Source organism: Roseovarius aestuariivivens (assembly GCF_004761875.1).
Taxonomy (GTDB): Bacteria; Pseudomonadota; Alphaproteobacteria; order Rhodobacterales; family Rhodobacteraceae; genus Roseovarius; species Roseovarius aestuariivivens.
Genome location: NZ_SJEY01000001.1, coordinates 448,066 through 560,148 on the forward strand (window position 1 = coordinate 448,066; position 112,083 = coordinate 560,148).

At 62.1% G+C, this 112,083-nt stretch carries 112 protein-coding genes, 1 tRNA gene and 2 riboswitches (1 of these 115 only partly in view); of the genes, 81 read left to right on the forward strand and 32 right to left on the reverse strand.

All coding sequences use genetic code 11. From position 1 onward, the window contains the following. Positions 1-201 precede the first annotated feature (201 nt). Together pyc and EZV60_RS02165 are read right to left on the reverse strand one after the other, a co-directional pair. Complete coding sequence (pyc, locus tag EZV60_RS02160) at positions 202-3,642, reverse strand: pyruvate carboxylase (RefSeq protein WP_135501671.1); 3,441 nt, start codon at positions 3,640-3,642, stop codon at positions 202-204. Between the two features lie 164 nt (positions 3,643-3,806). Then, entirely contained in the window at positions 3,807-4,946 is a 1,140-nt protein-coding gene (locus EZV60_RS02165; protein ID WP_210115046.1) for an alpha-hydroxy acid oxidase, read from the reverse strand. Positions 4,947-5,200: 254 nt separating this feature from the next. Here EZV60_RS02165 and EZV60_RS19000 point away from each other — a divergent pair, with 254 nt between their 5' ends. Continuing rightward, on the forward strand, positions 5,201-5,371 hold the full coding sequence (locus EZV60_RS19000; protein ID WP_167853442.1) for a hypothetical protein: 171 nt from the start codon (positions 5,201-5,203) through the stop codon (positions 5,369-5,371). Between the two features lie 335 nt (positions 5,372-5,706). Further along, the gene (locus tag EZV60_RS02170; protein ID WP_135501673.1) at positions 5,707-8,058 is read left to right on the forward strand and encodes an ATP-dependent helicase; all 2,352 of its coding nucleotides are present in this window, start codon (positions 5,707-5,709) and stop codon (positions 8,056-8,058) included. A 6-nt stretch (positions 8,059-8,064) separates the two neighbouring features. On the opposite strand, the gene EZV60_RS02175 is transcribed toward EZV60_RS02170, so the two are convergent. Continuing rightward, positions 8,065-8,514 (reverse strand): MarR family winged helix-turn-helix transcriptional regulator, encoded by a 450-nt coding sequence (locus EZV60_RS02175; RefSeq protein WP_342588757.1) that lies wholly within the window; start codon positions 8,512-8,514, stop codon positions 8,065-8,067. An 87-nt stretch (positions 8,515-8,601) separates the two neighbouring features. Here EZV60_RS02175 and EZV60_RS02180 point away from each other — a divergent pair, with 87 nt between their 5' ends. After that, positions 8,602-9,030, forward strand: coding sequence for an organic hydroperoxide resistance protein (locus EZV60_RS02180; protein ID WP_135501674.1), 429 nt, complete (start codon positions 8,602-8,604; stop codon positions 9,028-9,030). A 144-nt stretch (positions 9,031-9,174) separates the two neighbouring features. Here the strand turns inward: EZV60_RS02180 and lipB are convergent, their stop codons facing one another. Beyond that, positions 9,175-9,825: a lipoyl(octanoyl) transferase LipB gene (lipB, locus tag EZV60_RS02185; protein ID WP_135501676.1), complete on the reverse strand. Its 651-nt coding sequence runs from the start codon at positions 9,823-9,825 to the stop codon at positions 9,175-9,177. Positions 9,826-9,955: 130 nt separating this feature from the next. On the opposite strand from lipB, the gene EZV60_RS02190 reads away from it, so the two are divergent. Continuing rightward, positions 9,956-10,042, forward strand: a tRNA-Leu gene (locus EZV60_RS02190). A 215-nt stretch (positions 10,043-10,257) separates the two neighbouring features. Here the strand turns inward: EZV60_RS02190 and EZV60_RS02195 are convergent. From EZV60_RS02195 to EZV60_RS02205, 3 genes are read right to left on the reverse strand one after another with little or no spacing between them, the layout of a single operon-like run. Continuing rightward, positions 10,258-11,202 carry a glycosyltransferase gene (locus tag EZV60_RS02195; protein ID WP_135501678.1) on the reverse strand — a complete coding sequence of 315 codons (945 nt, stop codon included), beginning with the start codon at positions 11,200-11,202 and terminating at the stop codon, positions 10,258-10,260. Position 11,203: 1 nt separating this feature from the next. Then, positions 11,204-11,851 (reverse strand): HAD family hydrolase, encoded by a 648-nt coding sequence (locus tag EZV60_RS02200; RefSeq protein ID WP_135501680.1) that lies wholly within the window; start codon positions 11,849-11,851, stop codon positions 11,204-11,206. Next, on the reverse strand, positions 11,830-12,816 hold the full coding sequence (locus EZV60_RS02205) for an ATP-grasp domain-containing protein (protein ID WP_135501682.1): 987 nt from the start codon (positions 12,814-12,816) through the stop codon (positions 11,830-11,832). The genes EZV60_RS02200 and EZV60_RS02205 overlap by 22 nt, the downstream gene beginning before the upstream one ends. A 56-nt stretch (positions 12,817-12,872) precedes the next feature. On the opposite strand from EZV60_RS02205, the gene EZV60_RS02210 reads away from it, so the two are divergent. The 10 genes from EZV60_RS02210 to EZV60_RS02255 all read left to right on the forward strand — a co-directional run bounded on the left by EZV60_RS02210 (position 12,873) and on the right by EZV60_RS02255 (position 22,083). Further along, complete coding sequence (locus EZV60_RS02210) at positions 12,873-13,595, forward strand: class I SAM-dependent methyltransferase (protein ID WP_135501684.1); 723 nt, start codon at positions 12,873-12,875, stop codon at positions 13,593-13,595. A 41-nt stretch (positions 13,596-13,636) separates the two neighbouring features. Continuing rightward, a complete protein-coding gene (locus EZV60_RS02215) occupies positions 13,637-14,053 on the forward strand; it encodes a sugar 3,4-ketoisomerase (RefSeq protein ID WP_135501686.1) in 417 nt (138 codons plus the stop codon). Continuing rightward, positions 14,050-15,147, forward strand: a complete 1,098-nt coding sequence (locus EZV60_RS02220; protein ID WP_135501688.1) for a DegT/DnrJ/EryC1/StrS family aminotransferase — start codon at positions 14,050-14,052, stop codon at positions 15,145-15,147. Before EZV60_RS02215 ends, EZV60_RS02220 begins: the two co-directional genes overlap by 4 nt. A 118-nt stretch (positions 15,148-15,265) precedes the next feature. Then, on the forward strand, positions 15,266-16,675 hold the full coding sequence (mgtE, locus tag EZV60_RS02225) for a magnesium transporter (RefSeq protein ID WP_135501690.1): 1,410 nt from the start codon (positions 15,266-15,268) through the stop codon (positions 16,673-16,675). After that, on the forward strand, positions 16,672-17,229 hold the full coding sequence (locus tag EZV60_RS02230) for a 5-formyltetrahydrofolate cyclo-ligase (protein ID WP_135501692.1): 558 nt from the start codon (positions 16,672-16,674) through the stop codon (positions 17,227-17,229). Before mgtE ends, EZV60_RS02230 begins: the two co-directional genes overlap by 4 nt. Positions 17,230-17,363: 134 nt before the next feature. Beyond that, the gene (locus EZV60_RS02235) at positions 17,364-17,741 is read left to right on the forward strand and encodes a hypothetical protein (protein ID WP_135501694.1); all 378 of its coding nucleotides are present in this window, start codon (positions 17,364-17,366) and stop codon (positions 17,739-17,741) included. A 216-nt stretch (positions 17,742-17,957) separates the two neighbouring features. Then, positions 17,958-18,779, forward strand: coding sequence for a TIGR00282 family metallophosphoesterase (locus tag EZV60_RS02240; protein ID WP_135501696.1), 822 nt, complete (start codon positions 17,958-17,960; stop codon positions 18,777-18,779). Continuing rightward, a complete protein-coding gene (locus tag EZV60_RS02245; protein WP_245306172.1) occupies positions 18,739-19,719 on the forward strand; it encodes a DMT family transporter in 981 nt (326 codons plus the stop codon). Before EZV60_RS02240 ends, EZV60_RS02245 begins: the two co-directional genes overlap by 41 nt. Then, the gene (locus EZV60_RS02250) at positions 19,719-21,497 is read left to right on the forward strand and encodes an SLC13 family permease (RefSeq protein WP_135501698.1); all 1,779 of its coding nucleotides are present in this window, start codon (positions 19,719-19,721) and stop codon (positions 21,495-21,497) included. Before EZV60_RS02245 ends, EZV60_RS02250 begins: the two co-directional genes overlap by 1 nt. A gap of 100 nt (positions 21,498-21,597) precedes the next feature. Further along, positions 21,598-22,083 carry a lytic transglycosylase domain-containing protein gene (locus EZV60_RS02255; RefSeq protein WP_135501699.1) on the forward strand — a complete coding sequence of 162 codons (486 nt, stop codon included), beginning with the start codon at positions 21,598-21,600 and terminating at the stop codon, positions 22,081-22,083. Positions 22,084-22,126: 43 nt separating this feature from the next. Here the strand turns inward: EZV60_RS02255 and EZV60_RS02260 are convergent, their stop codons facing one another. Both EZV60_RS02260 and EZV60_RS02265 read right to left on the reverse strand, forming a co-directional pair. Next, positions 22,127-22,501 (reverse strand): cupin domain-containing protein, encoded by a 375-nt coding sequence (locus EZV60_RS02260; protein ID WP_135501701.1) that lies wholly within the window; start codon positions 22,499-22,501, stop codon positions 22,127-22,129. A 60-nt stretch (positions 22,502-22,561) separates the two neighbouring features. Then, positions 22,562-24,343, reverse strand: coding sequence for an SLC13 family permease (locus EZV60_RS02265; RefSeq protein ID WP_135501703.1), 1,782 nt, complete (start codon positions 24,341-24,343; stop codon positions 22,562-22,564). Between the two features lie 122 nt (positions 24,344-24,465). On the opposite strand from EZV60_RS02265, the gene EZV60_RS02270 reads away from it, so the two are divergent. Next, positions 24,466-25,215, forward strand: a complete 750-nt coding sequence (locus EZV60_RS02270) for a YebC/PmpR family DNA-binding transcriptional regulator (RefSeq protein ID WP_135501705.1) — start codon at positions 24,466-24,468, stop codon at positions 25,213-25,215. A gap of 97 nt (positions 25,216-25,312) precedes the next feature. On the opposite strand, the gene EZV60_RS02275 is transcribed toward EZV60_RS02270, so the two are convergent. Continuing rightward, entirely contained in the window at positions 25,313-26,953 is a 1,641-nt protein-coding gene (locus tag EZV60_RS02275; RefSeq protein ID WP_135501707.1) for a site-specific DNA-methyltransferase, read from the reverse strand. A gap of 123 nt (positions 26,954-27,076) precedes the next feature. Between EZV60_RS02275 and EZV60_RS02280 the strand changes: the two genes are divergently transcribed. Together EZV60_RS02280 and EZV60_RS02285 are read left to right on the forward strand one after the other, a co-directional pair. Next, on the forward strand, positions 27,077-27,670 hold the full coding sequence (locus EZV60_RS02280; RefSeq protein WP_135501709.1) for a LysE/ArgO family amino acid transporter: 594 nt from the start codon (positions 27,077-27,079) through the stop codon (positions 27,668-27,670). Between the two features lie 16 nt (positions 27,671-27,686). Then, entirely contained in the window at positions 27,687-27,968 is a 282-nt protein-coding gene (locus EZV60_RS02285; protein WP_135501711.1) for a GNAT family N-acetyltransferase, read from the forward strand. A gap of 3 nt (positions 27,969-27,971) precedes the next feature. On the opposite strand, the gene EZV60_RS02290 is transcribed toward EZV60_RS02285, so the two are convergent. Genes EZV60_RS02290 through EZV60_RS02300 form a run of 3 tightly spaced genes read right to left on the reverse strand, consistent with a single transcriptional unit; the run spans position 27,972 to position 29,832 of the window. Next, positions 27,972-29,027 carry a YeeE/YedE family protein gene (locus EZV60_RS02290; protein ID WP_135501713.1) on the reverse strand — a complete coding sequence of 352 codons (1,056 nt, stop codon included), beginning with the start codon at positions 29,025-29,027 and terminating at the stop codon, positions 27,972-27,974. 31 nt (positions 29,028-29,058) lie between these two features. Further along, a complete protein-coding gene (locus tag EZV60_RS02295; protein ID WP_135501715.1) occupies positions 29,059-29,412 on the reverse strand; it encodes an ArsR/SmtB family transcription factor in 354 nt (117 codons plus the stop codon). A 36-nt stretch (positions 29,413-29,448) separates the two neighbouring features. Then, complete coding sequence (locus tag EZV60_RS02300; protein ID WP_135501717.1) at positions 29,449-29,832, reverse strand: thioredoxin domain-containing protein; 384 nt, start codon at positions 29,830-29,832, stop codon at positions 29,449-29,451. 77 nt (positions 29,833-29,909) lie between these two features. Between EZV60_RS02300 and EZV60_RS02305 the strand changes: the two genes are divergently transcribed. The 19 genes from EZV60_RS02305 to EZV60_RS02395 all read left to right on the forward strand — a co-directional run bounded on the left by EZV60_RS02305 (position 29,910) and on the right by EZV60_RS02395 (position 47,280). Then, positions 29,910-30,647 (forward strand): cytochrome c biogenesis CcdA family protein, encoded by a 738-nt coding sequence (locus tag EZV60_RS02305; RefSeq protein ID WP_135501719.1) that lies wholly within the window; start codon positions 29,910-29,912, stop codon positions 30,645-30,647. Positions 30,648-30,663: 16 nt separating this feature from the next. Next, positions 30,664-31,239 carry a thioredoxin family protein gene (locus tag EZV60_RS02310; protein ID WP_135501721.1) on the forward strand — a complete coding sequence of 192 codons (576 nt, stop codon included), beginning with the start codon at positions 30,664-30,666 and terminating at the stop codon, positions 31,237-31,239. Between the two features lie 121 nt (positions 31,240-31,360). Next, positions 31,361-31,837 carry a sulfur oxidation c-type cytochrome SoxX gene (gene soxX, locus EZV60_RS02315; RefSeq protein WP_135501723.1) on the forward strand — a complete coding sequence of 159 codons (477 nt, stop codon included), beginning with the start codon at positions 31,361-31,363 and terminating at the stop codon, positions 31,835-31,837. Positions 31,838-31,885: 48 nt separating this feature from the next. Next, positions 31,886-32,305 carry a thiosulfate oxidation carrier protein SoxY gene (soxY, locus tag EZV60_RS02320; protein ID WP_135501725.1) on the forward strand — a complete coding sequence of 140 codons (420 nt, stop codon included), beginning with the start codon at positions 31,886-31,888 and terminating at the stop codon, positions 32,303-32,305. A gap of 19 nt (positions 32,306-32,324) precedes the next feature. Further along, positions 32,325-32,654, forward strand: coding sequence for a thiosulfate oxidation carrier complex protein SoxZ (gene soxZ / locus EZV60_RS02325; protein ID WP_135501727.1), 330 nt, complete (start codon positions 32,325-32,327; stop codon positions 32,652-32,654). Positions 32,655-32,723: 69 nt separating this feature from the next. Then, positions 32,724-33,575, forward strand: a complete 852-nt coding sequence (gene soxA, locus EZV60_RS02330) for a sulfur oxidation c-type cytochrome SoxA (protein ID WP_135501729.1) — start codon at positions 32,724-32,726, stop codon at positions 33,573-33,575. 100 nt (positions 33,576-33,675) lie between these two features. Further along, a complete protein-coding gene (soxB, locus tag EZV60_RS02335; RefSeq protein ID WP_135501731.1) occupies positions 33,676-35,373 on the forward strand; it encodes a thiosulfohydrolase SoxB in 1,698 nt (565 codons plus the stop codon). Positions 35,374-35,411: 38 nt separating this feature from the next. Continuing rightward, a complete protein-coding gene (gene soxC / locus EZV60_RS02340; protein ID WP_135501733.1) occupies positions 35,412-36,698 on the forward strand; it encodes a sulfite dehydrogenase in 1,287 nt (428 codons plus the stop codon). Beyond that, positions 36,682-37,869 (forward strand): c-type cytochrome, encoded by a 1,188-nt coding sequence (locus tag EZV60_RS02345; RefSeq protein WP_135501735.1) that lies wholly within the window; start codon positions 36,682-36,684, stop codon positions 37,867-37,869. Before soxC ends, EZV60_RS02345 begins: the two co-directional genes overlap by 17 nt. A gap of 88 nt (positions 37,870-37,957) precedes the next feature. After that, positions 37,958-38,551, forward strand: a complete 594-nt coding sequence (locus EZV60_RS02350; RefSeq protein WP_135501737.1) for a thioredoxin family protein — start codon at positions 37,958-37,960, stop codon at positions 38,549-38,551. Beyond that, positions 38,541-39,242 carry a c-type cytochrome gene (locus EZV60_RS02355; RefSeq protein WP_135501739.1) on the forward strand — a complete coding sequence of 234 codons (702 nt, stop codon included), beginning with the start codon at positions 38,541-38,543 and terminating at the stop codon, positions 39,240-39,242. The genes EZV60_RS02350 and EZV60_RS02355 overlap by 11 nt, the downstream gene beginning before the upstream one ends. Before the next feature lie 52 nt (positions 39,243-39,294). Next, entirely contained in the window at positions 39,295-40,563 is a 1,269-nt protein-coding gene (locus EZV60_RS02360; protein ID WP_135501741.1) for an NAD(P)/FAD-dependent oxidoreductase, read from the forward strand. Positions 40,564-40,872: 309 nt separating this feature from the next. After that, a complete protein-coding gene (locus EZV60_RS02365; RefSeq protein ID WP_210115047.1) occupies positions 40,873-41,565 on the forward strand; it encodes an SDR family NAD(P)-dependent oxidoreductase in 693 nt (230 codons plus the stop codon). Between the two features lie 134 nt (positions 41,566-41,699). After that, on the forward strand, positions 41,700-42,824 hold the full coding sequence (locus EZV60_RS02370; protein WP_135501745.1) for a C4-dicarboxylate TRAP transporter substrate-binding protein: 1,125 nt from the start codon (positions 41,700-41,702) through the stop codon (positions 42,822-42,824). Between the two features lie 65 nt (positions 42,825-42,889). Next, on the forward strand, positions 42,890-43,522 hold the full coding sequence (locus EZV60_RS02375) for a TetR/AcrR family transcriptional regulator (protein WP_135501747.1): 633 nt from the start codon (positions 42,890-42,892) through the stop codon (positions 43,520-43,522). After that, a complete protein-coding gene (locus tag EZV60_RS02380; protein WP_135501748.1) occupies positions 43,519-44,049 on the forward strand; it encodes a TRAP transporter small permease subunit in 531 nt (176 codons plus the stop codon). Before EZV60_RS02375 ends, EZV60_RS02380 begins: the two co-directional genes overlap by 4 nt. 1 nt (position 44,050) lies before the next feature. Beyond that, entirely contained in the window at positions 44,051-45,361 is a 1,311-nt protein-coding gene (locus tag EZV60_RS02385) for a TRAP transporter large permease (protein ID WP_135501750.1), read from the forward strand. A 19-nt stretch (positions 45,362-45,380) separates the two neighbouring features. Beyond that, positions 45,381-46,025 carry an isochorismatase family protein gene (locus tag EZV60_RS02390; RefSeq protein ID WP_135501752.1) on the forward strand — a complete coding sequence of 215 codons (645 nt, stop codon included), beginning with the start codon at positions 45,381-45,383 and terminating at the stop codon, positions 46,023-46,025. Between the two features lie 28 nt (positions 46,026-46,053). Continuing rightward, on the forward strand, positions 46,054-47,280 hold the full coding sequence (locus tag EZV60_RS02395) for a metal-dependent hydrolase family protein (protein ID WP_245306173.1): 1,227 nt from the start codon (positions 46,054-46,056) through the stop codon (positions 47,278-47,280). Positions 47,281-47,355: 75 nt separating this feature from the next. Here the strand turns inward: EZV60_RS02395 and EZV60_RS02400 are convergent, their stop codons facing one another. Beyond that, a complete protein-coding gene (locus tag EZV60_RS02400) occupies positions 47,356-47,772 on the reverse strand; it encodes a cupin domain-containing protein (protein WP_135501756.1) in 417 nt (138 codons plus the stop codon). Between the two features lie 84 nt (positions 47,773-47,856). On the opposite strand from EZV60_RS02400, the gene EZV60_RS02405 reads away from it, so the two are divergent. The 5 genes from EZV60_RS02405 (at position 47,857) to EZV60_RS02425 (ending at position 53,945) form a co-directional block, all read left to right on the forward strand. Next, entirely contained in the window at positions 47,857-48,804 is a 948-nt protein-coding gene (locus tag EZV60_RS02405) for a LysR substrate-binding domain-containing protein (RefSeq protein ID WP_167853443.1), read from the forward strand. 34 nt (positions 48,805-48,838) lie between these two features. Continuing rightward, positions 48,839-49,031, forward strand: a riboswitch (cobalamin riboswitch). A gap of 111 nt (positions 49,032-49,142) precedes the next feature. Further along, positions 49,143-49,406, forward strand: coding sequence for a hypothetical protein (locus EZV60_RS02410; protein WP_135501760.1), 264 nt, complete (start codon positions 49,143-49,145; stop codon positions 49,404-49,406). A gap of 428 nt (positions 49,407-49,834) precedes the next feature. Then, the gene (locus EZV60_RS02415; RefSeq protein ID WP_135501762.1) at positions 49,835-50,899 is read left to right on the forward strand and encodes an Mrp/NBP35 family ATP-binding protein; all 1,065 of its coding nucleotides are present in this window, start codon (positions 49,835-49,837) and stop codon (positions 50,897-50,899) included. Positions 50,900-50,961: 62 nt separating this feature from the next. Then, the gene (locus tag EZV60_RS02420; protein ID WP_135501764.1) at positions 50,962-51,501 is read left to right on the forward strand and encodes a peroxiredoxin; all 540 of its coding nucleotides are present in this window, start codon (positions 50,962-50,964) and stop codon (positions 51,499-51,501) included. A 149-nt stretch (positions 51,502-51,650) separates the two neighbouring features. After that, positions 51,651-53,945, forward strand: a complete 2,295-nt coding sequence (locus tag EZV60_RS02425) for a glycosyl hydrolase family 28-related protein (RefSeq protein WP_135501766.1) — start codon at positions 51,651-51,653, stop codon at positions 53,943-53,945. Between the two features lie 4 nt (positions 53,946-53,949). On the opposite strand, the gene EZV60_RS02430 is transcribed toward EZV60_RS02425, so the two are convergent. Next, positions 53,950-54,600, reverse strand: coding sequence for a hypothetical protein (locus EZV60_RS02430; RefSeq protein ID WP_135501768.1), 651 nt, complete (start codon positions 54,598-54,600; stop codon positions 53,950-53,952). 209 nt (positions 54,601-54,809) lie between these two features. On the opposite strand from EZV60_RS02430, the gene EZV60_RS02435 reads away from it, so the two are divergent. After that, entirely contained in the window at positions 54,810-55,088 is a 279-nt protein-coding gene (locus EZV60_RS02435; protein WP_135501770.1) for a hypothetical protein, read from the forward strand. 17 nt (positions 55,089-55,105) lie between these two features. Here EZV60_RS02435 and EZV60_RS02440 read toward each other — a convergent pair whose 3' ends face one another. After that, entirely contained in the window at positions 55,106-55,645 is a 540-nt protein-coding gene (locus EZV60_RS02440) for a peptidoglycan-binding domain-containing protein (RefSeq protein ID WP_135501772.1), read from the reverse strand. Positions 55,646-55,692: 47 nt separating this feature from the next. Then, positions 55,693-56,076 carry an OB-fold nucleic acid binding domain-containing protein gene (locus tag EZV60_RS02445; RefSeq protein WP_245306174.1) on the reverse strand — a complete coding sequence of 128 codons (384 nt, stop codon included), beginning with the start codon at positions 56,074-56,076 and terminating at the stop codon, positions 55,693-55,695. 146 nt (positions 56,077-56,222) lie between these two features. On the opposite strand from EZV60_RS02445, the gene EZV60_RS02450 reads away from it, so the two are divergent. Together EZV60_RS02450 and EZV60_RS02455 are read left to right on the forward strand one after the other, a co-directional pair. After that, positions 56,223-56,546 (forward strand): 2Fe-2S iron-sulfur cluster-binding protein, encoded by a 324-nt coding sequence (locus EZV60_RS02450; RefSeq protein ID WP_135501775.1) that lies wholly within the window; start codon positions 56,223-56,225, stop codon positions 56,544-56,546. 2 nt (positions 56,547-56,548) lie between these two features. Next, entirely contained in the window at positions 56,549-57,295 is a 747-nt protein-coding gene (locus EZV60_RS02455) for an FG-GAP repeat domain-containing protein (RefSeq protein ID WP_135501777.1), read from the forward strand. An 85-nt stretch (positions 57,296-57,380) separates the two neighbouring features. Here the strand turns inward: EZV60_RS02455 and purD are convergent, their stop codons facing one another. Beyond that, a complete protein-coding gene (gene purD, locus EZV60_RS02460) occupies positions 57,381-58,646 on the reverse strand; it encodes a phosphoribosylamine--glycine ligase (RefSeq protein ID WP_135501779.1) in 1,266 nt (421 codons plus the stop codon). 126 nt (positions 58,647-58,772) lie between these two features. Here purD and EZV60_RS02465 point away from each other — a divergent pair, with 126 nt between their 5' ends. Both EZV60_RS02465 and xseA read left to right on the forward strand, forming a co-directional pair. Then, positions 58,773-59,009 carry a hypothetical protein gene (locus tag EZV60_RS02465; protein WP_135501781.1) on the forward strand — a complete coding sequence of 79 codons (237 nt, stop codon included), beginning with the start codon at positions 58,773-58,775 and terminating at the stop codon, positions 59,007-59,009. A gap of 63 nt (positions 59,010-59,072) precedes the next feature. After that, entirely contained in the window at positions 59,073-60,587 is a 1,515-nt protein-coding gene (gene xseA, locus EZV60_RS02470) for an exodeoxyribonuclease VII large subunit (protein WP_135501783.1), read from the forward strand. 7 nt (positions 60,588-60,594) lie between these two features. Here the strand turns inward: xseA and EZV60_RS02475 are convergent, their stop codons facing one another. From EZV60_RS02475 to EZV60_RS02490, 4 genes are all read right to left on the reverse strand, one after another. Continuing rightward, positions 60,595-61,380: a sulfotransferase family protein gene (locus EZV60_RS02475; RefSeq protein ID WP_167853444.1), complete on the reverse strand. Its 786-nt coding sequence runs from the start codon at positions 61,378-61,380 to the stop codon at positions 60,595-60,597. Positions 61,381-61,589: 209 nt separating this feature from the next. Then, complete coding sequence (locus EZV60_RS02480) at positions 61,590-61,952, reverse strand: hypothetical protein (RefSeq protein ID WP_135501787.1); 363 nt, start codon at positions 61,950-61,952, stop codon at positions 61,590-61,592. Positions 61,953-61,998: 46 nt separating this feature from the next. Then, positions 61,999-62,400 carry a hypothetical protein gene (locus EZV60_RS02485; RefSeq protein ID WP_135501789.1) on the reverse strand — a complete coding sequence of 134 codons (402 nt, stop codon included), beginning with the start codon at positions 62,398-62,400 and terminating at the stop codon, positions 61,999-62,001. A gap of 41 nt (positions 62,401-62,441) precedes the next feature. Continuing rightward, positions 62,442-63,509, reverse strand: coding sequence for an alkane 1-monooxygenase (locus EZV60_RS02490; protein ID WP_135501791.1), 1,068 nt, complete (start codon positions 63,507-63,509; stop codon positions 62,442-62,444). A gap of 633 nt (positions 63,510-64,142) precedes the next feature. Here EZV60_RS02490 and ftsY point away from each other — a divergent pair. From ftsY to EZV60_RS02515, 5 genes are all read left to right on the forward strand, one after another. After that, positions 64,143-65,525, forward strand: a complete 1,383-nt coding sequence (gene ftsY, locus EZV60_RS02495) for a signal recognition particle-docking protein FtsY (protein ID WP_135501793.1) — start codon at positions 64,143-64,145, stop codon at positions 65,523-65,525. After that, entirely contained in the window at positions 65,525-66,094 is a 570-nt protein-coding gene (locus EZV60_RS02500; protein ID WP_135501795.1) for a hypothetical protein, read from the forward strand. Before ftsY ends, EZV60_RS02500 begins: the two co-directional genes overlap by 1 nt. Positions 66,095-66,119: 25 nt before the next feature. Further along, positions 66,120-67,022, forward strand: coding sequence for a DMT family transporter (locus EZV60_RS02505; protein WP_135501797.1), 903 nt, complete (start codon positions 66,120-66,122; stop codon positions 67,020-67,022). A gap of 11 nt (positions 67,023-67,033) precedes the next feature. Beyond that, on the forward strand, positions 67,034-67,639 hold the full coding sequence (locus EZV60_RS02510; RefSeq protein ID WP_135501799.1) for an inner membrane-spanning protein YciB: 606 nt from the start codon (positions 67,034-67,036) through the stop codon (positions 67,637-67,639). Positions 67,640-67,744: 105 nt separating this feature from the next. Next, a complete protein-coding gene (locus EZV60_RS02515) occupies positions 67,745-68,341 on the forward strand; it encodes a hypothetical protein (RefSeq protein WP_135501801.1) in 597 nt (198 codons plus the stop codon). Here the strand turns inward: EZV60_RS02515 and EZV60_RS02520 are convergent. Then, complete coding sequence (locus EZV60_RS02520) at positions 68,290-69,261, reverse strand: alpha/beta hydrolase (RefSeq protein ID WP_135501803.1); 972 nt, start codon at positions 69,259-69,261, stop codon at positions 68,290-68,292. The genes EZV60_RS02515 and EZV60_RS02520 overlap by 52 nt on opposite strands. 141 nt (positions 69,262-69,402) lie before the next feature. Continuing rightward, positions 69,403-69,481, forward strand: a riboswitch (SAM riboswitch). A 58-nt stretch (positions 69,482-69,539) separates the two neighbouring features. On the opposite strand from EZV60_RS02520, the gene metZ reads away from it, so the two are divergent. The 6 genes from metZ (at position 69,540) to EZV60_RS02550 (ending at position 76,581) form a co-directional block, all read left to right on the forward strand. Beyond that, positions 69,540-70,721: an O-succinylhomoserine sulfhydrylase gene (metZ, locus tag EZV60_RS02525; protein ID WP_135501805.1), complete on the forward strand. Its 1,182-nt coding sequence runs from the start codon at positions 69,540-69,542 to the stop codon at positions 70,719-70,721. A gap of 258 nt (positions 70,722-70,979) precedes the next feature. Continuing rightward, on the forward strand, positions 70,980-72,080 hold the full coding sequence (folE2, locus tag EZV60_RS02530) for a GTP cyclohydrolase FolE2 (RefSeq protein ID WP_135501807.1): 1,101 nt from the start codon (positions 70,980-70,982) through the stop codon (positions 72,078-72,080). Between the two features lie 184 nt (positions 72,081-72,264). Continuing rightward, positions 72,265-73,002: a hypothetical protein gene (locus tag EZV60_RS02535; RefSeq protein WP_135501809.1), complete on the forward strand. Its 738-nt coding sequence runs from the start codon at positions 72,265-72,267 to the stop codon at positions 73,000-73,002. Between the two features lie 144 nt (positions 73,003-73,146). Beyond that, entirely contained in the window at positions 73,147-73,374 is a 228-nt protein-coding gene (locus EZV60_RS02540) for a hypothetical protein (protein WP_135501811.1), read from the forward strand. A gap of 160 nt (positions 73,375-73,534) precedes the next feature. Continuing rightward, the gene (locus EZV60_RS02545) at positions 73,535-74,980 is read left to right on the forward strand and encodes a TrkH family potassium uptake protein (RefSeq protein ID WP_135501813.1); all 1,446 of its coding nucleotides are present in this window, start codon (positions 73,535-73,537) and stop codon (positions 74,978-74,980) included. Further along, a complete protein-coding gene (locus tag EZV60_RS02550; protein WP_135501815.1) occupies positions 74,980-76,581 on the forward strand; it encodes a thiamine pyrophosphate-binding protein in 1,602 nt (533 codons plus the stop codon). Before EZV60_RS02545 ends, EZV60_RS02550 begins: the two co-directional genes overlap by 1 nt. A gap of 78 nt (positions 76,582-76,659) precedes the next feature. On the opposite strand, the gene EZV60_RS02555 is transcribed toward EZV60_RS02550, so the two are convergent. Then, entirely contained in the window at positions 76,660-76,929 is a 270-nt protein-coding gene (locus tag EZV60_RS02555; protein ID WP_135501817.1) for a hypothetical protein, read from the reverse strand. 162 nt (positions 76,930-77,091) lie between these two features. Continuing rightward, positions 77,092-78,867 (reverse strand): serine protease, encoded by a 1,776-nt coding sequence (locus tag EZV60_RS02560; protein WP_135501819.1) that lies wholly within the window; start codon positions 78,865-78,867, stop codon positions 77,092-77,094. Positions 78,868-79,030: 163 nt separating this feature from the next. On the opposite strand from EZV60_RS02560, the gene EZV60_RS02565 reads away from it, so the two are divergent. The 6 genes from EZV60_RS02565 to rpmG all read left to right on the forward strand — a co-directional run bounded on the left by EZV60_RS02565 (position 79,031) and on the right by rpmG (position 86,423). After that, a complete protein-coding gene (locus EZV60_RS02565; RefSeq protein ID WP_135501821.1) occupies positions 79,031-79,960 on the forward strand; it encodes a glycine--tRNA ligase subunit alpha in 930 nt (309 codons plus the stop codon). Beyond that, positions 79,960-80,490, forward strand: a complete 531-nt coding sequence (locus EZV60_RS02570; RefSeq protein WP_135501823.1) for a DUF6446 family protein — start codon at positions 79,960-79,962, stop codon at positions 80,488-80,490. Before EZV60_RS02565 ends, EZV60_RS02570 begins: the two co-directional genes overlap by 1 nt. Further along, positions 80,490-82,745, forward strand: a complete 2,256-nt coding sequence (glyS, locus tag EZV60_RS02575; RefSeq protein ID WP_135501825.1) for a glycine--tRNA ligase subunit beta — start codon at positions 80,490-80,492, stop codon at positions 82,743-82,745. Before EZV60_RS02570 ends, glyS begins: the two co-directional genes overlap by 1 nt. A gap of 103 nt (positions 82,746-82,848) precedes the next feature. Then, positions 82,849-85,377 (forward strand): putative PEP-binding protein, encoded by a 2,529-nt coding sequence (locus EZV60_RS02580; protein WP_135501827.1) that lies wholly within the window; start codon positions 82,849-82,851, stop codon positions 85,375-85,377. Positions 85,378-85,544: 167 nt separating this feature from the next. Further along, a complete protein-coding gene (locus EZV60_RS02585; protein WP_135501829.1) occupies positions 85,545-86,153 on the forward strand; it encodes a cell wall hydrolase in 609 nt (202 codons plus the stop codon). A 102-nt stretch (positions 86,154-86,255) separates the two neighbouring features. Then, complete coding sequence (rpmG, locus tag EZV60_RS02590) at positions 86,256-86,423, forward strand: 50S ribosomal protein L33 (RefSeq protein ID WP_050927593.1); 168 nt, start codon at positions 86,256-86,258, stop codon at positions 86,421-86,423. 266 nt (positions 86,424-86,689) lie between these two features. On the opposite strand, the gene EZV60_RS02595 is transcribed toward rpmG, so the two are convergent. Both EZV60_RS02595 and EZV60_RS02600 read right to left on the reverse strand, forming a co-directional pair. Then, on the reverse strand, positions 86,690-87,409 hold the full coding sequence (locus EZV60_RS02595; protein WP_135501830.1) for a Bax inhibitor-1/YccA family protein: 720 nt from the start codon (positions 87,407-87,409) through the stop codon (positions 86,690-86,692). A 112-nt stretch (positions 87,410-87,521) separates the two neighbouring features. After that, the gene (locus EZV60_RS02600; protein WP_135501832.1) at positions 87,522-87,731 is read right to left on the reverse strand and encodes a DUF1127 domain-containing protein; all 210 of its coding nucleotides are present in this window, start codon (positions 87,729-87,731) and stop codon (positions 87,522-87,524) included. 124 nt (positions 87,732-87,855) lie between these two features. Here EZV60_RS02600 and EZV60_RS02605 point away from each other — a divergent pair, with 124 nt between their 5' ends. Beyond that, the gene (locus EZV60_RS02605) at positions 87,856-88,731 is read left to right on the forward strand and encodes a LysR family transcriptional regulator (RefSeq protein ID WP_135501834.1); all 876 of its coding nucleotides are present in this window, start codon (positions 87,856-87,858) and stop codon (positions 88,729-88,731) included. Here the strand turns inward: EZV60_RS02605 and EZV60_RS02610 are convergent. Further along, entirely contained in the window at positions 88,726-89,691 is a 966-nt protein-coding gene (locus tag EZV60_RS02610; RefSeq protein ID WP_135501836.1) for an NADPH:quinone oxidoreductase family protein, read from the reverse strand. The two genes, EZV60_RS02605 and EZV60_RS02610, sit on opposite strands and share 6 nt — an antisense overlap. Positions 89,692-89,992: 301 nt before the next feature. On the opposite strand from EZV60_RS02610, the gene EZV60_RS02615 reads away from it, so the two are divergent. The 5 genes from EZV60_RS02615 to EZV60_RS02635 all read left to right on the forward strand — a co-directional run bounded on the left by EZV60_RS02615 (position 89,993) and on the right by EZV60_RS02635 (position 95,412). Further along, complete coding sequence (locus EZV60_RS02615; protein WP_135501838.1) at positions 89,993-90,364, forward strand: helix-turn-helix domain-containing protein; 372 nt, start codon at positions 89,993-89,995, stop codon at positions 90,362-90,364. Between the two features lie 58 nt (positions 90,365-90,422). Continuing rightward, the gene (locus tag EZV60_RS02620; RefSeq protein ID WP_135501840.1) at positions 90,423-91,211 is read left to right on the forward strand and encodes an inositol monophosphatase family protein; all 789 of its coding nucleotides are present in this window, start codon (positions 90,423-90,425) and stop codon (positions 91,209-91,211) included. A 9-nt stretch (positions 91,212-91,220) separates the two neighbouring features. After that, positions 91,221-92,558: an 8-oxoguanine deaminase gene (locus EZV60_RS02625; protein WP_135501842.1), complete on the forward strand. Its 1,338-nt coding sequence runs from the start codon at positions 91,221-91,223 to the stop codon at positions 92,556-92,558. Between the two features lie 525 nt (positions 92,559-93,083). Continuing rightward, positions 93,084-94,313, forward strand: a complete 1,230-nt coding sequence (locus EZV60_RS02630) for an acyl-CoA dehydrogenase family protein (RefSeq protein WP_135501844.1) — start codon at positions 93,084-93,086, stop codon at positions 94,311-94,313. A gap of 193 nt (positions 94,314-94,506) precedes the next feature. Continuing rightward, positions 94,507-95,412 (forward strand): DMT family transporter, encoded by a 906-nt coding sequence (locus tag EZV60_RS02635; protein ID WP_245306175.1) that lies wholly within the window; start codon positions 94,507-94,509, stop codon positions 95,410-95,412. A gap of 226 nt (positions 95,413-95,638) precedes the next feature. On the opposite strand, the gene EZV60_RS02640 is transcribed toward EZV60_RS02635, so the two are convergent. Beyond that, on the reverse strand, positions 95,639-97,195 hold the full coding sequence (locus EZV60_RS02640; protein WP_135501845.1) for an ABC transporter substrate-binding protein: 1,557 nt from the start codon (positions 97,193-97,195) through the stop codon (positions 95,639-95,641). Between the two features lie 284 nt (positions 97,196-97,479). Here EZV60_RS02640 and betI point away from each other — a divergent pair, with 284 nt between their 5' ends. From betI to EZV60_RS02665, 5 genes are all read left to right on the forward strand, one after another. After that, positions 97,480-98,082 (forward strand): choline-binding transcriptional repressor BetI, encoded by a 603-nt coding sequence (gene betI, locus EZV60_RS02645; protein WP_135501847.1) that lies wholly within the window; start codon positions 97,480-97,482, stop codon positions 98,080-98,082. After that, complete coding sequence (betC, locus tag EZV60_RS02650) at positions 98,079-99,587, forward strand: choline-sulfatase (RefSeq protein ID WP_135501849.1); 1,509 nt, start codon at positions 98,079-98,081, stop codon at positions 99,585-99,587. The genes betI and betC overlap by 4 nt, the downstream gene beginning before the upstream one ends. Beyond that, on the forward strand, positions 99,584-100,234 hold the full coding sequence (locus EZV60_RS02655; protein WP_245306176.1) for a glutathione S-transferase family protein: 651 nt from the start codon (positions 99,584-99,586) through the stop codon (positions 100,232-100,234). The genes betC and EZV60_RS02655 overlap by 4 nt, the downstream gene beginning before the upstream one ends. After that, the gene (betA, locus tag EZV60_RS02660) at positions 100,234-101,889 is read left to right on the forward strand and encodes a choline dehydrogenase (protein WP_135502196.1); all 1,656 of its coding nucleotides are present in this window, start codon (positions 100,234-100,236) and stop codon (positions 101,887-101,889) included. Before EZV60_RS02655 ends, betA begins: the two co-directional genes overlap by 1 nt. 84 nt (positions 101,890-101,973) lie before the next feature. Then, positions 101,974-102,210 (forward strand): HP1242/YdcH family protein, encoded by a 237-nt coding sequence (locus EZV60_RS02665; RefSeq protein WP_135501851.1) that lies wholly within the window; start codon positions 101,974-101,976, stop codon positions 102,208-102,210. Positions 102,211-102,255: 45 nt separating this feature from the next. On the opposite strand, the gene EZV60_RS02670 is transcribed toward EZV60_RS02665, so the two are convergent. Both EZV60_RS02670 and EZV60_RS02675 read right to left on the reverse strand, forming a co-directional pair. Then, entirely contained in the window at positions 102,256-103,656 is a 1,401-nt protein-coding gene (locus tag EZV60_RS02670; RefSeq protein WP_135501853.1) for a helix-turn-helix domain-containing protein, read from the reverse strand. Between the two features lie 75 nt (positions 103,657-103,731). Beyond that, positions 103,732-104,949, reverse strand: a complete 1,218-nt coding sequence (locus EZV60_RS02675) for a multidrug effflux MFS transporter (protein WP_135501855.1) — start codon at positions 104,947-104,949, stop codon at positions 103,732-103,734. Between the two features lie 237 nt (positions 104,950-105,186). Between EZV60_RS02675 and EZV60_RS02680 the strand changes: the two genes are divergently transcribed. The 7 genes from EZV60_RS02680 (at position 105,187) to EZV60_RS02710 (ending at position 111,905) form a co-directional block, all read left to right on the forward strand. Then, complete coding sequence (locus EZV60_RS02680; RefSeq protein WP_135501857.1) at positions 105,187-106,719, forward strand: acyl-CoA carboxylase subunit beta; 1,533 nt, start codon at positions 105,187-105,189, stop codon at positions 106,717-106,719. A 677-nt stretch (positions 106,720-107,396) separates the two neighbouring features. Further along, positions 107,397-107,798 carry a DUF6497 family protein gene (locus EZV60_RS02690; RefSeq protein WP_245306177.1) on the forward strand — a complete coding sequence of 134 codons (402 nt, stop codon included), beginning with the start codon at positions 107,397-107,399 and terminating at the stop codon, positions 107,796-107,798. A gap of 214 nt (positions 107,799-108,012) precedes the next feature. Beyond that, a complete protein-coding gene (locus EZV60_RS19005; RefSeq protein ID WP_167853445.1) occupies positions 108,013-108,156 on the forward strand; it encodes a hypothetical protein in 144 nt (47 codons plus the stop codon). Between the two features lie 84 nt (positions 108,157-108,240). Continuing rightward, positions 108,241-108,597: a hypothetical protein gene (locus tag EZV60_RS02695; RefSeq protein ID WP_135501861.1), complete on the forward strand. Its 357-nt coding sequence runs from the start codon at positions 108,241-108,243 to the stop codon at positions 108,595-108,597. A gap of 391 nt (positions 108,598-108,988) precedes the next feature. Beyond that, positions 108,989-109,192 (forward strand): hypothetical protein, encoded by a 204-nt coding sequence (locus tag EZV60_RS02700; RefSeq protein ID WP_135501863.1) that lies wholly within the window; start codon positions 108,989-108,991, stop codon positions 109,190-109,192. Between the two features lie 149 nt (positions 109,193-109,341). Further along, a complete protein-coding gene (locus EZV60_RS02705; protein ID WP_135501865.1) occupies positions 109,342-111,387 on the forward strand; it encodes an acetyl-CoA carboxylase biotin carboxylase subunit in 2,046 nt (681 codons plus the stop codon). Positions 111,388-111,392: 5 nt separating this feature from the next. Beyond that, on the forward strand, positions 111,393-111,905 hold the full coding sequence (locus EZV60_RS02710; RefSeq protein ID WP_135501867.1) for a hypothetical protein: 513 nt from the start codon (positions 111,393-111,395) through the stop codon (positions 111,903-111,905). A 10-nt stretch (positions 111,906-111,915) separates the two neighbouring features. Here the strand turns inward: EZV60_RS02710 and EZV60_RS02715 are convergent, their stop codons facing one another. Beyond that, on the reverse strand, positions 111,916-112,083 hold the 3' end of the coding sequence (locus tag EZV60_RS02715; RefSeq protein WP_342588761.1) for a DUF4174 domain-containing protein. 411 nt of this gene lie beyond the right edge of the window; 168 of the gene's 579 nt are visible here — the last part of the coding sequence; its start codon lies beyond the right edge, outside the window; the stop codon is at positions 111,916-111,918.

Here is a 112,083-nt window from a genome sequence, read left to right on the forward strand (position 1 = left end):
TGGCGCGCGGAAACAAGCCCGATGGCGGCGAAAGCGGAAAATGGGCGGGCAATCCCCGACACTTTGCCTTTTCTTTTTGCGAACAACCCCGGATTGGGGGCGCGCCGCACTTGCTGCCCCGGTCCGATCTATCTGTAAAACCCAGCTCTGTGAGCTGTCGGGTCGGTCGGACGGCCCGAGCGAGGCTTGCTCCATCGGGGATCACTCAAATTCGATTAGCAGATCCTTGGCATCGATCTGCGCACCGGGCTGGACATGAACGGCCTTGATCACCGCATCGCGTTCGGCGTGCAGGCCGGTTTCCATTTTCATCGCTTCGATGGTCAAAAGCTGGTCGCCCTGCTTGACGCTCTGGCCAGGTTTGACCGCAACCGAGGCCACCGCGCCGGGCATCGGCGCCCCGAGGTGATTGGGGTTTCCTGGTTCGGCCTTGGGGCTTGCGGCGACGGTGCTCTTGATCTTGCGGTCGGCGACACGCACCGTGCGCGGCTGGCCGTTGAGTTCGAAGAACACCCGCGCCTCGCCGTCATCATGCGTTTCGCCCACGGCCACGAGCCGGATCTCAAGCGTCTTGCCAGGGTCGATCTCGGCTGAAATCTCGTCTCCAGGCTCCATGCCGTAAAAGAAACTGTAGGTGGGCAAGCAGCGTACCGGTCCGTAAATCGCGTGACGTTCCATGTAGTCGTCGAAGACCTTTGGGTACATGAGGCTGCCCATGAGATCCTCGTTGTCGATATCTTCGCCCCATTTCTCGACCAGTTCTGCGCGCTTGGCCTCCAGATCTTCGGACTCGAGCAGGGTGCCGGGGCGCACCGTGATGGGCTTTTCGTCCTTCAGTACCTTTTTCTGGATGTCCTCGGGGAAGCCGCCGGGTGCCTGGCCTACATAGCCTTTCATAAGCGTGATGACGCTGTCGGGGAAACTCACTTCGGTCTTGGGGTCCAGCACATCCTCGCAGGTCAGGCCCTGGCTGACCATCATGAGGGCAAGATCCCCTACAGTCTTGGCGATGGGGGTCACCTTGATCACGTCGCCGAACATCTGGTTCACGTCGGCATAGGTCTTGGCGATTTCTGGCCATTTCTCTTCCAGCCCCATCGAGCGGGCCTGCGCGCGCAGATTGGTGAACTGCCCGCCGGGCATCTCGTGCAGATAGACCTCTGACGCGGGCGATTGCATCGCAGACTCGAACGCGGCGTATTGCGCGCGCACCTGCTCCCAGTAGATCGAGATCTGCCGGATTGCGGCAATGTCGAGCCCGGTATCACGTTCGGTATGGCGCAGGGCCTCGACGACCGTGCCGAGCGTGGCCTGGCTGGTGTTGCCAGACAGCGCGTCCATTGCGCAGTCTACCGCATCGACGCCGGCCTCTGAGGCGGCGAGGATCGTGGCGCTGGCGATCCCGGCGGTGTCGTGTGTATGGAAGTGGATCGGCAGACCGGTCTCTTCCTTCAAAGCCTTGAAAAGCACGCTGGCTGAGGCCGGCTTCAGAAGGCCGCCCATGTCCTTGATGCAAAGGATATGCGTGCCGGCCTCTTTCAGTTCATGCGCCAGTTTGAGGTAATATTTCAGATCGTATTTGGACCGGGCCGGGTCCAGCATGTCGCCGGTGTAACAGATCGCGGCCTCGAGAATCTTGCCGCTCTCCAGAACCGCATCCATCGATACGCGCATGTTTTCCGCCCAGTTGAGCGGGTCGAACACGCGGAAAAGGTCCACGCCGCTGTCCGCCGCCTGATGCACGAATGCCGAGACCACGTTGTCGGGATAGTTCGTATAGCCCACCCCGTTCGAGCCGCGCAGCAGCATTTGCGTCAGCACGTTGGGCATGGCGGCGCGCAGGTCGCGCAGGCGCTGCCAGGGGCATTCATCGAGGAAGCGATAGGCCACGTCGAAGGTCGCGCCGCCCCAGCACTCGACCGAGAAAAGCCCGGGCAGATTTGCGGCATAGGCCGGTGCGGCGTTGATCATGTCGATCGAGCGCATCCGCGTGGCCAGCAGCGACTGGTGACTGTCGCGCATGGTCGTATCTGTGATGAGCAATTTCTTCTGCTCAGCCATCCAGTCCGCCACGGCCTGCGGGCCTTGGGCATCCAAAAGAGTCTTGGTGCCCGGCGGCGGCATGTCCGCCTTGAGTTCCGGTGGCCGAGGTTTCTTCAGGTCGGGCCGTGGTCGGGGGCGGTCCTTGGTCTCGGGATGTCCGTTCACCGTCACATCCGCGAGGTAGGTCAGAACCTTGGTGCCCCGGTCGCGGCGCGCGGCGAAATCGAAGAGCTCGGGCGTCGTGTCGATGAACTTGGTGGTGTACTCGTAATTCAGGAAAGTCGGGTGCTTGAGCAGGTTTTCCACGAAGGCGATGTTCGTGCTGACGCCCCGGATCCGGAACTCTCGCAGGGCGCGGTCCATCCGGGCAATGGCACCTTCGGGCGTTTGCGCGTGGGCGGTGATCTTGACCAGAAGCGAGTCGTAATAGCGCGTGATCACGCCCCCCGAATAGGCCGTGCCGCCGTCCAGGCGGATGCCCATGCCGGTCGCCTCCCGAAAGGCGGTGATGCGGCCATAGTCGGGAATAAACTTGTTTTGCGGGTCTTCGGTGGTGATCCGGGTTTGCAGGGCGTGACCGTTAAGCGTGATCTCGTCCTGGCTCTTTTTGCGTGTGGCCTCCTGCAGGGTCTTGCCCTCGGCGATCTTGATCTGGGCCTGCACGATGTCGATGCCGGTCACTTCCTCGGTGACGGTGTGTTCGACCTGCACGCGCGGGTTTACCTCGATGAAGTAAAACTCCTCGGTGTCCATATCCATCAGGAACTCGACCGTACCGGCGCATTCGTAATTCACGTGCTTGCAGATCTTGTATCCGAGCTCACAGACCTCTTCGCGCTGCGCGTCGGTCAGGTAGGGCGCAGGGGCGCGCTCGACCACTTTCTGGTTGCGGCGCTGCACGGAACAGTCCCTTTCGTACAAATGGTACATGTTCCCGTGGGTATCTCCGAGAATTTGTACTTCGACGTGGCGCGCCCGCTCGATCATCTTTTCGAGATAACCTTCGCCATTGCCGAAGGCGGCCTCGGCCTCGCGCTTGCCCTCTTTGACCTTGTCGGCCAGTTCCGCCTCGGATTCGATGGGCCGCATGCCCCGCCCGCCGCCACCCCAGGACGCCTTGAGCATCATCGGATAGCCGATCTCGGCGGCCTGTTTGCGGGTCTCGTCCATGTCATCGCCCAGCACCTCGGAGGCGGGGATGACCGGCACGCCGGCCTCGACGGCGACGCGCCGGGCGCTGGCCTTGTCGCCGAGCGCGCGCATGGTTTCGGCCTTGGGGCCGATGAAGGTGATCCCGTTGGCCTCACATGCATCGACGAGTGCGGGGTTTTCCGACAAAAGCCCGTAGCCCGGATGGATTGCGTCGGCGCCGGATTTGCGGGCCACGCGGATAATCTCCTCGATCGAGAGATATGCCTGTACCGGGCCGAGACCTTCGCCGATGCGATAGGCCTCGTCGGCCTTGAAACGGTGAAGGCCAAGCTTGTCCTCTTCGGCGTAGACGGCGACGGTGCGTTTGCCCAGTTCGTTGGCGGCGCGCATAATGCGGATGGCGATCTCGCCACGGTTGGCGATCAGGATTTTCTTGAACTCGGCCATGGCCTGTCCCCTTCGTCGATTTTGTGTGGCGGGGCGTCCACGGGTGGATCGCCGCAGTGCAGCACCGTCTCCAAAGTTGTAGAAAGTCAAACGCGGCGATGCAATCCGCCATTCGCCGCATTGCGGGAATGGCGGAAAGTTTGTGCAAAGACCCTTGGCCCTGCCTACCCTTCGAGGATCAGCCTTTGACGCGCGTGCTGGGGGCGGGTCAGTCCCAGCTGGCCCATGTTCGCCTCGAGATCCGCACGCAGGATCGCGGCCAGGTGATCGGGGCCCTCCGGCCCGAGCGCGGCCAGCGCATAGTGCCAGCCCCGACCCATCATCACGAAATCCGCGCCCAGAGCCATCGCACGAAGAATATCGAGCCCGCCTTCGACGCCGCCATCCAGGATCACCGGCAAATCGGTCGCGGCCCTGATCGCCGGAAGCGCCTCGATGGTGGCCGGGGCGGCGTCGAACTGACGCCCGGCATGGTTTGAAATCCAGATCGCATCGACGCCTTCTTCGGTCAGGCGCGTTGCGTCTTCGGCGCTGAGCACGCCCTTGACGACAAGCGGTCCGTCCCAGTGCGCGCGTAGCCATCGCAGATAATCCCAGTCGGGCGAGGTGCGCAGCAGGTAGCCTGCATGCTTGGTCGAGGGCAGGCCATGGGTGTCTGGCGAATAGTCGTCGATCAGGCGCATCCGGGGAAGGCCGCGCCGCGCCATGCCCAAGGCCCAGGCGGGCCGGATCGCGATCTGGGCAAGAAGGCGCGGGGTCAGTTTCGGCGGTTGTGTCAGGCCCGAGCGCACTTGCCGTTCCCGGCGGCTGCCGACGGGCACATCGACGGTCAGCACCAGCGTGGAAAACCCCGCGTCTCGCGCTCTTTTCAACATATCCTTTCGGATCTCGGCGTCGCGGGGCGGGTAAAGCTGGAACATGCCGTGAGGACCAAGATCATCCGCGATCTGTTCGGGCGTCACGCTGGCCACGGTCGACAGCGCATAGGGCAGTCCGCACCGCGCCGCGGCACGGGCCAGGTGGCGTTCGGCGTCGGGCCAGATCAGCCCGGACATGCCAACAGGTGCAATGCCCACAGGAAGACCGTGGTCATGGCCGAGAAGCGAGGTCGTCAGGTCGGGCGCGACTTCGCCGTGCAGGATCGAGGGCATGAGGCGCACGCGATCGAGCGCGGAGCGGTTGGCCAGTGTCGTCGCCTCGGTTCCGGTGCCGCTGTCGAGATACTCCCACACGAAATGCGGCACACGCATCCGCGCCCTGCGGCGCAGGTCGGAAAGGGCGGGATATTTGGCGTCAAGAGACATGGCCGATATGTGCAAAGCTTTTCAGCGGCTTGTCCAGTGTGGTTCACCAACTTTATGCCGACGATTTGCGTTAACCTTTTGTTCACACTATGTTCGATGTCGTGAGTGGAGGTGAGTAAAACGCCATGGGTGAAGTGCACTTGGCGGCCCTTTTGTGCAGCTTTCTCGCCGGAAGCGAGAACGAGGCGCGGCGGTAATTCGACGTTAACGCTCTGCCCCGCTATGTCCGGGTCGATTGCGAAACCGCAACGCATGTGATCGAGATCGGCCTCGACGGCAAATCCAGCGCCCGCGACAGCCTCCATCAGGCGCTGTTTGCCGAACACCTGACAGGCAAGACACCGGTGGTGATCCTGATCGACCGAGATGGACCCAAGGCCGGTTCGAATACGAAATGCGGCACGTCGCCAATGCGGCTGGCGTGACGTACTTGCAGTGTTCGGAGGCCGCGATCCAACGCTGGGCCGTGACGGCGGGGTTGCGCCGGACGGACGCCGCGAAGGATGATTTACCAAGACGCGGCACAGTCGGATCAAGCTGTGACCTTGGCGCTTTGCGCGACCCCGGGCACGCCGGCTCTTGAGCCAAATGACGGACGCGCTTCTGAGACGGCGGTACTTTCCCGCCGTTGATGCAATCCGCCCCTTCAAGTCTTCGATGTCTTGCGCGATCCTTGGGACTGAAAGGGTCGCGAAATACTTTCGGAACACAGGGTGAACATTGGCTTTCCCTTGTCTTTGCGGCGCGCTAGGATCGGCTCATGAGCAGTTTTGACGAATCCGATGCCTTCGAGAGCGCGTCTTTGTCGGCGCGCGCCATGGCGGCCCGTCCGCAACCCTATCTTGATGGGCTCAACCCCGAACAACGTGCCGCGGTCGAGGCGCTGGAGGGGCCGGTCCTCATGCTGGCAGGCGCCGGCACCGGCAAGACGCGGGCCCTGACGGCCCGCATGGTGCACCTGCTGAGCACCGGCACGGCGCGGCCCAATGAGATTCTTGCTGTCACCTTCACCAACAAGGCCGCGCGCGAGATGAAAGAGCGGGTCGGTCGGATGCTGGGCGAGGCGGTCGAAGGGATGCCGTGGTTGGGTACGTTCCATTCGATATGTGTGAAGCTTTTGCGTCGTCATGCCGAGCTTGTCGACCTCAAGCAGAACTTCACCATTCTCGATACGGACGATCAGTTGCGTCTTTTGAAGCAACTGGTGCAGGCGGCTGGGATCGACGACAAGCGCTGGCCGGCGCGGCAACTGGCCGGGATCATCGACCACTGGAAAAACCGGGCCTGGACGCCCGATCAGGTGCCCGCCTCCGAGGCCTCGGCTTATGACGGCAAGGCGGTGGCGCTGTACAAGCAATACCAGGCGCGCCTGCGCGACCTGAATGCGGTCGATTTCGGTGATCTGCTGTTGCATGTGGTCATGATCTTTCAGACCGATGAAGACGTGCTGGCGCAATACCGGCGCTGGTTCCGCTACATCCTTGTCGACGAGTATCAGGACACCAATGTGGCGCAGTACCTATGGCTGCGCCTGCTGGCGGGCGGGCACAAGAACATCTGCTGCGTGGGCGACGACGACCAGTCGATCTATGGCTGGCGCGGTGCCGAGGTGGGCAACATCCTGCGGTTCGAAAAGGACTTCCCCGGCGCCAAGGTGATCCGTTTGGAGCAGAATTACCGGTCGACGCCGCATATCCTTGCCGCCGCCTCTGGTGTGATTGCAGGCAACAAGGGGCGATTGGGCAAGGAGCTTTGGACCGAGGCCGAAGAGGGCGAGAAAGTCCGCCTGATCGGTCATTGGGACGGCGACGAGGAGTCCCGCTGGGTCGGCGAGGAGATCGAGGCGATGCAGCGCGGTACGCGCGGCATGCGGCCCTTTACGCTCGACGATATGGCCATTCTCGTGCGCGCCTCCCACCAGATGCGCGCCTTCGAGGACCGGTTCCTGACCATCGGTCTGCCCTATCGCGTGATAGGCGGCCCGCGTTTTTACGAACGGATGGAGATCCGCGATGCCATGGCGTATTTCCGGCTGGTCGTTTCGCCCACCGACGATCTGGCCTTCGAGCGGATCGTGAATACGCCCAAGCGGGGCTTGGGAGACAAGGCGCAGCAGAAGATCCAGGTGACCGCCCGCCAGAACGGTGTTTCGTTGGTCGAGGGCGCGGCGATCCTGCTGCAGGACAAGGGTCTGACCGGGAAAGGGGCAGGGGAGCTTGGCAAGCTGCTTGAAGGTCTGCGTCGCTGGGGGCGGCTGGTGGGCGACAAGGATGTCAGCCACATGGAACTGGCCGAGATGATCCTGGACGAGTCCGGCTATACCGAGATGTGGCAGAACGACAAAACGCCCGAGGCGCCGGGGCGTCTTGAGAACCTCAAGGAACTGGTCAAGGCGCTTGAGGGCTTCGAGAACCTGCAGGGCTTTCTCGAACATGTCAGCCTGATCATGGACAACGAGTCCGAGGAGGCGGGCGAGAAGGTCAGCATCATGACCTTGCACGCCGCCAAGGGGCTGGAGTTTCCGGTGGTCTTCCTGCCTGGCTGGGAAGATGGTCTCTTTCCGTCTCAACGCAGTATGGACGAATCCGGCCTAAAGGGTGTCGAGGAAGAACGCCGGCTGGCCTATGTCGGCATCACCCGCGCTGAAGAGGTGTGCACGATCTCGTTCGCGGGCAATCGCCGGGTTTACGGCCAATGGCAAAGTCAGATGCCGTCCCGTTTCATCGATGAACTGCCCGAAGCTCATGTCGATGTGCTGACGCCTCCGGGCCTGTACGGCGGCGGCTACGGTGCGGCAGGCGGCATGGGGTTGTCCTCGGGGCTGGAAAGCCGGGCATCGGAAGCCAATGTCTACAATTCGCCGGGTTGGCGCAGGCTTCAGTCGCGGAGCCAGACCCGGCCCATATCCCAGCCTCGCGAAAGCCGGAATACCGTGATCGATGCACAGGCAGTCAGTGCGCATGTTGTCGGAGAACGAGTGTTCCATCAAAAGTTCGGCTATGGCGCGATTCTCGAGATCGAGGGTGACAAGCTTGAGATCGAGTTCGAGAAGGCGGGCACCAAAAAGGTCGTTGCCCGGTTCGTGACCGGTGCGGACGATATTCCTTTTTAACTCCGATCAGCCTTTCGCAAGTTCTGCGCGTAGCGCGGTGATCTCATCGCGCAGCCGGGTCACATCCTCCAGCGTCAGTCCGGTCTTTTCCACGATGCAGCCCGGAATATGCGCCGCCTGTTGCTGCAAGGCGCGGCCCGCTTGCGTCAGGCGGATGCGCACCTGCCGCTCGTCCCGACTGTCCCGCGTTCGGTGCAGCAATCCTTTCGCCTCGAGCCGTTTCAGAAGCGGTGTCAGCGTGTTGGATTCCAGCAAAACCTGCCTGCCGAGCGCGCCCACCGTCTGATCGTCTTCGGTCCAAAGCGCACTCATCAAAAGATATTGAGGGTAGGTCAGGCCGAGGGGCGCGAGCAACGACTTGTAGCTTTGCTGCATCGCATGTGCCGTCGAATAGAGCGCGAAACACAGCATATCTGGAGGCGGCAAAGTGGGCATGTCGTCTTGTAAATCGCGCACGATTAAATCGCAAGCCATTGACAGGTTTTGGCGGGAGCTATAAGTATCGCAAGAGATTAAATCGTACGCGATATAACGGAGTAGAACATGGCGACAGATATCAAATATTGGACTGAAGCAAGCGCGACAGGCGGGGGCCGTGAGGGCACGGCGCGCCTCGCAAACGGTATGCTGACGTTCACGATGGACACACCCGAAGCGCTCGGCGGTGCCGGAAAGGGTCACAATCCCGAAGAGCTTTTCGCGACCGGTTACGCGGCCTGTTACCTGGGCGCCATGCGATTTGCCGCGCAGAGCGAGAAACTGGGTGAGGTGCCGAAAGATGCGAAAGTCTCTGCCGCGGTCGGCATCGGCCCGCGCGATGAAGGTGGCTTTGGTCTCAAGGTCAAGCTGACCGTCTCCATGCCGGGCGTTTCGGAAGACGTCGCCAAGAAAATCATGGAGCGTGGGCATTTCATATGCCCTTATTCCAATGCGACGCAAGGCAATATCGAGGTCGACACCGTTCTAGCGTGACTTTGTTCACGAGTATGTCGGCGAGGTCCGGGAGTTTCCACTCCCGGGCTTTTTTCGTGGGCACGGTTGCACGCTTGATCCGAGAGATGCGATCCGGCTGATAGCCCGCTGTTAAGTACCACCAGTAGGCCAGGATATGGCCACTCAGTCCGGAAAAATCTCGCCGAAGGTGCGTTTCAGCGCGACATCCAGATCCGCCATGGTGACCGGAAGACCCAGATCGACAAGGCTTGTGACGCCATGCTCCGTGATCCCGCACGGCACGATCCCGTCGAAATGGCTGAGGTCCGGCTCAACGTTGATCGATATTCCGTGAAAGCTGACCCACTTGCGCAAGCGGATGCCGATGGCGGCGATTTTGTCTTCAGCGCATGCGCGCTCGGGCGTCAGCGGCTTGTCATCGCGTTGCACCCAGACGCCCACGCGCCCTTCGCGGATTTCGCCCTTGATATTGAACTGATCCAGCGTGGCGATGACCCATGCCTCCAGCTGTTTGACGAAGGCGCGGACATCGCGCCCTCGCCGTCCGACATCCAGCATCACGTATACGACGCGCTGGCCCGGCCCGTGATAGGTGTATTGGCCGCCGCGTTTGGTTTGAAAGACCTCGAACCGATCTGGATCGGTGAGATCTGCGGGCTTGGCCGACGTCCCCGCGGTGTAAAGCGGCGGATGTTCGAGCAGCCAGATCGCTTCGGATGCCACGCCATTCGCGATCGTCTCGGCGCGCGCTTCCATTTCGGCACAGGCCAAGGGATAAGGGACAAGCCCAGGGGACGTGATCCATTCGACCATCAGCGGGGATCCGGATTGCGGCAGCGTGCCACCATGTGGCAGGTGCGGACGAAATTGTCAAAACGCACGCATTTTCTCCTTCACAACCGGATCGGCATTTCGTATACGCCCGCCACCTACCTGATCACGTGCGGTCGTGGCGGAATTGGTAGACGCGCAGCGTTGAGGTCGCTGTGGGGTAACTCCCGTGGAAGTTCGAGTCTTCTCGACCGCACCATTTATCACACAACACTTTGAAATTAAAACGATGAGTCATTTGTGCTTACTGCCTAAAGCCTGATTGGCTGATTTCCGCCCGAGCCTAAGACGCCGACTGGTTCGGAGGCGCGTGGCGACCCGATCAAAATGATGTCAGAAGACTTTCTTGTCTGCCATCGCCGTCGAAGCAATCGTAATCCATTGGCTATGGGTCCCGCGCCTCGCGCGAATTGATCATGCATTTCTGCATGCTTGCCTGCGCCACTTGCGCGCTTCCGAAAGACAAATGACAGAGGTCTCGATAGGATGGCGTCGGATTGCGCCGCGGAGGGCGGTGCGGTCCCCCTCGATGAATGCCGTGCGCGTTTCGCGTTGACGCAATGCGATGGTCAGGCGACGGCAGAGCCGGTCTTTTGGAGCGAGCCCGAAGGTTTGTGCGTCTTTCAGCCTTTGGCGCAGCACCGCGGCTTCGCGTCCGATCTCCGTCGCCCGGCGCGTCTTCACCGCGTCCAGCTTTTCGGCCTGTCGTGCTGTGTTCGTGACGCCTGCACCGACGCGATAGGTCACAAGCGCCTCGTCAATATACCCGACGCGCCCTTCGAGCGCCGCGCGGAAGCCGTAGACGAGATCTTCAAAGACAACATCCTCGGTTACGGGGCCAAATCTGCGGACCAAATCCTTGTGCCAGGCGCAGGTCGCACCGAGATAGAGCTGCATCGAGGTCGCCGCCGAACCGGCGTCCCGACGGTGATAGAACGTCGCGCTGCGGTACCGCGGGGGGGCGGGCGCTCCGTCAAGCGTTTCGACCTTTGCTTCGGAAAACACCAGCAGCGGCGCCTCGCGTTCGCAAAGCTCCATGATACGCCTCGCTCGGTCGGGATGCGAAAGATCGTCACCGGCGCAGTTGATCATCATGTCCGCATCGCAAAGCTGGAACACGCGGTGGACATGCTCGATGACGCCGAGATTGACCTTGTTGCGGTTGAGCCGGATGCGATGCGGCCCGTCGTAACGCTCTGCCTCCTCACGCAGGATGTCGAATGTCCCATCGGTGGAGCAGTCATCGGTGAACAGGATGTCGGTTGGCCGGCAGGTCTGTGCCAGAACCGAACGCGCCGCCTCGCGCACGTAATCCTGTTGATTGTAGGCGTAGAGTACGATGGCGTAGGACGTGGACATGTCAGGGGCCTTCCGCCTTTCGGCGCAGAGCGAAGATGGGCTCTACGAGATCCTTGAGCGATGCGCCAATCTCATGTGGCGCAGCCGAGTGCGACAGGAATTCAGCCGAGCGTTGGCCGCAAGTCACGGCCAGAAACGGCACGCCAGCTGTCTCGGCGGCGCGCCCATCGACCTCGGTATCGCCGCAATGCGCGAAGGTGTCGAACTGCTTGATCGCCTCGGCTTTTGCCGTGCTGGCTCCGGGTCCGGCGGGCACAACGGTGATTTGGGCGAAATGTCGTTGTAGGTTGAGCCGTTTCAGGGTGGCACAGACGCCCTCCGGCCTCTGGCGCGATGTGATCAGGTGCAAGTTCAACGCCTCGCCCAAGGCAGCAAGGGCCGCGTCCGCATCGGGCAGCAGGGCGTCGACCTTGAGAAACGTTTCGCTTTCGATCAGGTCCATCCAGCGGTCGGTAAAATCTTTGGGCGGGGTAATATTGAGTGATTTCAAAGCCTCGCGTGTGGAATGGCCCGAACGCTTGAGTTGCCAAAGCCGGTTGGCTACGGGCGCCGCCTCGGGCACGATGGAAAGCAGCACTGCCTCTTGCCGTGGGCGGCAATCGAGGATGGTGCCGTCAAGGTCCAGTCCTAGGAAGGGTCTTTGGGCCATGCGACATGTTCGACAAAAGAGCGGGTGACATAGACGTCGTCCTGGGGAAGCGGGCGGAAATAAGGGGCTGGATCCCTCCCGAGATGGTGGGCGACATGCGCCGAGGGAAAATCGAGGCCGACCGCCACGCACATCGGCGTTCCGCCGCCGACCCTTGGATTGACGTCGATTACCTTCCAGGCGCCGGAGTCGAACTCACCGCGCACCTGGAAACAGAATGCGCCGGTCAGCCCGGTTGTGGCCGAAACCCTCGCCCCAAGATCGCCCAAGACCGGGTCAAGGAACAGCCGCGCCTTGTTTGAGACACCCGCCTTCACGTCGATCCGTTCGCGGCAGCAATACGCAAACACGTCACCCGGTGCGGGGCAGAACATGTCGATCGTGATCTCCTGACCCGCGATGAAGGGTTGCACGATCATGGTCGCGGCGTCGGTCTGGGCCTGCCGGCGGCGCAACGCGTCCGCGTCGCTCAGCACGCCGACACCGTGACTGCCAACCCCGCTGCGCGGCTTGTAATGAAGCCGCGCCCCGGCCCATTCGGCCCGGTCGAGCCGCGTCGTTTCAGGGCAGGGGACCCGCGCGGCATCAAACGCTTCAAACAGGCCGAGCTTGTCGCGGACCATCGCAACGGCCTCGGCAGGCGGCGCAAGGACCTGGACGTCTTCGGTGCTGAATGCATCGTGCGCAGCGCTGCAGGCGGCAATCTCGACATCGTGGATCGGGTAGAACGCCGTCGCACCCGCATCGCGCAGCACCGGCAATAGCTCGGCGACAAAGGATTCCGACGCGGCCAGCGGAATCTGCCGAAAGTCGAACTGGCTGCCCGCCGCAACGAGGTGGCGGGGGTTTGTATCGCAGGCGATCAGATGTGGCGCGAGCGAACTGGCCGCGAGGGCGCGCAGAACGCCGTGACCTGTCGCTGATCCGGAAGAGCCCACCGCAATGGAAATGACTTTGCTTGACATAAAGCAGGCTCTACCCCCATTACACAGGCGTTTCGACCCCTATAGGAGACAAAATCTTGGATTTTGCAAATGAAGAGCTGAAGCGGATTTCGGACATCGCCAAGGATAGCTGGTACGAAAAACCGACCGCACTTGCCACGATCCGCTACAGCTTCAAGATCTTTCGTCGGTTCATGAAAGACGATCACAAGATCCTCGAGATGGGGCCCGCCGAAGGCACGATGACGGGACAGCTTCTTGAGGCGGGATACGATCTTGAAGCGCTTGAGGGGTCGCCCGAGTTCGCAGAACTTCTGCGTCAGAAATTTCCCGATCTGAAGGTGCATGTGGCGCTTTTCGAGGATTTTTCCTGCGAGCCGACCTATGACATCATTCTTCTGGGGCATGTGCTGGAGCACGTGGACAATCCGTCGGCCATTCTGGCGCAGGCGAAGACATGGCTGAAGCCGGGCGGTAAGATCATCTGCTCTGTGCCGAATTGCCGGTCGCTTCACCGTCAGGCGGCGGTGATCATGGGCCTGATCACCACAGAACAGGACATGTCGGAAAAGGATATCCATCACGGGCATCGGCGGGTCTATGGCCCCGAGACGCTGCGCGCTGATTTTGCCAAGGCCGGGATGAACGTGGATTATTTCGGGGGCTACTGGATGAAGCCGATCTCTGACAATCAGATCGAAGAACAATGGACCCCCGAGATGCTGGAGGCGTTTATGCTTTTGGGCGAGCGCTATCCCGATATCGCCGCTGAACTGGTCGTCGTTGCCTCCGACAAGTGACCGAAACCGCTACGGCCTGAGCGCCCAACCGGAGACCTGTTTTGCCTCTTGCAGATTGTAAACAGATCGACCTGCCAAAGATCGAGGACGCGCGGGGCAACCTGACCTTCATCGAGGGCTGCAACCACATTCCCTTTGACATCAAGCGGGTCTATTATCTTTACGACGTGCCGGGCGGATCGGACCGTGGCGCGCATGCGCACAAATCCTTGCATCAATTCATGATCGCCATGTCCGGAAGCTTCGATCTGGTTCTCAGCGACGGGTTCGAAGAGCGTCGATTTCACCTCAATCGTTCGTATTTCGGGATCTACATCTGCCCGATGATGTGGCGGTATCTGGATAATTTCTCGTCCGGCGCGGTCTGCATGGTGATGGCCTCGGCGCCCTATACCGAAACCGACTATATCCGCGACCATGATGCGTTCCTGCAAGCGGTCGGGGCCCCCGGTGCATGAAGGTTCCCTTTCTCGACCTCAAGGCGGCCTATGACGAGCTTGCCGGCAGGGCCGAGCCGGCACTGCTCGAAAGCCTGAGGTCGGGCTGGTACATTCTCGGGCCCGAGGTTGAGACGTTCGAGGCGGAGTTTGCCGCCTATTGCGGGGCCGATCACGCAATCGGTGTGGCCAACGGTCTCGACGCATTACGGCTGGCGTTGATGGCCGTTGGCGTGACGCCGGGCGACAAGGTTCTGGTGCCGTCCCACACGTTCGTCGCAACGTGGCTGGCCGTGAGCCAGTGTGGCGCGATCCCGATCCCGGTCGAGCCTGATCCGGGCACATGCAATATCACGCCCGAGGGTATCCGCGCGGCCATGGTCGACGGCGCAAAGGCCGTGATACCCGTGCATCTCTACGGACAGCCCTGCGACATGCCGGGCATCATGTCGGTAGCGCATGATCTTGACCTCAAGGTTGTCGAGGACGCGGCCCAAGCGCATGGGGCGATGTGGGATGGGCAGCGTATCGGCGCGCATTCCGCCGCCGCCTGCTGGAGCTTTTATCCCGGCAAAAATCTGGGCGCGCTTGGCGATGCAGGCGGGATCACGACTTCGGATCCGGATGTTGCGGCGCGTGTGCGCCTCTTGCGCAATTATGGCAGCCGCGAAAAGTATCGCCACGAAGTCGCCGGCGACAACAGTCGGCTTGATCCGGTGCAGGCTCGGTTTCTTTCGATCAAGCTGTCGGTTCTGGATGACTGGAACGCGCGTCGTGCGCGCATTGCGGCCCGTTACCTGGACGCGCTATCGGACTGTGACCTGGTTCTTCCGAACGTTGCAGAAAAGGCCACCCCGGTCTGGCATCTGTTCGTGATCCGTCATGCGGCGCGCGACGCATTTGCCGAACGATTGGCCGCACGCGGCGTGCAAACGCTTATTCATTATCCAATTGCGCCGCATGCGCAGGCCGCTTACGCCGAGAGCGGTCTTGATGACGCGGCGCTGCCCATCGCGGCGCGACTGGCGCGCGAGGTTCTCAGCCTGCCGATCGGGCCGCATCTTGCACCCGAGCAGGTGGATGCGGTGATCGACGCGGTCCGCACCGAGGCCTGATCTTCCACCGTCGGCGATGGACCGCACGGGCGCTATCTCATTGTACTCCTCTCGGGGCTTGCGTATCTCTTGGCGGGTCTGAGACGCGCGACGGTTGTGGCGCCGGAAGGAGAGCGGCATGTCAGAAGATCTCAAGGAGCCGGACGCGGAAGAGACGCCGGAAGAGGAAGAGCGGGAGGAGGATGCCTACCTGCTTGATCCCAAGGTCGTGGCCCGGATCATTTATGCCGTCGACATCGGCGATCAGGCGATGCTCTTGCAAGAGCTGGAGCCTTATCACGCCGCCGACATCGCCGACCTTCTTGAACAGGTCAACGCTTTCGACAGACGTCGCCTGATCGACCTTTTGGGCACGGAATTCGACGGCGACATTCTGTCGGAACTCGACGAGTCGATCCGCGAAGACGTGATGGCGAACCTGCATCCCGAGGTTCTTGCCGAGGCGGTGCGCGACCTTGATTCCGACGATGTCGTCGATCTTGTCGAGGATTTGGAGGACGAACAGCAGGCCGCGATCCTCGATGTCCTGGAAGACAGCGACCGGATCGCGGTGCAGCAATCGCTGACCTACCCCGAATATTCCGCAGGCCGTCTGATGCAGCGCGAGGTCGTCATGGCGCCCGAGCACTGGAACGTGGGCGAAGCGATTGATTACCTGCGAAATCAGGACGATCTGCCAGATCAGTTCTATCACATTGTGCTTGTCGATCCACGCTTGCGTCCGGTCGGCAACGTCACGCTTGGTCGGCTGATGGCGTCGCGGCGCGAGGTCATGCTCAAGTCCCTTGTCGAAGAGACATTCCACGTCATCCCGGTCACGCAATACGAGGGCGACGTGGCTTATGCCTTTAACCAGTATCACCTGATCTCGGCGCCGGTGGTCGACGCCGATGAACGCCTTGTGGGCGTGATCACGATCGATGATGCGATGATCGTCCTCGACGAAGAGCACGAGGAGGACATCCTGCGCCTGGCCGGTGTGAGCGAAGAAGGCAGTCTGAGCGATCGGGTGATCGACACCACCAAGCGGCGCTTTCCGTGGCTGGCGGTCAACCTTGTCACGGCGATCCTCGCCTCGCTCGTCATCGCGCAATTCGAGGCCGCGATCGCGCAGATCGTTGCGCTGGCTGTGCTGATGCCCATCGTCGCGTCGATGGGCGGCAACGCGGGCACCCAGAGCCTGACCGTCGCGGTGCGCGCCATCGCCACCAAGGATTTGACCGGCTCTAACGTGTGGCGGTTTATTCGGCGCGAAGTGCTTGTGGGGTTGGTCAACGGCGTCATCTTCGCGGTGGTGATGGGCATTGTTGGCGTGTTGTGGTTCGGCGGGCCGCAACTGGGTTACGTCATCGGTGCCGCGATGGTCATCAATCTCGTGATGGCGGGGCTTGCCGGAACGGTCATTCCAGTCGTCCTCGACCGGATCGGCGTGGATCCCGCACTTGCCTCGGGCGCGTTCGTGACGACCGTGACGGATGTGGTGGGCTTCTTCGCCTTTCTGGGACTTGCCGCAGTGGTGTTGTTGTGACCGATCTGGCAGCCGTCAAGGCCGAGGCGCGCAAGGCGGCTTTTGCCCGGCGCAAGCTGGCGCACGAGGCGGCGATCGGGGCGTCCTCCTCTCTCCTGTCGGAATGCCTTGCGGGGTATCGCGGCGTGCCGCTGGCGGGATATATGCCCATCCGAACCGAGATTGATCCCCTGCCGGCCATGGAAGAGGCCGCCGCGCATGGCCCCGTGGGCGTGCCGGTGATCCAGGCAGCGGGTCAGCCCTTGAAGTTTTCCCGGTGGGAACCCGGGATCGCGCTGAAAGACGGCCCGTTCGGGGCGCAGATTCCGGCGGTCGATGATTACTTCGAACCCGAGATCCTGATCGTGCCCTTGGTGGCGTTCGATAGAAAAGGCGGGCGCCTCGGGTATGGCGGCGGTTTCTATGACCGGACGCTCGAAAGGCTGCGGGCGAAGCGCGCCACATTGGCCATTGGGTTTGCCTACAGTGCCCAAGAGGCAGAGAACTTGCCTCTCGAACCGACCGATCAGCCGCTCGACCTGCTAGTGACCGAAGCGGAGGTGATCTCGTTTTAGCTCCTCGACGCGGCCTCGACCGGCGCGTGTTCGACCAATCAGACGGGATGACTTGTGTCACGCGTGATGGAACGAATTCGGTGTTCGCCTGTTCACGTCACTCAACGCTCTACGAGGGGATAAAACAGTACGCCATGAAAAAATCCGTCACGACCTTTATCATTCCGCTTGTCTTTTTGACAATTCCAGCCTTTGCCGCAGAAGAAGCACCGGCCCCCTGCAACGCACAATTCCAGTTGATTTCGGAAGAATGGGCCGAGAAAAAGAAAGACCTTATCGAGACCGGCGAGGTTTCCGTTTCTACCGACGAGGGTGAGGCAGAGGTCGTAGCCAAGGACGCAAAGCCGACGGAGAACTGGTTCGGAAAACCGCCAAACGTGGAAACTGTGGATGGCTACCTGGACGAGGCAGAGCGTGCGATGCAAGCGGGCGACACCGAAGCCTGCATGGCGCAATTGAAAGACGCTCAGGCTGCGATCAATCCCGATGGAACAACGGCCTCCGGAAATTGACCGGAGTACGACGCTCGTTCTTCACATCTTATGTTCCGTTGTCATTGCAAATGAGACACGAGGCAAACTTCGCGAAGGTTGTGCATGTTCAGGCCTAAATCAGAAATTTGCGGAAAAGCTTGACCAAAACGATTTATGGAGTTGCGCAAAACGGAGGGTTTCTATGTGTTACCATGTGGGTTGCCCTCCGTGCCCTGCGGCCCTAACACCTAGCGCATGAGACTTTTATTCCTTGGCGATGTGATGGGTCGCGCCGGACGGCGTGCTGTGGCGGAAACTTTGCCGAAATTACGCACAGCGTGGAAGCTCGATTTTGTCGTTGTAAACGGTGAAAACGCGTCGGGTGGAATGGGGCTGACGGGCGCGCATGCCAAGCTGCTGCTGGAGGCAGGTGCCGATTGCGTAACACTCGGCGATCATGCCTTCGATCAGAAGGACATGCTGCAATTCATCGAGACCGAGCCACGCGTTATCCGGCCAATCAACTTTGCCAAGGGCGCACCGGGCCGGGGTTGCCGCGTGTTTCAAGACGGTCGAGGCCGAAAGGTGCTTGTCGCGCAAGTTTTGGGGCAGGTGTTCATGAAGCGGGCGTTCGACGATCCGTTCTCGGCCGTTGATCCCGTGCTGCGCAGCCACCCGCGTGGCGGCGCGGTGCAAGCCGCACTGATCGATATGCATTGCGAAGCGACAAGCGAGAAGATGGCCATGGGTCATTTCTGCGACGGGCGCGCAAGCGTGGTGGTGGGTACACACACTCATGTGCCGACCGGAGATGCGCAAATCCTGCCCGGGGGCACGGCTTACCAGACTGATGCCGGCATGTGCGGCGATTACCTAAGCGTGATCGGTATGGACAAGGCCGAGCCGATGCGGCGGTTCGTAACCGGTATGGGCAAAGAGCGCTTCACCCCGGCCATGGGCGACGTCACATTGTCGGGGCTTTATGTGGAAACCGACGACGCCACAGGCAAGGCGGTTCGGACCGAGATGGTGCGACATGGCGGGCGATTGCCAGAGGCTGGGCCCGCCATTGGGTGACCGCCTCTTCCTGAGCGTTGTCCTTATCGCCATGGGCGCAGGCTGGGGCCTGTGTATCCCGTTGGCGAAGGTTGCGGTCAGCACAGGCTATGGTCCGCTCGGCCTGATTTTCTGGCAGGTGGCCATCGTGGCGGGGCTCATGCTTGGCTTCAATGCACTGCGCGGGCGTAGGTTTCCGTCCTTGCGGCGCGCCTGGGGATTGTTGATCGCCGTGGCGATGCTTGGCGCGGTATTGCCTGATGTGGCCTACTATACGGCGGCGCAGCACTTGCCGGGCGGCGTTTTGTCGATCGTCATTTCAAGTGTTCCGATCTTCGCCTTTCCTCTGGCGCTTTTACTGGGAAACGACAGATTTCGCGCGATCCGCCTGCTAGGGCTGTTGTTTGGCTTTGGGGGCATCCTGCTGCTGCTCGGTCCGCAGGCGGGGCTGCCGCAAGGCGTTGCGCTGCTTTTCGTACCGGTCGCCCTGATTGCCCCGTTCTGTTACGCGAGCGAGGTCAATGTCGTGGCCCGCTTCGGCACCTATGGGCTTGATCCAATACAGGTGCTGGCGGCTGCCTCGGTTCTGGCGATGGCGGTGACGCTGCCGCTGGCGCTGGTTTCGGGACAGTGGATCAACCCCCTCCCGCCCTACGGCATCGCCGATCTGGCGCTCGTCGCGAATTCCACCGTTCATGCCGCGGTCTACGCGACCTATGTCTGGCTAACCGGGCGGGCCGGGTCGGTCTTTACCGCGCAGGTTTCCTATCTTGTGACGGGGTTTGGTGTGCTGTGGTCCATGGCGCTGCTGCAGGAAAGCTATTCCAGCACGCTTTGGGCCTCTCTGGCGCTCATGGTGGCGGGGATATTCCTTGTTCAGCCTAAGCCAGCCATCCCCCTTGCCCCGACCACCGCCATGAAGGATGATGCGTCAGACGGCACCGGACACAGGCAGAGCTAATGCAATTGATAGAGCTTTCGCAGACGGGCGAGGCGGTGCTTGCTTTGGTCGTCGTTGCGGCGATGTTCGCGCTCTTTGTCAAAGAAATCTATCCGACCGAGGTCGTGGCGATCGCCGGTGCGGCGCTCTTGCTTGCGCTTGGCATTCTGCCCTACGACGCGGCGTTAAGCGTGTTATCCAACCCCGCCCCCTGGACGATCGCGGCGATGTTCATCGTCATGGGCGCGTTGGTGCGCACAGGCGCTCTAGATGCCTTTACAACCATGGCGGATCAGCAGGCCAAGACGCGGCCCCGGCTGGCAATCGCCATGCTGCTCTGCTTTGTGGTCGTGGCTTCGGCCTTTATGAACAATACGCCGGTGGTCGTGGTCATGATCCCCATCTTCGTGCAGCTGTCGCGCACCTTCGATGTGCCGGCCTCGAAATTGCTGATGCCGCTCAGCTATGCTGCGATCCTGGGTGGAACGCTTACCCTGATCGGCACGTCGACCAACCTGCTGGTCGACGGTGTGGCGCGTGCGCAAGGGCTTGAGCCGTTCACGATTTTCGAGGTCACACCGCTGGCGCTGTGCCTGATCGCGTGGGGCGCCATCTACTTCTATTTCATCGGGCAGCGGCTTTTGCCCGAGCGCGAAAGCATGGCGGACATGCTGTCGGACCGCTCGAAGATGAAATTCTTCACCGAGGCGGTGATCCCGCCCGACAGCAACCTCATTGGGCGCGAAGTCACCGGGGTTCAGCTCTTCAAGCGCGAGGGCGTACGGCTTATCGACGTCATTCGCGGCGATGTCTCGCTCAGGCGCAATCTCAAGGGGGTGGAGCTTCAGGTCGGGGACCGGGTGGTTCTGCGCACACAGATGACCGAGCTTCTGAGCCTGCAGACCAACAAGAGCCTCAAACGGGTGGATCAGGTCTCGGCGGTGGAAACGACGACGGTCGAGGTTCTGATCACGCCAGGCTGCAAGATGGTCGGACGCTCGCTCGGGGCGCTTCGTCTGCGGCGGCGCTTCGGGGTCTATCCGCTGGCGGTGCATCGCCGAAACCAGAATATCGGCCGGCAGCTTGATGAACTCATCGTTCGGGTGGGCGACACCCTTTTGCTTGAAGGCGCGCCGGAGGACATCAAGCGGCTGGCCAGCGAAATGGATCTCGTCGATGTCTCTCATCCTTCGGCGCGGGCGTTCCGGCGCGGGCACGCGCCGCTGGCGCTGACGGCACTGGCGGGGATCGTCATTCTCGCCGCGTTCGGCGTCGCGCCAATCCTTGCGCTGTCGGTGATTGCCGTTGCTGTCGTTCTGCTTGCGCGCTGCATCGACGCGGACGAGGCATTTTCCTTTGTCGAGGGACGCTTGTTGGCGCTCATTTTCGCGATGCTCGCAATTGGCGCCGCGCTCGAGGCATCCGGCGCCGTGCGATTGATTGTGCAAGCTCTGGCGCCGTTTCTGTCGAGCCTCCCTCCGGTCATGATCGTCTGGGCGATCTACCTGATCACTTCAATCCTAACGGAATTGATTAGCAACAACGCCGTGGCGGTCGTCGTCACACCCATCGCGATCGGTTTGGCCGAGGCCATGGGGATCGATGCAAGGCCTCTTGTCGTGGCGGTTATGGTGGCCGCCTCGGCCAGTTTCGCGACGCCGATCGGCTATCAGACGAATACACTGGTTTATGGCCCGGGCGGTTACCGCTTCACGGATTTTCTCAAGGTGGGCATTCCGCTCAATCTGAGTATCGGCCTTTTGGCCAGTGCGATCATTCCGCTGATCTGGCCGCTTTAGCGCCGCGCGAAAAGCCGCCGGTCCGAAATACGCGGTCTTGCGTAAAACGGCGCATTGGCGGAAAGACGAAACGGAGCAAAAGGCATGCAGGGCCGTAAACATGCGCAGGATTTTTGGATTATTCTTCGTTGCCGTGCTTTTGGCGGGATGCGGAAGCCGGACGCCGGAACCGCAGGTCGCGCCGGATGTGCCGCTTTATCCCAATGAGACCCCGCATCTCAGGGCGCTCGTCAATCAATACGCCGATTTCTACGAAGTGCCGCGGCCTTTGGTGCACAAGGTCATTCAACGCGAGAGCGACTACCGCCCGGCTGCGCGCAACGGACCTTATTACGGGATGATGCAGATCCTTCCTGCCACGGCGCGCGGCATGGGCTTTGCCGGGCGTCCATCTGATCTTTTGGACGCGGAAACCAATCTGAGGTACGCGGTCAAATACCTGCGGGGCGCATGGCTTGTCTCGGACGGCAATATGGACCGGGCCGTGCAATGGTACGCGCGCGGATACTACTACGAGGCGCGCGACCGTTGTCTGCTTGTCGAAACGGGGCTGCGTGAACGTGAAATCGCCCGCCACTGCAGGTGACGGGCGATCTCGCATCAACCTAACGCAAGGTTCGGTTTCACGACTATTCGGCGTCGGCTTCGGCTTTCGTCGCATGCTCGGTGCCCGGGGCGTGCTCGGGCGGCGAATACGTCGTATAAAGCTTGAGCGGACCGCTACCGGTATTTGTGAAGTTGTGGAAAGCGCCGGACGGCACGAAGCACAGGTCGCCTTCCGTTACCTCCGTCTCGGCCTCGCCGATCTTGGCTTTGCCGGTGCCCTCGACGAAAATAAGGATCTGGTCGTGGCCTTCGTGGACCTCGCCACCGATTTCGCCGCCTTCGGGCACGGCCATCAGCACCAGCTGCGTCTTGTCCCCGGTGTAGATGACCTCTCGGAATTCGGTGTTTTCCTTTGCCATCTGGACGATGGGCATCGTGGTTTTCTGCGTCTCTGACATATGTTTCACCTTCGATTGCTTGCTTGATGATCAAACGTCAGGCGCAAGGAACAGGTTCCGTCAGAGGGGCCAGAACACCAGGATAGCCGGGATCGAAACCGCCACGACCAGCAATTCCAGGGGCAGGCCCATGCGCCAGTAGTCGCCGAACTGATAGCCGCCGGCACCCATAATAAGCGTGTTGTTCTTGTGACCGATGGGCGTGAGAAACGCGCAGGAGGCCGCTACTGCGACCGCCATGAGGAACGGGTCTGGAGAGACGCCAAGCGTCCGGGCCATTTCGATGCCAACGGGGGCCGCAACCAGGCTTGTAGCGGTGTTGTTGAGTACATCCGACAGCGTCATGGTGACCACCATCAACGCGGTCAGCACCGCCCACGCGGGCAGGCCTTCGGTCAACGTGAGGAGCTGGCTGGCCAGAAGGTCCGTGCCGCCGGTATCCTTGAGCGCGGTGCCGAGCGGGATCAGTGAGCCGAGCAGCACGACCACGGGCCACTCCACCTTTCTGTAAAGATCGTTTCCCGGCAGCACCCCGGTGAGGAGATAGGCGACGACGACACAGCCAAGCCCGATCGGCAAGGACACGATCCCGAAGGTCGCCGCGAAAACGGCCGCCGCGAAAAGGCTGATGGCCAGCCAGACCTTGTCCTGCCGGATCACGAACAGGCCGCGCTCGGCCAGCGGTAGGCAGCCGAGCCAGTCGGCCACGTTGATCGCGTCGTCCTTGGGCGTGAGGAGCAGTAGGATATCGCCCGGTTGCACCTTGACCCGGCGCAGGTGGTTGCGGATTTGCCGACCCTGGCGGGAAACCCCCACGACGACGGTGCGATGCCGCCAGTGGAGTCCGATGGACTGCGCCGTTTTTCCGGCGATGCGCGCGTCGCGGGGCACCACAAGTTCCAGCAATTCCAGCCCGTCGGCATTTTCGCGAGTAGCGTCGCGGCGGTCGGCATCGGTGTAGTCGAGCTTGTGGGTCGACCGGAACTCTTCCAGCGCTTCGGCTGTGGCTTCGAGCACCAGAACGTCACCCGCCCGGATTCCGGTTCGCCGGGCACTGCCGAAGCGGCGTTTCCCGTCACGAATAAGCCCTAGGATATCAACGTCTTGGTCGCCGCCTGCGTCGTAGACGTCGCCGACGGTCTGACCGATGATCGGGTTGTCCTGAGGCACCAGAAGTTCGGCCAGGTAGACGGATGTATCGCGCAATTCCGCGCTGCTGTCCTGGTCGCAGACCCGCGCGGGCATCAGCCGCCAGCCGATCAGCGCCACGAAGGCCACCCCGGCGAGGGCGGTGATCGCGCCGACAGGCGTGAAATCGAACATGGCGAAGCTCTCGCCCAGCTCCTCTTCGCGGATCGAGGCGATGATGATGTTGGGCGGTGTGCCGATCAGTGTGACCATCCCGCCAAGGATCGTGGCGAAAGACAGCGGCATCAGTGTGAGACCGGGCGCTCGCCCGGCCTTGCGGGCGGTTTCCACGTCGACGGGCATCAACAGGGCAAGCGCGGCTACGTTGTTGATAAAGCCGGACAAAGCGGCGCTCAGCCCGCTCATGGTTGCGATGTGGGCTTGAACGGAGCGTGTGCTGTCGATCAGGGTGCGGGTGATCATCTGCACCGCCCCGGCCTGCACGAGGCCGGACGAGACCACGAGCACCAGGGCGACGATGATCGTGGCATGGTGGCCGAACCCCGAAAAGGCGTCTTCCGCCGGCACGAGACCGCAGAGCACGGCGACCAGCAGTGCGGCGAAGGCGACGAGATCAAAGCGGATCCGGCCCCAGATCAGAAGACCGAAGAGGACCGCGAAAATGGCGAAAAGGGCGATCTGGTCCTGGGTCACGAAACCTCCCGTGCAGGTGTTGCAGACAAACGCGAAACGCATGGCGATGCAAGCGGGTTGCAGCACCGCCGTCCGGTGACATATAGAGTGCCAGATCGTCAGCAGATTTTCCGGAGGTCACCATGGCCGGCCATTCCAAATGGGCCAATATCCAGCACCGCAAGGGCCGCCAGGACGCCCAGCGGGCCAAGCTTTTCTCGAAGCTTTCCAAGGAGATAACCGTCGCCGCCAAGATGGGCGATCCGGACCCGGACAAGAACCCGCGCCTGCGCCTTGCCGTCAAGCAGGCCAAGTCGCAATCCATGCCCAACGACAATATCGACCGCGCCATCAAGAAGGCGATGGGGGGCGATGGGGAGGATTATGAAGAAATCCGGTACGAAGGGTACGGGCCCAACGGGGTGGCGGTGATCGTCGAGGCGATGACCGACAACCGCAATCGCACCGCGTCGAACGTCCGCTCGACCTTTACCAAGAACGGCGGCAACCTTGGAGAGACCGGATCCGTGGGCTTCATGTTCGAGCGCAAGGGTGCGGTGAGCTACCCAGCGGAGGCGGGAGACGCCGACACGGTGATGATGGCCGCGATCGAGGCCGGGGCAGAAGATGTGGAATCGGGCGAGGATGGCCACATCATCTGGTGTGCCGACACGGATCTGAGCGAGGTCTCGACAGCGCTGGAAGCGGAGCTGGGCGAGAGCCAGGAGACCAAACTGGTGTGGCGTCCGACCAACACGACCGAGCTGGATCTTGAGGCCATGCAGAAGCTCATGAAGCTGATCGAGGCGCTGGAAGACGACGATGACGTGCAGAACGTCACGACGAATTTCGAGGCCTCCGACGAGGTGATGGCGCAACTGGCCGCGGAGTGATCCGGGGCCGGTTTGTACAAAATGGAGCAGGTTTTTCAGGGCCTTTGTCCATTTTGTACAAAATTTTCAGGGTGTCATGGCGGGCTAAAAGCCCGCCCTACAGGTCGAGTTTTCCCTGAGCGGTTCGATCTTCCTCGCGCGCGGCCTTTTTGAAGGTGTCGTCGCGGCGGGCGGGCAGGCGCACGGCGCGGTCACGCAAGTTTAACGCCTCTTCAATCGTGACGATCTGGATGCGCGGCACCGGCTCGAATCCCTCCATCTGAAATTGACCGGCGGCGGCGGCCTCGGCTACCATGGTCTTCTTCGGCTCGGTCAGGGTGAGGAAAATGCCGATCTCTGCCTTTTCGCGCTCGATGACGCCGCGCAGGTCGCGGATCATGCCGACGCCGATATTGTCACCGGCCTTGACCGAGACGATGGCGCGGTCGGTCTTGCCGAAATAGATATTGCCGTCGATCCCCTTGTCGGCCCCTTTCTTGCCCATGTTGCCCGGCTGGGCGTTGATGAGAGAAAGCGCCCATTTTTCGAACTCGAAATAGTAATTCTTGTCGGTGCGGCCTCGGTTGGCCATGTCGCGCGCGCCCGAGATGTCCTGTGGCACGCCATGGGTGGTAAACTCGACCTTGGGGAAAGCATCGCGCAGGCGCTTTTCAATGAGGCCAATGGCAAGGTGGGTGACGTCGATGCCGATCCAGTTGCGCCCCAGTTTCTCGGCGGCATGGACGGTGGTGCCGCAGCCGCAGAACGGGTCGAGCACCACGTCGCCTTCGTTGGAGGAGGCGGAGAGGATGCGTTCGAGGAGCGCGACGGGTTTCTGGGTGGGATACCCGAGGCGTTCTTTGGCCTGGGAGTTCAGCGGTGGGATATCCGTCCAGATGTCGCCCATGACACCGCCTTCCATTTCGTTAAGATAGCGTTTAAGGCGAGGCCTTTTTGAATGGTCCATTTCACCCGTTTCGGTTGTCGGATACCAAATTCGACCCTCATCATGAAGGCGCTGCATCGTTTCGTGTTGATATCGCCAGCCTTTTTCCGGGAATGGAAAGCCTTTCCATTCGTACATCATCTTTGGGCGAGGACTTGGACTTGTCATATTATCCAAGTGATAAGGTCCACGTCCGTCTTTGTCGTCTCGACCGTATTTAGACTTCACGTATTCTTCGGAATGCGGCTCTCGCGGTGTGTTCCAGATAAATCCCTTTTCGGACTTGGCGTAGAACAGGATACAGTCTGCGTTGTTACTCCAAGTTTTTGCATCGCTGTGGGTTGTCGTCCGCTTCCAATCAATTTCATTCTTGAAACAACGCGCGCCAAACACCGCATCCAGCAGGATCTTAAGGTAGTGGCTCGCCGTCGGGTCGCAGTGTAGATAGAGGCTGCCGGTGGGTTTCAGAACCCGGTGCAGCTCCAGCAGCCGCACGGCCATCATGGCGAGATAGGCCATCATGTCGTTCTCACCCAGAAAGCTGCGCATCGCGCGCAGCATTTCCGCCGCCGCGCCATTGCCGGAGCGCAGGACCTCGCCAAAGGCTTCCTCGGCGGCATCGGTCCAGTGCCAGGTGTCGTCGAAGGCCTCGATCTGTGCCGCGCTTTCATTGCCGTGCGGGCCTTTGAATAGCACGTTGTAGGAGGCGTTGGAGTTGAAGGGCGGGTCGAGATAGATCAGATCGACGCTTTCATCCGCGATGCTTTCGCGCAGCACGGCGAGGTTGTCGCCATAGTAGAGGTGATTGCCCATCTGCCGATCCTCGTGCTGTCACATCTTGGGGATGTGTGACTTGTGCTGACGATCACTTTAGACGACATGGGCCATAACGCAATGCCGCGCGGAAGCACGGCCTACGAGGCGGGAGAATCGTACATGGAAGCTGTACTGGCCGGGTTCGGGCTTGGGTTTTCGCTGATCCTCGCCATCGGGGCGCAGAATGCGTTCGTGCTGCGGCAGGGCTTGCGGCGGGCGCATGTGCTGCCCGTCGTGCTCACCTGCGCGCTGAGCGATGCGGTGCTGATCGCGGCGGGCGTCGCGGGGTTCGGCGCGCTGGCCGAGGCGGTGCCGGGGCTGGAGCGGATCATGCGCTATGGCGGGGCGGCGTTTCTGCTGTGGTACGGCGCGCGGGCGTTTTGGGCCGCTTGGCGCGGGGGTGAGGCGCTGAAGGCGGGGCAGGGCGCGGGGAGCCTGCGCGCCGCGCTTCTCACCTGTCTCGCGCTGACCTGGCTCAATCCGCATGTCTATCTCGACACGGTCGTACTCTTGGGGTCGATCTCGGCGCAGTATGACAACCGGCTGGCCTTTGCGCTGGGGGCCATGACGGCGAGCTTCGTCTTTTTCTTTTCGCTGGGGTACGGCGCGCGGGGGCTGGCGCCGCTTTTCGCGCGGCCAGCGGCGTGGCGGGGCCTCGATGCGTTGGTGGGGCTGGTGATGTGGGCGATTGCCGCTAAGCTGCTTCTGGGCTGAGCAGGAAAGGGCGGGCATGGACATTCATCTGGACGAGACCGAGAGCAAGGGGCGCTACCGGGTGCGCCTTGACGGTGGGCCGGAGGCGGAGCTGACCTTTTCCAAGCTGGGGGCGAAGGCGATCATCATCGACCATACCGGCGTGCCGGACGTGTATCGCGGGCAGGGCGTGGGCGAGGCGCTGGTCCGGCGCGCGGTCGAGGATGCGCGGGCGGCGGGCAAGACGATCACGCCGCTTTGCCCCTTTGCCGCCAGCCAGTTCCGGCGGCATCCCGAATGGCACGATGTGCTGGGCTGAGCCTTACTCGGCTGGTTGAAAGCCCGTGATGAGCTGGCGCAGGCCGAGGGCGGCGCCAGCGAAGATCGCCAGGAAGGTCACCGGCGCCGAGACCGCGAGCACGGAGAAGGCCGAGAGGCCCTGACCCACGGTGCAGCCCATGGCGAGCACCGCGCCCGCGCCCATCAGCCCCGCGCCCAGCATCTGGCGGCGCAGCTCGCGCGGGTCTTCGCAGGCCTCCCACTGGAAGTGTCCCTTGAAGAGCGAGCCTACGACGGCGCCGAGCACGACGCCCGCGACGGAGCCCACCGCGAAAGAGGGCGCGCGCACCGAGGCGGTCATGACGTAAAGCAGGCTTTCGCCCACGGGGGCGGAAAAGCTGTGCGAGACGACCGGCATCGCGGCAAAGCCATGCGTGGCGACCCAGGTGCTGCCCGCCCAGCCAAAGAGGATCGCGACCCCCACGATGAGCGACCAGAAAATCGCGGACGGTTCTGACAAAAGGCTGCGCGAGGCAAGAGCGCCAAGCGTGACCGCCGCGCCCATGGCGAGGCCCAGAGCCGGGATGCCGAGGCCGGTGGCGGCAGAGATCATGTGGGCAAGCCCAGGGGGCGTGTCGGTCACATCGACCTGCGGAAAGATCATGTTGCGCAGGCCGGCGAGCGGGCCGAAGAGCACGGCATAGGCCGCAACCCCCATGACCAGCATCACCACGAAGGCGCGCAGATCGCCGCCGCCGAGCCGGGCCAGCATGCCGTAGCCGCAATTGCCCGCCAGCGCCATGCCGTAGCCGAACATGAGGCCACCGAGGATCGACGCCATCGGCATCCAGCGGATCGAGAGATAGTAGCTTTGCGCGGGATCAAAGAGGCCTGCGCCCATCAGGGCGAAGCTGCCCATGATGCCGATGCCGATCGCGAGGATCCACATGCGCATGCGCAGGGAGGAGCCGCCGTAGAGAAGATCTTCGATCGCGCCCAAAGTGCAAAACCGTCCCAGCCGCGCGGCCAGCCCCAGCAGAAGGCCCGAGCCAAGGCCCACAAGCGCCACCAGTGCGGCGTCACTTATCCAGTTATACATGTCGTCCTCCCGGTGTGCGCAGGGAGGTTCCTCAGCTTTCGCGTGGTCCCGAGTCCTGCGCACAGAAAAGATCATACACCGTTTCGAGGATCTTGCGAGGGCGCTCGTCGGCGAGACTGTAGTAGATGGTCTTGCCCTCACGGCGGGGCACCACCAGCCCTTCCAGGCGCAGGCGCGACAGCTGTTGCGAGACGGCGGCCTGACGGGCCGAAAGCAGCTCTTCCAGTTCGGTGACGGATTTCTCGCCGGAGACCAGATGACAGAGGATCATCAGCCGGCCTTCGTGGCTGATCGCCTTGAGAAAATTGGCCGCATGGGTGGCGTTGGTCATCATGCGGTCCATTTCCGCGTCGTCGAGCGTCTTGTCGAAAACCGGCAGTCCCATAGTTTGTCCGTCCTCATGTGGCGGGCGATCCCGCACTTAGTTTGTAACCTCGGGCGAGGTGAAATCGGTATTGCGCGTAAGCATACGTTCCAGCAACGGCCAGAAGAAATCCTCGCCGGGGTAGCCTTCGAGGCGGTCGATCTCTTTTCCGTTCTCGACCAGAAGGAATGTGGGCGTGAAAACCACGCGTCCGCCCGTGAGGGCGATATCCGTCTCGTCCATCTCTTTGATCTGGACCATGCGCAGCGGGGCGAAATTGCCCTCGGCGGTCTTGGGGTAGATCGGGCCGATCGTATCTTTCCACTCGATACAATAGTGACAGCCGGGCTGTTCGACCATCACGAGTTCCAGCGCCCGCGCGGGCAGGGCGGCCAGCGCGGCGAGGAAGATCGAAAAAAGCAGTGCCCGTCTGTGTGGCATCCCGAGAAACTCTATTAGCTGTTGTGTCATACAACGTAATTTGAATATGTTGATACTACAACAAAAGGAAAGCGCGCATGTTCGACGTTTCGCTCTGGGGCGCGTTTTTCGGCGGGCTTGTGGTGTTTTTCTCACCCTGCATCTTGCCGATCGTGCCCTTTTACCTCGGATACATGGCCGGATCGGGGCTTGGCGCGCTGAACGAGGCGGGCGAGCTTCCCGCTGATATCCGCCGGCGCGCGGTTCTGTCGTCGATCATGTTTTCGCTTGGTATCATCACGGTATTCGTGCTGCTGGGCGCGGCGGCGTTTTCGCTGAGCCAGATGTTCCGGGCCTATCAGGCCGAATTCCGCTGGGTGGCGGCAGGCATCATTTTCGTCATGGGGCTGCATTTCCTGGGCGTGATCCGGATCGGGTTTCTCGACCGGCAATTCCAGGTGCAGGCGGGCGACACGGCGAACATGTCGGTGCTGGGCTCTTACGTGGTGGGGCTGGCCTTTGCCGCGGGCTGGACGCCTTGTGTTGGCGGGGTGCTGACCGCCGTGATCATGACCGCGAGCTTCGAGGAGACCGCGTGGCAGGGGCTGGGCCTGCTTCTGATTTTCGGGGTCGGTTTGACGCTGCCCTTCGTGGTGGCGGCGCTGTTCATCAAGCCGTTCCTGCGGTTTGCCAAGCGGTTCCGGCAGCATCTGGGCAAGGTGGAGAAGGTGATGGGTGTCTTGCTGATCGTCTTCGCGGGGCTTCTGGTCACGAACCGGATCAACGAGATCGCATTTTGGCTGTTGGAGGCTTTTCCGGTCTTCAGTCAGATTTAAGCGAGGGAGAGACGTCATGAAACACTGGATCACGACACTGGCCGCGGCGCTGCTGGCGCTGCCTGCCTGGGCGGCAGAAATGGGCGATGACGGGCTGCACAAGGCCGCCTGGATGCGCGAGACCTTTCTGGATCTGCGCGAGGATCTGGAGGAGGCCAACGCCGAGGGCAAACGCCTGTTGCTGATGGTGGAGCAGCGCGGCTGTCTTTACTGCAAGAAGATGCATGAGGATGTGTTCCCCGTACCTGCGGTCGCGGACTATATCTCGGAGAATTATTTCGTGGTGCAGCTGAACCTGCATGGCGACCGGGAAATCGTCGATTTCGATGGCGAGGCGATGGCCGAAAAGGCGGCGACGCGGAAGTGGGGGATTCTGTTCACGCCATCGTTGATCTTCCTGCCGGAAGAGGTGCCGGAGGATGAATCCACGGCTCAGGCTCAGGTCGCATTACAGCCTGGCGCGTTCTCTGCCAGCACGACTTTGGACATGCTGACCTGGGTCAACGAGAAGCGCTATGACGTTGAAAACGGAGAAGATTTTCAGCGCTACCATGCGCGCCGAATTCAGGAGCGCGCGGCCGAAAAACAGTAGAGAGATCGGTGCCCCATAATAAATAATTCAAAAGTGTGAATTTGTAGTTGCGTCGCCGCCGGACTGTGAACTACCGTATACACGAGCTATCCAAGAGGGACTGGAAGCCACGGGAGGACCTATGAAGTTTACACTCACGACTTTGGCGGCGGCACTGGTCGCAACGCCCCTGATCGCCGGCGACGTAACGCCGGCCTCTGTCACCTACGGCGAATACGGCCAGATCGAGGACTCCCTGACGGGGCAGCCCGGCGATGCGGAAAACGGCGCCTTGGTGATGAAGACCAAGTCGATCGGCAACTGCATTGCCTGCCATCAGGTGACGGCGCTCAACGATGCGCCGTTCCACGGCGAAATCGGCCCGATGCTTGACGGCGTCGGCGACCGCTGGGGCGAAGCGGAACTGCGCGGGATCGTGGCGAATGCCAAGAAGATGTTCCCGGGCACGATCATGCCCGCCTACTTCAAGAACGAAGGCTATATCCGCCCGGGCGACGCCTATACCGGCGAGGCGCCGGAGGGACCTCTCGACACGCTGCTGACAGCCCAGCAGATCGAGGATGTGGTGGCCTTCCTGATGACCCAGAAGGAACAGTGAGCCGGGTCGGTTTTCCGGATCCTGCTCTGTGAGACAAAGGAGATGACAATGGACTTGACCAGACGTGAAACGCTGGCGGTTGGCGGTGCGGCCCTCGTGGTTGCCGCCCTGCCGATGCCGGCCATGGCCTCGGCCGTGGATGACCTGATCAACGAGTTCACCGGCGGGGCCGATCTGGCCGACAGCGGTGTCGACCTGATCGCGCCGGAGATCGCCGAGAACGGCAACACCGTGCCGATCGAAGTGAGCGCTGAGGGCGCCGCGTCGATCATGGTGCTGGCGGCCGGCAACCCGACGCCCCCCGTGGCAACCTTCAACTTCGGCCCGTTGGCAGGCGAAAGCCGCGCCAAGACCCGTATTCGCCTGGCTGGCACGCAAGACGTGATCGCCGTGGCGAAGATGGCGGACGGCAGTTTTGCCCGCACGTCGAAGAACGTCAAAGTCACCATCGGCGGCTGCGGCGGCTAAGGTAGAGGAGATTTAAGATATGGCAAAAGGTGTACGCCCCCGCGTGAAAGTTCCCAAGTCGGCCTCGGCTGGTGACGTGATCACGATCAAGTGCCTGATCAGCCACCAGATGGAATCGGGCCAGCGCAAGGACAAGGAAGGCAACGTCATTCCGCGTTCGATCATCAACAACTTCACCTGTTCGTTCAACGGTGAGACGGTGATCAACGTGAAGATGGAGCCGGCCATTTCCACCAACCCCTATTTCGAGTTCGACGCCAAGGTGCCCGAAGCGGGCGAGTTCGAATTCGTCTGGGACGACGATGACGGCTCGACCTATACGGACACGCAGGCGATCAGCGTCGGCTGATACCGAGAGAGCGCGCCCCGCACCGGAAATCTCCGGAGCGGGGTTGTTCCAGGGAGGAAGGACAACACAATGAAATTCAAAGCACTGACCGCCATTGCCGCGCTGATGATCGCCCCCGGCGTGGCCTTCGCCGAACCCGATGACGACACGCTTGTCATCAACGGCGAGACCGAGATGGTCACCAAGACGGCGGCGCCCGCGCATATGGAAGGGACCGGCATCGATACGATCATGTCGGGCTGGCACTTCCGCTCGGACGAGACGCAGGCGCTGGAGACAGACGATTTCGACAACCCCGGCATGATCTTCGTCGATGCGGGCCGCGAACAGTGGAACACCGTGGAAGGCGAGGCGGGCAAGTCCTGCGCAAGCTGCCACGAGGGCCCGGAAAGCATGGAGGGCGTGCGCGCCGTCTATCCGAAGTGGAACGAGGACGCGGGCGAGGTGCGCACGCTGGCGCATCAGATCAACGCCTGCCGGACCGAGAACATGAAAGCTGATCCCTACAAGTACACAAGCGGACAGATGGCGAACATGGAAGCGCTCATTTCGCTGCAATCGCGCGGCATGCCGGTCAACGTCGCCATCGACGGCCCGGCGGCCGAGACCTGGGAGCAGGGCAAGGAGCTCTACTATACCCGGACCGGTCAGCTTGAGCTGAGCTGCGCGAACTGCCACGAGGACAACTATGGCAACATGATCCGCGCCGACCACCTCAGCCAGGGCCAGATCAACGGTTTCCCGACCTACCGTCTGAAGAACGCCAAGCTGAACACGGTGCATGCGCGCTTCAAGGGCTGTGTGCGGGACACCCGCGCCGAGACCTTCAAGCCGGGCGGCCCGGAGTTCATCGCGCTTGAGCTTTATGTCGCAAGCCGCGGCAACGGCCTGTCGGTCGAGGGCCCGTCGGTCCGCAACTAAAAAACGAGAATGCCCCGTGCCCGCAATGGGTTACGGGGTTTTCTTTACTCAAATATATTCAAATTTCCGCATGTAATAGCGGGGAATGGAAAGGCACCTCATGATCTCTCGTCGTGATTTTCTGCAAGTGGGCATGGCCGCCTCTGCGCTGGTGGGCGCGAGCGGCTTCGGCAACTGGGCGAAACTGGCCGCGCAGCAGGCGCTGACGCAGGACCAGCTTTTGCAGTTCGACACGTTCGGGAACGTGAGCCTGATCCATGTCACCGACATTCACGCGCAGCTTAAGCCGATCTATTTCCGCGAGCCGGAGATCAATATCGGCGTGGGCGACAACAAGGGGAAGGTGCCGCACCTGACCGGGGCCGATTTCCGGCAGGCCTATGGGATCGAGGATGGCAGCCCGCGCGATTACGCGCTGACCTATGAGGATTTCGCGTCGCTGGCCCGCGAATATGGCCGTGTCGGCGGGCTGGATCGGGTGGCCACGGTGGTGAACGCGATCCGCGCCGACCGGCCCGACGCGATCCTACTGGATGGCGGGGATACCTGGCACGGGTCCTACACCTGCTATCACACCGAAGGGCAGGACATGGTCAACGTGATGAACGCGCTGAAGCCCGACGCGATGACCTTTCACTGGGAATTCACGCTGGGGCAGGACCGGGTGCGCGAACTGATCGAGGGGCTGCCCTTTGCAGCACTTGGCCAGAACATTTTCGACGCAACCTGGGACGAGCCCTCTGAGGAATTCAAGGCGTATGAATTCTTCGAGCGCGGCGGGGCCAAGATCGCCGTGATCGGGCAGGCGTTTCCCTACATGCCCATCGCAAACCCGGGCTGGATGTTCCCGGACTTCAGCTTTGGCATTCGTGACGAGCGGATGCAGGAGGTTGTCAACGACGTGCGTGGGCAGGGCGCCGATCTGGTCGTCGTCCTGAGCCATAACGGCTTTGACGTGGACAAGCAGATGGCGGGCGTGGTCGAGGGGATCGACGTGATCCTGTCGGGCCACACCCATGACGCGGTGCCCGAGCCGGTGCTGGTGGGCGAGACGATCATCGTGGCCTCTGGCTCGAACGGCAAGTTTGTGAGCCGGGTGGATCTGGACGTGCGCGAGGGCCGGATGATGGGCTTCCGCCACAAGCTGATCCCGATCTTCTCGGACGTGATCCAGCCCGACAAAGACATGGCTGCGCTGATCGACGAGCAGCGCGCGCCCTATGAGGCCGAGATGGCCGAGGTGATCGGGCAGACCGAGGACACGCTTTATCGCCGTGGCAATTTCAACGGCACGTGGGATGACGTGATCTGTGACGCGCTTTTGTCCGAGCGGGATGCCGAGATCGCGCTGAGCCCCGGCGTGCGCTGGGGGCCGAGCCTGATCCCCGGACAGGACATCACGCGGGAGGATATCTGGGGGGTCACCTCGATGACCTACCCGGAGGCGTACCGGACGGAAATGACGGGCGAGTTCCTCAAGGTGATCCTGGAGGACGTGGCCGACAACATCTTCAACCCCAACCCCTATTATCAGCAGGGCGGCGACATGGTGCGGATCGGGGGCATGGGCTATGCGATCGATATCTCCAAGCCGCAGGGTGAGCGCATTTCCGACATGACCCTGCTGAGCACGGGCGGGGCCATTGATCCTGCGCGCAATTACGTCGTCGCGGGCTGGGCCAGCGTGAACGAAGGCACCGAAGGCCCGCCCATCTGGGACGTGGTGGAAAGCCACATTCGCAAGTTGGGCACGGTGACCGCCCCCGGGCATGACAACGTGAAAGTGACCGGCGTCTGAGCGCCGTGGAGAATGAGACGAAAGAGGAGGTCAGAGACATGACTGCCGAGACCAAAAAGAAGGGGGCCTCGCGCCGCGCGTTCCTGAAGGGCGCGGTTGCGGCGGGTGGTGCTGTCGCCGGGGGTGCGATGGCGCGCGCGGCGGATGGACCCGAGCCGCTGATCACCGAGGTGCAGGACTGGGCCAGCGGGCTGGGCGAGGGCGTGGATGCCACGCCTTACGGCCTGCCGATCCGGTTCGAGGATGACGTGATCCGCCGCAACGTGGAGTGGCTGACGGCCGATACGATCAGTTCGATCAACTTTACGCCCATTCATGCGCTGGACGGCACGATCACGCCGCAGGGCTGTGCGTTCGAGCGGCACCATTCGGGGGCCATTGAGCTCAAGAAGGAAGATTACCGCCTGATGATCAACGGGCTGGTGGATCAGCCGCTGGTCTTCACCTATGCCGATCTGGAGCGGTTCCCGCGCGAGAACCATGTCTATTTCTGCGAATGTGCGGCGAATACCGGCATGGAATGGGCCGGTGCGCAGCTCAACGGCGCGCAGTTCACGCATGGGATGATCCACAATATGGAATATTCCGGCGTGCCGCTGCGGACCCTGCTGGAAGAGGCGGGGCTCGAGGCTGCGGGCGATCTGAGTGACAAATGGATCTACGTGGAGGGTGCCGATGCGTCCTCGAACGGGCGGTCGATTCCGATGGAAAAGGCGCTCGACGACGTGCTGGTGGCGTTCAAGGCCAACGGCGAGGCGCTGCGCAAGGAGCATGGATATCCCGTGCGCCTCGTCGTGCCGGGCTGGGAAGGCAATATGTGGGTCAAGTGGCTGCGTCGTGTCGAGGTCAAGGACGGCCCGACCGAGAGCCGCGAGGAAACCTCCAAGTACACCGACACGCTGGCGGATGGCACGAGCCGCAAGTGGACATGGGAGATGGATGCGAAGTCTGTGGTGACCTCTCCCTCGCCGCAATCGCCCATCACCCATGGCCCCGGGCCGCTGGTCATCACTGGCCTCGCGTGGTCAGGCCGGGGTGCCATCACCCGCGTGGACGTGTCCACGGACGGGGGCATGAACTGGACGCAGGCGCGGCTTGCCAAGGAAGGTGACTCCAAGGCGCTGTCGCGGTTCTATCTCGATATCGAGTGGGACGGCAGCGAGATGTTCCTGCAGAGCCGGGCGCATGACGAGACCGGCTATGTCCAGCCCACGAAAGCGCAGCTGCGCGAGGTGCGCGGCGAGAACTCGATCTATCACAACAATTGCATCCAGACCTGGTGGGTGAAGGAAAACGGGGAGGCAGAGAATGTCGAAGTCTCTTAATCTTTATGCTGGCGCGGTCGTCGGCGTGGGCGTCGTGCTGACGGCGGCGGCCAATTTCGCGGACCGGTTCGTGTCCCCGTTGCCGGGCGAGGCGCGGATGATGACGGATGCGCCCAATTCGGCCTATGGGCTTGTGATCGCGGCGGCAAATGCGCAGCCCGGCCCGTCGGAAGGGCCGATGGGGATCGGGCGAAAGGCCCTGCCCGAGGAAATCGCGGCATGGGATCTGGATATCAGCCCTGATGCAACCGAACTGCCGGTCGGCTCGGGCTCGGTCACGGATGGCGAGACGCTGTTTTCGAACAATTGCGCGGTCTGCCACGGCGAATTCGCCGAGGGTGTGGGCAACTGGCCCAAGCTGGCCGGTGGCGATGGCACACTGGCCGACAAGGACCCGGTCAAGACCGTTGGCAGCTACTGGCCCTACCTGTCGACGGCGTGGGATTACGTACACCGCTCGATGCCCTTCGGGGGTGCGCAGACGCTTACGGTGGACGAGACCTATGCGATCACGGCCTATATCCTCTATTCCAATTACCTCGTGGAAGACGATTTCGTTCTTTCGAACGAGAATTTCCTGGAGGTGGAAATGCCCAATGCCGACGGGTTCATCGTGGATGACCGCGAAGAGGCCGAGGCGCATTTCTGGAATGCCGAGCCGTGCATGGAAAACTGCAAGGACAGTGTCGAGATCACAATGCGCGCCGCCGTTCTGGACGTGACCCCGGAAGAGGAGAGCGCCACCGAGGAGGCCAGCGACATGGCCGTAGCCGAGCCCGAGGCCGCACCGAGCGAACCGGCAACCGAACAGCAGGCCGTGGAGGCCGCGGTGGAAACCGCAGCGCTTGATGCCGATCTGGTGGCCGATGGCGAGAAGGTCTTCAAGAAGTGCCAAGCCTGCCACATGGTGGGCGAGGGCGCCAAGAACCGCGTCGGGCCGCATCTGAACGACGTGGTGGGGCGCACCGTCGGCGGCCTTGACGGGTTCAACTATTCCGGCGCGCTGGCCGAGATGGGTGAGGCCGGGAAGACCTGGACTGAGGCGGAACTGGCGGCGTTTCTGGAGAATCCGCGCAGCTATGCCAAGGGCACGAAGATGTCTTTTGCCGGTCTCAAAAAGGAAGACGATCAGGCGGCGATCGTGGAATACCTGAGGTCGCATTCACAGTGACGTGTTTTGCGGGGCCGGGTGACCGGCCCCGTTTTGTAAATCGTGCGCTCTGTGGCACACTCGGCACTGATCCAAGGGAGGAGAGATCATGCTGACTCGCCGTTCTTTTTGCGTCTCTACCGTGGCCGGGGCCATGATGGCGCGTCCGGGATTTGCCGCCACGATGGGCGATGACGGGCTGCACAAGCAGCCCTGGATGCTCGACACCTTTCTGGAAATGGGGGACGATCTGGCCACCGCGTCAGATGAGGGGCGGCACCTGTTGGTGCTTTATGAGCAGGCGGGCTGTCCTTATTGCCGCGAGCTGCACGAGGTGAATTTTGAGCGCACCGAGATCACCGATTATATCCAAGAGCATTTCGACGTGATCCAGCTTGACCTTTGGGGCGCGCGCGAGGTGACGGATTTCGACGGCGCGGTTCTGGAGGAACGCCGTCTGGCGCAGAAATGGGGCGTGAATTTCACGCCCACCACGGTGATTTTCGGCAAGGATAACGTGGGCGCGGAGACCTTCCGCGAGGCGGAGGTGTTTCGGCTGCCCGGCTATCTGAAGCCGTTTCATTACCTGTCGTCACTGGAATATGTAGTGACCGGCGAATACGAAAAACAAAGCTTTCAGAGGTATTTGCAGGATAAATTTGAAGCGTTGCGCGAAAAGGGAATCGACCCTGATGTCTGGTAGGAGCCTGATTGCGGCGCTGGCCGTGATCTGGGGAACGGCCGGGTGGGCCGAAGACATCGGAGATGCCGCGCGCGGCGAGGAGATTTTTGGGCTGTGCTCGGGCTGTCACGAGGTGGGGCGCGGGGCCGAGAATGGGATCGGGCCGCATCTTAACGGGATTTTCGGGCGGCGCGCGGCGTCGGTCGGGGACGGGTATCACTATTCGGACAGCCTCAGGCGCGCGGGTGCGGACGGGCTGGAATGGCACCTTCGGACGCTCGATGCCTATATCGAGAACCCCAAGGCGCTGGTTTCGGGCACGCGGATGAGCTTTGACGGGCTGGAGGACGCGGGCGAGCGCGCCGATCTGCTGGCCTATCTGCGGCGGTTTTCCGACAATCCGCGCGACATTCCCGAGGCTGACCCCACCGCGCGCAAACGCGAGGTGGACCTGCCCGAGGCGGTGCTGGCGATGGTGGGGGACCCCGAGTATGGCGAGTATCTGTCGAGCGAATGCCTGACCTGTCACCAGAGCGACGGTAATGACGACGGCATTCCGTCGATCACCAACTGGCCCGCGGAGGATTTCGTGGTGGCGATGCATGCCTACAAGCGAAAGCTGCGTCCGCACCCGGTGATGCAGATGATGGCCGGCCGGCTGAGCGACGAGGAGATCGCGGCGCTGGCGGCCTATTTCGAGACGATCAACTAGACCGCGGCGCACGCGGCAGACAACGGTACTTTTATTTGGGAGGAACTTTGAAATGACACTGAACAGACGCGCCTTTATCGGCACGGGCGCCGCGGCGGCGGTGGCCCTTTCCGCGCCCATGGTCCGCGCGGCAAATCACGGAAAGCCCAAGGTGGTGGTGATCGGCGGCGGCGCCGGGGGCGCCACGGCGGCGCGCTATATCGCCAAGGACAGCGCGGGCGAGATCGAAGTCACGCTGGTGGAGCCGACGCGGGCCTATTACACCTGCTTTTTCTCGAACCTCTATATCGGCGGGTTCCGCGAGCTGAGCTCGATCGGGCACAGCTATGGCACGCTGGCCACGGAGTACGGCATCAACGTGGTGCATGACTGGGCCGTGGGTGTGGACAACGACGCAAAGACCGTGACGCTGGCCGGGGGCGCGGTGCTGCCCTATGACCGGCTGATCCTGAGCCCGGGGATCGATTTCATCGAGGATTCGGTGCCGGGCTGGAGCTTGGCGAGCCAGAACAAGATGCCCCATGCCTACAAGGCCGGGAGCCAGACGGAGCTTTTGAAGGCGCAGGTGGAGGCGATGCCGGAAGGCGGGCTTTTCGCCATGGTGGCGCCGCCCAACCCTTATCGCTGTCCGCCGGGGCCGTATGAGCGGGTGAGCATGGTGGCGCATCTTCTCAAGGAGATTAACCCCACCGCGAAGATCCTGATTGCTGATCCCAAGCCGAAATTTTCGAAAATGGCGCTTTTCCAGGAAGGCTGGCAGAAGCATTACGGCGGCATGATCGACTGGCTCGGGCCGGATTTCGGCGGCGGCAACGTGAGCGTCAATCCCGACGAGATGACCGTGGATATCGACGGCGCGGTCGAGAAGGTGGATGCCTGCAACGTGATCCCGGCGCAGAAGGCGGGCCGGATCTGCGAGATGGCGGGCGTAATGGACGGCAACTGGGCGCCGGTGGTGCCGCACACCATGCAGAGCCGGATGGACGAGAATATCCACGTGCTGGGCGACGCCACCAACCAGGGCGACATGCCGAAATCGGGCTATTCGGCCAATTCCCAGGCCAAGGTCGCGGCGATGGCGGTGCGCGGGGCGCTTCTGGACACCAAGGTGTTCCCTGCCAAGTTCTCGAACACCTGCTGGAGCCTGATCGAGACCGATGACGGTGTGAAGGTCGGCGCGAGCTATCAGGCGACGGATGAAAAGATCGCCAAGGTGGACGGTTTCATCAGCCAGACCGGCGAGGACAGCGCGCTGCGCAAGGCCACCTATAACGAAAGCCTTGGCTGGTACGCCGGCATCACCGAAGACATGTTCGGCTGAAAGGTCGAGGGCGCGGCCCCTTTGGCGGGCGCGCCCACCCGCCCACCCCGCGCCCGCCGAAGGGGCCGCGCCGTGGCGGCGTCAGAACCCGGATCAGGGCGGATTTCGCGTCGGCGACAGGATCGTGTCCGCGTGCCCTTGTCCGGCGATGCGGGCTTTTTTCGTGAACTCGTTCCGCATGTGTCCCGGGATGTTCGGGCGGGGCCGCGCGTGGTAGGCACGCGGTGGCTGCACTTGCGCGATGGTGCGACCGCGGGCTGGCGCGCGGGATCGGTCCGCGCTGACTTATGAAGGAGAAGGAGAGATCTGGTGACTGGACGAACGGCGCTTATTTCCGGGGCGAACAGGGGCATTGGCGAGGCGATCGCCCGGCGTCTGCATGCGGATGGTTGGAACCTGTCGCTTGGGATGCGGCGGCCCGAAAGGCCCGAATGGGACACCTGCGGGCACTGTCATCTGTTTCAATACGACGCCGAGGCATGCTCGGAAGAGGCGTGGGTGAAAGAAGCCGTGGAGGTTTTCGGGCAGGTCGACGCGATCGTACCTTCGGCGGGGATCATGACACCCGGCACGATCATCGAGGCCACGGACGCGCAGATCGATGAATTGATGGCGATCAATCTCAAGGCGCCGCGCCGGATGGCGAAGGCCGCGTGGGCGGAGCTTGAGCGCAGCGAGCGCGGGCGGATCGCGATCCTGGCGTCGCTGTCGGGAAAGAGGGTCAAGTCGGCCGGTTCGGGGCTCTACTCGGTTTCGAAATTCGCCGTGGTCGCGTTGGCGCATGCGTTGCGGCAGGCCGGGTGGGAGCAGGGGATCCGGGCGACGGCGATTTGTCCGGGGCTGGTCAATACCGAGATGGCGCACGCGATTTCCCAGCTTCCGCATGACGAGATGAGTGACCCCGGCGCTATTGCCGACGCGGTCGCGCTGATCCTGGACATGCCCGACAATTCGAGCGTCGCGGAGTTTCACGTCAACTGCATGCAGGAGGGGGTCTACTGAGCCTCGCAGATGCGAAACGGGGGGAGGGCGTTTTGCCAAGTTAAAAACAAACAGACTTGACTGTTTGTTGTGACGAAGTCAGCCTAGGCACCATAAGAATCGTCAAAGACCGAAATCCGAACAGGGAGAAAATCATGTTGAAACAGTTTCTTACCGGCGCGGCCGCGGCCGCCCTCATGGCCGGGGGCGCCATGGCCGAGACCACGTTCACGGCCAATTCCTTTTACGCGGCGGAGCATCCCCACTCGAAATACGGGTATATCGAATGGGCCGAGATGGTCGAGGAAATGTCGGGCGGCGACCTGAAGCCCGATGTCTATACCGGCACCGTGCTGCTGGCGCCGCGCGCCAATCTTCAGGGGATCCGCGACAATGTCGTGCAGGTCGCCCACCACGCGGCGGTTTACACGCCCTCTGAGATGCCGGTGGCCAACAGCGTGCAGGAGCTGGGGTTCAACTATTCCGATCCGCTGGTGATGATCTTCGCCTCGACCGATTTCAGCATGAATAATGAAACGCAGCTTGCCGAATGGGCCGACAAGGGCGTGGTCTATCTCGGCTCGTACGCGACGCCGCCCTATGTGTTGTTCTGTCGCGAGCCGGTGCGCACCATGGAGGAATTCAAGGGCAAGCGCATCCGCACCGCCGGATCGAGCGTGTCGCAATGGGTGGAAAAGGCCGGCGGTATCCCCGTCAATGTGCCGTCGTCCGAGATGTACACGGGCCTTGAGCGTGGCACGCTTGATTGCGCGTCGAATGCCGCGAACGACCTGATCGACCGGTCGCTCTGGGAGGTGTCGGAGCACACCACGATGCTGTCGACCGGCATGTACTGGACCGGACCGCAGTGGGGCTTTAACCCCGACTTCTGGTCCGGCCTGACGACCGAGCAGCGCGAGATCCTGATGCAGGCCACGGCGCGTGCGATGTCGCGCATGATCATCGAATATGTCGGCAGCGCCGAGGAGAAGCTCGCGCTGGCCAAGGAGAAGGGCAACAACGTCTATGAACCCGCCGAAGATCTGCTGGCGTCGGCCGAGGAATACCGGGCGAATTCGGTCGAGACGGCCTACAAGACCGCGGAAGAGACCTATGGCCTGAGCAATGGCAAAGAGGTCATCGACGCCTTCATCGCCACGCATGAGAAGTGGGAAAAGCTTCTGGCCGATGTGGACCGGACCGATGAAGACGCTCTGACCGAGCTTGCGATGAAGGAGATCTACAACAAGATCGACGCATCGAGCTACGGCGTGCAGTAAGGTTGACTCGAAAAAGGGGGCGCGGACCCGCCGCGCCCCCTGTCATCCTTCGGAGTACGACGATCATGCCAGAACGCAAGCGACGCACCCAGGCGCAACGCACCTTCGAGACGACATCGAGCCTGCTTGAGGCGACGCTGTCGTGCATCAAGGACAAGGGGCTGATGAACACCTCGACGACGGAGGTGGCGCAGCGGGCCAGCGTGTCGCGCGGGGCGCTGCTGCACCATTTTCCGACCAAGGAGGCGTTGATGGCCGAGGCGCTTCGGTCGCTGCTTTTGCGCGAGGCGGAGGAGGCCGAGCGCAAGGCAAGGTCCGTGGTCGAGGAGAGCCTGACCATCGACCAGTTCATCGACTTCGTCTGGGAGCGGTTTTCCGGCGATCTTTATATGGTATCGATGGAGTTCGTGAACGCCGCGCGCACCGATCCGAAGATCAAGGCGGCGCTTGTGCCGGTCGCGCAGGAATTCAACGACGCCTACTTGCGGATCTGGGAAAAGATCGCGGGCCGGTCTCTGGATCCGGCAACGCAGCGCCGCCAGAAGGTGGAGATCACCGCGATCATGTGCCTGGCGCGCGGCATGGCCACGCAGACGATCTGGCGCGACGAGCCGGAGCTTTTCCGCGAGACCATCGATTATTGGAAAGAGCTTTTGAAGCTGTCGCGCGGTGTGGCAGCCGGAACAGGTGCTTCATGACCGCCTCTGCCGATCCTGAGACCGGCCCGGGCGACACGTTTCTGGATCGCGCGATCCTGGGACTGAACCGGGGGTTCGTGGTGCTGGCCTCGGTCGCGCTTTTGCTGATGATGCTGCATGTCACCGCCGAGGTGGTGGCGCGCGCGACCGGCTGGGTGACGCTGATCGGGACGCTGGAGATCGTGTCGTATTACTACATGATCCTGCTGGTGATGCTGCCGATGGGCTTTGTCGAGTTGCGACACGAGCATATCCGTGTCGATCTTTTCGTGCAGATGATGCCCGACCGGGTGCAGTTCGCGCTGTATCTGCTGAGCTGCATTATGTGCATTGTCTTCTTCGCCATGATGTTCCGGCAAAGCTTTATCGATGCGTGGAATTCGACGGAGCGGAAGGAAACGATCATGTCGAATTTCATCTTCTACATCTGGCCCAGCCGCTGGGCGCTTCCGATCGGCTTTTTCGGCCTGCTTCTGGCCTCGGCCTGCAACCTGCTGAAATCCATCCGCCAAAGAAAGGCCCTTTGACGTGGACAACACGACCATCGGAGTGATTGCCGTCGGTGTCACGCTGCTGCTGATTGCGCTGCGGTTCCCGATTGGCGTGGTGCTTGGGCTGGTGTCCATCGTGGGCATCGCAGAGCTGACGAATATGCGCATCGCGTGGGGCGTCGTGTCGGCCACGCCTTTCGATTTCATCGGCCAGTGGGAGCTGACCGCCGCGCCGATGTTCCTGTTCATGGGATATCTCGCCACGGAGGGCAAACTGACCAGCGGGCTTTTCGGCGCGCTGCGCCTGTTTCTGGCGCGGCTGCCCGGGGGGCTTGCGATTTCGAGCGTGGGCGCGTGCACGTTTTTCGCCGCCGCGTCCGGATCGAGCGTGGCGACGGCGGCGGCGATGTCGCGCATCGCCGTGCCCGAGATGTTGAAGAACGGCTATGACAAGGGTCTGGCCACGGGCACGATCGCGGCGTCGGGCACGCTGGGCTCTCTTATTCCGCCGAGTGTTCTGCTGATCCTGTACGGGGTCTACGCGCAGGTGTCGGTCGGACAGCTTTTCATGGCGGGGTTCATTCCCGGCCTTGTCTCGGCGCTGCTTTACGCGCTGATGATCATGGTTCGGGTAAAGGCGCAGCCGGGCCTGGCCGGTCAGGTGAGCCTGCAGGCCACCCGCGCGGAAAAGATTGAGGCGCTCAAGGAGATCTGGCCACTGCCCACGCTGATCCTGCTGGTTCTGGGCGGGATTTTCAGCGGCTATTTCTCGCCCACGGAGGCGGGCGCGCTGGGCGCGTTCTTCGCGCTTTGCATCGCGCTTTTGCGCCGCTCGCTTGATTGGGAGGGGTTCCGCGCGGCAGCGGTCAATACGCTGCAAAGCACGGCGTCGATCTTTCTCATCCTGATCGGGTCGGTGCTGTTCACCAAATTCCTGGCCATGTCGCGGCTGCCGACCGCGTTTTCTGAGATGATCCTGTCGGTCAGCGACAGCCAGTGGTGGATTCTGTTCGCGGTGGCGCTGATCTATCTGGTGCTGGGGATGCTGATCGATTCCATCGGTCTTTTGCTGCTGACGCTACCGCTGATCCTGCCGCTGGTGGATGCCGCGGGGATCGACGCGATCTGGTTCGGGATCATTGTCATCAAGCTTTTGGAGGTGGGGCTTGTGACGCCGCCCATCGGGCTAAACGTCTACGTCATCAAGGGGGCGCTGGGCAATCTTGTAACCTTGCCTGAGGTCTTCCGCGGCGTGAGCTGGTTCATCCTGATGGATATCGTGGCGCTGCTGCTCATCGTGCTGATCCCGGCGATGTCGCTGTGGCTGCCATCGCTTGTTTACAACTGATCCGACCGGAGGCCCGAAGATGACGTCCTTTTCCAATGCCGATTACGCCAAGCGGTCCTATGGCGAGATCCCCGTGGGCTATGGTGCGCGACCCGGCATCGTCGTCGTGGACTTTCAGAAAGCGTTTACCGAGGATCGTTTTCCGCTGGGAGGGGCGCCACTGATCATGCGGGGGCTGGAGAATACAGCGCGGCTGCTGGAGGTGGCGCGGCGCAACAACATCCCCGTTGCCAGCTGCTATACCGCCTACAAAGACGAGGGCGACATGCCCCACTGGAAGATCTCGGCAGTCCGCGAACAGTTCCGGCACGAACATCCCGGCTCCGAGCTTGATCCGGCGATCTATGACCCGGACTATGACGTGAAGGTCTGCAAGACCGGCCCGTCGATCTTTTTCCAGACGCCCGTCGTGCCGTTCTTCATCCGCCAGCGCGTGGACACGGTGATCGTGACCGGCTGCACCACCAGCGGCTGCATCCGCGCGTCGAGCATCGACAGCTTCCAATACGGGTTTCGCACCATCGTGCCCGAGGATTGTGTCGGCGACCACGAAGAGCAGCCGCATCTCGACAATCTCCGCGACATCTCGCGCCGCTATGTCGATCAGACCACCTCGGACGAGGTGATCGACTATTTCGACCGCGTGGGTCGCCGGAACGCGTAATCCGCCCCGCAAGACAAAAGGAATACCCATGACTATGCAGATCATCCGCAACGCCCGCATCATCGACGGTGCGCAGGACCGTCCGACCGACCCGATGGACATCGTGATCGAGGACGGCGTCTTTCGCGAGGTTGCGGAACAGGTGTCCGTGACCTGTGACGACGAAATCGACGCCAGCGGGCACTATGTGCTGCCCGGGCTCATCGACTGTCACGTGCATGTCATCGCCACCACCGCCGATCTTGGCGCCAACGCGGCCTTGCCGAATTCGCTGCTGGCCTATCGGGCCATGGGCCTGATGAAGAACATGATCCTGCGCGGGTTCACCACCGTGCGCGACCTTGGCGGTGCCGATATCGGTATTGTCGATGCCATCGAGGAGGGTCTGCTGATCGCGCCGCGTCTTGTGATCTGCGGCAAGGCCCTGTCACAGACCGGCGGACACACCGATTACCGCGGGCCCTACAACCCGCGCAGCGCGGCCTTCTACCGCGACCAGATCGGGTCGATGGGCCGGATCGTGGATGGGGTCGACGAGATGCGCCGCGCGTGCCGTGAAGAGATCAAGGGCGGGGCCAAGTTCATCAAGCTGATGGCCAATGGCGGGGTGTCGTCCCCCACGGACCCGATCGGGTTTCTGGGTTTTTCGGTCGCGGAACTTGAGGCCGCCGTGGAAGAGGCCGCGAATGCCGAGACCTACGTGGCCGGTCACCTTTACACCGACGAGGCCATCAGCCGGGCGCTGGAGGCGGGGTTCTATTCCATCGAGCACGCCAATCTGATCAAGCGTGAGACCGCCAAGCGCGTGGCCGAGAAGGGCGCGGTCGTGGTGCCCACGAATATCACCTACGAACTGCTTGGGACGCGGGGCGCCGATTTCGGGCTGCCGCCGGAATCCGTGGCCAAGGTGGCCGATGTGCGCGACGCAGGCCTGGAGGCGCTTGGATTGCTGCACGAAGAGGGCGTTCTGATGGGCTACGGGTCGGACCTTCTTGGAGGGATGCAGCAATACCAATCCGGCGAGTTCCCCCTGCGCGGTCGGTTCCTTCCGGCGCATGACGTGATCCGGTCTGCCACGCTCGACGCGGCCAAGGTGCTGCGGATGGAGGGGCAGGTCGGCACCATCGCGGCAGGCGCTTATGCGGACCTGATCATGATGGAGGGCAACCCCCTCGAAGATCTTTCGCTTCTGGATGGCCAGGGCGAGAACATCGCGGCGATCATGAAGGATGGCCGGTTCATCAAGCGATCCTGACGCCGGCCACTTGCGGCGGTCATCGTGCGAAAAGCACGGAACGGGCGCCCGTCCACGGGGCGCCCGATTGCGTTTTTATCCGGCCGGGGTCAGATCGCAGACGATGGCCGTCGCGGGCGTGTCGCCGCGATTGTAAAACCAATGATCGGTATCACCGTCCTCGACGATGCCGTCGGTGCCACCGGCGGAATAGGTGGTCTCACCCTCGGGGCGGCCTTCGACCCAGTCGCCGGAAATCACCTTGACGAGGCCGGGGCGGGTTGCGTGATCGTGCTGGGCAATCTGCCCGCCGGGTTCGATCGTGATGGCGCGCAGCTGCATGAAATAGCCGTCAAGCCCGGTCTGGCGCTTGAGCATGTCGGCTTCGATCCGGCCGAGCGCCTCGACGGCGAGGCCTTTGTGCTCGGTCGGGCCGCTGGCGGAGGCGAGGGCGAAGCCGGTCGCGAGACCGGCGAGCGTGCAGGCGGTTGCGATGAGGGTTGGTCTGGTCATGCGATCCTCCGGGAGCGTTTTGAAATTACGTGGGATTAGCGTAGGGTGAGGACGCAAGACCCGACAAACGAAAGGAATTTACCAGTGGGTGAACCGAATTCACCTGTCGCGAAGCGCAAGCTGCCGCCCTTTCCGGCGTTACGGGCCTTTGAGGCCGCGGCACGGCTGGGCGCATTCAAGGACGCGGCAGAGGAGCTTTGCGTGACGCCCTCTGCGGTCAGTCACCAGGTCAAGGTGCTGGAGACCTTCGTGGGCCGCGCGCTTTTCGAGCGGGAAACCCGCGCGGTGCGGCTGACGCGCGACGGGCGCGATTACCTTGAACTGGTGGGTCCCATCCTTGATGCGCTGGACGCGTCGACCCGGCGCGTAGCGGGCGAGGCGGCGACGGGGGTGCTGCATCTGCACATGACCGAGGGCTTCATGAAACGATGGCTGATGCCGCGCCTGGGACGGTTCATGACGGCGCATCCCTCGATCGAGATTCGCATGGAGCGCTGGATGCCCCCAACGGAGTTCCGGGGCGGGGCGCCGGACGTGATCGTGCATTGGGGCGATGCCCCGGTGCCCGGCGTCGAGGTGACGCCGTTCCTGAGTTCCAGCCGCATCCCGCTTTGCAGTCCGGCCTATCTGCGGGCGAATCCCGATCTGACCCGGCCCGAGGCGTTGCTGAAGAAGGTTCTTTTGCGCGACGAGGTCGAGGATGGCTGGCCGGAATGGTTCGGCCTTCTGGGGCGCGCGCGTGAGTGCCCGCGGGGCGGGCCGGTCTTTGCCCATTGTGAATTGTCCACCTGCGCGGCGGAGAACGGTCTGGGTGTCGTGCTGGGCTACAAGCACATGATCGGCGAGACCCTGTCGCGCGGGACGCTGGTGGCGCCCTTCGAGATCGAATCGCCAACACGCACGATCTATTCCATCGCGGTCGAGGCGACCCGGATGCATGAGCCGAAGATCGTCGCGTTCCGCGATTGGGTCCTCGATGAGGCGATGTTCGACCGTCTGCCCGGAGCACGGGTGCTCAACGCAGCCCAATAGGTGCGCGCCCTCTTGCGCGGAGGGGCCGAACCCGGCACAGTCGTAGACAGAGGTGCCGCCGGCCCGCAAGGTTCGGCGGAGAATTGGGAAGCCGGTGCAAACCCGGCGCTGCCCCCGCAACGGTTAGTCCGGGGGATACCGCAGGATGCCACTGGCCGGACACGGCCGGGAAGGCGCGGTATCCGATCCCGGCGAGCCCGGAAACCAGCCTCTGGACGACGTCAAGCCGCGGGGCGCGGTGCGGGCGGATGCACTGGCCCTTCTGGCCTGTGTCTTTCCTCCGCACGGGTACTCCGCCCCAAGCCGGTCCGGGGTGGGACCGAAAGGAGGGGACAATCATGACCGTGACGCGAATTGTCGAAGGTCTGGAGCGCAGCGAGGCGACAGGCCCCGCGGCGCAAGACGCTGCACGGCTGGGATTTCTGGAATGGGTGTTCGCGCATCCCGGTCAGGTGACCGCGCAGACGATCCGGGCCGCGCAGGCCGAATTGAGCGCGTGCCCTATGTCGAGCGACGCGGCCTGCGCCTTTGCGGACGTGCTGCGCCAGGCGGCGCCGGGCCTTCACGCGCCCGGGCGGCGGCGGGTGCGGCGGCACAGCTGATGCGTAAAAGAAAAACGGCGACGCCAGGGAGGAGGAGAGGCGCCGCCGTTGGTCACGTCGGGCCCCAGGGAGGAGGAGAGGAACCCTTCGCGTCTCGCGGGCCTCGAAGCAGGCCCGGTATTTATGGCGGCATCCCCAAGGGAGGAAATGCGGGGCTGCCGCCGTCACAGATGCCAAGGGAGGAGGAGTGGCATCCGATCCATGTCTCGGTTCGTTGAGACAAAGATAGGTGAATGCTGCAACTGCACAATACCCCTCTGCGCAATGCTGCCATGCAGAAAACGCATATGGGATTCTGACTTGATATCAGGCGCTTGAGCCGCTTTTTTGGGCGAAATGCGAACGAAAATACCCGCTGGTCGCGAGCTTGGTTTCCTGTTTGAAACAGCTCGTGACGGGGTTTTATGAGATCGCGGAAGGATTTGGCGATGAGCGACATTCTTGGGCAGGTACGGGCCGAATTGGACAAGCTGGATTTGCCCGATGGCGGCACGCTGATCAGCCGGGATATGGTACGCGCGCTGCGAATCGAGGCCGGTGAGCTGAGTTTCGTGATCGAGGCGCCGAATGCCGAGATTGCGCGGATGATGGAGCCGCTGCGCGCGGCTGCGGAGCGTGCAGCGCAATCCGTGCCGGGCGTGGCCGTGGTGCGGGTGGCGCTGACTGCGCCCACCGCCTCGAAACCGGCGCCGCAACTCAAGGTGGGCGGGCACCCCAAGGGAGGGCAGAGCTCGATCCGGCCGGCGGGCATCAAATCCATTCTTGCCGTGGCGAGCGGCAAGGGGGGCGTCGGCAAATCGACGGTCTCGGCCAATCTGGCGGTGGCGCTGGCGCGGGCGGGGCGGCGCGTTGGGCTTCTGGATGCGGATATCCACGGGCCAAGCCAGCCGCGCATGCTGGGCGTCGAGGCGCGGGTATCGAGCCCCGATGGCGAGACGATTGAGCCGATGCGCGCGCATGGCGTCACGCTGATGTCGATTGGGCTGATGATGGAGGCGGGAAAGGCCGTGGTCTGGCGCGGGCCGATGCTGATGGGCGCGCTGCAGCAGATGATGAGCCAGGTGCGCTGGGGTGAGCTTGACGTGCTGATCGTGGATCTGCCACCGGGCACGGGCGACGTGCAGTTGACGCTGTGCCAGCGGGCCGCGCCCACCGGTGCGCTGGTGGTGTCGACGCCGCAGGACGTGGCGCTTCTGGATGCGCGCAAGGCGATGGACATGTTCCGCACGCTGAAAACGCCGATCCTGGGCCTGATCGAGAACATGTCGCTGTTTCACTGTCCCGAATGCGGGCATGAGGCGCATATCTTCGGCCATGGCGGCGTCGCGGCGGAGGCCGAGGCGCTGGGCCTGCCGCTTTTGGCGGTGCTGCCGATCGACCTCGAGACCAGGATCGGCGGGGATGAAGGCCGGCCCGTTGCGGCGGGTGCGGGGCCGGTGGCAGAGGCCTATGCGCGGCTGGCCGAGAGGCTGGTGGCGGGCGGCATGGCCTGAGGCCGCTTTTCACTGACGCTGCGGCTGCTAAGCTGTGTGTTCAAACCAACAAGAGGTGAACGATGACCCCGCAGACCGTGCCCGATGCCGTGTTCCATACCCGCGTGCGCAATCCCGAACTGGGGGGCGACAACCCGTTCGAATGGAAAACGCTGCGCAGCGCCGACGTCTTTGCAAGTCGCCGCGTCGTGCTCTTTGCCGTGCCGGGCGCCTTTACGCCGGCCTGTTCGGACAGCCACCTGCCGGGCTATGAGCGCCATCACGACGCCCTAGTCGCGCAAGGCATCGACAGCGTGGTCTGTCTGGCGGTCAACGACGCCTTCGTGATGTATCAATGGGCATTGTCCCGCGATATCTCCAAGGTGATGATGCTGCCCGATGGGAATGGTGAATTCACCCGCAAGATGGGCATGCTGGTCGAGCGGACCGGGCAGGGCATGGGCATGCGCAGCTGGCGCTACGCGATGCTGGTCGAGGATGGATGCATTACCAAGATGTTTATCGAGCCGGGATTTCGCGACAACCCGCCGGGCGTGCCGCTGGAAGTGTCGGGCGCGGAAACGATGCTAGCCTGGCTGGAGTCGGACGACAGCGCGGCGTGAGACGCAACCACCGTTACGGTGGTCTCAGAGCGCGTTAACACACCATTGATATTTCCCTTTGCCACTGGGTGCGGCCAGAGCGGCGCGCCTATCGGCTGGCAATTTGTGATGTCGGGGCATGCGGGCGCCCGGCGCGGAAAGGGGAATTCATGAACAAGGCAATCACCGATGGTATCGTCTTTCGGCCGCCGGCTTTCGGGCAGGGGCTCGACATGTGGTCGAGCGGCGACGGCACGCCGGGCTCGGACACCTATGCGGCGGCGTTCAACGCGGCCTTCGTGCCGGCCGATCAGGATTTTGGCGGCGCGCTGGAACTGCAGAAGACCGATACCGTGCAAAAGCTGCGTTACATGGGTGAGACGCCAATCCTGCCGGGCTGTTACCTGCAGATCCGCGCGCGTGTAAAGGCGGTCGCGGGCAACCTGCCAACCGTCCGCATCGCGGCCTGGGCCGGGGGCGCGGGCGGTGCGGCCGTGACCGGCGTGACCCTGACCGGCCCGGCGGTTAGCCTGACGGGCTATGGCGATGTCGTGGAGGTGAGCGCCATCGTCGGTACCGGCAATCGCGGTGGCGTCGACATGGTCTGGGGCCGCGAGGCGCTTTACGGGCATTTCGGTCTGGATCTGACCGGGCCCAATGGCGGCGTGGTGCGGATCGACGATCTCGACATTGAGGACGTCACCAGTGTCTTCCTGCGCGATTACGTCACGGTCGTGGATGTGCGCGACTATGGCGCGGTCGGCGACGGCGTGACCGACGATCATGCCGCGTTCGAGGCGGCGGACGCTGCGGCCAACGGGCGCGAGGTGCTGGTCTCGGCGGGAACCTATTTCCTGGGCGACAGCGTGACCTTCCAGTCGAAGGTGCGGTTCGAGGGTTCCGTTGTCATGCCGGTCGACAAGATCCTGGAACTGACGAAGAATTACGATTTGCCGAGCTATGTCGAGGCGTTCGGCGGCGACAACGAGGAGGCGTTCAAGAAGGCCTATCAGGCGCTTTTGAACAATCCCGATCACGTGGAACTGGACATGGCGGGGCGCAAGGTGCAGCTGCGCGCGCCCATCGACATGCAGGCGGCCGTGGCCAACCGGACCTTCTATGCGCAGCGCCACGTGATTAAGAACGGGCAGATCTCGGTCGTGCCGGGCCCCAATTTCGACGTCGAGGTGGCGACGTCGCAGGCGACCTACGATCCAGACGACCCCAAGCGGCTTACTAATGTCGTCAACGTGGCGAATATCAAGGTGGGATCGCTGATCGAGGGCAACGGCGTGGGCCGCGAGATCTATGTGCGCGAGACCAATGTCGGGGCGCAGACGATCACGCTGAGCCATCCGCTTTATGACGCCGCGGGCACCCAAGTCTACACCTTCCGTCGCTTCAAATATATGTGGGATTTCAGCGGCTTCGATCAGATTTCGCGCTGTCTTGTGCAGAATGTGGAATTCCAGTGCGGGGGCGATTGCAGCGGGGTGCTGCTGCCGCCGACCGGCAAGGGCTTCATGTTCCAGGACTGCTTTTTCACCCGCGCCCGCGAACGCTGCATCACCAGTCACGGCGAGGGCGATCAGGGCATGATGATCGACCGCTGTCAGTTCGTGTCCGACGAATCCTCGAAACTGGTGACCGAGCGCACGTCGATCGGAATCAACACGAACGGCAACGACCTGAAGGTGCGCAACTGCCGGATCACCTTCTTCCGCCACTTTGCCATCATCGGCGGATCGAGCACGATCTTCTCGGGCAACCACATGTTCCAGGGCGACAGCGCCGATCCCGGGCCGCGACTTGCGGGGATTGTTCTAACGCGCACCAACAACCGCGCCACGATCACCGGCAACTACATCGACAACTGCACCATTGAATGGTCCAACGAATACGATCACCAGCCCGGATTTTCGAGCGAGTTTTCGTTCTCGTCGCTGTCAATCACCGGCAATATCTTCCTGTGTTCGAGCGCGGTGCCGTCCTTCAACTTCCTGAGCGTGAAGCCGCACGGGCCGGGCCATTTCATCAGCGGTCTTGCGGTTACCGGCAACACCATTCGGGTGATCGACGGGGTGCTTGATCGGTTCGAGGGTATCGACACCACCTTTGCCACGATGAATTTCGAGCGATTCAAGAACATCAAGTTCAGTGACAACATCTTCCACAACGTGCGGGACGAGGTCGAAAACCCGCTGGTGCTGGAACATACCGAGGCCAGCGTGCAGCGCGCCTGGACCGTGGCGCCCAAGCCGAAACTGGCCTTCGGCGCGTGGCTTCAGCATGTGGAGTCGCTGATCCCGTCGGGGCCCATTCGCGATGCGAATGACGAGCCGCATTACGGCATTCCCTACTACGACAGCAAGCAGGGGCCGAACAATGACGAGGTGGTGTTCCGTTGGGAGAAGCCGGTGCGCGGGTCTGTCGTGCTGCGGGTGCGGATCGACGATCTGATCTGATCGCTCAGAACTCGTGCCAGAGGCCGAACTTGATCTTGACCTCGGAGAGTTCCACGATCCCGGCCGTCACCCCGATTTCGAGGTGGCGGTCTGGGCCCAGAGCGAAGACGTAGGAGGGCGCCAGTTTCGCATAGGCATCGCGCGTCGAGGGGGCGCCGGTTTGCAATTGCAGCAAAATCATGTGGCCGTCGCGCGGTTTTAGCCCGAGCGTGACATCGGTTTCCAGCACGCCGTCGAACCCGTCCGAGATCTGTGCCCGGCTGTCGACCGCCAGCCATCCGGCCATGTCGCCCAAGGTCAGTCCGCGCCCGTAGGCGACCCCGGGGCGCAGCGCGAACCTGTCGTCCACCGTGCCGAGACCGAATTCCATCGCCCAGACACCGGGACCGTCGCCAAGAGCGAGCGGCCATCGCAGAAATCCGATCGCCTTGGTGACGTTTGCCTCGTCGCCGCCCAGATCGAGACCAAGCGTCAGATCGGAGCCCATCCCGTGTTCGGCGTAAAGCGTGCCGAACCCGCCGGTGCCATCGGTAATCCCGCTTTCGAACTCCAGTTCCACCGTCACGCTGACAAAGCTGGTGCCTTCGGCACGCGGCCAGGCCCCGGCGCTGGCCTGAGCGGCGAGCAAGGACAGGATGACGACAAGACGGAGCACGGACCGGCACCTCCCAAGCTCACCTTTGCGTAATCTTGGTTAACCATCGCTTAACGAAACTTCGGTGGGCGCGATCGGCTTGTCCGGCGTCTACCTGATGCACTGAAGACCTTTTGGATGTGACGGCTGTTGCCATGTTCCATGTCCGCCACCGGTGATCGCCGGTATCGAAGGGAGGTCGACGGCGAAAGTCGCGCTAAGTTAAGATCATGCTGTTTGCGTGGATCGGAATCTATCTCGTCGCCTGGGCCTGTGCCTATGTCGCGGTATACAAGGCACCCGGTCGTGCGGGATTTTGGATATTTTACCTTTTGAGCGTGACGCTTGGTCCGGGTCTTTTCGGCGGGTTGGCGTTTCTGCTTTACAAGACAACCGAACGCGGCGTCGCGCAAGATCTTGCGCAGTTCGTGATCGCCGTGGGTGCGGTTGTGGCGGCGCTGGTCTACCCGGTTAAATTCTGGCTCTGTCGTCGCAGGGCACGCCGCTGAGCGTTGGTAGGTTCCGATCAGTCCAGCGTATCGCGCGGCACCGCGACCAGCCCGAGTTGACGGGCGGCGGCCATCGACAGAATGCCCGAGTCGAGCCCCTGTGCCTTTTGATAGGCACGGATCGCCGCGCGCGTGCGCGCATCGATTTGGCCGTTGATCATCCCCTTGTAGTGCCCCCGGGCCTTGAGGGCTCGCTGGACCGAGGCATTGAATTCGGGCGTGTGATCGGCGGCGCAGGGCGTTTCAAACCACGTCTCCTGCCGTTCTTTCACGATCATCTGGCGGGTTTCCGTCTTGTAGATCGCGGGTTCCGCAAGAGTGCCGTCGCTGCGCAGTTCGGCCGGCTGGAGCAGGATCTGTTCGGTCACGGTTTCCACCACGGCCGGGCTGATATCCTTGCCCCAGCACTGGCCCGGGGCAGCGCCGGGCGGCGCGGTGTCGAGGCGCTGTACCAACTCGGGCTCGGTGGACAGGGGCAGGGGCGCGCCACAGCCCGACAGGCCGGAAACGGCGAGAAGCACGCCTGTGGCGGCTATGGGGAAAGAAACGATGCGCATCTGCTCGGGCCTCGTGGGGCATGGCCTTGTGGCTCTTGAGCGAGAGTTTAGCCGGTTTGAGCGTCGCGCGAAAGACTTGTCTGCGGCATCAGCAGCCGGTCGAGCAGGGGCGAGATATCCTCGATCGTCTCGGCCACAACGTGGACCACGCCCGCCTCGCGCTGGATCCGCCCGGTGACGCGCAAAAGCCGTCCGGCGATCACCGCGCGGCGGTAGGTCTCGTAAAGGCTGCGCCAGACCACCACGTTTGCCACGCCGGTCTCGTCCTCGAGCGTGAGAAAGATGACCCCCTTCGCGGTGCCGGGACGCTGGCGCAGGATGACGAGCCCCGCCACGGTGACGCGGGCACCTGCGGGGGGTTCATCCAGCCGGGCGGCGATGAGGGCGGCGGGGGGGCGCGGCCAAGAAAGGGTTGAGGGCGCGCGGGCCATGGCGGTGACGATCTGCATAAGAACAAAAATAGAACATGAGGGGGTTTCCGCAACTCTTTTCGCGCGGTTGCCGCAATTTGACTGGCGAACGGCAGATCCCTTCGCTAAGTCCCCCGGGGAAGTTTCGAGGCGAGAGGACGCAAGTCATGGCGAAGATCACCTATATCGAACACAACGGCACCAAGCACGAGGTCGAGGTGGCCAACGGCCTGACCGTGATGGAAGGCGCGCGCGACAACAACATCCCGGGCATCGAGGCCGATTGCGGCGGCGCCTGCGCCTGCTCGACCTGCCACGTCTATGTCGACCCGGCCTGGATCGACAAGCTTCCGGCGAAAGAGGACATGGAGGAAGACATGCTCGACTTCGCCTATCAGCCCGATCCTGAGCGCTCGCGCCTGACCTGCCAGCTCAAGGTGACCGACGCGCTGGACGGTCTGGTGGTGCAGATGCCGGAAAAGCAGATCTGAGCATGACCGGTGCGCGGCGTCCGCCGTCGCGCGTCTGGCCGCGTTGGGCTCGCCGCGCGGGGCTGACGCTGGGCCTCTGGCTGGCGGCGCCCGGAGTGGGCCTCGCGCAGGAGATCGTCGCGGCGCAGTATGCCCAGCCCACGACGCGCTACGCCCATGGCGTTCTCGGCGACGCGGTGGAATGGGGCGCGCTGCGGCTCGATCTTGCGGATGGCCGGCGCCGCACGTTCACCTTGCCCGACACGCTGGTCTTCGAGGATACCGCGCCACGGCTGGCCGATCTCGATGGTGACGCCGCGCCCGAGGTGATCGTGGTCGAATCGAGCCTGACGAAAGGCGCGCGGCTCGCCATCTACAGCGCCCAGGGCCGGATCACCGCCACGCCCCATATCGGCCAGCGCAATCGCTGGCTTGCGCCACTTGGCGCCGCGGATCTCGATGGCGACGGGCATGTCGAGATCGCCTATATCGACCGCCCGCATCTGGCCAAAACCCTGCGCATCTGGCGCTTCAGGGACTGGCAGCTGACCGAGATCGCACAGCGCTCCGGCCTGACCAATCACCGGATCGGCTGGGATTTCATCGCCGGCGGCATTCGGCGCTGCGGTGATATCCCGGAGATCGTCACTGCCGACGCCACCTGGACGCGCATCATCGCCAGCCGCCTTACCGCGCAGGGTCTCGAAAGCCGCGATCTCGGACGCTATAACAGCTCTGTGAGCCTGACCGCGGCGCTCACCTGCCGCTGATCTTCATCTGGCCAGAAATACCTCGGGGAGTGCGAGGGGCAGCGCCCCTCGCTCCGGTCGGATTTTGCACCGCAAAATTCGATCCTCAAGTGAGCGCGCGCCAGCCGATATCGCGCCGGTAAACCCCCTCGGGCCAGTCGATCTTATCGACCATGGCATAGCACCGCTCGGCGGCCTCCTTGAGGCTGTCGCCGCGGGACGTCACGTTGAGCACGCGGCCCCCGGCGGCCACGATCCGGCCCTTGTCCTCGGCGGTGCCGGCGTGGAACACCATGTGAAAACTGTCCTCGGCGCAACGATCCAGGCCCTTGATTTCGCTGCCCTTCTCATAGGTGCCGGGATAGCCGCTTGCCGCCATCACCACGGTCATCGCGTGATCCTCGGCCCAGTTCACCCGGCAGTCGGCCAACCGTCCCTCGGCTGCGGCCTGCAGCAGGTCGAGCACCTGCCCGCCCAGTCGCATCATCAGGACCTGACACTCCGGGTCCCCGAACCGCGCATTATACTCCACCAGCCGCGGCGCGCCATTCTCGATCATCAGGCCAGCATAGAGCACGCCAGTGTAGGGCGTGCCTCGGCGCGCCATTTCCCGCAGCGTGGGGCGGATGATCTGCTGCAGCGCCTTTTCGGCCACCGCATCGGTCAGGATGGGCGCGGGGGAATAGGCGCCCATGCCGCCGGTGTTGGGGCCGGTGTCGCCTTCGCCCGCGCGCTTGTGGTCCTGCGCCGTGCCGATCGGCAGGGCGGTCTCGCCGTCGCAGAGCACGAAAAAAGACGCCTCCTCGCCGGTCATGAATTCCTCGATCACCACCTCGGCCCCAGCACAGCCGAAAGCCCCGCCGAACATGTCGTCGATGGCGGCCTCGGCCTCGGCCACTGTCTCGGCGATGATCACACCTTTGCCGGCGGCCAGGCCGTCGGCCTTGACGACGATGGGTGCGCCCATGCTGCGCACATGCGCCTTGGCGCTTTGCGCGTCGGTGAAGTGCCCGTAGGATGCCGTTGGCGCGCCTGCCGCGTCGCAGATCTCCTTGGTGAAGCTCTTGGAGGCCTCGAGCCGCGCCGCCGCCTTGGACGGGCCGAAGACCAGAAAGCCCGCATCGCGCAGACGGTCGGCCACGCCGGCGGCCAGTGGCGCCTCGGGGCCGATGATGACGAAGTCGATGGCGTTGGCCTCGCAGAAGTTCACGACCGCCGTACCGTTCTCGATCTTCAGGCTGGCGCATTCGGCGATCTGCGCGATCCCCGCGTTGCCCGGCGCCACGATGAGCTTGTCGCATTTGGGGTTCTGCATCACCGCCCAGGCCAGGCTGTGCTCGCGTCCGCCTCCGCCGAGAATGAGAATGTTCATCGCTGCCCTTTCGATCCTTCCGCCGCTGCCCTGTCACCGGCACGTCATAGAGGTAAGATACGGCTTATCGGGTGGTCTTGGGCGTGGCAAGACCGCTCCCGTGGCGTCCCGACAGGATAGGCCGGAATGATCGAAACGACATATCTCGTGACCAAGGCCCCGGCCCAAGAGGGCAAGCATTTCGTACATGCCGAGAGCTGTCAGGTCCGGCCCGATCAGGAGATGGTCGAGCTGGGCGTTTTCGGCGACTGCCAAACCGCGGTGGCCGAGGCGGCGAAGACCTATGCGCCGCTCAATGCCTGTGCGCTTTGCTGTCCCGAGTGTTATATCAAGAGCGACGATCCCGAGGACAGCTTGGCCTAGGGTGGTTTTCCCCGCTCCGCGCTTCGCCTAAGCTGACGCGCGAAGCAGCGACACGAGGCAGGCATGGACCTTTTGGACGACGCGCCGGGCAACGCGCCGGAATTTTCCGTCTCGGAGCTTTCGGGCGCGATCAAACGCATCATCGAGGGCGAATTCGCGCATGTGCGAGTCAAGGGCGAGGTGGGTCGTGTCTCGCGGCCGCGCTCGGGGCATCTTTACCTCGATCTCAAGGACGACCGGTCGGTTCTGGCCAGTGTCATCTGGAAAGGGGTGACTGGCCGTCTGAGCGTCCAGCCCGAGGAGGGCATGGAAGTGGTGGCGACGGGGCGCCTGACCACGTTCGCCGGGCAGTCGCGCTATCAACTGGTGATCGAGGATCTCAAGCCTGCCGGCATGGGCGCTCTGATGGCGATGCTGGAAAAGCGGCGCGCGGCGTTGGCTGCCGAGGGGCTTTTCGCCGCCGAACGCAAGCGGCGTCCACCGTTTTTACCCGAGGTGATTGGCGTGATCACTTCGCCGTCGGGCGCGGTCATCCGCGATATCCTGCACCGATTGCGCGACCGGTTCCCGCGCAAAGTGCTGATCTGGCCCGTGGCCGTGCAGGGCGAGCGCTGTGCGCCCGAGGTCACCCGCGCGATCGAAGGATTCAATCGGCTCGCACCCGGCGGCGCGCTGCCCCGGCCCGACCTGATCATCGTGGCGCGCGGCGGTGGGTCGATCGAGGATCTCTGGGGGTTTAACGAGGAAAGCGTTGTCCGTGCGGCAGCAGCGTCAGAGATCCCGCTGATCTCGGCCGTGGGACACGAGACCGACACGACGCTGATCGACCATGCCGCCGATTTGCGCGCGCCGACGCCCACGGCGGCGGCGGAACTGGCGGTGCCGGTACGGCTCGACCTTTTGAACTGGTTCGACGCGCAGGGGGCGCGGCTTTTGCAGGCGCTCTCGGGACAGGTCCGCGCGCGCGATCAGCGGTTGCGGGATCTGTCGCGCGCGTTGCCGCGTCCCGAAAGCCTGACCGAAAGCGCGCGTCAGCGGCTCGACGTGGCCGGGGACCGGCTGCCTCAGGCTTTGCGCGCGCTGGTCCGGACGCGTGAACTGCAGCTGACGCGCAGCGCCGGCGTGCTGCGGCCCGGTCTTTTGCGCAGCGGGCTTGAAGCCGAGCGCCGGCGGCTGGCAAACACGGCGGCCCGGCTCAATATCGGCGCTCTGCAGCGGGATACCGCGCAGAAACGGCGCGATTTCGACCGGATCGTTGCGCAATTCGCCCGGGCAGGCGCGCGGCAGGTCTCGGGACTGCGCGAAAAGCTCGACAGTACCGACCGTCTGCGCGAGACGCTGGGCTACAAGGCGACCTTGCAACGCGGATACGCCGTCGTGCGCGGCGATGGTGCGGTAGTGACGACACAAGCAGCGGCGGAGGCGGCGCTGGCGCTGGAAATCGAATTCGCCGACGGGCGGCTGACGGTCGGCGGCGGGTCTGGTGGTGGTCCGTCGGGCGAGGGCACGCCGAAGCCGAAAAGGTCCAAATCCGGGGCGCCGAAGCCCAAGCCGCCGGAGCAGGGCAGTCTTTTCTGAGCCGGGATCACGCGGAGTCCGCGCGGGCCCAATCCTCGATCCAGTTCCAGCCGCCCAACGCGTCGATCAACGGCTGCAACTGCGTTCTATACGGCGTCCATTTGTTGAGCGCGCCTGTGGAGATCGGCGCTCGCACTTGTGTGAGTGAGGCGGTGCCGACAATGCCTGCGCGCCGTTCGGGCGAAAGACAGGCCGAATCCCAGTCGAGCCCAACATGCATAAGAAGTGCCCGGATTTGCGGCTCGGGCGATGTGACAAGCGCGCGGAAGGATTGACGCCGGAACGCGGGCCCAAGCGCCGTGGCATAATGGGCGGCGGCGCGATAGGCGGCCCGGGTCATGTGTCCGATCGTGTCCAGCCGATGCGAGAACGGGTGCGCGGCATGGAAATTGGTGGTGAAATTGGACAGGCCCGTATCGAGAGGATGGCGTGACAGGAAGATTATGCGAGCGTCGGGAAAGAGCCTGCGCGCGAGGCCCAGCTCGAAAAGATTGAGCGGTGTCTTGTCGATCAGAACCTGGGGCGGGGGCGTGGTGCGCCGGGCCATGTGCATCGCGAGATTCTGTGCGCGAAGGTCCCGGTCATCGGGCGCATCGGAGGCGCGGGCGCGGTCTGTCAGCCGTGCCAGTGCGGGACTTTCGCCCAGGCTTTCGGCTTGTGGATGCTGCGCAAGAATACTTTCGACCAGCGTCGTTCCCGAACGCGGCAGGCCGCAGATGAAGACAAGGCGTGGTTCATCTTTACCGGCGGTTCGCGCCGGACCGGCCGGAGCCTCGCGGCAGAGTGCGTCCACCCTGTCGTCGACCGCCGCCGCGTCGTAGCGGCCCGGCGACAGCGCCCTTGCCCGCGTGAAGTGGCGGAAGGCGGCGGCGTCATGTCCGGCGTGGCCTTAGATCCGTCCGAGCGCGTTGCACGCCGTGGCGCGGGCGGGCCGTGACGCATGGCGGTCGGCGGCGATCTTGCGCAGGCTGGCCGTGCGCGGGCTTGATTTGGAAAATGGTGTCAGACGGTTGAGCGCGGCCAGCGCTTGGCCTCCCGGGGTTTGTGGCGCAGCGCGGTCTCGAAAGCGGCCTGCGCGCCGGCCTGATCGCCCGCGGACAGCGCCATCGCACCCAGCTTGCCCCAGGCAGGCGGGTCTGTGCCAAGGTGATTGGCGGTCAGATCTGCAAGCTCGATCGCCGTGGCCGCATCGCCGAGCGCCCAGTCGCAGCTTGCCATGTCGTCCCAGATCGCCGGATCGGGCGGCAGGCGGCGCGACAGGTCGATCAGCGTCAAGAGTGCGGGTTTGATCGCGCCGTCGGCGATCTGGCGGGCGATGGCGGGGCGAAGGGCGTCGTAGCCGGGCGAGAGAGCGGTCTGGGTCATAGTCGCAAGCTAGACCCGGGGCAGTGAAGAAACCGCTAAGCGCCCTTCAGACGCCGATTTCCGGCCCCAGGCACATGAGTGGCTCATCCGTGTTTTCGACCTCGTAGAGCATGGTTTGTGCGGGGTCGTTGCGAAACTGGGCGATCATCCCGCCCGCGCCACGCCGGAAGCTCCAGCATTGCGGGTCGGATTTGTTTTCGTAGACGAAGCAGATCAGGCCGGCCTCTTCGTACCAGTATCCCTCCTGGCATTTGCCATCGAGAAAGGACCAGCGCACGCGGCGGTCGTCTAGATACTCTTCCGCGCCGTAGGGCGCGCCGTTGGATCCGTAATAGAACGTTTTGCCGCGCGTGTAGGCATCGAATTCGGCCGCGTTCATGCCGGGCTGCGCCTGTGCGGGTGCGAACCACACGATACTTAGTGCGAGAAAGGCGATAAGACGGGTCATGACTCGCACTCTGTCAGAGGCGCGGGGGCGGGATCAACGGATCATTGCCCGGGTGTGGCGATTGCGCCCGGTACGGTGGCGGCGTCGGCATCGGATTGCCAGCGGACCAGCCGCCGGTCCAGCACACGCCGCCAGAGCGGCGGTAACAGCGCCAGTCCGGCCATAACCGGAAGCGGGTAGGGCAGAATCGGCATCTCGCCCCGGTCAAGTTGGAGCGCCGGGTAGGGACGCGAGGGCGAGGTATGGTGATCGGAATGGCGCGGCGCGTTCAGCATCAGCGCCGAGGAAAACCAGTGCGGTGCGTTCCACGAATGGCGCGGCCCCACCGGTTCGAGCCGGCCATCGGGCGTCGTGCGGCGGCGTAGCCCGTAATGCTGCACGTAATCCGACATCAGGATCTGCACCTGCGCGTAGAGCGCCATGAAGAGATAGCCCGCCAGCGCGGGTCCGCCGCCCCAGAGCGTTACGGCGACGGGCATGGCCAAGCCGCCGGCCACGTAAAGCACGTAAGGATGGCTCAACGGGCTGCGCTTGCGGCCCGAGCGCAGATGCGTTTCCGCGCGCAGACCCGCGAGAAAGGATTGCACGCTGGCGCGCAGGGCGTAGCGGTAGAAGCCTTCGCCACGCGGCGCGCTGTTGGGGTCGGCGTCGCTGCCGACATGGACATGGTGCACGCGCAGATGCGCGCTGGCATGGTGGCCCACCATCAGAGACGTATAGATCAGACGGCCCAGCAGGCGTTTGGACCGGTGATTGCGGTGGATCAGCTCGTGCGCGACGGGGTGCGAAACCTGCCCGAACATCAGACTGGCCGCGATGGCGATCAGGGCCGTCTTGCCGGCGCTCAGGCCGCTTGGGCCAGCGATGGCCCAAAGCGCCAGTGCAAGGACAGCGAAGTGCGTCACCCCGAGGGCCACGAGCAGTACGTCTGCGGCGGGAAATTCCGCGTCGGGATCGGCATTGACCGCCTCCACCGCGATCAGCCGGTCGAGCGCGAAGACGAGCACGGTCAGGTAGCCCACGGCAAGCCACGGCCAGACGCCGCCCAGCCAGACGCCAAGCGCGATCAGCGCGGCGGGCATCAGTGTGGCAAGGGTGAAAAGGCGCATTGGGGCGGGGTCCGTGGTCTGCAGAATGGCAAGGATCAACTTGGCGGCAATGACGATTCGCTCAAGGTATGGCGGCACGGTTAAATGGCGTTTGACGCGTCACCGTGGTCTGTGTGTCGCGCCATTTCAGCTAAGGGGGGAGCGATATATTTTTTACACAACTTAAAATAAGCTTTCTTCATATCCGGTTCGCGTAAACCGCACATAGGCAGCCTGCAGCCCTGAACGCCAAGCAGTCGCGTAATGCGGTGTCGCACTCCATACGGCCGAGGCAGGCCAAGATATAGCCGTTCTCCGCGCTGGCGCAGCTCTTGCGGAACATCAAATCGGGCGTCTCGCCGCCGATGAGACGCTGACGATTGCGTGTCATGCGCGCGAATTTATCGGCCGCGCGTTTTCTCTTTACGCAAAAGGTCCTCTGGATGGCCCAAGGTTCTGCCGACGTGGACAGGGGATTAGGCTTGCGTCACGCGGAAGGTGCGAGCGAGACCGTGACAGGCGGGAGGCAAGGCCAGTTCAGGCGAAGGCGCGCATCGGATCACGACCGCGCGGGCGCACGCTGGGTCAATGCCGTCTTTTCATCCGCGCGCGGGAGGTTTAACTGGACGGGTCAGACCGATCCCGGGGGGGAGCATGTCCTTTTTTCGTAAGCTCAAAGACAAGTTGACGCGGTCGTCGTCCAAGCTCGAAGAAGGGCTGGACGCGATCGTCGAAGAAGGAGGCGAGGAGGAGGACGTCGCCGCGCTCGAGCCGGACCCGACGCCAGATCCGCCGCCCGCGCCCGATCCGCAGCCCGACCCGGAACCAGAGCCAAGGCCCGACCCCACGCCGCCTGCGCCGCCCACCGAGATCCCCGATCCCGCCCCCGACGTCACGCCGCCGCCCGAGCCCGAGCCGGTGCCCGATCCGGGACCTGCGCCCGCGCCGGATCCCGCCCCCGAGGAAGTGCCGCCGCCGGACAATGTTCCGCCACACGATCCCGGCGAGGTGCCGCCCGCCGCCCCGCAGGAAGTTCCGCCGCAGCCCGCACCGCCCCAGCCGCACCCAATGGACCCTGCGCCACAACCCGAACCGTTGGGCATCCCCGAGCCCGAGACGTCACCGGCAACGCCTTCGGACGGGCCCAAGCCTGGCCTTCTGGGGCGCCTCTTTGGGCGGGGCAGCCAGCAGGGCACGGTCATGCGCCGGGTGCTGGACGACGACATGCTCGAACAGCTTGAAGAGCTGCTGATCACCGCAGATATGGGCGTCGACACCGCCCTGCGCGTCACCGCCAACATGGCCGAGGGGCGGATGGGCAAGAAACTGTCGAGCCAGGAGATCAAGGCGCTTCTGGCGCGGGAGATCGCACGGATCATGGAGCCGGTGGCCAAGCCGATGCCGATTTATCCCAAGCGCCCGCAAGTGGTGTTGGTGGTGGGCGTCAACGGATCGGGCAAGACCACGACCATCGGCAAGCTCGCCAGCCAGTTCAAGGCCGCCGGAAAGTCGGTGGTGATCGCCGCCGGCGACACCTTCCGCGCCGCGGCGGTGGAACAATTACAGATCTGGGGCGAGCGAGCCGGCGTTCCGGTTCTGACAGCGCCCGAAGGCTCGGACCCGGCAAGCCTGGCCTTCGATGCCATGGACAAGGCCGAACGGGACGGCGCGGATTTGCTGATGATCGACACGGCCGGACGCTTGCAGAACCGGCAGGACCTGATGGAGGAGCTGGCCAAGATCGTGCGGGTCATTCGCAAGAAAGACCCCGATGCGCCGCACAACACGCTTCTGGTGCTGGACGCCACGACGGGGCAGAACGCCCTGAGCCAGGTCAAGACATTTCAGGAACTTGCGGATGTGTCGGGTCTGGTGATGACCAAGCTCGATGGAACCGCAAAGGGCGGTGTGCTGGTGGCCTTGGCCGACAAATTCGGCCTGCCCATTCACGCCATCGGAGTGGGCGAACAGATCGACGATCTTGCGCCGTTCGATCCCGAGGAATTCGCCGCAGCGCTGACGGGGCTGGAGCGCTAGTGATACAAGAGGCTATCGACGCGCTTGGCACGGCCAGTTTCTGGCTGGACGCCGCCATCGTCACGGCGATCGTCCGCTTCGTCTGGACAGTGGTTCAGCGCCTTTCGGACGCGCTGCTTTTTCGACTTTCGCTAAGGACCAAGGTAATCGAGGTCAGCTTTGAAGCGCGCCCGGACGTGCCGCCGGAGATCGAGGCGCTAAAATATCTCTTCATCCGGTATGGCAACGACACCTATCTGCGCGAGCTTGCCAGCGATCAGGAAAAGCATCACGGCAAGCTTCAGAACAGGGTCTATGCCGTTACGGTCGATCCGCCTTTAAACGGCGTACGTAGAATTCGCGTGAAACTGCGTGTTCACAAGCGGTTGGGCACGCAGTTCAAGTTCTTTGTGGATGTCAAAGGCGAGACAGGGCCAGTGATTTCCTATCTCGAGTCGCACGACAACATCTACAAAGTCGAAGCCTCACCCCGGCCCGGCGACAAGAAACGCGTGTTCTTTTTGGTTAAGGACTATCCCGAGATCGAAACGGTAGACGGCTTTCGCAACAACATGATCTTCCCGGTATGACCTCGCGTTGCCGACCGCCAGCCGCATGAGCGACTGGCTCGTCTCGCTGGAAGGCACGGAGGCCGGCGCGCGGCTGGCCATGGCGCTGGCGCTGTTGGCGGCGCTGCTGCACGCCGTGTTTGGCGCATTGCAGAAGGGGCGGCATGATCCGTGGCTGACACGTGGGGCGATCGATGCCTGTTACGGGCTCATGGCCGCGCCCTTCGCGCTTTTCGTCGTGCCCTGGCCCGAGCCGCATATGTGGATCATCTTCTTTTTCGTCTGGCTGATCCACTCGACCTACAAGGTGCTGCAGGCGATGGCCTATATGCGCGGGGCCTACACGGTGGTCTATCCGGTCGTGCGCGGCACAGGGCCGCTTTTTACCGTGATCGGGGCCTATTTTCTGTTCGGGGAAAGTTTTACCGGCATGCAGTGGAGCGGGGTCGCGGTGCTGCTCATGGGGATTTACGGGTTGGCGATCTACAATTTGCGCACCCTGACGGTCGACCGTGCCACAATGCCCGCGGCGTTGGGTCTTGCGGTGCTCACGGGCCTTTTCGTGGCGCTTTACACCACCTATGACGCGTACGGCATCCGCGCCACCGCGGACCCCTTCACCTTTCTCGCGTGGTTCTTTTTCATCGATGGCCTGACCTTCCCGGCCGTGGCCTATCGACGCTGGTGCGCGATGCCCGGTCGGCCCGCCGTTGGGCCACTGCTCCTGCGCGGCTGGATCGGCGGATTGGTCGCGTTCGCGTCTTTCGGATCGGTGATGCTGGCCACACGTCTTGACAAGGTGGGTGAGGCGGCTGTCTTACGCGAAACCTCGACCGTGTTCGCCGCCGCGATCGGCTGGATTTTTCTGAAGGAAACGGTAGGACCGCGGCGGATTGCGCTTATGGCATTGATTGCCGCCGGCGCGGTCATAGTTGAAATGGGCGGATAAGGGAGCGGAACATGGCGGGCGACAACGGCAACAAGGGGATCAAGGCGGCCCTGGAATTCGGACCGGTGCTTGGGTTCTTCGTGGCGTATTTGTGGTTCAAGGACGAGGTCTTCGTCGTCAACGGAACCGAGTATGACGGCTTTATCTTCGTCACCGCAGGCTTCATCCCGGTGTTCCTGATTGCCATGGGCGCGCTTTGGTGGATGACCGGCCATTTGTCGAAGATGCAGGTGGTCACAGCGGTTCTGATCGTGGTTTTCGGCGGCATGAGCGTGTGGTTCAACGATCCGCGCTTTTTCAAGATGAAACCGACGATCATCTACCTTCTGTTCGGCGGTACCCTGGCAGTCGGCCTGCTGCAGGGGCGCTCTTACCTACAATACGTGATGGACGGGATGATGCCCCTCACCGATCGTGGCTGGATGATTCTGACCAAGCGGATCACCTATTTCTTCCTCGCCCTGGCGCTGCTGAACGAAGTGATCTGGCGGACGATGAGCGAGGAAACCTGGGTGTATTTCAAGACCTTCGGGCTGACGGCGGCGGTGTTCGGCTTCTTCATGACGCAAGGCCGGCTTTTCGCGGAGCACGGAACCGGAGAGAAAGACGACGGCTAAACTCGCCCTTTGCGCGAAATAGCACCAGAAATAACGCGGCGCGATCCCGCTTCTGTCTTACCGATGCCTTAATTCGGAACGACCGTCGCAGGCATGAGTATGCGTTTGTCTTCCCGTATCATCGAGGCGCTTGCCTCGGTTCCGCCGCTCCGGCCCGCCACCATCGTTCCCATTGTCGTCATGGTGTCGCTTTGGACGATGTGCGTGCAGGCTGGCGGATCTCCTGAGCGGGCCTTCGTGACGGTCATGGTCTTGGGTCAGAGCTTTGCCATTTGGCGCAGTCTGCCGCGCGCGGCACACGCGCTGAGCCGTCCCGGGCGCGACCGCACCAATATGCTTGTCTGGCCCGTGGTGGGCATGGTGGCGTTGGCCGCAGCGCAGATCGTGATCTGCGAGCCTGTGTTCAGTCAGCGCCTTTTGTCGGCGGGCTGTATATTCGTGCTTGTGGTCATGGCGCTGGGCATGCGGCGCGAGCGCCAAGTGCTGGCCCGGGTCGATAACCGGGTCGACGCACGCAAGGTGCCGCTTTTACGCATTAACGCCCTGGTCGCTGCGCTGACGCTGGTGGTCAATGAAAGCCTGATCGCGGCGGAGGAACTGGTGGTCTGGGTGGCGGGCATGGCGCTTTTCGCGGTGGCGGTGCATGGGCTCTACTGGTTCATGGTGCTTCTGGTCTTGCCGGCAGAGGACAGCCACGCCTGAACCTGCGCGCCCGGCGCGTCCGGGCGCAATCCCGGCCAGAGACGTGACCAGCGCGGGTCAGGCCGGTCGGGCAACGCGGCGCGCAATTGCGAAAGGGGCAGACGCTCGGGTGTGCGAAGAAGCGCGCGGTAAAGCGCCATTGCGCCGGGACGAAGATAGGGCGACCAGTGGCAGACCCGTGACGGCGTGCCCGACACATCGAACCCGGCGCGGGCCAATTGCCTTTGGGCTGCCGGGTGATCAATCTGGATCTGCAACGTGTTGGGCAGGGTCGGAAAGGCCTCGGTCAGGCAGCGTGCGCCCCGCGCCGGTGGACGAATCAAACGTTCGAACAGGAAATCGAACAGATCGTTTTCGCGGCTGGTGATGTGGATCACCTCGGCACGCCGCCCGGCGGGCGAGGTCAGCGCAAGTTCGGCGGCGAGTGCGTATTCCGCGGCGTTGAGCAGGATGATGCGGCGCGCGCCCGCGGTCCGAACCTGCGCCAAAGCGCCGAGGACCACGCGCGCGCCGAGAGAATGCGCGATCAAGTGCACCGGACGGTGGGGCGCGTGGCCATGCAGTTGGTCGATCAGGTGCGCCAGTTCGGTGGCCGCATGGCTGGCGCGCCCATAGGCCTGTCCGAGCGTGCCGCGCGCCGGCCAGCCGAAGCCGATAGCGAGCCCTTCGCCTGCAGCGCCGGTGCCGAAACCGAGACCGCGCGGCCAGCTTAGCGCGGTGCGTACAGGGCGCGGTGAAAGCGACAGGATATGACGGTGCGGGCAGGCGCGGACATGTCCCGGGGCGAACTTGTAGCCGTGTACCATCACGATGACCGGGCCGGTCATGTGCCGCATTTCACGCAACGCCGCGTCCGGACGGGCGCCCGTAAGGTGCAGACAAAGGCCATCGGGCCCGGCGTTGATCGGTAGCAGCGGCACGCGCGCGATCCCCTACATCTTGTGGTCCGGTTCTGCCCAAGACATATGACGCGGGAGCAAAAGCTTTGTTACACCATCGTGACGCAGCAAGTACGCAACGCCCCTGCGCGGCGCGGTTGACGCCTTCCTTCGCGCAGGGTAATTCGACGGTGTGGCGATTTGTTACCGGATTGCGGGCCACGTAAAACACCACCGCTAAAGAGGTCAGGAGAAAGCCCCCTTTCGCTTGACCGGCACGGGGCTTTTTTATTGGGCACGAGCTGCCCGGAGGTCGAAAGATGACAGACACATGGAAGACGCGCACCAAACTGGTGCATGGCGGCGTACGGCGCAGCCAGTATAACGAGGTGAGTGAGGCGCTCTTTCTCACGCAAGGCTTCGTCTATGACAGCGCCGAGGCTGCCGAGGCGCGGTTCCTGCAGGCGGGCGAGGACGAATTCATCTATGCCCGCTACGGCAACCCGACCGTGGCGATGTTCGAGCGGCGCATCGCGGCGCTGGAGGGCGCCGAGGATGCCTTTGCCACGGCAAGCGGCATGGCAGCGGTATCGGGCGCGCTGACCTCCATGCTCAAGGCGGGCGATCACGTAGTGTCGGCGCGCGCGCTTTTTGGATCCTGCCTTTACGTACTTGAAGAGGTGCTGACACGCTTCGGGGTCGAGGTGACCTTTGTGGATGGAACCGATCTGGACGCGTGGCGCGCAGCGGTACGCGAGGACACGAAGCTCGTGTTCTTCGAGACAATTGCCAATCCCACGCTGGAAGTCATCGATATCGCGGCCGTCGCCGAAATCGCGCACGCGGTCGGGGCACAGGTCATGGTCGACAACGTCTTCGCCACGCCGGTCTTCTCGCGCGCGCTGGAGCAGGGGGCGGATGTGGTGGTCTACTCCGCCACCAAGCATATCGACGGGCAGGGGCGCACGCTTGGCGGCGTGATCCTTGGGACGACGGAATTCATTCGCAAGACGGTTGAGCCCTACATGAAACATACGGGCGGTTCGATGTCGCCCTTTACGGCGTGGGTGATGCTCAAAGGGCTCGAGACAATCGACCTGCGCGTGCGCGCACAGGCGGCCGGGGCGCTTCATATCGCGGAGGCGTTGCAGGGTCATCCCAAGCTTGCGCAGGTCATTTATCCCGGTCACCCGAGCCATCCGCAACATGCGCTGGTCGCGCGGCAGATGGGCAAGGGCGGAACCGTGATTGCGCTCGACATTAAGGGTGGGCAGGGGGCGGCCTTCCGGTTTCTGAACGCGCTGCAAATCGTGCTCATCTCCAACAATCTGGGTGACGCCAAATCGATCGCCACGCATCCCGCAACCACCACGCATCAGCGGCTTGCCGAGGATGTGAAGGCAAAACTGGGCATCACTCCGGGTCTGGTGCGGCTTTCCGTCGGGATCGAAGATCACGAGGATCTGATCGCGGATGTCCTGCAGGCGCTGGACGCCGTTTGAGCCAATGCGCCGCCCGTGCACACCCGGCGGCGCATGCGTGTTTTCGCCGGGACTCACGGGGCAAGTGCGTCACAGCGAGGGACTGTTTTTTGCGTGACCTAACGGAACTCTCTACCGTCGAGTGGTGTTGATCGCTGCGCCAGCGACGCCTGCGACTTTGATCCGATGCGCCGTGTTTCGCGTAAAACGTGACGAAAATAGAAATTCTCGCCGGCAGGCTATATATACACCTGACTGGTGTTACACGAGGACTGGGCCATGAACATCCATACCGCTCGACTGACCGATGTGGGCAGCCGTACCGAGGCCGAGGAGGCTTTGGAGCGTCTGCGCGCTTGGGCGGCCCAGGCGACGCCGGAAGAGGTGGCGGATCTTGATCCGGCCATTGCGCGCCTGCTGCCCGACGGCGAGGTATCGAACTATCCGCTGCTCAAACGCGACTATCCCGAGGATTTCGCGCCCGACGCCCAGTATCGCGCGGATATGCCGGACCTGCAGAACGGGCCGTCCTCGCTCATCAAGGGCGCCAAGCGCGCTTTGCAGCATGTGGGCATCTCGAATTTCCGCCTGCCGATCAAGTTTCATACCCGCGACAACGGGGATCTGACGCTTGAAACCTCGGTGACCGGCACGGTCAGCCTCGAGGCCGAAAAGAAGGGCATCAACATGTCGCGCATCATGCGCAGCTTCTATCGGCATTCGGAAAAGACGTTCAGCTTTGAAGTCGTTGAAGCAGCGCTGGACGACTATATTTCGGACCTCGAAAGTTTCGACGCCCGCATCCAGATGCGCTTTTCCTATCCGATGAAAATCCAGTCGTTGCGGTCCGGCCTGGAAGGGTTCCAGTATTACGATATCGCGCTGGAGCTTGTGGAGCGCGACGGGGTGCGTCGGAAGTACATGCATCTCGATTATGTCTATTCGTCAACCTGTCCGTGTTCGCTTGAACTAAGTGAGCACGCGCGGCAGACGCGCGGACAGCTGGCCACGCCGCACTCGCAGCGCTCGGTTGCAAGAATTTCGGTCGAGGTGAAAAGCAAGAGCTGCATGTGGTTCGAGGACGTGATCGATCTGGCCCGCGAAGCGGTGGCGACGGAAACCCAAGTCATGGTGAAGCGCGAAGACGAACAGGCGTTCGCAGAACTTAATGCGGCGAACCCTATTTTCGTGGAAGACGCCGCGCGTCTTTTTGCCGAACAGCTTCTGAAAGACGACCGGATCGGCGATTTTCGCGTCGTGGCCAGTCATCAGGAAAGTCTGCACAGCCATGACGCGGTTAGCGTGCTGACCCATGGCGAAAGCTTTGACGCGGCAAGTCTCGACCCGAAACTCTTTTCGACGCTTATCCATCCCGGTTAAAGCCGGGATCGCCCGATAATTCAGCATCATGCGGCGGCGCAGCTCAGCGCCGGCGCTTTTTTGCGCCTTTTTTAAAGGGTAACGGCGGGGGTTTTGCTGCGCTTGCAAAATCAATACATACTGGCCTGAGGGAACGGGCCGATTCTTCCGGCCGAGGGAATCAGATCGGAAAGGACGGAACACGATGGATTTCTTTACTGCACCTCTCAGAATGTCAGCCGCCTCGATGCGTCTTGCCGGGTATATGCTTGAGAAAAACCTTCAGGTCATGCACGCCACGAACATGGCATTGCTCGACGCGCATATGAGCGCTCTTGGCCTGCGGCGCAGCGGTGAACGCGGAAAGCCCAAAATGCGCGCCGTCAGCAAGCCAAAGACGGCTGCGAAAGCATCTGCCCCGACGGCGGTCTCAACGACGGCCAAGACAAAGAAATCGACGTCGACCGCGACGAAGAGCACCAAGAAAGCGGCGCCGGCCACCTCGGCCAAGTCGGTCAAGAAATCCTCTGCGCCGAAGAAAACTGCGGCGTCGAAGCCGGCGGCCAAAGCCACGTCGAAGTCGAGCCGGAGTTCGGCGCCGAAGACCGCACCTGTTTCGCCCAAGACCAAGGCATCGGCACCGGCCGCAAAGACACCCGAGGTTGCGGAGACGAAGGCGGTAACGACCAAACCCGAAGTCTCGGCGAAGGCCGCCAGCCCGGCACCGACCCCTGAAGCCAAGACAGTGCCGGCCAAACCTGAAGCGACCCCCGCTGCCACGCAGGGCAATGTCACGGCCTTCCCCGGCGCGGCGCAGCCAGCCGCCACCGAAACCGCCACGCAAGAGACTGCGGCCAAGCCGGGCGAGCAGAAGCGCCCGCGCAAGCCGTCCGCCCCGCCGGCGATGCCAGAGCGAATGGACGGTACGAAAGACGCCAAGTAAGGCACTGTCCGTAAATGGACTCTGAAGCCCCGGGTTGCGCCAGACGCAATCCGGGGCTTCTTGTTTGTCGGTACTCATGTCAGGGCGGCTGACCTATCTTGAACGCAAGGGAGGAAACCAGACACATCCAAGCGAGGTTTCCAGATGATATCGACACCGAAAAACCCAACTTTTCAAAGCTCTGCGGGCACTGGCGCGCTGTCGCGCCTCTTTTCACGGTTCCTGAAGGCCATGGAGGACCATCTGCGGATCGCATCGCGGCGCGATCTGATTGAAAAGCTCGAAGCGAAATCCGACGCTGAGCTCGCGGAGCTTGGCATCAAACGCGAGGATATCGCGATGCACGTTCTGCGTGATATGTTCTACGCCTGACACGGTGCGCCCCCCGGTTTTTGCGCCAGGGGCGCTTTGGCGCTACTGCCGCACTTCTACGCATGCCGCTGGGCGTGAAGAGATGTTGAAGCGTCCTCTGACATGGTCGCGCGCCGCGCGCGCTTGACACCGCTTACGCCCGGGGCCAACTCTGCGCTCCATGTTGGATTTTCGTCCCGTCGGATACGTGATCGGCCTGATGGTCATGGCGCTTGGCCTGGCCATGGTGCTGCCGATGGTGGTCGATATTGCCGAAGGGCTTGGGCATTGGCAGGTGTTCGCCGAAAGCGCGATCCTGACCATCCTGATCGGCGGTCTTGTGGCGCTTGCCTGCCGCAACGGGGTGCGAGAGGGGCTGACGATCCAGCAGACCTTTCTGGTCACCACATCCGTCTGGCTGGCGCTGCCTTTATTCGGTGCGCTGCCGTTCATACTCGGCGCGACCGAGGCGCGGATCGTGGATGCGGTCTTTGAGGCAATGTCGGGCCTGACCACCACGGGATCTACCGTATTGAGCGGTCTCGATAGCCTCCCGAAAGGCCTGTTGCTGTGGCGTGGGTTGCTGCAATGGCTTGGCGGCATCGGGATCATTGTTGTCGCCATGGTGTTCCTGCCCGAGTTGCGGGTCGGCGGCATGCAGATCTTCCGGTCGGAATCCTTCGACACGATGGGCAAGATCCTGCCGCGGGCAACCGAAATTTCATCAAATATCTCGATCATCTATATCGGCATCACGCTGGCCTGCGTAGTCTCTTACATCCTGTGCGGAATGACCCCATTCGACGCCACGGTACACGCCCTGACCACGGTCTCGACCGGTGGCTTTTCCAATTACGATGCCTCTTTTGCGACGTTTTCCGGCTCGGCAGAATGGGTGGCGGTCGTCTTCATGATACTCGCGGCGCTACCCTTTGTGCGCTACGTGCAGTTGTTGAGCGGGAGCAATGCGCTTTTTCTCGACAGCCAGGTGCGCGTCTTTCTCATGACGATCGGCGTGCTGGTGGTGATAACTGCGGCAGTCCTTCTGACGAACTTTTCGCGCCAGCCTGAACAGGCGCTGCGCGAGGCTGCGTTCAACATCACCTCGATCATCAGCGGCACGGGCTATGCCAGCGTCGATTACATGGGCTGGGGGTCGTTCCTGATCTCGATCTTCTTTTTTATCGGTTTGATCGGCGGCTGCGCCGGCTCGACCTCTTGTTCGATCAAGATTTTCCGCTACCAGCTGCTTTTCGCGTCCGTGCGAACCCAACTTAGCCGGATCTACACGCCGCATGGTGTGTTCACTCCACGTTACGAGGGCCGTCCCATCGCCGATGACGTGCTCAGCTCGGTGATGTCGTTCTTCGTGTTTTTCGTCGTAACGCTGGGGCTGATCGCTGTGGCGCTGGCGATGACCGGACTCGATTTCACCACGTCGGTGTCAGGCGCGGCCACGGCGTTGGCCAATGTGGGGCCGGGCCTGGGCGACACCATCGGGCCGTCAGGAAATTTCGCGACGCTCAACGATACCGCCAAATGGATCCTGACCGCCGCGATGCTGATCGGGCGGCTGGAGTTGCTGGCGGTTTACGCGATCTTCACTCTGAATTTCTGGAGAGCCTGATGGTCGAAACCGCCCCGACCCGCCACTTGGGGGCGCAGATTTCGCACATGCTCAAGGCGCGGGGGGTCGACGTGATTTTCGGCATACCCGGCGTGCACAATATCGAGATGTATCGCGGCGTCGAGGAGGCCGGGATCATCCATGTCCTGGCCCGGCACGAACAGGGTGCGGGATTTATGGCCGACGGCTATGCGCGGGCCAGCGGCAAGCCCGGGGTGGCCTATGTGATCACTGGCCCGGGTCTTTGCAATATCATGACGCCGATGGGGCAGGCCTATTCAGACAGCGTGCCGCTGCTGGTGCTATCCTCCTGTCTCGACGAGACAGTGGCGCGGCGCGGCCAGCTTCACCAGATGATTGACCAGGCGGGCGCGGCGGCGTGTGTTTGCGACTGGAGCTTTGAGGCGCGCACGCCCGGTGCGGCCTTTGCCCTGATCGACCGCGCCTTGACCGAGTTCGTCAGCCAGCGACCGCGCCCAAAGCATCTGCAGATCCCGATCGGCCTGCTGGGCGCTGACGCAGAGGCGTGCTGGGATGATCTCTATTTGCCGGGATACGCGCGGCCGCTCCCTATACCGGAGCAGGTCGAAACTGCGGCAGAGGCACTGAAAGCGGCACGGCGACCTCTCTTCGTATTCGGCGGCGGTGCATGCGGCGCCGTACAGGCCGCGCGTGATGTGCTGCGCCTGTCGCGGGCCTCATCCTTTTGCACCTATGCCGGACGCGGGATTGTCGCGGCCGATGATACTTTGTACTTCGGCGCCTATCTGGCGCGACCGGACAGCGCGGCGATTTTTGCGCAAGCCGATCTTGTACTTCAGGTCGGTACTGACATGGCCGAAGTCGATCTGTGGCGGGACGCGCTCGGTCACACCTGCGAGACCATCCATGTCAATCTGGACGCGGAGGTTTTAGCGCGGGGGAAAGGCACGGATCAGCGTATCCACGCCGACAGTCTGGAGTTTCTCAAGGCGCTCGGGGGGCGGCTTAAGGACCATGTGCCGCAGACGACATGGTTCGAAGAGGATGTCGCGAAGACGCGAGCGCGGTGGCGGGCCGAGGTGGAATCGGAGCGCCCCGGCATCCTGCCGGTGCTCGATGCGCTGCGAGACATCACCCCGCCTGAGACGATGATCTATTCCGACATGACGCAGATCGCCTACACAGCGCTTGAGACGTGGCCGATGGACTGGCCAGGCCACTGGCACCACCCTTACGGCTTTGGCACGCTGGGTTACGCGGTGCCAGCCGCCATCGGCGGAGCAGTGGCGCGGCCAGGCCTGCCGACGCTGGCCATCGCGGGCGATTACGGCTTCCAGTATACCTTGCAAGAGCTCGGCACGGCGGTCGAACTGGGGCTGCCGTTGCCGATTGTGGTCTGGGACAACGCGAAGCTGAAAGAGATCGAGGACGCGATGGTGCGCGCGCAGATCGCGCCCAATGCCGTCGTGGCGCAGAACCCCGATTTCTGCGCGCTGGCGCGTGCCTATGGCGCGCATGCGACGCTGCCCGGGACGCTGGACGAAATGCGCATGGCGGTAAGGGCGGCGTTCGAGGCTGACCGTCCGACGCTGATCCATGTCAGACCGGGGCTCGCCTAAGGCCGCGGGTGCCAGGCCACCTCTCACGCGTCTGGTTTCTGTCGGTGCGACACGCCGCGACCGCGGGCCCAAGCCCGCTTAGTAGACGTCGCGATAGGAAGTATGCCCGACAATGTATTTCGGACAGCCTCGCTTGGCCGTGTTTATGATCAGGTACCAGATCACTTCGCCTGGACGGCCCGCGCGCGAGTACTCGCATCCTTTGGGATGGGTCCACCATTGGCCTTCATAGTCTACGGGCGGCACCGCCTTTCTGTCCTGCGCCACGTCGCCCGAAAGATCGGCCTGAGCTGCCTGCGTCAGGCCAAGGCCAACAGCGGCGGCGGTCACAAGTGCCAAAATCTTCATGGTAAACACTCCTATTCCCCGGAGTGGTTTCCCATTCGCTCCGGCACACTGCCCCACACCAAGGGCGAGAATTGCCAGCGGAGATTTCGGAGTACTTAACGCAACCTAGAAAGATAACGCCTTAGAATTTTGATTTTTATGGTGATTTTAATTGGCTGCGCGTCAGTCCCAGCAGCTGACCAGAACCGTCATGCCGGTTGCCCGCTGGGTCAGCGCCTCGGGCTTGAGCAGATCACCGCCGGTGCTGGCCGCGCTGCGCACGCCGGCGGCTTCGAGTACCGCCCGGATCGTTTCGGCATTGGCGGCGAAACTCACACCATCCGGCAATCGCCGTCCGTTGCTTTGCGCTGGCAAAAGCATGCCAACCACTGCGCCGCCCGCGTCCACAACCGGTCCCCCGGCATCGCCTTCAAGCGCGCTCAGCGCCAGGCGCTTCAGGCTTTCCTCACCTTGAAGGCCCTGCACATCCTCCAGCTGTCCGAAGGTTACGGTCGGCGCGCTGAGCACGCCTCCATAACTGTAGCCCGCGACTGCAATATCGGCCTTGAGCCTCGGCACGGCCTCGCCGAACGCCGCGACTGCGAGCGGGGCCAGCGGATCGACCGGGCGCAATACCGCGATTCCCGCCTCTTCGTCCACCGCCTGCACCGTGGCGTCATAGGCGTCGTCGAGCGTGATCCGGCTGCAGCCCTGTACCACTTCCGAGGTGGTTACCACGGTGCCGGCACGGTCCACGTAAAAGCCCGAACGAGAGATCTTGGGCTTGCGGATTTCCAGACCGGCGACGAGATTGATGCTTTGTTCGCGGTCCGCGCCTGCGGTGGGATCCAGTGTACCGTCGAGCCGGGTGAAGCTTTCCTGCATCTCGCCCAAAAGACGGGTGCGGCGTTCTTCGTCGCCGGCGGGCCAGATCAGGGTAAAGCCTTTGACTTCGCCGTTTCTCAGCCATGCCTGGGTGTGGGAAATGAAGTAAGCGCCTTCGCCGATCAGCGTGAATGCATCGCCCTGGATCGTGCGCGGCCCGGTTTCTGGCACAATTTCAAGGGTTTGCATGATGTCGTAGAGCCCGGCCAGCGTCGCGCGATCGCCCTCTTGCGATATCAGAAGCACGCGCGCCTCTATATTGCCGGTGGCGGTGTAATGCGCGAAGGGCGCTTCGTAACGATCAAAGCTGACCACGTCCATCGGCATCCGCATTTCGATGCCGGCTTCTGTGTCTCGCACCACGCGCAGGCCCAGGCCATCAAGCACGGCGTTATACTGTCGCAAAAGCTCGGCACGCTGCCTTGTGGTCAGAACGCCGGTAGGTTCGAAACTATTAGCTTCTTGCCAGCGTGCCATGGAGCCACGCGTACCGCGCCCGAAAGCTGCATCGATCGCGCCGCCGTAAAAGCCCGCCCATTTGAGCGCGACCTGCAGCGCCGCGCGTTCTTCGCGGGTTAGGCGGGCCTCGCTGGCGCGGGCCTCGCGCGGGGTTTCGTCCACGAGCACTGGTTCCGGGTCAGCGGTGGCCTCGGGTGCCGGATCCACCCGCTCGGTCCGGGCCTGAGAGCTGCGCGCCTCGCTCTGCGCTGCATCGGACGTCTGTCCGCTTTCGATGGCGGCCAGAAGATCGGTGCCTACCGGCCAGAATTGGCGCTGGTATTCAGAAGGTTGCGCGATGTAGCTGTCGCGCGGGATCAGGCGGGCCGCGCGCAAATTGCGCAGGATGCCGGGGGCCTCGTCTTCGTCATAGGGGCCAAGCGCGATGCCGTACCAGCCACCGCCAAGCGCGAAGCCGTTTACGTCTTGCACCTCTAAGGCGTAGCGGCGCAGGCTGTCTTCCGCGCGGGCGAGACTGGGTTGCGCCTCGATCTGAATGAAGACGGATTGCTGCGCTGCCGCCGGCAAAGCGCCCGCAAACACGATAAAAAGCAGCGACATAAAGATACGCGTCATGAAGTTGCCCTTGCCCGAATGCCTGTTTCGAAGTCCCTCAGCCGTGTTGTAGCAAATCTGCCGCGCCGTGCACCCAAAATATGGTCTGTCGCGTGATTGACCCTGCCGTGCCCGCGGCCTAAGCAGGGGCAACGATTTCAGGGCTTTCCAATAAGGGCAGATCATGGCGGACACCTCTGCGAAACCCCGCTCTTTCCAAGAGATCATCCTGCGGCTTCAGACCTATTGGGCGGCCAAGGGATGTGCTGTTTTGCAGCCCTATGACATGGAAGTGGGGGCGGGCACGTTCCACCCGGCAACGACTTTGCGCAGTTTGGGATCAAAGCCGTGGGCGGCCGCCTATGTGCAGCCGTCGCGTCGGCCCACCGACGGGCGTTATGGCGAGAACCCGAACCGCCTGCAGCACTATTATCAATTCCAGGTGCTCATCAAACCAAGCCCGCCGGATTTGCAGAATCTTTACCTCGGCAGTCTGGAAGCCATCGGCATTGACGCAACTCTGCACGATATCCGATTTGTCGAGGACGACTGGGAAAGCCCGACCCTTGGTGCCTGGGGGCTGGGGTGGGAGGTCTGGTGCGACGGGATGGAAGTGAGCCAGTTCACCTATTTCCAGCAGGTCGGCGGGCATGACTGCGCGCCCGTGTCGGGCGAATTGACCTACGGGCTTGAGCGGCTTGCGATGTATGTGCTGGGAATCGACCACGTGATGGACATGCCCTTCAACGACCCCGATGCGCCGATTGCACTGAGCTACGGCGACGTCTTTCGCCAGACCGAGCAGGAATACAGCCGTTGGAATTTCGACGTGGCGGATACGGACGTTCTGTTGCGGCATTTCGAGGAGGCCGAGGCGGAATGCGAGGCGATCCTGAGCCAGCCAGCCGACGATCCCAAGACGGGTATGCGCATCGTCATGGCGCACCCCGCATATGACCAGTGCATCAAGGCCAGCCATATCTTCAACCTGCTGGATGCGCGTGGTGTCATCTCGGTGACGGAGCGTCAGGCCTATATCGGACGGGTGCGCGCGCTGGCGAAGAAATGCGCCGACGCCGTCGTGACGACCGAAGCCGGCGGGCAAGCGGCGTAATGGGAAAGGTACTGTCCTTGGCGATCCTGATCAGCGCGCTCGCGGCAGGCGTATCGATGTACTATTTACAGGTCTATCATTTCTACGAACCGGTCGAGGCGACGGGCACGGACGACGTGATGTTGACTTCCATCTCGACCGATAAGCCTGAGCCGGTGCTCTACGGGGATTTCGAGGGTATCGATGCGGACAGCTCGCCCATCCGGTACCGGGCCTGCTTCACCACGTCGATGAGCCTAGCCATGCTATCGGAAACCTATGTACCCTATGCTCAGGCCGAGCCCCTGACTGCGCCGGGCTGGTTCGAATGTTTCGACGCAGAGGAGATCGGCGGGTCGCTGGAAGACGGCCGCGCGCTGGCCTTTCTGGGCACCAAGGACATCGAGTATGGCATAGACCGGATTGTGGCCATCACCGAGGATGGCCGCGGCTATGTCTGGCAGCAGATCAATGAGTGCGGCGAGGTCGTTTTCGACGGTAACCCTGTCCCCGAAGACTGCCCCGAGCCGCCCGAAGGAGGGCTGAACTGATGCCTGATCTTCTGATTGAGCTTTTCTCCGAAGAGATTCCCGCCCGGATGCAGGCGCGCGCGGCGGACGATTTGCGCAAGCGCGTAACAGACGGGCTGGTCGAAGCCGGCCTGACCTATGCCGGTGCAGCTGGATTCGCCACGCCTCGCCGCCTAACGCTGGCCATCGAGGGTCTGACTGCGGAAAGCCCCACTTTGCGCGAAGAGCGCAAGGGACCGCGCATTGACGCACCCGAAAAGGCGATCGAGGGGTTTCTGCGCGGCGCGGGCGTGTCGCGTGAAGATCTGGAAATCCGCGACGAGAAGAAGGGCCAGGTCTATTACGCCTCGATCACCAGGCCGGGCCGTCCCGCGGCCGACCTCGTGGCCGAAGTTCTGGAACAGGTGATCCGTCACTTTCCGTGGCCGAAGTCGATGCGCTGGGGCGGGGGAAGCCTGCGCTGGGTGCGCCCGCTTCATTCCATTCTGTGCATCCTGACCGATGATGCCGGTGAAGCACAGATCGTGCGGCTTGAGGTGGACGGAATTACAGCGGGCGACACGACCGAAGGGCACAGGTTCATGTCGCCGGGCCGCTTTGACGTTTCCTCGTTTGACGATTATGTGGCCAAGCTCAAGCGGGCGCATGTGATCCTCAATTCCGAGGAACGCGCGCGGCATATCTGGCAAGAGGCCACAAATCAGGCCTTTGCCGCCGGTTTGGAAGTGGTCGAGGATAAGGGCCTGCTGGCCGAGGTTGTGGGGCTTGTGGAATGGCCCGTGGTGCTGATGGGGCAAATCGACACCGAATTTCTCGACCTTCCAGCCGAGGTTCTGCAAACCTCGATGAAGGAGCATCAGAAATTCTTTTCGGTCAAGAACCCGAAATCGGGCCGGATCGAGCGTTTTGTCATAGTCGCCAACCGCGAGACCGCCGATCATGGCGCGACCATCCTCGCGGGCAATCAGAAGGTGCTTTCGGCCCGGCTTTCGGATGCGAAGTTCTTTTGGGAGAACGATCTGCGCATCGCGAAGGATGGCATGCAAGCATGGCTTGAAAAGCTGGAAAGCGTGACCTTCGAACGGCAGCTGGGCACGCAGGCGGCACGGATTGCGCGGATCAGGGCTCTGGCCAAGGAACTGGCACCAGCCCTTGGCGCGGACCCCGACCGGGCCGAACAGGCCGGGCGCGTGGCGAAGGCCGATCTGAGTTCGGAAATGGTCTATGAATTTCCGGAGTTGCAAGGCTTGATGGGGCGCTATTATGCGCAGGCCGCCGGGCTGCCCGACGATGTGGCCGCCGCCTGTGAGGCGCATTACGCACCCCTTGGCCCTTCGGATGCGGTCCCGTCGCATCCTGTGTCGGTTGCCGTGGCTCTGGCCGATAAACTGGACACGCTGACAGGCTTCTGGGCGATTGACCAGAAACCGACCGGCTCGAAGGATCCGTTCGCGCTGCGCCGCGCGGCACTGGGCGTGATCCGCATCGTTCTTGAAAACGGGCTGCGGCTGAAGCTCGACCGGTTCATCGACGCGCAGCTGCTGCGCCACAAGATCAACCTGAACGCCGGGACGGCAAAGGACAACGAGATCGACACGCTTGAGGAGGTCCTCGACGAGATCGCGGATCACGGCGTTTTCGGCGCGGCCTTCCGGGCCGTAATCGACAAGGTCAAGGCCAAGGACAATCCACCCGAGACCGGGGATGGCAGCCTGTTGCGGACGGTGGGCGATATGGTGCCCGACCTGAGCACCGACCTGCTAGCCTTCTTTCATGACCGTCTCAAGGTGGTCCTGCGCGACCGGGGCATTCGCCATGATGTCATCGACGCTTGCCTCGGCTTGGGCGGTGGTGACGATTTCGCATTGATCGCCGCCCGGGCACAGGCTCTGCAATCGGTTCTTGAGACCGAAGAGGGCGAGAATCTTCTCCAAGGGTTCAAGCGGGCCAACAACATCCTGGCTCAGGCAGAGGAAAAGGACGGGGTCGAGTATTCTTTCGGTGCCGATCCCAAATTCGCAAAGGACCCGACCGAAACCGCGCTTTTCCAAGCGTTGGAAGAGGCGGAAGCAAAAATCGCTGCCGCGAACGAAGCCGAGGATTTCGCCGCCGCGATGGCCGCTATGGCGGCGCTGCGCGGGCCGATTGACGATTTCTTCGAGGCCGTGCAGATCAATTCCAATCAGCAGGTCTTGCGGCGCAACAGGTTGAACCTGCTTTTCACGATCCGGCAAATCTGTCTGCAAGCCGCCGATCTGACCCGATTGGAGGGCTAGCGGGCAAAAAGGGAAATGTCTTGCCTGCCTGACAAGTCCTTGCGTAAACAAACGGGTTGCGTATCCTGCGCAGGAAGAACAGGATGCCGCAGTGCAGCATGACATGACTCATATCACGCCGGTCACTCCGGACGCGCCCATTTCGGCGGAGACCCATGGCGGTCGTGCCAAATGCCTGCAGCGGCTGGTGCGCCTTGACCTGCCGGTGCCGCGCACCACAGCGCTGTCTTTCGAGGCGGTACGCGCCATAGCCGCCGGAGAGACGCTGGACATTGATGCCCTTCTGGCACCTTTCGGTGAAGACGCCGTGCTTTGCGTGCGCCCGTCTTCCGAGGATCCGGACTGGGGCGGGCCGGGGGCCGTTCTCAACATCGGTATGAACGACGCGCGCTATGTGGATCTGTCGGATCGGATTGGTCGTACGGCAGCCGCCACGCTTTACCTGCGCTTCGTGCAGTCCTTTGCTGTGCATGTCGCACGGATCGATCCGGATGTTTTCGATGAGATCGACGACGATCCGGTCGTCGGCGTTGGGCAGGCGCTTACGGTCTACGAGGAAGAGGTGGAAGAGCCTTTTCCGCAAAACACCGCCGCGCAGTTGATCGACGTGCTGCGCTCCATGGCTCGGGCCTGGCAGGGAACAACGGCACGCCTGCTGCGGCAGGCCAAAGGGGCGCCCGCCGATGCTGGGCTTGGCCTGGTCGTGCAGGAAATGGCGCTTGGGTTTGGCGAGGGGGAGTGCGGATCCGGCGTGATGCAGCTGGTTGACAGCGTGACGGGCGAGCGCCGCTGTACGGGGCGCTACTTGCGTCAAAGCCAGGGACGCGAGGCGCTGAGACCGGAAACTGAGGCGATGTATCTGCAGAAGGACCCTCGCGGTCCTTCGCTGGAAGATCTGGCGCCGGACGCCTTCGCCAAGCTCAAGGTATATACCAAGCTAATGCGTCAGAAGCTGCGCGAGGAAATGCAGGCGGAGTTCACCATCGACAATGGCGAGGTCTTTTTACTGGACGGGGTCCGCGTTGCCCGGTCGGCCCGCGCCGCGGTCGCGATCGCGGTGGCGCTGGCCGAGGACGCCATCATTCCGCGCGAAGAGGCGCTTTTGCGCATTCAGCCGCGTGCGCTCAACGAGTTGTTGCACCGGCAGATCGACCCCAATGTGAAGCGTGATGTGCTGGCCAGCGGAATCGCTGCGAGCCCCGGTGCGGCCTCGGGCCCGATCGTTTTTTCCGCGGCAGAGGCGCAAGCGGCGGAAAGCCGTGGTGAGCCCTGTATTCTCGTGCGGCGCGAAACCAGCCCTGAAGATATCCGCGGCATGCATGCTGCGGTGGGTGTGCTGACCGAGCGGGGTGGCACCACCAGCCATGCTGCCGTGATCGGGCGCGGAATTGGCCGGCCTTGCGTTGTCGGAGCCTCGGAAATCCGCTTCCAGACGCAGAAGAAGCGCCTGGTGTTCCCCGATGGGCGCATTGTGAAGGCGGGCGAGATCATCACCATCGACGGCACCAATGGTCAGGTTCTGGCCGGCGAAGCCAAGACGCTGGAAGCCGCGCGAGACGATAGTTTCCGCACGCTGATGGATTGGGCGGACGAGTTCCGCGACATCGAGGTGCGGGCCAATGCCGACACGCCGGCAGATGCAGAGGCCGCCCGACGCTTTAATGCGCATGGCATTGGCCTTTGCCGGACAGAGCACATGTTCATCGAACCCGACCGTTTGACCGCGATGCGCGAGATGATCTTTGCTGATACAGGCGAGGACCGCGCCCAGTCTCTGGAACGTATCCTGCCAATGCAGCGCGCCGATTTTATCGACCTGTTTCGGATCATGCAGGGCATGCCGGTCTGCATCCGGCTTTTCGATCCGCCGTTACATGAGTATCTGCCCTCCGACCGTGAGGGGATTCGCGAACTGGCCGAGGCGGTGGGCCTGCCGGTTTCGGACGTGACAGTCCGGATCGAGGCGATGGACGAATATAATCCGATGCTGGGCATGCGCGGCGTGCGCCTGGGCGTGGTCATGCCCGAAATCTACGAAATGCAGGCACGGGCTATTTTTGAAGCCACGGTGGAGAGCAGCCGCGAGGGCGACCCGGTGGTGCCCGAGATCATGATCCCGCTTGTCTCGGCGATGCGGGAGGTCGAACTCGTCAAAATCCGTGTCGACGCGGTGGCCGCTGCAGTGCGAACCGAGACGGGCCGCGATTTCACCTACCGTCTGGGTGTTATGGTGGAAACGCCGCGTGCGTGCCTGCGGGCCGCAGAGCTTGCGCCACATGTTTCGTTCCTGAGCTTCGGCACGAATGACCTGACGCAGATGACCTATGGTCTCAGCCGCGATGACGCGGGGCGCTTTATGTCCACCTATGTGCAGCAGGGCGTCTATCCTGAAGATCCGTTTCACACGCTCGACAAGGACGGCGTGGGCGAACTTCTCGAGATCGGTGCGCGTCGGGGGCGTGAGGCAAATCCGAACCTCACTCTGTCGATCTGCGGGGAGCATGGCGGCAATCCCGAATCGATTGCGTTTTGCCGCGCGGCCGGTTTCGATTACGTTTCCTGCTCGCCGTTTCGTGTGCCTGTGGCGCGACTGGCCGCGGCGCAATTGGCTGTCCGCGACAAGATCGAGTAGTCTCGGGCCACTCTACGTCCAGATATATTGCGAAAAACGCGGATTTTCGCGGTAGGCCTCCTGCGTGAATGGGTCGCAACCGCACGGCTGGACCAGAGGCACCGCATTAGATATCTCCCAACAAATTTAGGCGGTCTTTGAATCGCAGTAATATAGGAGGCGAGACCATGAAAAAACTCGCAATATGCGCTCTGGCGATGTTCGGCACTATGGCCGCAGCAGAGCAGGAAATGAATAAGCTTTACGAAGACGAACGTCGCGTGCTGTCCAGTCTTCCCAAGGATTCCGTCGCGCGGTATTTCGAACTGCCAGGAACTGAACTGGAATATTCTCGTGACTGGCTGGCCCGTCAGAACGTCAAGCCAGGCGGCAAAGAGTGGCGTTGCCTCGCAGAGGCGCTTTATTTCGAAGCGCGTGGCGAAAGCGTAAAAGGGCAGTTCGCGGTAGCCGAAGTTATCCTTAATCGCGTTGATAGTGCCGAGTATCCCGACACGGTCTGCGGTGTAATCAACCAGGGCACAGGTCGCAAGTACCAGTGTCAGTTCACCTATACCTGCGACGGGTATAAGGAAGTGATCTCGGAGCCGCGCGCCTACAAGCGTGTGGGCAAGGTGGCGGCGATCATGCTTTCGGACGCCCCGCGGGATCTGACCGATGGCGCCACGCATTATCATACCAAGGCGGTGAACCCGCGTTGGGCGCGTAAATTCCCGCGTACGGCCACAATCGGCGTGCATCATTTTTACCGTATGCCGACCCGCGTTTCGTCCAACTAGAATACGGTTGACATACATTGGTGCGTCTATAAAAGGCGGGCTTCAAGACGCATTTCGTGGGGGTGGGTTTCCTAACGCGCCCCCGCTGCAGGAGAGAGACCCATGGCGAAGCCGACCACAATCAAGATCCGCCTGAACTCGACCGCCGGTACGGGGCATTTCTATGTCACAAAGAAAAACGCCCGCACGATGACAGAAAAGATGTCTGTGCGCAAATACGACCCCGTCGCGCGCAAGCATGTCGAGTACAAAGAAGGCAAGATCAAATAGGATCTCGCGGTTCTGGACGAACAAAAAGCCGCGTCACTTTGTGACGCGGCTTTTTCTTTGACTTACCTGGGCAAGGCCAAGCTCTCCACTCTACGCACCTCAATGTGACGCGTTTTGCCCTTTTGGCTGCGCGAGTGTTTTTCGAACAGGTGTGTGACTGGACTGCGGAATGGCGGTGCGCGGCAGTGCAACGAGGCTGAACAGGCCGAAAAAGAAAAAGGCCGGTCACAGAGACCGGCCTTTTGCGTTTCTACAGATGCGTAGTGTTACTCGCGCTGACCGAGCAGGTTCAGCAGCATCATGAACATGTTGATGAAGTCGAGGTAGAGACGCAGAGCGCCCATGATCGCCGACTTGCCGAGCCATTCGCTATCGCCATGATGCGCATGCGCAAGATACTCGTTCTTGATGCTCTGGGTATCGTAGGCCGTCAGACCGGCGAAGATCAGGACGCCGATAACAGAAATCGCGAACATCACCGCCGACGAGGCCAGGAAGATGTTGATGATCGACGCCACGATCAGACCGATCAGGCCCATGATCAGGAAACTACCCCAGCCGGAGATGTCTTTCTTCGTGGTGTAGCCCCAAAGCGACAGGCCGGCGAACGAGATGGCGGTGATCAGAAAGACCTGCGCGATCGAGAAATCGGTGAAGATCACGAAGATATAAGAGATCGACACGCCCATCACCGCTGCAAAGGCGTAGAAGAAAAGTTGAGCAGCCGCAGCCGACAGGCGATTGATCACGGCACCGAATGCGAACACCATGATCAGTGGCGCGAACATAACGATATAGCGGGTGAACCCGGTGAAGAGCGCGTTCATCATGGCCGCGTTATTGCCAACGGCCCAAGCCGCAGCAAACGTGAGCAGCATGCCTACGGACATTGTGCCGTAGACCTTGTTCATATGGGCGCGCAGCCCCTCGTCAATCTCGGCGGCGCGCGCACCACTTGCCGTCCGGATTGTGTCGAATTCAGCCATTCAAGCCTCCGATAAGTGACTCCTACAAACCCCAGGATAGGGGTTTGCGGTAAATATCGGTAAGCGGACCTGTCATTTCAAGCGTTTTGGTCCGGAATTCGGACGGAAACAGTCAGTTTTCCGACCAATGCTCAGGAATATCCCAGATCGGACGGTGCGCTTCCTGCAGTGCCTGCGCGCGCGTGACGCCGATATCCCGCAGGCGTTCTGTGTCCAGCACAGCCAGCGCGCGACGTTGGCGTGCAAGCGCAAAAAGCGCGCCGAATGAGGGCAGGCGGCGGCGCAGGCGGCCTGCGGTGGTGGTGTCGGTGAGGAAGGTCATCATTCAATCCTTTCTGTTTCGTGATGTTTTGTCTCGAACCATCTTTTCTGTTGATATAACTGGCATCCCCGGTATGATTTTGAAAATGAATGTTTGATACGTAACCCATCAAGGATCCTGATGTATGCGAAATCTCGACATGACGACGCTTCGGTCGTTTCTCTCCGTCTCTGAACAGGGGGGTGTCACCCGCGCCGCACAGGTGCTCAACCTCACGCAATCGGCGGTCTCGATGCAGATCAAGCGGCTGGAGGACATGCTGGGCCTGGAGCTTCTTGACCGCACGGGACGGCGCGTGGCGCTTACCGCTTCGGGAGAGCAGCTTTTGGGCTATGCGCGGCGGATCGTCGATCTCAACGACGAGGCGGTCGGACGTCTGACCGACAAGGTTTATGAGGGCGAGGTCGTTCTAGGCGTGCCGCACGACATCGTGTACCCGGTGGTGCCACGCGTGCTGAAAAGCTTCAATTCAGCTTTGCCTAGAGTAAACGTGGTGCTGAAGTCCTCGTCGACCAATCGTCTCCACGAGGCCCGGGCACGCGGAGAGTGCCATCTGATCCTGACAACCGAGTCCCAAGTCGCTCCGGGCGGAGAGACCTTGGCGGAGATCCCTTTGCGCTGGGTCGGGGCCATGGGCGGGCAGGTCTGGAAAAAGCGTCCTTTGAGGGTTGCGTTCTGCTCGCAATGCATCTTCCGGCCTTTCGCGTTGCGACGGCTCGAGGCTGCCGGGATCGACTGGGACATGATTGTGGAAACGGAAGAGGACCGTTCCGTCGAGGCGCTGATCAGCGCGGATCTGGCCATTGGGGCGCTGCTTGAAAGCTCTATTCCGCCTCATCAGGAGGCGATCGCAGCGGCGGGCATGCTGCCTGAACTTGGCGTACAGCAGGTCAACCTTTATGGCGCAACCGAGCGGGACGAGATCACGGCAAAACTGGCCGATATGCTGCGCCAGGGCTATGCCGGATCTCCGGCCGTTCTGGCGAGGGCCGCGTCATGACGTGGGAGTGATCACGACCTTGCCGGTCGATTTGCGGCTGCGCAAAAGCTCGAGCCCGTCCGCTGCCTGATCGAGGGGCAGGATGTGGCTGACATGCGGACGCAGCTTGCCCGCTTCGTACCAGCCGAAGAGCGTCGAGAGGCTGTCGGTGACGACCTGGGGCCGGAAGGCAAGGTATCCGCCCCAATAAAGGCCCATGACGGATATATTCTTGACCAGCAGATGATTGGCCTTGATCTGGGGCACCTCGCCGCTGGCAAAGCCAATGGTGAGAACGCGTGCTTCGGGCTTGCAGGCGCGGAACGCGGCGGTGAATTGGTCGCCGCCGACCGGATCATAGACCACGTCGACCCCGCCAAGCGCCCGGCACGCCTCTCGGATATCCTGCGTGCCGGCATCGATCAGGTGGTCGGCCCCGGCTTTCTCGGCAACGGCAAGCTTGTCGGCACCGCGCGCGCAGGCGATCACAGTTGCGCCCATGAGCTTGCCGATCTCGACCGCTGTAAGGCCCACGCCGCCAGCGGCCCCGAGCACAAGCAGCGTTTCTCCGGGCTGAAGACGGGCCTTGTGGTCGAGCGCCACGTGACTTGTCCCATAGGCGACCTGAAATGCCGCAGCGTCGGTGAAGCTCATGGCGTCGGGCAGGGCGACGGCGCGGTCAGCGGGAAAGACGCCCGCCTCGGCCAGGCCGCCCTGGCCGCCGAACACGGCGATCCGCGTGCCGATTTCGGGGCTGCTGACATCGGGGCCGAGCGCGGTGACCGTACCGGCCACTTCCATGCCCAAGGTAAAGGGCGCATCTGGTGTGTCCTGATACTCTCCCTTGACCATGAGCAGATCGGCGAAGTTCAGTCCGCAAGCGCCGATTTTCAGGGCGATTTCACCTTCGCCTGGCTGAGGATCAGGGATGTCCATGATCTGCGGCGATGCGCCGGTTTTCTCGATCCTGAAAGCACGCATGCGATACCTTTCCTGGGCCAAAAGCGGGGCAATAGAAGCGTGCGTGCAGTAGACGACGTGTGCGCGGAAAGTCAAATCTCGGTTGCAGGTTGTAGGGTGCCTACCCAAAAGACTATACCGCCCGTTAAGATTGTAGGTATTTAGGACCGATCCCTTTTATGGGGAGCGATCAAGCTTGTTTTTTCACGCAAAGGTGGTAGCTTTCAGATGCGCTGCAGGGTTGCGCGGCGATAACAGTAGCAAGGTTGACGTGGGCAATTTGAAATACCGCGTACCAAAGTAATAAATGAAAGGATCCACCATGCCGCACCCCGTAGATGTGCATGTAGGTAAACGTATTCGTCACCGGCGCTGGCTAGTCGGCATGACCCAGCAGCAATTAGCAGAAAGCGTCGGGATCAAATTCCAGCAGATCCAGAAATACGAAACGGGCGCCAATCGCGTGAGCGCATCCCGGCTTTGGGATATTGCCGATGCGCTTGACGTCGAAGTGAGCTTCTTTTTTGAAGGTCTCAACAGCGAAGCGCCGTCGCGCGAAAACGGTGAGTCTGTACCTGCCGATCTTCTCGGCGACAAGGAAGCGCTTGATCTTGTGCGTTCCTATTACGCCATTCCGGAAAACCAGCGTCGCCGGCTTTTCGATCTGGCGCGGGTCCTGTCCGACGTGGCTTGAGGCCCTGTCCGATCCGGTCTACGCATGCCGCGAACACGCGGGATAACAGGTCGACCGGATGGACCGCAAAGATATCGTTGAAACAGCTCATGAGATGGCCGACGCTGCGCGTCGTGCCATCCTTCCGCTGTTTCGCGGCACCACTTTGGCCACGGAAAGCAAGCAAACAGGCTCGTTCGACCCCGTGACCGAGGCCGATCGCGCGGCCGAGCGGGCCATGCGGGATGTATTGATGCGTCGCCGACCGGACGATGCTGTCCTGGGCGAGGAATTCGGCGAAAAGCGGGGCACTTCAGGTCTGACCTGGGCTCTCGACCCAATTGACGGCACACGCGCGTTTTTGTCAGGTACGCCGACATGGGGTGTTCTTATCGCGGCTGCGACCGATACCGGCCCGGTCTACGGATTGATCGACCAGCCTTATATTGGCGAACGTTTCGAAGGTGGTTTCGGAGCGGCCAGCATGACCGGACCCAATGGTGCACGCCGGCTGACAACGCTCGGGGACCGGTCACTCAAAGAGGCGATCCTCTTCACCACGTTTCCGGAGGTCGGCACCGAAGCCGAAGGCGAGGCGTTTCAGGCGGTGTCGGCCGAGGTGCGGCTGACGCGCTTTGGCATGGATTGCTATGCTTATGCGCTGATTGCCATGGGTCAGATTGATCTGGTGATCGAGGCGGGACTCAATCCCTATGATATCCAGGCACCCATCGCCGTGATTGAAGCGGCGGGCGGAATCGTGACCGACTGGTCGGGCGGTGCGGCTCATCTTGGCGGGCGCGTGATTGCCGCGGCGGGCCGCGCTCAGCATGAGGCGGCGCTTGCGCTTCTGGCGCGTTTCGCCTGAGGTCTGCGGATGCCAGAGATCCTTCTCCGCTCTGCCGACACGATCCTGACCATGGACGATGATCGTCGTGAACTGACAACGGCAGATATCCTGATACGGAACGGGAAGATCGCTGCCATTGGTCAGCAATTGACGACAACGGGCGAAATCATCGACGCGCGGGGCTGTCTGGTGACGCCGGGCCTTGTAAACACCCATCATCATCTTTTCCAGACGCTGACCCGGGCTGTGCCCGGTGCGCAGGATGCCGCGCTGTTCGGATGGCTCAAAACGCTGTATCCGATCTGGGAAGGTTTCGGCCCGGAGGAGATCCATGTCTCTGCCCTGACGGGCCTCGCGGAACTTGCGCTGTCCGGCTGCTCGCTGAGCTCCGATCATCTCTATCTCTACCCAAATGGAGCGCGGCTTGATGACAGTATCGCCGCCGCGGCAGAGGTCGGTCTGCGCTTTCACCCAACGCGCGGCGCGATGAGCATTGGCGAAAGCGAGGGTGGCCTGCCGCCCGATACGCTGGTCGAGGACGAGGCTGCAATTCTCGAGGATTGCATCCGGGTCATTGACGCCTTTCACGACCCTTCAGAAGGCTCCATGTGCCAGGTCGGTGTCGCGCCATGCTCGCCTTTCACGGTGAGCCGCGATCTGATGCGCGAGGCTGCGGCTCTGGCGCGGGACAAAGGCGTGCGGCTGCACACGCATCTTGCCGAAAATGACGAGGATGTCGCCTATTCGCTGGAACGCTTCGGATGCCGTCCGGGGCAATATGTCGAGGATCTGGGCTGGACCGGTGCGGATGTCTGGCACGCCCATTGCGTCAAACTTGACGCGCGTGAGATTGACCTGTTTGCGCGGTCGCGCACCGGCGTCGCGCATTGCCCCTGTTCCAACTGCCGGCTTGGTTCGGGCATCGCGCCGCTTGTCGAGATGCGCGCCGCTGGCGTGCCGTTGGGCCTTGGTGTGGATGGCTCCGCCAGCAACGACACAGGCAACCTCGTGGCCGAAGCGAGACAGGCGATGCTGTTGCAGCGCGTCGCCGAGGGGGCCGACGCCATGTCGGCCCGCACCGCGCTTGAGATCGCCACTCGGGGTGGCGCGGATATTTTGGGCCGACCGGAATGCGGCCGCCTTGCGCCGGGAAAGCGGGCCGATATCGCCGTTTGGGATATGTCCGGGATCGAGGCTGCGGGAAACTGGGATCCCGCGGCCTTGTTGCTTGCCGGCCCGATGCATGTACGCGACCTGCTTGTCGACGGGCGCCAGATCGTCAGGGACGGATGTCTTGTGACCATCGAGCTTGGCAGGGTCGTGGCGCAGCAGAATGCGCTTGCGAGACGTCTCGAATCGCGATGAGCGTGATGACGTGACGCTGCGGATCCCAATCTTGTCCCGGCAGGTTGTGGAAGGGATGCGGTGTCATGGCATCTCAGCAACTGCCGCACGCTTAATCCAGCGGGAACGCTATCAGGCCTTATAGAAAAAACTTCAGGTAGTGCTTTGGAAAGGCGGCTTCGCGCTTGAAAAGCAGCTTGATGCTTTTCCGGGAGGCCTGCACATCGAAAAGATGATGACGGGCCGTCCCGGGTGCTGAGCAGAACGCTGTCCACACCACGGGACAGCCCCCAGATGCAAGTGGCCTCGATAACATAGTCAACTCAACACTCGGGAAAGAAGCGACCACTTCTGCACCTAAGTTAACCCTAGTCATGATTCATGGCTGCTTTACGGGCATTCGGGGATCGTATGGCGGCGAATTCACGGCGATAGCGTCTCTGCTTCGCACGGTCGCCATCGTGTTGCCGTGTTTCGACATTGCGGCGGCTGTTTTGCTATGCCAGACCCTTTTTTTAGGATCAGCCAGAAAGAGGAGACTGTCCGATGAACCTTGGCTTGCGCGCAGAAAATGAGGCTCTTTTGGCGCGCGTTCGCGCCTTCGTTCGAGATGAGATCATGCCGCTTGAGGCGGATTACCATGCGGAAATCGGCAAAGGCGACCGCTGGACATATACGGATCGGCAGGCCGAGATCCTTGAAGGTCTCAAAGCGCAAGCCAAGTCGCAGGGCCTTTGGAATTTCTGGCTGACAGATGCAGAGGGCGGCGCGGGCTTGACCACTGTCGAATATGCGTTCTTCGCCGAGGAAATGGGACGTACGCCGATGGGCGCCGAGGTCTTCAACTGCAACGCTCCGGATACCGGCAACATGGAGGTCTTCGTCAAATACGGTACCGACGAGATGAAGACGCGCTGGCTTGCGCCGTTGATGGAAGGCGACATTCGCTCGGCCTACCTGATGACAGAGCCGGATGTGGCGAGTTCGGACGCCACCAATATTTCGATGTCGTGCGCACGCGACGGAGACGACTACGTCCTGAACGGAGAGAAATGGTGGGCCACGGGGGCCGGTGATCCGCGGTGCGCGGTATATATCGTGATGGTCAAAACCGGGGGTGATGACGCCCCCAAGCATCAGCGCCATTCGATGATCGTGGTGCCGGCCGACAGCCCCGGCATCGAGAAACTGCGACCGATGCAGGTTTATGGCGCCGACGATGCGCCGCACGGGCATATGCATATCCGCTATACAGATGTGCGCGTGCCGGCGGAAAATATGCTTCTGGGCGAGGGGCGCGGTTTCGAGATCGCGCAAGGTCGCCTGGGTCCGGGGCGCATTCACCATTGCATGCGCGCCATCGGACAGGCCGAAGCAGCACTTGAACTGATGTGCGGCCGCGCGCTTGACCGCGAGGCTTTCGGCAAGCCGCTGGCCCAGTTGGGCGCCAATTACGACATCCTCGCCGAGGCGCGCATGGAGATCGAACAGGCCCGGCTTTTGTGTCTGAAGGCCGCGTGGATGATGGACAAGGGAGACGCGCGTGCTGCTGCGCCGTGGATCCACCAGATAAAGGTTGTGGCGCCGCGAGTGGCGCTCAAGGTGGTGGACGAGGCCGTCCAGATGTTCGGCGCGCAGGGGATCAGCCAAGATACACCCTTGGCCGCCATGTGGACTCATCTGCGCACTTTGCGCCTTGCGGACGGACCGGACGCGGTGCATCGCCGACAGGTCGCCCGGGCCGAACTGCGCCGCTATACACAGGCGCAACTCTGAAAGGGTTCGCGGCGCAGAGAGTATTTGGACCAAGAAGAAGTTGGCGCGCAGATGTCCTCTGGCGGGACTGCTCCAAGGTGTTCTGCTTGGTTCCTTTTCAAAATGCGGAACGCTGCGCGCTTTGCAAAATGGCGCGCGCTGGTTTGCAGGAATGCGGCTCGACACGCCTTGGTCGCCGCGGGTAACTAGTCCGATGCAAAGCGCGCCAAACCCGCAGCCCGGCTGGGGCATTTTATGGATGATCCTGACCGGTCTGCAGTTTGTGGGCGTCACAGCGTTCGTGAAGCTGACCGGCACGCGTATACCGGCGGTCGAGGCGGCGTTTCTTCGTTACGTTCTGGGATTGGTATTCCTTTTGCCGCTGTTGGGCGCGCTGGCCAGAATGCGCACCAGCCGTGGAACCTGGGGCTTGTTTCTTGCACGGGGTGCCGCGCATTCGATGGGGGTCGGCCTTTGGTTTTACGCAATGGCGCGGATTCCCATCGCCGACGTGGTCGCGATGAATTACCTTAATCCCATCTACGTCACGCTTGGCGCCGCGCTTTTCTTCAAAGAAAAACTGGCGCTGCGGCGCATCTTGGCGGTGCTGGTGGCGCTTCTCGGGGCTTTGATCATTCTGCGCCCCGGGTTTCGCGAGGTTGGCGCCGGGCATTTGGCGATGATTTTCACCGCTATCGCCTTTGGCGGCTCCTACCTTCTGGCCAAGATCCTGGCCGACCGATGCAGCCCGGGGTTGGTGGTTGCTATGTTGTCGATCACAGTGACCATTGCGCTGGCGCCCGTGGCCCTATCGGTCTGGGTCACGCCGACGCTTTACGAACTGACGATGCTGGCCGCTGTGGCGTGTTTCGCCACCGGCGGGCACTATACCATGACGCTGGCCTTCCGCGCGGCCCCGCTGACGGTCACGCAGCCGGTCACGTTCCTGCAGCTGGTCTGGGCGGTTCTCGTCGGTATGGTCTTTTTCAACGAGCCCTTCGATCCTTTCGTGATCCTGGGCGGATTGGTGATCGTGTCCGCGGTCACGTTCATCAGTTGGCGGGAGGCCGTGCTGAAACGCCGTGCGATGACGCCGGTTTCGACCGCAACGAAGGTCTGAGTCTAAAAGATCCGTGGCACCTCCGGCACTGAGCCGCCGGGTTAGAGCGCCGTATCCATCTTCGTCTTGCCCGGCACTGATCCTTTACCGAACCTGCTTCTCGCCAGGGTTAGTCAAAGCTTGATCGGCCAATCTGAAAGGGTGAGATCTCGCGAGAGACACGGACGTAAAAAACCCCCGGCGCGAGGCCAGGGGTTTGCGATAACTGGTCGGCATAACGCGGCCTTTATTCGACCAGCCACCAGCGCTCCATCCAGCGCTCGCCGTCCATTTCCCAGTTCGACGCCATATCGCCATGCTGGACCTTGTCGGCCTTGGCATGCACGTAGTTCGCGAACATTGGGATGCAGACACCGCCTTGATTGGCGACGAGGTCCTGCATTTCCCAGTACATGTCGCGGCGCTTGTCTTCGTTCAGTTCAGCACGGGCCTTGACCAGCAGTTCCTCGAACCGGTCGTTGCACCAGAAACTGTCGTTCCAGGCCGCGCCGCACTGGTAAGCTGTCGAGAACATCTGGTCGGCCACGGGCCGTCCGCTCCAGTAGACGGCAGTGAAGGGCTTCTTCATCCAGACGTCGGACCAGTAGCCGTCCTTGGGCTCGCGCACGACCTGAAGATCGATGCCCGCTTCCTTGGCGGAGTTCTGGAACAGCGTGGCCGCGTCCACGGCACCGCCGAACGCCGCGTCCGAGGCCGAAAGGCTTACGGTCAGAGTGTCGAGACCGGCTTCCTTAAGATAGAACTTGGCTTTGTCCGGATCATAGGTCTTCTGCTCCAGCTCGGAGTTGTAAAAACGCTGGCCCCGTCCGATCGGGTGGTCATTGCCGACCGATCCGTAGCCGAACAGGATTTTTTCCACGAGTTCTTCGCGATTTAGCGCGTATTTCAAAGCCTGACGTATATTGTTGTCGGTGAAAGGGTCCTGATTGGTGGACATGGCGAATGTGTAGTGCTGCGTGCCCGAAATGGACTCGACCTCGACGCCCGGGCGGCGACCCAAGAGCGAGGCGGCCTTGAGGTCAACCCGGTCGATGGCGTCGACATCACCCGAAACAAGCGCGGTTGTTCTCGCGTTCTGGTCTACGACCGACAGCATCTCGCAGCTGTCGACCCAAGCGACATCGTCGCGCCAATGGTTCTCGTGGCGCTCGAATTCGGCTGTGACACCGGGCTTGAAGCTTGTCATGACGTAAGAGCCACAGCCATTGCCCGACTGCCAGTCGATGCCGTCATCGTTGGCGGGACAGATCACTAGGTGGAAGTCCGAAAGGATGAAGGGAAAGTCGGCATTGCCGGCATCCAGCGTGAAGATCACGGTGTCCGTGCCTTCGGTCGTGATCTCCTGAATGGGCGCAACGATCGGACCAGCCGCCGACGTCGAATCTTCGCCGCGGTGATGATTGATCGAAGCAACCACGTCGTCGACGGTCAGCGCTTTGCCATCGTGGAAGGTGACCCCTTGGCGGATCTTAAAGCGCCAAACAGCCGCATCGTCCGACGCTTCCCAGCTTTCGGCCAATTCGGGAATAAGGCTGCCATCAGCCGCGACCTCGGTCAGTCGGCCATGCACGGCAAAGCCGAGCGCCGACATGAAGCCATTTGACCACTGGCCGGGATCGAGCGTATCCGTCGTCTGACCGTGGCCCTTGGCCACGCGCAGATGCCCGCCGCGTGTTGGTGCGGCCATCGCGCCGCCCATTGGCAGGGTGGCTGCGATCGCGCCCGCTGCGGTGGTTTTCAGAAAACCGCGGCGGTCCAGAAACCCGCCCTTGATAATCGACATGTCAAAGTCTCCCTGTCTTGATTTGTCGTCTTGCGCCGCGATGACCGATCGGCCAGTCACGGCTTTGGACCTTATCTTGTGAAGTCCATCGTTTGGCCTATACGCATGATCTTTGTCTTGCCGGGCCCTGTCGCCGGTACCGTATGCCGAGCCTTATGGAGGCTGCAACGAAAAACTCGGCGTCCGCCCGTCGCCCCAAAGGGCAGTCTGAACGGAACGGGATTTTGATTGACGAGTCAATCAAAGAACTGATAGCGGGATCCAGAGTAAAGGAGGCTGTGCGCATGCCAAAGCTTGGTATGGAGCCGATCCGGCGCACGGCGCTGGTCGAAGCGACTATCCACGAGATCGGGGTCCGCGGGTCGCTTGACGTGACCGTCAGCCAAATTGCGCGCCGCGCGGGTATGTCGAGTGCGCTGGCTCATCATTATTTCGGGTCGAAGGAAGCGATTTTCGCCGCCGCCATGCGCCACATTCTGACGCTTTACGGCACCGAGGTGCGAGGCGCCTTGGTCATGGCCAAAACGCCTCGCGACCGGATCGAGGCCATTTTGCGTGCCAGTTTCGCACCACGTCAGTTCCGGCCGGAAATCGTTTCAGCCTGGCTGAATTTCTACGTGCAGGCTCAGACTTCAGCGGACGCTGCGCGCTTGCTGCATGTCTACCAGAAACGATTGCGCTCGAACTTGCGTCATGCGTTGCGGCAGGTCGCGCCGAACGAAACCGCGACTCTCACCCGTGGTCTGGCCGCGATGATTGACGGCCTTTACCTCCGACAGGCGCTGGGTCGCGATGGCATCGCGCCACAGGCCGCTATCGACGTGCTCTTACACTATCTCGATACAGCTCTGGGAAGGGTCCCTGGGACGAAGGACGTAAAACGATGACGCAGCCCAATATTCTGATCCTGATGGTCGACCAGTTGAACGGAACTCTCTTTCCCGATGGTCCCGCCGACTGGCTGCACGCGCCCAACCTCAAGCGGCTCGCCGCGCGTTCGACCCGTTTCGCAAACGCCTATACAGCCTCGCCGCTTTGCGCGCCGGGGCGTGCGAGTTTCATGTCGGGCCTGCTGCCTTCGCGAAGCCGTGTTTACGATAATGCGGCTGAATTCGCCGCCGACATTCCGACCTATGCTCACCATCTTCGTCGCGCGGGATACCAAACTTGCCTTTCGGGAAAGATGCATTTCGTCGGTCCCGATCAGCTTCATGGGTTTGAAGAGCGCCTGACAACCGACATCTATCCGGCCGATTTCGGCTGGACGCCGGATTACCGCAAACCGGGTGAGCGGATCGACTGGTGGTATCACAACATGGGCAGCGTGACCGGCGCAGGAGTGGCCGAGATCACGAACCAGATGGAGTATGACGACGAGGTTGCCTATCACGCACAGCGCAAGCTCTACGATCTTTCGCGCGGTCATGATGCGCGCCCCTGGTGCCTGACCGTCAGCTTCACCCATCCGCATGACCCCTATGTGGCGCGGCGCAGGTTCTGGGATCTTTACGAGGATTGCGCGCATCTGCTGCCCGAGGTGCCGGCGATGGACTATGCCGATCACGACCCGCATGCGCAGCGCATCTTCGACGCGAACGACTGGCGAAGCTTCGATATAACCGAAGATCACATCCGTTGTGCGCGGCGGGCGTATTTCGCGAATATTTCCTATCTTGATGAGAAGATCGGCACGCTTCTGCATACGCTTGAAACATCCCGGCAGGACGCGGTGATCCTGTTCGTGTCGGATCATGGCGATATGCTGGGCGAGCGCGGTTTGTGGTTCAAGATGTGTTTCTACGAAGGCTCGGCGCGTGTGCCTCTGATGATCTCGGCGCCGGGTATGACGCCGGGCCTGATAACAGAGCCTGTATCCACGATCGATGTCTGCCCGACGCTGTGCGACCTTGCAGGTGCCGACATGGAAGAGGTGATGCCATGGGTTGCCGGTGAAAGCCTTGTCGCTCTCGGTCAGGGCGCGCGAAGACAGAGCCCGGTGGCCTTGGAATATGCGGCGGAGGCTTCCCATTCGCCGCTCGTCTGCCTACGCCATGGGCGGTGGAAATATACCAACTGCGCGCTCGATCCCGAGCAGCTTTTCGATTTGGAGACGGATCCGCGGGAATTGAAGAACCGGGCAGGGGATCCTGCGTGCCACGACACGCTCGAGCGGTTCCGTGCGGAGGCGGCGGCACGATGGGACTTAGAGGTTTTCGACGCCGAGGTGCGTGAAAGCCAGGCGCGGCGATGGGTCGTGTACGAGGCCCTGCGGCAGGGCGGGTACTACCCGTGGGATTACCAGCCGCTGCAAAAAGCCTCGGAACGGTACATGCGCAACCACATGGACCTCAACGTTGTCGAAGACAACCAAAGATTTCCGAGGGGAGAATGATGCTCACCATCTTCGGTCGCGCGACCTCATCCAACGTGCAGCTTGTTATGTGGGCGGTGGCCGAACTGGGGCTGGACTGTGAAAGACTGGATTACGGGCACGTCTATGGCGGGCTGGACACCGAAGAACTCGAAGCGCTCAACCCGCACCGCAAAATCCCGGTCTTGCGCGACGGCGATCTGGTGATGTGGGAAAGCTGCGCGATTCTGCGTTATCTGGCGGCGCGCTATGGCGATGGCGGCGCATTTTGGCCCACAGATCCTGTGGCGCGGGCCCATGTGGACATGTGGGCGGAATGGGGCAAGTCCGAACTCGTTCAGGATTTCACGCGTCCGATTTTCTGGGGCATTGTTCGAACCGTCCCCAAGGATCGCGATGCCGAGGCGTTGGCTAGAGATGTGACCCGTTTCGAGCGTCATATGGCCATTCTGGACAAACAGCTCTCCGATCAGGCTTTTATCTGTGGACCGGTTCTGACGGTCGCTGATATCGTCGTCGGCCACGTGCTTTTCCGCTGGTTCACAATCGATGTTGACCGGCGGCCAGCCCCGGCGGTTCAGGCCTACTACGAGCGTCTGGCCGAACGTCCCGCCTATCGAGAGCATGTGATGGTCTCTTATGACGCTCTGCGAGCGGAAGGGGCATGATGGAGGCTGATTACGTCGTTGTCGGCGCGGGCAGTGCGGGCTGCGCCATGGCCTATCGGCTCAGTGAGGCCGGGCATTCGGTGATCGTGGTAGAGCATGGGGGCTCGGATGCAGGCCCGTTCATCCAGATGCCCGGCGCGCTCAGTTTTCCGATGAACATGGCACGCTACGACTGGGGATACCGGACCGAGCCCGAACCTCAACTCAACAACCGCCGCTTGGCCGCGCCGCGCGGGAAAGTGATCGGCGGATCGTCTTCGATCAATGGCATGGTCTACGTGCGCGGCCACGCGCGGGATTTCGATCACTGGCGCGACGAGGGCTGTGATGGCTGGGGTTTCGCCGATGTCCTGCCCTACTTCAAACGGCAGGAAAACTGGGACGACGCCGGCCATGGCGGCGATCCGGACTGGCGTGGAACCGATGGTCCGTTGCATGTCACGCGCGGAACAATGTGGAACCCGCTGACCCGCGCATTTCTCGAAGCCGGGCGGCAGGCGGGCTATCCCGTGACCGCCGACTACAACGGCGAGCAGCAAGAGGGTTTCGCGCCATTCGAGATGACCGTGCACAAAGGGCGGCGCTGGTCCGCGGCCAATGCCTATCTGCGGCCGGCGCTGAAGCGTGACACGTGTAAGCTGCTGCGCGGACTGGTTACACGGGTCGTAATCGAAGACGGACGTGCGGTGGGGGTCGAGACGCTTCGAAAGGGGCGTCGAGAGGTCGTGCGGGCGCGCGCCGAAGTGATCCTGTCGGCGTCGGCGTTCAACACGCCGAAGCTTCTGATGCTGTCGGGGATCGGCCCAGGACACCATTTGGTAGAGCATGGCATCGAGGTTCTTGCGGACCGCGCAGGTGTTGGCGCGAACCTACAGGATCATCTGGAGCTATACATTCAGATGGCGGCAAGCCAGCCGATTAGCTTGTTCCGCTACTGGAACCTGGCGGGCAAGGCCTGGGTCGGCCTGCGTTGGCTTTTGGGTCGCAAGGGCCTTGGCGCCTCGAACCAATTCGAGTCCTGCGCGTTCATTCGTTCGGATGCCGGTATCGAGTATCCTGATATCCAGTTCCACTTTCTGCCCATCGCAGTACGCTACGACGGGCAGGCCGCTGCCGAGGGCCACGGCTTCCAGGCCCATGTCGGGCCGATGCGCGCGGCTTCGCGCGGGGCGGTCACATTACGCTCGCCAGATCCCAAGGCTGCACCGGTGATCCGCTTCAATTACATGAGCGAGACGCGCGACTGGCTTGAATTCCGTCGTGCAATCCGCCTGACGCGTGAGATCTTTGCGCAAGAGGCTTTCCAGCCCTATGTCAGCCACGAGATCCAGCCTGGCGCCGCGGCGCAATCGGATTCCGAGCTCGACGCGTTCATCCGAGAGCACGCCGAAAGCGCCTATCATCCCTGTGGCACCTGCCGAATGGGGAGAGCGGATGACCCAAGGGCCGTTGTCGATCCCGAGGGCCGCGTGATCGGCGTCGACGCCTTGCGTGTCGCGGACAGCTCGGTCTTTCCGCGAATTCCTAACGGCAATCTAAACGCGCCCTCGATCATGGTGGGCGAAAAGATCGCGGACCATGTTCTGGGTCGCCGCCTGCCGCCGGAAAACAGTACGCCCTGGATCCATCCAGATTGGCGAAGCGCGCAAAGATAGGTCTATATTTGATCCCGGTCAAAGTGGCCCGCGAAAACGTGGGGCAGTGTCTCGAGGACAGGCACGCAACAGGAGAACCGCCCCATGTCCCACACGCCCCATGAGCTGCACGAGGAGTTTCCCGAGCATGCGGAGCGCATTCAGGAACTGAAAGGCTCGGACGCGCATTTCGCGCGCATGGCCGACGAATACCATAAGGTTAATCGCGCCGTGCACAGGGCCGAGGCGAATATCGAGCCGGTCGAGACGCTGACCGAATCCGAGATGCGCAAGAAACGCGCCCATCTGAAGGACGAGATATACCGGCTTTTGTCAGCCTGATATTACCCAAAACGACTGCAGCTTGTCCTACGGATAAAACTTCGATCAGCCGACTATGTAGGGAAGAACGCCGCGCGCGTCCGGATCGACCTGCAGCCGGCGTTCCAGCGGAGGCACCGAACGCTGATGGCAATCGGTGCGCTCGCATATCCGGCAAGAGATGCCGATGGGTTCGAACGCGCGCGCGTTCCCGAGATCGAGATCGTCGGCATAAACGAGGCTTTCGGCGTGACGGATCTCACAGCCGAGTGCGATTGCGAAGCGACGCACGGGTGCTCCGAAATGGCCGCCGGACTTCGATATGTCGCGCGCGAGGCTGATATAGCGTACACCGTCGGGGGTTTCGGCAAGCTGGCGCAGGAAGCGCCCGGGCGTTTCGAAAGCACGGTGTACGTTCCAAAGCGCGCAGGCGCCCCCAAAGCGGGCGAATTGAAGCCGCGTCGCCGAGTGCCGTTTGGTGATCGTTCCGGCCTGATCGACGCGCACGAAGAAAAACGGTACGCCCTTTGCGCCTGGGCGTTGAAGAGTCGAGAGGCGATGGCAGACCTGCTCGATTGACGCGCCGAAACGGGTGGCGAGGATTTCCAGATCATGCCGGTGGTGCTGAGCGGCGCGCAGGAAAGCCGTGTAGGGCATTATCGCGGCCCCGGCAAAATAATTGGCTAGCCCTATCTTTGCAATGGCGCGCGCCGCGTCAGACTGGAAACGGGCAAGATCGAGCGTGGCTTCCAAGAGTTTATCCTGCGTGAGCAAAGCCACTTGCAGGAGGAGCTGGAAGTTGCGAGTCTCTGACGCTGCCAATGTCGAAAGGTAGAGGACCTTGGCGTCGCGGTCGTAATGGCGCAGGCGCGGCCCATCACTTCCGACAACGCGGATTCCAAGCGCCTCCAGCCGCGCTTCGGCCAGATCGCGGATATGGCGGGGATCCTGAGCGCCAGCACTGAAATGCTCGGCCGCGCGGTCGACCGCGTCAATGTAGTTGTCGCAGTAGTGGAAAAAGTCGCGAACCTCATCCCAAGGGCTTGTTTGCCGGCTTGCGTCTACACGTCCCAAAGCTTCGTCGAGGCTGGCAAGCCTTTCGTGTGTTTCGCGATAGACGCGATGCAGTTCGAGAAAGGCGCGCGCCAGCGCCGGAGCGTTGGAGGCTGCGAGACGCAGATCGCTGAGCGGCGGCATATCTTCGGCGAAGACAGGATCGGCCAGCGCTTCGCGCATATCGCTGACCATGCGCTCGGCATCGCCAGTCGACAGCTCGGTCACATCAAATCCGAACTCCTGAGCCAGAGCCAGCACCACGGTCGTACTGACCGGGCGGTTATTGTTTTCCATCTGGTTGAGATAGGGCAGGGACACGCCAAGCTTCGATGCAAAATCCTTCTGCGTAAGGCCAAGCCTTTGACGAGTCTCGCGCAGCTTGGAACCCGCGTAGAGTTTTTGCATTCTCATGGACGTCTATTCATTTTGCCAATCTACGACGTCAGCTTTGCAAAGTTTTGCCCGGTGCACAATCGTGCCGCGGTGTCAGGCCAGGTGAAGCCTGCGCTCCCGCCGGATTACCAGCGTGATGGCAACGATGCTCAGGGCGGCGCTTGTGAACATGATCCAGAGCAGCGGAAATGCCCCTGTGCCGGGTTTCAGCAGAGCCCCGGCAAGTGCGGACAACGCCGCGCCGCCGCCGATCATCAGCGCACCGGACAGCCCGCTTGCCGTACCGGCGAGATTCGGGCGCACGGACAAGGCCCCGGCGGTGGCGTTTGGAATCGTCATGCCGTTTCCAAGCCCCATGAGCGTCATGAGGCCGAAAAAGCTGAACGGGGTGCCGAGACCGAGATAAAACAGCGAAAGATTGGTGCCGATGCCCACAGCGTTGATCAGCGTGCCCCAGAGCACCATGCGATTCACGCCCACGCGCACCGAAAACCGTCCAGACGCGAAATTGCCGAGAAAATACCCGATGGCGGGTGCGCCGAAATAAAGGCCTAGTTCGCTTGGGGTCATGCCGAATACCTGGCTGCCCACGAAAGGCGCACCGCCCAGATACGTGAAGAACGCCCCGGACGAGAGTGCCGCGGCCATGGCGTATCCCAAAAAGCGGGGGGACATGAAAAGCTCGGGATAGTTGCGGGCCTGGTCGCGAAAGCTTTGTCCCGAGAGCGGCGCGGTCTCGCCCAGATCTAAAAAGGCGAGTGCCAGTACGACCAATCCCAGCGCGAAAAGCGCCCAGAAGCTTGCCTGCCAGCCGAACGCCTGATCGAGAAGCCCGCCGATGGCCGGGCCGATCATCGGCACGACGGCCATGCCCATGGTAACGTAACCAATCATGCTTGCTGCTTGCGCCTCTGGCACCATGTCACGTACGACGGCCCGGCTGAGCACCATGGCCGCCACGACGGTCGCTTGCATCATGCGAAAGAACAGAAAGATCCAAACGTTGGCCGCCCAAATACATCCCAGCGTGGCGAGGAGAAAGATCACAAGCCCGCCAAGGATGACCGGTCTGCGGCCGAGCCGGTCCGAAATCGGCCCCATGAAAAGCTGTAGCACTGCGTTAACGCCGAGATAAACCGCGACAGACAGTTGAATCAGCCGGTATTCGGTGTCGAAATGCGCCGTCATGCCGGGCAGAGAGGGAAGGAATATATTCATCGCGAGCGCTGCAATCCCGGCCAGCAGAATTAGCGTCAGGATATGCGGCGGACTGTACCGGTCGAGGAAGCGGGGCGGGTTTAGCGTGGGCATGCGGATGCTCTAGGCCCCTGCGCAAGGAAAGTCTATCTGTGGCGCTCGGCGAGTTGGCGCCGGCGAAACCGGGCAGCTAATGGAAGCGATACGGACCGCTTTCACAGATAGTTTGCCGGTTTGCGGATTTGCAATTTGCTCGGCAAGTGATTTCCAAAAATTGCAAATTTGCTCGATTTTTCTTTCGTCCCTTTCCGCGCGTCCCTATGGTCTGCGGAAAGACATAGGGGGACGGTGATGAAAGACATCCTTCAGGAATTGCAATCCCGGCGCGACAAAGCGCGTCTTGGCGGAGGGCAACCGCGGATCGATGCGCAACACGGCAAGGGCAAGCTTACGGCGCGCGAGCGGGTCGAGCTTTTGCTTGATGATGACAGCTTCGAGGAATTCGATACGTTCGTGGCGCACCGATGCAGCGATTTCGGCATGCAGGACAATCGGCCCTACGGTGATGGCGTCGTAACAGGCTGGGGAACCGTCAATGGCCGCCAGGTTTACGTCTTCAGTCAGGATTTCACCGTGCTGGGCGGATCGGTGTCGGCCACTCACGCGGCGAAGATCTGCAAGATCATGGACATGGCCATGCAAAACGGCGCCCCTGTCATCGGCATCAACGATTCAGGCGGCGCGCGAATTCAGGAAGGTGTCGACAGTCTTGCGGGATATGGCGAGGTCTTTCAGCGCAACATTGAGGCGTCGGGCGTCGTGCCGCAGATTAGCGTCATAACGGGCCCCTGCGCCGGTGGCGCTGTTTATTCGCCGGCCATGACGGATTTCATCTTCATGGTGCGTGACAGTTCCTACATGTTTGTCACGGGCCCCGACGTGGTCAAGACGGTGACCAACGAACAGGTCAGCGCGGAGGAGTTAGGCGGCGCGTCGACTCACACCCGCAAAAGTTCGGTCGCTGATGGCGCTTTCGAGAACGACGTCGAGGCCATGGCCGAAGTGCGTCGCCTGATCGATTTCCTGCCGCTCAACAACCGCGAGTCGGTTCCGGTGCGCCCGTTTTTCGATGACCCCGACCGCATGGAACCCAGCCTTGACACTCTGGTGCCCGACAATCCCAACACGCCGTATGACATGAAGGAATTGATCACCAAGATTGCGGATGAGGGTGATTTTTACGAGATTCAGGAAGATTTTGCGAAGAATGCCATCACCGGGTTCATCCGGCTCGAGGGACGTACGGTGGGCGTCGTCGCCAATCAGCCGATGGTGTTGGCGGGGTGCCTTGATATCGACAGCAGCCGCAAGGCCGCGCGCTTCGTGCGTTTCTGCGACTGTTTCGAGATCCCTATCCTGACGCTGGTCGACGTGCCGGGTTTTCTTCCCGGCACGAGCCAGGAGCATAATGGTGTGATCAAGCATGGGGCCAAGCTTCTCTTTGCGTATGGCGAAGCGACCGTTCCGAAAGTCACGGTGATCACGCGCAAAGCTTATGGCGGCGCATATGTTGTGATGTCGTCCAAGCATCTACGCGGCGACATTAACTATGCGTGGCCTACTTCCGAAATCGCGGTCATGGGGGCCAAGGGCGCGACAGAGATCCTTTATCGCTCAGAACTGGGCGACGCCGAGAAGATCGCGGCGCGCACGGCGGAATACGAAGATCGTTTCGCAAATCCCTTTGTAGCAGCAGAGCGCGGTTTCATCGACGAGGTGATTCAGCCACGCGGAACGCGCAAACGTGTCAGTCGCGCCTTCGCGGCGCTGCGCAACAAAAAGCGCAGTCTGCCTTGGAAGAAGCACGACAATATTCCGTTGTGATAGGCTTGGAATGAACCGTCCTTTTTTCACCTCGCGGACGATCCTTTTTGGATCTGTCCTAATGGCAGGTATGGCCGGCGCCGCCGAAGCGGATACCCGGTTTTCGGGTGCGGAAGTCGAGGTGGCGGAGGTTTCACCGATGGCCGCACCTGATCGTGCAAAGGGCGTCAAGAGAGCCTATCTTCGGGTTTATCATTCCGATCTGGTTACCGAGTTGAAAAGTCGCGCGCCAAGCGCCGCTATCTTTCGCACGCTTCCGAGTATCGAGTGCGCGCGCGGTGCGGGACGCATGTCCCAGATGCTATCAGGGCGCTATGGAAGGTCGGCCGCGCAAGGAGGGGTCGCATGACCCGAAAGCGCTGGCACATCTTGCGCGAGGACGGTGAATTGACCCTGACGCGGCAGGTGCCTGCGCGTCTAGACGTTGGGGTCACGACCTTTCTGCCCTTGGTGCGCGCGGTTCCACTGGCACATCAGATCAGACAGGATATCTGGCGGGCGCTTCGCGGACTTCGGGGGTTCTCGCCGATTGTGCACGTCGCGCGCAGGGCGGATGGGCTGAAAGTAACGGCCGGAGGGCGGGTCGATGGACCCTTACCATATTTAGCGATCGAGGCGCGGCTGATCGAAGTTTTGAATGATTCACGTAACCGGGCACGTTGGGTGCGGTGGGCGCGATGACGCGAGTGGCGGCATATTTCCTGGCCCTCTGTCTGGCGCAACCCGCCCAGCCGCAGGACGAGGCAAGGGAGGAGAGTCTCGTCCTGCCTTCGGGGCTTGGCGCGGTTCTGCACGAAATGCTTTGGGACCGTCCGGGTGGAGGACTGGTCTACCGTTTCCGGTTCGTCGCGCCAGAGTTCACTGGCAATGAAGATTTCGATGCGCTCTCGGCTGACTTGGAGCATCTGTGCAACAACTACGCGCTTCCACGGCTTTCCAATACCGGTCCAAAACCTGCACGCATCATCGTGTCACTTGCCGACAAGCCGTCCCCGTTCGGGCAGTTCGATCCCGCAGTTATCCAGATCTTCGAGTCCTATTCGGTCGAGGATGGCGCCTGCATTTGGGAGATGTTCTGATGTTTCCACAATATCTTGCGAAACGAAGCTTATCCCACGCTCTGGTTGCGGCAATAGGGACACATACGCGGCGCTTTGCCGATCACGGATACCAATTCCGTTCATATTCCGATAAGGTGCTGGACGGTTGCACCCAAGTAACCCATACCTCGGAAGTGGGGCAGGTGGGGCGTTTTGCGCGTCGTTTGCCCGTATACAGAGACAGGAGACAAATATGTCGAACAGCTTCAAAAGCCTTCTGGCCCTCGGCCTCGTTGCCTTCGTTGCAGCATGCGGCGGCCAGCAGGAAGAAGAATTTGTTGTGGTCGAGCCAGAGCCGATCAGCCAAGAGCCGGTTTACACCGGTAAGTACAAGTAAGGTCTTTGACCTTTTTACAGGGCGGGCCCTAGGGCCCGTCCTGAACGACACCGCTGCAGGCCCTGTTGATCCGGAGGGCCGATCATGCTGAAGCACCGCGGTTTCCCAGGGCGTCTGCCGGGTACGGATTACCAATTCACAATTCGTCGTGCGAATCCGAAAGGGGTAACGCCCCTTCAGAGACGTGAACGCCATCGCGACCGGCGTCCGGCCGACAAGCGCGCCGATACGGCCTTTGTCCGTGCCCTTTGGGAGCAATTCGGCGATCAGCCATTTGAACGTGGAAATCTTGATGCAGGCCGTATCAGCTGGCTTCTCGGGCGCGAGTTGCTTCCCGCCGAAGACCCATTCGATCCTGTAAGTTATGAGGCCTTGCTCGTTCTCGACGTTCAGGCCGCGCGCGCGGCCTTTCCCGAGGCCTTCGACGAGGAGGCACGGTAATGACCGGCATCTGGGTCTCAGACCGGACATGCGCACCGGAAACTGGCGTGATCATGCCTATAGGTTGTGTAAATGCGCGGGATATGGCCGATCACGACGCTGGCGCGAGGTCGCGCTTTGCACGCAGGAGATTCGCGGGCAGTGTCGGATTCGTAGTGGCGGCCTTTCCCCAAATGGCCGAGACACGTTGTCTACACCGTTACCCTTCCCCTGATAGGCGGCTCTGCGCATTGTTGCGCAGGCCGCCACTTTTTTTCTGCGAATCAGATGCTTATCTGAACCGGCAGAGTCCCGCCTGTTCCGTAGGTCCACGGCATTCGGGCTTTGACGCCAAGGCAAGCCTGGCTTTGACTGCGCGATATCGCGACGAAGTCACAAAAGGGCATTCATCATGCAACTCAAATCTTGCCTCGCTATCGCAGCGTCCGTGGCCACACTTTCAGGTTGTGGGGATACCTTGCCAGAGCAGGCGCTTATCGGCGCCGGTGCAGGTGCGGGAGCGGCGGCGGTCGTCGATGGATCGCTCGCAACGGGCGCGCTTGTGGGTGCGGCCGGTAACGTGGCCTATTGCCAGTCCAACCCGGGCAGATGTTAACCCACTAAAGAATTCGGGCGCTACTCGGCGTTCCCGCCAACCATCATTGCAAGCCATCGGGGTACAGCAAGGTACCCCGGTGGCTTTTTTGCGTGACGCACCGGCCGAACCGCACCGTGTCAGCCGAAAAGACAAGAAAGGGACGTAAGATGTTCAAGAAGATCCTGGTCGCTAACCGTGGTGAGATCGCCTGCCGCGTGATCAAGACGGCTCGCAAAATGGGAATCACGACCGTTGCGATCTATTCGGACGCAGACAGCAATGCGCTTCACGTCAAGATGGCTGATGAGGCGGTGCATATCGGTCCTCCGCCAGCGTCGGAATCCTACATCGTCATCGACAAGGTCATGGATGCGATCCGCAAGACCGGCGCCGAAGCTGTGCATCCGGGCTACGGGTTCTTGTCGGAGAACCCGAAATTTGCCGAAGCACTGGAGGCCGAGGGCGTGGCCTTTGTCGGCCCGCCCAAGGGCGCGATCGAGGCGATGGGTGACAAGATCACCTCCAAGAAGATCGCTGCCGAGGCGGGGGTCAGCACGGTACCCGGCCATATGGGACTTATCGAGACAGCCGAGGATGCGATCCGTATTTCCGGTGAGATCGGTTACCCCGTCATGCTCAAGGCCTCTGCCGGCGGCGGCGGCAAGGGTATGCGCATCGCGTGGACCGAAAACGAGGTCGCAGAAGGGTTCCAGGCGTCTAAGAACGAGGCGGCAAGTTCGTTTGGTGACGATCGCATGTTCATCGAAAAGTTCGTCACGCAGCCGCGCCATATCGAAATCCAGGTTCTGTGCGATGCGCACGGAAATGGAATTTACCTTGGTGAGCGGGAATGTTCGATCCAGCGCCGGAACCAGAAGGTGATCGAGGAGGCGCCGAGCCCGTTTCTGGACGAGGAAACGCGTAAGGCGATGGGCGAGCAATCCGTCGCCTTGGCCAAGGCTGTAGGATACACAAGCGCCGGCACCGTAGAATTCATCGTCGACGGTGAGAGGAACTTCTACTTCCTGGAAATGAACACCCGGCTCCAGGTGGAGCATCCCGTGACGGAATTGATCACCGGCGTCGACCTCGTCGAGCAGATGATCCGTGTTGCGGCAGGCGAAAAGCTGTCGATCAGCCAAGATGACGTAACACTTGGCGGATGGGCGATGGAAAGCAGGCTTTACGCCGAAGATCCCTATCGCAATTTTCTGCCCTCAATCGGTCGTTTGACGCGCTATCGCCCGCCTGAGGAAGTGGCCGCCGGGCCTCTTGCGGAGAGCGGCAAGTGGCAGGGTGACGCGCCGCGCGGGGAAACCGCGGTACGCAACGACACTGGCGTCTTCGAAGGTGGCGAGATCTCGATGTACTACGACCCGATGATCGCCAAGCTGTGCAGCTGGGGCCGGACGCGAACCGAGGCTATCGAAGGCATGCGCATTGCGCTCGACTCGTTTGAGCTCGAAGGGATCGGGCATAACCTACCGTTTCTGAGCGCGGTCATGGATCATCCGAAATTCGTGTCCGGCGACATCACCACGGCCTTCATAGCCGAGGAATACCCCGATGGCTTCGGGGGTGTGACCCTGAGCGAGGATGCTTTGCGACAGATCGCGGCAAGTTGCGCTGCGATGCACCGTGTTGCCGAAATTCGGCGCACGCGCGTGTCTGGCCGGATGGACAACCATGAACGACATGTCGGCGAAGATTGGGTCGTAAGCTTGCAAGGCCAAAGCTTTGCCGTCCGCATCGCCGCCGACAAGGGCGGCTCTACCGTGACGTTCGACGACGGTGTCAGCCACCGCGTGGCCAGCGACTGGACGCCGGGTGACCAATTGGCCCTTATCGATCTTGATGGCCAATCGCTTGTGCTCAAGGTTGGCAAGATCTCTGGCGGCTTCCGTATCCGCAATCGTGGCGCCGAACTCAAGGTTCACGTTCGCACGCCGCGCCAGGCTGAACTGGCGCTCTTAATGCCCGAGAAACTCCCGCCTGATACGTCAAGGATGTTGCTGTGCCCAATGCCCGGTCTCGTCGTCAAGATGAACGTGGAAGAGGGCGACGAGGTGCAGGAAGGGCAAGCGCTATGCACGATCGAAGCCATGAAGATGGAAAACATACTCCGGGCGGAGCGCAAGTCGGTGGTCGCGAAGATCAACGCTGGGCCAGGCGACAGCCTGTCGGTGGACGACGTGATCATGGAATTCGAGTAGGGCGCATGCTGGCCGCGTGCCATCTTCCCACGGTCACCTGTGCCGCGTTATTCGCCGTGGCGGGGTGCAGCCGTGACAGCGAGGCGGAGATGCGCGCCCGCTTGGCACCGTGGTTCGCCTTGGGTGAAACGCTTGCGTTTCAGGCCAACGGCGGCTGCGCGGCCGAGGCTTTCCGGTTGATTCATGATGGTATCGGATCGGGGCTTTCGGTTCAAAGCAGCGTCTCGGCTTGGATGCGCGACGTGGCGCGTCGTGGCGTTGGGGCGCTCGATGTGCCCAAAATGACGCCGGACGCCGCGATGGTCGCCTCTGCGAATGCGGCGCGTGCGACCGGCACGGCGATGCGTCGCACCTCTTTGGAGGCGCGGGATTGCATGCATGACCGGATCGGAACGGAGTTTCTGCGTTTGCTCACGGCAGAAGGGATCGTCATAGGGTTCGACGCGAACGAAGCTGCGGTGATGCTGATGGATCGTCGAAATGCCGTTTTGGTGGTTGCGATGGGGGCCAGACCGTGAGCCGGCGCAATCAGCTTGGGCCGCGCCGGTCGCGGATCTCTTGCTGGCGCATCGGCAGCTTGTCGATGGCGCGGGTGATCTCGCGCACAGACCATGGCAAAGGCTTGCGCAGGTATATCTGGCCATCCTTGCCGATAAGAGCGATCATGAATCCGCGAGGGCGCAATTTCTTGCGTAA

Bases quoted from the DNA above. Each gene is read 5' to 3' on its own strand.
- EZV60_RS02605 (WP_135501834.1), top strand. From the start codon at position 87,856: ATGCGAAATCTCGACATGACGACGCTTCGGTCGTTTCTCTCCGTCTCT.
- EZV60_RS02595 (WP_135501830.1), bottom strand. From the start codon at position 87,409: ATGGCTGAATTCGACACAATCCGGACGGCAAGTGGTGCGCGCGCCGCC.
- EZV60_RS02485 (WP_135501789.1), bottom strand. From the start codon at position 62,400: ATGACCCGTCTTATCGCCTTTCTCGCACTAAGTATCGTGTGGTTCGCA.
- EZV60_RS02445 (WP_245306174.1), bottom strand. From the start codon at position 56,076: ATGGCCCGCGCGCCCTCAACCCTTTCTTGGCCGCGCCCCCCCGCCGCC.
- EZV60_RS02275 (WP_135501707.1), bottom strand. From the start codon at position 26,953: ATGGGCAATCACCTCTACTATGGCGACAACCTCGCCGTGCTGCGCGAA.
- EZV60_RS02260 (WP_135501701.1), bottom strand. From the start codon at position 22,501: ATGTCAGAGACGCAGAAAACCACGATGCCCATCGTCCAGATGGCAAAG.
- EZV60_RS02455 (WP_135501777.1), top strand. From the start codon at position 56,549: ATGACCGGTGCGCGGCGTCCGCCGTCGCGCGTCTGGCCGCGTTGGGCT.
- EZV60_RS02510 (WP_135501799.1), top strand. From the start codon at position 67,034: ATGGCGGGCGACAACGGCAACAAGGGGATCAAGGCGGCCCTGGAATTC.
- EZV60_RS02435 (WP_135501770.1), top strand. From the start codon at position 54,810: ATGCTGTTTGCGTGGATCGGAATCTATCTCGTCGCCTGGGCCTGTGCC.
- EZV60_RS19005 (WP_167853445.1), top strand. From the start codon at position 108,013: ATGTCGAACAGCTTCAAAAGCCTTCTGGCCCTCGGCCTCGTTGCCTTC.
- EZV60_RS02250 (WP_135501698.1), top strand. From the start codon at position 19,719: ATGCAATTGATAGAGCTTTCGCAGACGGGCGAGGCGGTGCTTGCTTTG.
- EZV60_RS02505 (WP_135501797.1), top strand. From the start codon at position 66,120: ATGAGCGACTGGCTCGTCTCGCTGGAAGGCACGGAGGCCGGCGCGCGG.
- EZV60_RS02705 (WP_135501865.1), top strand. From the start codon at position 109,342: ATGTTCAAGAAGATCCTGGTCGCTAACCGTGGTGAGATCGCCTGCCGC.
- EZV60_RS02255 (WP_135501699.1), top strand. From the start codon at position 21,598: ATGCGCAGGATTTTTGGATTATTCTTCGTTGCCGTGCTTTTGGCGGGA.
- EZV60_RS02395 (WP_245306173.1), top strand. From the start codon at position 46,054: ATGACTATGCAGATCATCCGCAACGCCCGCATCATCGACGGTGCGCAG.
- EZV60_RS02580 (WP_135501827.1), top strand. From the start codon at position 82,849: ATGACTCATATCACGCCGGTCACTCCGGACGCGCCCATTTCGGCGGAG.
- EZV60_RS02195 (WP_135501678.1), bottom strand. From the start codon at position 11,202: ATGTCCACGTCCTACGCCATCGTACTCTACGCCTACAATCAACAGGAT.
- soxY (WP_135501725.1), top strand. From the start codon at position 31,886: ATGGACTTGACCAGACGTGAAACGCTGGCGGTTGGCGGTGCGGCCCTC.
- EZV60_RS02280 (WP_135501709.1), top strand. From the start codon at position 27,077: ATGGAAGCTGTACTGGCCGGGTTCGGGCTTGGGTTTTCGCTGATCCTC.
- EZV60_RS02610 (WP_135501836.1), bottom strand. From the start codon at position 89,691: ATGCGTGCTTTCAGGATCGAGAAAACCGGCGCATCGCCGCAGATCATG.
- EZV60_RS02170 (WP_135501673.1), top strand. From the start codon at position 5,707: ATGAGCAGTTTTGACGAATCCGATGCCTTCGAGAGCGCGTCTTTGTCG.
- EZV60_RS02220 (WP_135501688.1), top strand. From the start codon at position 14,050: ATGAAGGTTCCCTTTCTCGACCTCAAGGCGGCCTATGACGAGCTTGCC.
- EZV60_RS02600 (WP_135501832.1), bottom strand. From the start codon at position 87,731: ATGACCTTCCTCACCGACACCACCACCGCAGGCCGCCTGCGCCGCCGC.
- EZV60_RS02555 (WP_135501817.1), bottom strand. From the start codon at position 76,929: ATGAAGATTTTGGCACTTGTGACCGCCGCCGCTGTTGGCCTTGGCCTG.
- EZV60_RS02655 (WP_245306176.1), top strand. From the start codon at position 99,584: ATGATGCTCACCATCTTCGGTCGCGCGACCTCATCCAACGTGCAGCTT.
- EZV60_RS02240 (WP_135501696.1), top strand. From the start codon at position 17,958: ATGAGACTTTTATTCCTTGGCGATGTGATGGGTCGCGCCGGACGGCGT.
- EZV60_RS02465 (WP_135501781.1), top strand. From the start codon at position 58,773: ATGATCGAAACGACATATCTCGTGACCAAGGCCCCGGCCCAAGAGGGC.
- EZV60_RS02540 (WP_135501811.1), top strand. From the start codon at position 73,147: ATGATATCGACACCGAAAAACCCAACTTTTCAAAGCTCTGCGGGCACT.
- EZV60_RS02680 (WP_135501857.1), top strand. From the start codon at position 105,187: ATGAAAGACATCCTTCAGGAATTGCAATCCCGGCGCGACAAAGCGCGT.
- EZV60_RS02245 (WP_245306172.1), top strand. From the start codon at position 18,739: ATGGCGGGCGATTGCCAGAGGCTGGGCCCGCCATTGGGTGACCGCCTC.
- EZV60_RS02695 (WP_135501861.1), top strand. From the start codon at position 108,241: ATGCTGAAGCACCGCGGTTTCCCAGGGCGTCTGCCGGGTACGGATTAC.
- EZV60_RS02400 (WP_135501756.1), bottom strand. From the start codon at position 47,772: ATGACCAGACCAACCCTCATCGCAACCGCCTGCACGCTCGCCGGTCTC.
- betA (WP_135502196.1), top strand. From the start codon at position 100,234: ATGGAGGCTGATTACGTCGTTGTCGGCGCGGGCAGTGCGGGCTGCGCC.
- EZV60_RS02710 (WP_135501867.1), top strand. From the start codon at position 111,393: ATGCTGGCCGCGTGCCATCTTCCCACGGTCACCTGTGCCGCGTTATTC.
- EZV60_RS02490 (WP_135501791.1), bottom strand. From the start codon at position 63,509: ATGCGCCTTTTCACCCTTGCCACACTGATGCCCGCCGCGCTGATCGCG.
- EZV60_RS02285 (WP_135501711.1), top strand. From the start codon at position 27,687: ATGGACATTCATCTGGACGAGACCGAGAGCAAGGGGCGCTACCGGGTG.
- EZV60_RS02205 (WP_135501682.1), bottom strand. From the start codon at position 12,816: ATGTCAAGCAAAGTCATTTCCATTGCGGTGGGCTCTTCCGGATCAGCG.
- EZV60_RS02670 (WP_135501853.1), bottom strand. From the start codon at position 103,656: ATGAGAATGCAAAAACTCTACGCGGGTTCCAAGCTGCGCGAGACTCGT.
- EZV60_RS02560 (WP_135501819.1), bottom strand. From the start codon at position 78,867: ATGACGCGTATCTTTATGTCGCTGCTTTTTATCGTGTTTGCGGGCGCT.
- EZV60_RS02410 (WP_135501760.1), top strand. From the start codon at position 49,143: ATGACCGTGACGCGAATTGTCGAAGGTCTGGAGCGCAGCGAGGCGACA.
- EZV60_RS02350 (WP_135501737.1), top strand. From the start codon at position 37,958: ATGCTGACTCGCCGTTCTTTTTGCGTCTCTACCGTGGCCGGGGCCATG.
- EZV60_RS02360 (WP_135501741.1), top strand. From the start codon at position 39,295: ATGACACTGAACAGACGCGCCTTTATCGGCACGGGCGCCGCGGCGGCG.
- EZV60_RS02450 (WP_135501775.1), top strand. From the start codon at position 56,223: ATGGCGAAGATCACCTATATCGAACACAACGGCACCAAGCACGAGGTC.
- soxC (WP_135501733.1), top strand. From the start codon at position 35,412: ATGACTGCCGAGACCAAAAAGAAGGGGGCCTCGCGCCGCGCGTTCCTG.
- EZV60_RS02180 (WP_135501674.1), top strand. From the start codon at position 8,602: ATGGCGACAGATATCAAATATTGGACTGAAGCAAGCGCGACAGGCGGG.
- EZV60_RS02345 (WP_135501735.1), top strand. From the start codon at position 36,682: ATGTCGAAGTCTCTTAATCTTTATGCTGGCGCGGTCGTCGGCGTGGGC.
- EZV60_RS02700 (WP_135501863.1), top strand. From the start codon at position 108,989: ATGCAACTCAAATCTTGCCTCGCTATCGCAGCGTCCGTGGCCACACTT.
- purD (WP_135501779.1), bottom strand. From the start codon at position 58,646: ATGAACATTCTCATTCTCGGCGGAGGCGGACGCGAGCACAGCCTGGCC.
- EZV60_RS02355 (WP_135501739.1), top strand. From the start codon at position 38,541: ATGTCTGGTAGGAGCCTGATTGCGGCGCTGGCCGTGATCTGGGGAACG.
- EZV60_RS02270 (WP_135501705.1), top strand. From the start codon at position 24,466: ATGGCCGGCCATTCCAAATGGGCCAATATCCAGCACCGCAAGGGCCGC.
- EZV60_RS02640 (WP_135501845.1), bottom strand. From the start codon at position 97,195: ATGTCGATTATCAAGGGCGGGTTTCTGGACCGCCGCGGTTTTCTGAAA.
- EZV60_RS02165 (WP_210115046.1), bottom strand. From the start codon at position 4,946: ATGTCTCTTGACGCCAAATATCCCGCCCTTTCCGACCTGCGCCGCAGG.
- betI (WP_135501847.1), top strand. From the start codon at position 97,480: ATGCCAAAGCTTGGTATGGAGCCGATCCGGCGCACGGCGCTGGTCGAA.
- lipB (WP_135501676.1), bottom strand. From the start codon at position 9,825: ATGGTCGAATGGATCACGTCCCCTGGGCTTGTCCCTTATCCCTTGGCC.
- EZV60_RS02415 (WP_135501762.1), top strand. From the start codon at position 49,835: ATGAGCGACATTCTTGGGCAGGTACGGGCCGAATTGGACAAGCTGGAT.
- glyS (WP_135501825.1), top strand. From the start codon at position 80,490: ATGCCTGATCTTCTGATTGAGCTTTTCTCCGAAGAGATTCCCGCCCGG.
- EZV60_RS02635 (WP_245306175.1), top strand. From the start codon at position 94,507: ATGCAAAGCGCGCCAAACCCGCAGCCCGGCTGGGGCATTTTATGGATG.
- pyc (WP_135501671.1), bottom strand. From the start codon at position 3,642: ATGGCCGAGTTCAAGAAAATCCTGATCGCCAACCGTGGCGAGATCGCC.
- EZV60_RS02665 (WP_135501851.1), top strand. From the start codon at position 101,974: ATGTCCCACACGCCCCATGAGCTGCACGAGGAGTTTCCCGAGCATGCG.
- EZV60_RS02630 (WP_135501844.1), top strand. From the start codon at position 93,084: ATGAACCTTGGCTTGCGCGCAGAAAATGAGGCTCTTTTGGCGCGCGTT.
- betC (WP_135501849.1), top strand. From the start codon at position 98,079: ATGACGCAGCCCAATATTCTGATCCTGATGGTCGACCAGTTGAACGGA.
- EZV60_RS02420 (WP_135501764.1), top strand. From the start codon at position 50,962: ATGACCCCGCAGACCGTGCCCGATGCCGTGTTCCATACCCGCGTGCGC.
- EZV60_RS02300 (WP_135501717.1), bottom strand. From the start codon at position 29,832: ATGCCACACAGACGGGCACTGCTTTTTTCGATCTTCCTCGCCGCGCTG.
- EZV60_RS02690 (WP_245306177.1), top strand. From the start codon at position 107,397: ATGACGCGAGTGGCGGCATATTTCCTGGCCCTCTGTCTGGCGCAACCC.
- EZV60_RS02235 (WP_135501694.1), top strand. From the start codon at position 17,364: ATGAAAAAATCCGTCACGACCTTTATCATTCCGCTTGTCTTTTTGACA.
- EZV60_RS02615 (WP_135501838.1), top strand. From the start codon at position 89,993: ATGCCGCACCCCGTAGATGTGCATGTAGGTAAACGTATTCGTCACCGG.
- EZV60_RS02570 (WP_135501823.1), top strand. From the start codon at position 79,960: ATGGGAAAGGTACTGTCCTTGGCGATCCTGATCAGCGCGCTCGCGGCA.
- EZV60_RS02535 (WP_135501809.1), top strand. From the start codon at position 72,265: ATGGATTTCTTTACTGCACCTCTCAGAATGTCAGCCGCCTCGATGCGT.
- EZV60_RS02370 (WP_135501745.1), top strand. From the start codon at position 41,700: ATGTTGAAACAGTTTCTTACCGGCGCGGCCGCGGCCGCCCTCATGGCC.
- EZV60_RS02310 (WP_135501721.1), top strand. From the start codon at position 30,664: ATGAAACACTGGATCACGACACTGGCCGCGGCGCTGCTGGCGCTGCCT.
- EZV60_RS02440 (WP_135501772.1), bottom strand. From the start codon at position 55,645: ATGCGCATCGTTTCTTTCCCCATAGCCGCCACAGGCGTGCTTCTCGCC.
- EZV60_RS02375 (WP_135501747.1), top strand. From the start codon at position 42,890: ATGCCAGAACGCAAGCGACGCACCCAGGCGCAACGCACCTTCGAGACG.
- EZV60_RS02550 (WP_135501815.1), top strand. From the start codon at position 74,980: ATGGTCGAAACCGCCCCGACCCGCCACTTGGGGGCGCAGATTTCGCAC.
- mgtE (WP_135501690.1), top strand. From the start codon at position 15,266: ATGTCAGAAGATCTCAAGGAGCCGGACGCGGAAGAGACGCCGGAAGAG.
- xseA (WP_135501783.1), top strand. From the start codon at position 59,073: ATGGACCTTTTGGACGACGCGCCGGGCAACGCGCCGGAATTTTCCGTC.
- EZV60_RS02545 (WP_135501813.1), top strand. From the start codon at position 73,535: ATGTTGGATTTTCGTCCCGTCGGATACGTGATCGGCCTGATGGTCATG.
- soxA (WP_135501729.1), top strand. From the start codon at position 32,724: ATGAAATTCAAAGCACTGACCGCCATTGCCGCGCTGATGATCGCCCCC.
- EZV60_RS02295 (WP_135501715.1), bottom strand. From the start codon at position 29,412: ATGGGACTGCCGGTTTTCGACAAGACGCTCGACGACGCGGAAATGGAC.
- EZV60_RS02620 (WP_135501840.1), top strand. From the start codon at position 90,423: ATGGACCGCAAAGATATCGTTGAAACAGCTCATGAGATGGCCGACGCT.
- soxX (WP_135501723.1), top strand. From the start codon at position 31,361: ATGAAGTTTACACTCACGACTTTGGCGGCGGCACTGGTCGCAACGCCC.
- EZV60_RS02480 (WP_135501787.1), bottom strand. From the start codon at position 61,952: ATGACCCAGACCGCTCTCTCGCCCGGCTACGACGCCCTTCGCCCCGCC.
- EZV60_RS02425 (WP_135501766.1), top strand. From the start codon at position 51,651: ATGAACAAGGCAATCACCGATGGTATCGTCTTTCGGCCGCCGGCTTTC.
- EZV60_RS02675 (WP_135501855.1), bottom strand. From the start codon at position 104,949: ATGCCCACGCTAAACCCGCCCCGCTTCCTCGACCGGTACAGTCCGCCG.
- EZV60_RS02305 (WP_135501719.1), top strand. From the start codon at position 29,910: ATGTTCGACGTTTCGCTCTGGGGCGCGTTTTTCGGCGGGCTTGTGGTG.
- EZV60_RS02625 (WP_135501842.1), top strand. From the start codon at position 91,221: ATGCCAGAGATCCTTCTCCGCTCTGCCGACACGATCCTGACCATGGAC.
- metZ (WP_135501805.1), top strand. From the start codon at position 69,540: ATGACAGACACATGGAAGACGCGCACCAAACTGGTGCATGGCGGCGTA.
- EZV60_RS02390 (WP_135501752.1), top strand. From the start codon at position 45,381: ATGACGTCCTTTTCCAATGCCGATTACGCCAAGCGGTCCTATGGCGAG.
- ftsY (WP_135501793.1), top strand. From the start codon at position 64,143: ATGTCCTTTTTTCGTAAGCTCAAAGACAAGTTGACGCGGTCGTCGTCC.
- folE2 (WP_135501807.1), top strand. From the start codon at position 70,980: ATGAACATCCATACCGCTCGACTGACCGATGTGGGCAGCCGTACCGAG.
- EZV60_RS02585 (WP_135501829.1), top strand. From the start codon at position 85,545: ATGAAAAAACTCGCAATATGCGCTCTGGCGATGTTCGGCACTATGGCC.
- EZV60_RS02380 (WP_135501748.1), top strand. From the start codon at position 43,519: ATGACCGCCTCTGCCGATCCTGAGACCGGCCCGGGCGACACGTTTCTG.
- EZV60_RS02200 (WP_135501680.1), bottom strand. From the start codon at position 11,851: ATGGCCCAAAGACCCTTCCTAGGACTGGACCTTGACGGCACCATCCTC.
- soxB (WP_135501731.1), top strand. From the start codon at position 33,676: ATGATCTCTCGTCGTGATTTTCTGCAAGTGGGCATGGCCGCCTCTGCG.
- EZV60_RS02290 (WP_135501713.1), bottom strand. From the start codon at position 29,027: ATGTATAACTGGATAAGTGACGCCGCACTGGTGGCGCTTGTGGGCCTT.
- EZV60_RS02565 (WP_135501821.1), top strand. From the start codon at position 79,031: ATGGCGGACACCTCTGCGAAACCCCGCTCTTTCCAAGAGATCATCCTG.
- rpmG (WP_050927593.1), top strand. From the start codon at position 86,256: ATGGCGAAGCCGACCACAATCAAGATCCGCCTGAACTCGACCGCCGGT.
- soxZ (WP_135501727.1), top strand. From the start codon at position 32,325: ATGGCAAAAGGTGTACGCCCCCGCGTGAAAGTTCCCAAGTCGGCCTCG.